At 61.4% G+C, this 111,467-nt stretch carries 113 protein-coding genes (1 of these 113 running past the window's edge); 53 read left to right on the top strand and 60 right to left on the bottom strand.

Going from position 1 to position 111,467, the window contains the following annotated elements; all coding sequences use genetic code 11:
- Positions 1-1,896, top strand: partial view of a peptidoglycan -binding protein gene (locus RBB29_RS03325; RefSeq protein WP_306112757.1) — the 3' portion only. The gene continues 63 nt to the left of window position 1, outside the view; the window shows 1,896 of its 1,959 coding nt (coding positions 64-1,959); the start codon falls outside the window, past its left edge; its stop codon occupies positions 1,894-1,896.
- A gap of 233 nt (positions 1,897-2,129) precedes the next feature.
- Here RBB29_RS03325 and clpA read toward each other — a convergent pair whose 3' ends face one another.
- A complete protein-coding gene (clpA, locus tag RBB29_RS03320) occupies positions 2,130-4,463 on the bottom strand; it encodes an ATP-dependent Clp protease ATP-binding subunit ClpA (protein ID WP_306112756.1) in 2,334 nt (777 codons plus the stop codon).
- A gap of 156 nt (positions 4,464-4,619) precedes the next feature.
- The gene (gene gloB / locus RBB29_RS03315) at positions 4,620-5,387 is read right to left on the bottom strand and encodes a hydroxyacylglutathione hydrolase (protein WP_306112755.1); all 768 of its coding nucleotides are present in this window, start codon (positions 5,385-5,387) and stop codon (positions 4,620-4,622) included.
- 61 nt (positions 5,388-5,448) lie between these two features.
- Between gloB and RBB29_RS03310 the strand changes: the two genes are divergently transcribed.
- The gene (locus tag RBB29_RS03310) at positions 5,449-6,189 is read left to right on the top strand and encodes a class I SAM-dependent methyltransferase (protein ID WP_306112754.1); all 741 of its coding nucleotides are present in this window, start codon (positions 5,449-5,451) and stop codon (positions 6,187-6,189) included.
- Positions 6,190-6,479: 290 nt separating this feature from the next.
- Here RBB29_RS03310 and RBB29_RS03305 read toward each other — a convergent pair whose 3' ends face one another.
- A complete protein-coding gene (locus RBB29_RS03305; protein WP_306112753.1) occupies positions 6,480-7,655 on the bottom strand; it encodes a MalY/PatB family protein in 1,176 nt (391 codons plus the stop codon).
- A gap of 96 nt (positions 7,656-7,751) precedes the next feature.
- Here RBB29_RS03305 and def (RBB29_RS03300) point away from each other — a divergent pair, with 96 nt between their 5' ends.
- Genes def (RBB29_RS03300) through RBB29_RS03280 form a run of 5 tightly spaced genes read left to right on the top strand, consistent with a single transcriptional unit; the run spans position 7,752 to position 10,170 of the window.
- Entirely contained in the window at positions 7,752-8,270 is a 519-nt protein-coding gene (def, locus tag RBB29_RS03300) for a peptide deformylase (RefSeq protein WP_306112752.1), read from the top strand.
- Entirely contained in the window at positions 8,267-8,758 is a 492-nt protein-coding gene (gene def, locus RBB29_RS03295; protein WP_306112751.1) for a peptide deformylase, read from the top strand. The genes def (RBB29_RS03300) and def (RBB29_RS03295) overlap by 4 nt, the downstream gene beginning before the upstream one ends.
- 4 nt (positions 8,759-8,762) lie before the next feature.
- Entirely contained in the window at positions 8,763-9,668 is a 906-nt protein-coding gene (fmt, locus tag RBB29_RS03290) for a methionyl-tRNA formyltransferase (protein WP_306112750.1), read from the top strand.
- A 10-nt stretch (positions 9,669-9,678) separates the two neighbouring features.
- Positions 9,679-9,921, top strand: coding sequence for a hypothetical protein (locus tag RBB29_RS03285; protein ID WP_306112749.1), 243 nt, complete (start codon positions 9,679-9,681; stop codon positions 9,919-9,921).
- A gap of 12 nt (positions 9,922-9,933) precedes the next feature.
- Positions 9,934-10,170: a GlsB/YeaQ/YmgE family stress response membrane protein gene (locus tag RBB29_RS03280; RefSeq protein WP_306112748.1), complete on the top strand. Its 237-nt coding sequence runs from the start codon at positions 9,934-9,936 to the stop codon at positions 10,168-10,170.
- A gap of 99 nt (positions 10,171-10,269) precedes the next feature.
- On the opposite strand, the gene RBB29_RS03275 is transcribed toward RBB29_RS03280, so the two are convergent.
- The 6 genes from RBB29_RS03275 to RBB29_RS03250 form a co-directional block, all read right to left on the bottom strand.
- Positions 10,270-10,893 (bottom strand): trimeric intracellular cation channel family protein, encoded by a 624-nt coding sequence (locus tag RBB29_RS03275; RefSeq protein WP_306112747.1) that lies wholly within the window; start codon positions 10,891-10,893, stop codon positions 10,270-10,272.
- Positions 10,890-11,366, bottom strand: a complete 477-nt coding sequence (gene rnhA, locus RBB29_RS03270; protein ID WP_306112746.1) for a ribonuclease HI — start codon at positions 11,364-11,366, stop codon at positions 10,890-10,892. The genes RBB29_RS03275 and rnhA overlap by 4 nt, the downstream gene beginning before the upstream one ends.
- The gene (locus RBB29_RS03265; protein ID WP_306112745.1) at positions 11,359-11,952 is read right to left on the bottom strand and encodes a class I SAM-dependent methyltransferase; all 594 of its coding nucleotides are present in this window, start codon (positions 11,950-11,952) and stop codon (positions 11,359-11,361) included. The genes rnhA and RBB29_RS03265 overlap by 8 nt, the downstream gene beginning before the upstream one ends.
- Complete coding sequence (locus tag RBB29_RS03260) at positions 11,949-12,395, bottom strand: DUF3429 domain-containing protein (protein WP_306113089.1); 447 nt, start codon at positions 12,393-12,395, stop codon at positions 11,949-11,951. The genes RBB29_RS03265 and RBB29_RS03260 overlap by 4 nt, the downstream gene beginning before the upstream one ends.
- A gap of 5 nt (positions 12,396-12,400) precedes the next feature.
- On the bottom strand, positions 12,401-13,012 hold the full coding sequence (locus RBB29_RS03255) for a LysE family translocator (protein ID WP_306112744.1): 612 nt from the start codon (positions 13,010-13,012) through the stop codon (positions 12,401-12,403).
- Between the two features lie 74 nt (positions 13,013-13,086).
- Complete coding sequence (locus RBB29_RS03250; RefSeq protein ID WP_306112743.1) at positions 13,087-13,641, bottom strand: thioredoxin family protein; 555 nt, start codon at positions 13,639-13,641, stop codon at positions 13,087-13,089.
- A 232-nt stretch (positions 13,642-13,873) separates the two neighbouring features.
- Between RBB29_RS03250 and RBB29_RS03245 the strand changes: the two genes are divergently transcribed.
- Positions 13,874-14,980 (top strand): NUDIX domain-containing protein, encoded by a 1,107-nt coding sequence (locus RBB29_RS03245; protein ID WP_306112742.1) that lies wholly within the window; start codon positions 13,874-13,876, stop codon positions 14,978-14,980.
- 87 nt (positions 14,981-15,067) lie between these two features.
- The gene (locus RBB29_RS03240) at positions 15,068-16,492 is read left to right on the top strand and encodes a nicotinate phosphoribosyltransferase (protein WP_306112741.1); all 1,425 of its coding nucleotides are present in this window, start codon (positions 15,068-15,070) and stop codon (positions 16,490-16,492) included.
- A gap of 57 nt (positions 16,493-16,549) precedes the next feature.
- Here RBB29_RS03240 and RBB29_RS03235 read toward each other — a convergent pair whose 3' ends face one another.
- From RBB29_RS03235 to RBB29_RS03200, 8 genes are all read right to left on the bottom strand, one after another.
- Entirely contained in the window at positions 16,550-17,890 is a 1,341-nt protein-coding gene (locus RBB29_RS03235; protein ID WP_306112740.1) for a hypothetical protein, read from the bottom strand.
- A 1-nt stretch (position 17,891) separates the two neighbouring features.
- Entirely contained in the window at positions 17,892-18,572 is a 681-nt protein-coding gene (locus tag RBB29_RS03230) for a hypothetical protein (protein WP_306112739.1), read from the bottom strand.
- Positions 18,569-19,366 (bottom strand): ABC transporter permease, encoded by a 798-nt coding sequence (locus RBB29_RS03225; protein ID WP_306112738.1) that lies wholly within the window; start codon positions 19,364-19,366, stop codon positions 18,569-18,571. Before RBB29_RS03225 ends, RBB29_RS03230 begins: the two co-directional genes overlap by 4 nt.
- Positions 19,367-20,380, bottom strand: a complete 1,014-nt coding sequence (locus RBB29_RS03220) for an SDR family NAD(P)-dependent oxidoreductase (protein ID WP_306112737.1) — start codon at positions 20,378-20,380, stop codon at positions 19,367-19,369.
- A 3-nt stretch (positions 20,381-20,383) separates the two neighbouring features.
- Complete coding sequence (locus tag RBB29_RS03215) at positions 20,384-22,333, bottom strand: glycosyltransferase (RefSeq protein WP_306112736.1); 1,950 nt, start codon at positions 22,331-22,333, stop codon at positions 20,384-20,386.
- Between the two features lie 4 nt (positions 22,334-22,337).
- Complete coding sequence (locus tag RBB29_RS03210) at positions 22,338-24,359, bottom strand: hypothetical protein (RefSeq protein ID WP_306112735.1); 2,022 nt, start codon at positions 24,357-24,359, stop codon at positions 22,338-22,340.
- Positions 24,360-24,387: 28 nt separating this feature from the next.
- Positions 24,388-25,764, bottom strand: a complete 1,377-nt coding sequence (locus tag RBB29_RS03205; RefSeq protein ID WP_306112734.1) for a nucleotide sugar dehydrogenase — start codon at positions 25,762-25,764, stop codon at positions 24,388-24,390.
- A gap of 389 nt (positions 25,765-26,153) precedes the next feature.
- Complete coding sequence (locus RBB29_RS03200) at positions 26,154-28,067, bottom strand: calcium-binding protein (protein ID WP_306112733.1); 1,914 nt, start codon at positions 28,065-28,067, stop codon at positions 26,154-26,156.
- Positions 28,068-28,610: 543 nt separating this feature from the next.
- Here RBB29_RS03200 and phnD point away from each other — a divergent pair.
- The 6 genes from phnD (at position 28,611) to RBB29_RS03170 (ending at position 34,344) form a co-directional block, all read left to right on the top strand.
- On the top strand, positions 28,611-29,588 hold the full coding sequence (phnD, locus tag RBB29_RS03195) for a phosphate/phosphite/phosphonate ABC transporter substrate-binding protein (RefSeq protein ID WP_306112732.1): 978 nt from the start codon (positions 28,611-28,613) through the stop codon (positions 29,586-29,588).
- A 78-nt stretch (positions 29,589-29,666) separates the two neighbouring features.
- On the top strand, positions 29,667-30,461 hold the full coding sequence (gene phnC / locus RBB29_RS03190) for a phosphonate ABC transporter ATP-binding protein (RefSeq protein ID WP_306112731.1): 795 nt from the start codon (positions 29,667-29,669) through the stop codon (positions 30,459-30,461).
- Positions 30,458-31,270, top strand: coding sequence for a phosphonate ABC transporter, permease protein PhnE (phnE, locus tag RBB29_RS03185; RefSeq protein WP_306112730.1), 813 nt, complete (start codon positions 30,458-30,460; stop codon positions 31,268-31,270). Before phnC ends, phnE (RBB29_RS03185) begins: the two co-directional genes overlap by 4 nt.
- The gene (gene phnE / locus RBB29_RS03180; protein WP_306112729.1) at positions 31,270-32,085 is read left to right on the top strand and encodes a phosphonate ABC transporter, permease protein PhnE; all 816 of its coding nucleotides are present in this window, start codon (positions 31,270-31,272) and stop codon (positions 32,083-32,085) included. Before phnE (RBB29_RS03185) ends, phnE (RBB29_RS03180) begins: the two co-directional genes overlap by 1 nt.
- A gap of 195 nt (positions 32,086-32,280) precedes the next feature.
- The gene (locus RBB29_RS03175; RefSeq protein ID WP_306112728.1) at positions 32,281-33,681 is read left to right on the top strand and encodes a selenium-binding protein SBP56-related protein; all 1,401 of its coding nucleotides are present in this window, start codon (positions 32,281-32,283) and stop codon (positions 33,679-33,681) included.
- Between the two features lie 12 nt (positions 33,682-33,693).
- Complete coding sequence (locus RBB29_RS03170; RefSeq protein WP_371931416.1) at positions 33,694-34,344, top strand: hypothetical protein; 651 nt, start codon at positions 33,694-33,696, stop codon at positions 34,342-34,344.
- Positions 34,345-34,822: 478 nt separating this feature from the next.
- Here RBB29_RS03170 and RBB29_RS03165 read toward each other — a convergent pair whose 3' ends face one another.
- Genes RBB29_RS03165 through RBB29_RS03150 form a run of 4 tightly spaced genes read right to left on the bottom strand, consistent with a single transcriptional unit; the run spans position 34,823 to position 38,675 of the window.
- Positions 34,823-35,068, bottom strand: a complete 246-nt coding sequence (locus RBB29_RS03165) for a MoaD/ThiS family protein (RefSeq protein ID WP_306112726.1) — start codon at positions 35,066-35,068, stop codon at positions 34,823-34,825.
- A gap of 15 nt (positions 35,069-35,083) precedes the next feature.
- Positions 35,084-37,336, bottom strand: a complete 2,253-nt coding sequence (locus RBB29_RS03160) for a xanthine dehydrogenase family protein molybdopterin-binding subunit (protein ID WP_306112725.1) — start codon at positions 37,334-37,336, stop codon at positions 35,084-35,086.
- On the bottom strand, positions 37,336-37,815 hold the full coding sequence (locus RBB29_RS03155) for a (2Fe-2S)-binding protein (RefSeq protein ID WP_306112724.1): 480 nt from the start codon (positions 37,813-37,815) through the stop codon (positions 37,336-37,338). Before RBB29_RS03155 ends, RBB29_RS03160 begins: the two co-directional genes overlap by 1 nt.
- On the bottom strand, positions 37,812-38,675 hold the full coding sequence (locus RBB29_RS03150) for a xanthine dehydrogenase family protein subunit M (RefSeq protein ID WP_306112723.1): 864 nt from the start codon (positions 38,673-38,675) through the stop codon (positions 37,812-37,814). The genes RBB29_RS03155 and RBB29_RS03150 overlap by 4 nt, the downstream gene beginning before the upstream one ends.
- Before the next feature lie 280 nt (positions 38,676-38,955).
- On the opposite strand from RBB29_RS03150, the gene RBB29_RS03145 reads away from it, so the two are divergent.
- Together RBB29_RS03145 and aqpZ are read left to right on the top strand one after the other, a co-directional pair.
- A complete protein-coding gene (locus RBB29_RS03145; protein ID WP_306112722.1) occupies positions 38,956-39,627 on the top strand; it encodes a hypothetical protein in 672 nt (223 codons plus the stop codon).
- 116 nt (positions 39,628-39,743) lie between these two features.
- Positions 39,744-40,433 (top strand): aquaporin Z, encoded by a 690-nt coding sequence (gene aqpZ, locus RBB29_RS03140; RefSeq protein ID WP_306112721.1) that lies wholly within the window; start codon positions 39,744-39,746, stop codon positions 40,431-40,433.
- 19 nt (positions 40,434-40,452) lie between these two features.
- Here aqpZ and RBB29_RS03135 read toward each other — a convergent pair whose 3' ends face one another.
- Positions 40,453-41,487 (bottom strand): succinylglutamate desuccinylase/aspartoacylase family protein, encoded by a 1,035-nt coding sequence (locus RBB29_RS03135; protein WP_306112720.1) that lies wholly within the window; start codon positions 41,485-41,487, stop codon positions 40,453-40,455.
- Between the two features lie 158 nt (positions 41,488-41,645).
- Here RBB29_RS03135 and RBB29_RS03130 point away from each other — a divergent pair, with 158 nt between their 5' ends.
- The 5 genes from RBB29_RS03130 (at position 41,646) to ispH (ending at position 44,824) form a co-directional block, all read left to right on the top strand.
- Positions 41,646-42,131 carry a GNAT family N-acetyltransferase gene (locus RBB29_RS03130; RefSeq protein ID WP_306112719.1) on the top strand — a complete coding sequence of 162 codons (486 nt, stop codon included), beginning with the start codon at positions 41,646-41,648 and terminating at the stop codon, positions 42,129-42,131.
- Positions 42,132-42,311: 180 nt separating this feature from the next.
- Complete coding sequence (gene msrB, locus RBB29_RS03125; protein WP_306112718.1) at positions 42,312-42,755, top strand: peptide-methionine (R)-S-oxide reductase MsrB; 444 nt, start codon at positions 42,312-42,314, stop codon at positions 42,753-42,755.
- Positions 42,755-43,261, top strand: coding sequence for a peptide-methionine (S)-S-oxide reductase MsrA (gene msrA / locus RBB29_RS03120; protein ID WP_306112717.1), 507 nt, complete (start codon positions 42,755-42,757; stop codon positions 43,259-43,261). The genes msrB and msrA overlap by 1 nt, the downstream gene beginning before the upstream one ends.
- A gap of 5 nt (positions 43,262-43,266) precedes the next feature.
- On the top strand, positions 43,267-43,788 hold the full coding sequence (locus tag RBB29_RS03115) for a peptide-methionine (S)-S-oxide reductase (protein WP_306121101.1): 522 nt from the start codon (positions 43,267-43,269) through the stop codon (positions 43,786-43,788).
- Positions 43,789-43,873: 85 nt separating this feature from the next.
- The gene (gene ispH / locus RBB29_RS03110) at positions 43,874-44,824 is read left to right on the top strand and encodes a 4-hydroxy-3-methylbut-2-enyl diphosphate reductase (protein ID WP_306112715.1); all 951 of its coding nucleotides are present in this window, start codon (positions 43,874-43,876) and stop codon (positions 44,822-44,824) included.
- Positions 44,825-44,858: 34 nt separating this feature from the next.
- Here ispH and RBB29_RS03105 read toward each other — a convergent pair whose 3' ends face one another.
- Positions 44,859-45,431, bottom strand: a complete 573-nt coding sequence (locus tag RBB29_RS03105) for an NYN domain-containing protein (protein WP_306112714.1) — start codon at positions 45,429-45,431, stop codon at positions 44,859-44,861.
- A gap of 142 nt (positions 45,432-45,573) precedes the next feature.
- On the opposite strand from RBB29_RS03105, the gene folK reads away from it, so the two are divergent.
- The 8 genes from folK (at position 45,574) to acpS (ending at position 52,172) form a co-directional block, all read left to right on the top strand.
- Complete coding sequence (gene folK / locus RBB29_RS03100; RefSeq protein ID WP_306112713.1) at positions 45,574-46,140, top strand: 2-amino-4-hydroxy-6-hydroxymethyldihydropteridine diphosphokinase; 567 nt, start codon at positions 45,574-45,576, stop codon at positions 46,138-46,140.
- Positions 46,141-46,644: 504 nt separating this feature from the next.
- Positions 46,645-46,998: a DNA-directed RNA polymerase subunit omega gene (rpoZ, locus tag RBB29_RS03095; protein WP_306112712.1), complete on the top strand. Its 354-nt coding sequence runs from the start codon at positions 46,645-46,647 to the stop codon at positions 46,996-46,998.
- A gap of 33 nt (positions 46,999-47,031) precedes the next feature.
- Complete coding sequence (locus RBB29_RS03090) at positions 47,032-49,173, top strand: bifunctional (p)ppGpp synthetase/guanosine-3',5'-bis(diphosphate) 3'-pyrophosphohydrolase (protein WP_306112711.1); 2,142 nt, start codon at positions 47,032-47,034, stop codon at positions 49,171-49,173.
- Positions 49,174-49,182: 9 nt separating this feature from the next.
- Positions 49,183-49,848: a DUF2062 domain-containing protein gene (locus tag RBB29_RS03085; RefSeq protein ID WP_306112710.1), complete on the top strand. Its 666-nt coding sequence runs from the start codon at positions 49,183-49,185 to the stop codon at positions 49,846-49,848.
- 39 nt (positions 49,849-49,887) lie between these two features.
- Entirely contained in the window at positions 49,888-50,649 is a 762-nt protein-coding gene (locus tag RBB29_RS03080; RefSeq protein ID WP_306112709.1) for a pyridoxine 5'-phosphate synthase, read from the top strand.
- Positions 50,646-51,083 (top strand): ABZJ_00895 family protein, encoded by a 438-nt coding sequence (locus RBB29_RS03075; protein WP_306112708.1) that lies wholly within the window; start codon positions 50,646-50,648, stop codon positions 51,081-51,083. The genes RBB29_RS03080 and RBB29_RS03075 overlap by 4 nt, the downstream gene beginning before the upstream one ends.
- A 70-nt stretch (positions 51,084-51,153) precedes the next feature.
- On the top strand, positions 51,154-51,774 hold the full coding sequence (locus tag RBB29_RS03070; RefSeq protein ID WP_306112707.1) for a LysE family translocator: 621 nt from the start codon (positions 51,154-51,156) through the stop codon (positions 51,772-51,774).
- Positions 51,771-52,172 (top strand): holo-ACP synthase, encoded by a 402-nt coding sequence (gene acpS / locus RBB29_RS03065; protein WP_306112706.1) that lies wholly within the window; start codon positions 51,771-51,773, stop codon positions 52,170-52,172. The genes RBB29_RS03070 and acpS overlap by 4 nt, the downstream gene beginning before the upstream one ends.
- Before the next feature lie 212 nt (positions 52,173-52,384).
- On the opposite strand, the gene RBB29_RS03060 is transcribed toward acpS, so the two are convergent.
- The 3 genes from RBB29_RS03060 to ubiA all read right to left on the bottom strand — a co-directional run bounded on the left by RBB29_RS03060 (position 52,385) and on the right by ubiA (position 55,641).
- A complete protein-coding gene (locus tag RBB29_RS03060) occupies positions 52,385-52,723 on the bottom strand; it encodes a hypothetical protein (RefSeq protein ID WP_306112705.1) in 339 nt (112 codons plus the stop codon).
- Positions 52,710-54,614, bottom strand: coding sequence for an OmpA family protein (locus RBB29_RS03055; RefSeq protein WP_306112704.1), 1,905 nt, complete (start codon positions 54,612-54,614; stop codon positions 52,710-52,712). Before RBB29_RS03055 ends, RBB29_RS03060 begins: the two co-directional genes overlap by 14 nt.
- A gap of 61 nt (positions 54,615-54,675) precedes the next feature.
- Complete coding sequence (gene ubiA, locus RBB29_RS03050) at positions 54,676-55,641, bottom strand: 4-hydroxybenzoate octaprenyltransferase (RefSeq protein ID WP_306112703.1); 966 nt, start codon at positions 55,639-55,641, stop codon at positions 54,676-54,678.
- A gap of 11 nt (positions 55,642-55,652) precedes the next feature.
- On the opposite strand from ubiA, the gene RBB29_RS03045 reads away from it, so the two are divergent.
- Both RBB29_RS03045 and RBB29_RS03040 read left to right on the top strand, forming a co-directional pair.
- Positions 55,653-56,378, top strand: a complete 726-nt coding sequence (locus RBB29_RS03045) for a 16S rRNA (uracil(1498)-N(3))-methyltransferase (protein WP_306112702.1) — start codon at positions 55,653-55,655, stop codon at positions 56,376-56,378.
- On the top strand, positions 56,375-56,914 hold the full coding sequence (locus RBB29_RS03040; protein ID WP_306112701.1) for a hypothetical protein: 540 nt from the start codon (positions 56,375-56,377) through the stop codon (positions 56,912-56,914). The genes RBB29_RS03045 and RBB29_RS03040 overlap by 4 nt, the downstream gene beginning before the upstream one ends.
- Here RBB29_RS03040 and RBB29_RS03035 read toward each other — a convergent pair.
- Complete coding sequence (locus tag RBB29_RS03035) at positions 56,904-57,527, bottom strand: hypothetical protein (protein ID WP_306112700.1); 624 nt, start codon at positions 57,525-57,527, stop codon at positions 56,904-56,906. The two genes, RBB29_RS03040 and RBB29_RS03035, sit on opposite strands and share 11 nt — an antisense overlap.
- 183 nt (positions 57,528-57,710) lie before the next feature.
- Between RBB29_RS03035 and RBB29_RS03030 the strand changes: the two genes are divergently transcribed.
- Together RBB29_RS03030 and RBB29_RS03025 are read left to right on the top strand one after the other, a co-directional pair.
- Positions 57,711-59,081: a glutamate--cysteine ligase gene (locus RBB29_RS03030; RefSeq protein ID WP_306112699.1), complete on the top strand. Its 1,371-nt coding sequence runs from the start codon at positions 57,711-57,713 to the stop codon at positions 59,079-59,081.
- A 102-nt stretch (positions 59,082-59,183) separates the two neighbouring features.
- On the top strand, positions 59,184-59,435 hold the full coding sequence (locus tag RBB29_RS03025; protein ID WP_306112698.1) for a hypothetical protein: 252 nt from the start codon (positions 59,184-59,186) through the stop codon (positions 59,433-59,435).
- A 13-nt stretch (positions 59,436-59,448) separates the two neighbouring features.
- On the opposite strand, the gene RBB29_RS03020 is transcribed toward RBB29_RS03025, so the two are convergent.
- From RBB29_RS03020 to RBB29_RS03000, 5 genes are read right to left on the bottom strand one after another with little or no spacing between them, the layout of a single operon-like run.
- Complete coding sequence (locus RBB29_RS03020) at positions 59,449-59,706, bottom strand: hypothetical protein (RefSeq protein WP_306112697.1); 258 nt, start codon at positions 59,704-59,706, stop codon at positions 59,449-59,451.
- Entirely contained in the window at positions 59,703-60,308 is a 606-nt protein-coding gene (gene plsY / locus RBB29_RS03015; RefSeq protein ID WP_306112696.1) for a glycerol-3-phosphate 1-O-acyltransferase PlsY, read from the bottom strand. The genes RBB29_RS03020 and plsY overlap by 4 nt, the downstream gene beginning before the upstream one ends.
- Complete coding sequence (gene pyrC / locus RBB29_RS03010; protein ID WP_306112695.1) at positions 60,308-61,585, bottom strand: dihydroorotase; 1,278 nt, start codon at positions 61,583-61,585, stop codon at positions 60,308-60,310. Before pyrC ends, plsY begins: the two co-directional genes overlap by 1 nt.
- Positions 61,586-61,593: 8 nt before the next feature.
- On the bottom strand, positions 61,594-62,115 hold the full coding sequence (locus RBB29_RS03005) for a hypothetical protein (protein WP_306112694.1): 522 nt from the start codon (positions 62,113-62,115) through the stop codon (positions 61,594-61,596).
- Positions 62,112-63,062, bottom strand: a complete 951-nt coding sequence (locus RBB29_RS03000; protein ID WP_306112693.1) for an aspartate carbamoyltransferase catalytic subunit — start codon at positions 63,060-63,062, stop codon at positions 62,112-62,114. Before RBB29_RS03000 ends, RBB29_RS03005 begins: the two co-directional genes overlap by 4 nt.
- Before the next feature lie 114 nt (positions 63,063-63,176).
- Here RBB29_RS03000 and RBB29_RS02995 point away from each other — a divergent pair, with 114 nt between their 5' ends.
- From RBB29_RS02995 to RBB29_RS02970, 6 genes are all read left to right on the top strand, one after another.
- Complete coding sequence (locus tag RBB29_RS02995; RefSeq protein ID WP_306112692.1) at positions 63,177-63,956, top strand: uracil-DNA glycosylase family protein; 780 nt, start codon at positions 63,177-63,179, stop codon at positions 63,954-63,956.
- The gene (locus RBB29_RS02990) at positions 63,953-64,546 is read left to right on the top strand and encodes a metallophosphoesterase family protein (protein WP_306112691.1); all 594 of its coding nucleotides are present in this window, start codon (positions 63,953-63,955) and stop codon (positions 64,544-64,546) included. The genes RBB29_RS02995 and RBB29_RS02990 overlap by 4 nt, the downstream gene beginning before the upstream one ends.
- A 1-nt stretch (position 64,547) precedes the next feature.
- Positions 64,548-65,168, top strand: coding sequence for a LysE family translocator (locus RBB29_RS02985; RefSeq protein ID WP_306112690.1), 621 nt, complete (start codon positions 64,548-64,550; stop codon positions 65,166-65,168).
- Positions 65,169-65,171: 3 nt separating this feature from the next.
- A complete protein-coding gene (moaB, locus tag RBB29_RS02980; protein ID WP_306112689.1) occupies positions 65,172-65,714 on the top strand; it encodes a molybdenum cofactor biosynthesis protein B in 543 nt (180 codons plus the stop codon).
- Between the two features lie 96 nt (positions 65,715-65,810).
- A complete protein-coding gene (locus RBB29_RS02975; protein ID WP_306112688.1) occupies positions 65,811-67,268 on the top strand; it encodes an efflux RND transporter periplasmic adaptor subunit in 1,458 nt (485 codons plus the stop codon).
- Positions 67,269-67,271: 3 nt separating this feature from the next.
- Positions 67,272-70,679: an efflux RND transporter permease subunit gene (locus RBB29_RS02970; protein WP_306112687.1), complete on the top strand. Its 3,408-nt coding sequence runs from the start codon at positions 67,272-67,274 to the stop codon at positions 70,677-70,679.
- On the opposite strand, the gene RBB29_RS02965 is transcribed toward RBB29_RS02970, so the two are convergent.
- A complete protein-coding gene (locus RBB29_RS02965; RefSeq protein ID WP_306112686.1) occupies positions 70,658-71,467 on the bottom strand; it encodes a protein-disulfide reductase DsbD domain-containing protein in 810 nt (269 codons plus the stop codon). The genes RBB29_RS02970 and RBB29_RS02965 overlap by 22 nt on opposite strands.
- A gap of 152 nt (positions 71,468-71,619) precedes the next feature.
- Between RBB29_RS02965 and RBB29_RS02960 the strand changes: the two genes are divergently transcribed.
- The 4 genes from RBB29_RS02960 (at position 71,620) to recO (ending at position 74,431) form a co-directional block, all read left to right on the top strand.
- Positions 71,620-72,186, top strand: coding sequence for a YqgE/AlgH family protein (locus RBB29_RS02960; protein WP_306112685.1), 567 nt, complete (start codon positions 71,620-71,622; stop codon positions 72,184-72,186).
- 117 nt (positions 72,187-72,303) lie between these two features.
- Positions 72,304-72,696 carry a hypothetical protein gene (locus tag RBB29_RS02955; RefSeq protein WP_306112684.1) on the top strand — a complete coding sequence of 131 codons (393 nt, stop codon included), beginning with the start codon at positions 72,304-72,306 and terminating at the stop codon, positions 72,694-72,696.
- A complete protein-coding gene (locus RBB29_RS02950) occupies positions 72,693-73,631 on the top strand; it encodes a sterol desaturase family protein (protein ID WP_306112683.1) in 939 nt (312 codons plus the stop codon). Before RBB29_RS02955 ends, RBB29_RS02950 begins: the two co-directional genes overlap by 4 nt.
- Positions 73,632-73,699: 68 nt before the next feature.
- Positions 73,700-74,431, top strand: a complete 732-nt coding sequence (gene recO, locus RBB29_RS02945) for a DNA repair protein RecO (protein WP_306112682.1) — start codon at positions 73,700-73,702, stop codon at positions 74,429-74,431.
- 13 nt (positions 74,432-74,444) lie between these two features.
- Here recO and RBB29_RS02940 read toward each other — a convergent pair whose 3' ends face one another.
- The 4 genes from RBB29_RS02940 to RBB29_RS02925 form a co-directional block, all read right to left on the bottom strand.
- Positions 74,445-74,810: a cupin gene (locus RBB29_RS02940; protein ID WP_306112681.1), complete on the bottom strand. Its 366-nt coding sequence runs from the start codon at positions 74,808-74,810 to the stop codon at positions 74,445-74,447.
- Positions 74,811-74,882: 72 nt separating this feature from the next.
- Positions 74,883-75,275, bottom strand: a complete 393-nt coding sequence (locus RBB29_RS02935; protein ID WP_306112680.1) for an META domain-containing protein — start codon at positions 75,273-75,275, stop codon at positions 74,883-74,885.
- 2 nt (positions 75,276-75,277) lie between these two features.
- Positions 75,278-75,826: a TetR/AcrR family transcriptional regulator gene (locus RBB29_RS02930; RefSeq protein WP_306112679.1), complete on the bottom strand. Its 549-nt coding sequence runs from the start codon at positions 75,824-75,826 to the stop codon at positions 75,278-75,280.
- A 69-nt stretch (positions 75,827-75,895) separates the two neighbouring features.
- On the bottom strand, positions 75,896-76,588 hold the full coding sequence (locus tag RBB29_RS02925; protein WP_306112678.1) for a DUF1045 domain-containing protein: 693 nt from the start codon (positions 76,586-76,588) through the stop codon (positions 75,896-75,898).
- Between the two features lie 111 nt (positions 76,589-76,699).
- Here RBB29_RS02925 and RBB29_RS02920 point away from each other — a divergent pair, with 111 nt between their 5' ends.
- On the top strand, positions 76,700-77,401 hold the full coding sequence (locus RBB29_RS02920) for a fumarylacetoacetate hydrolase family protein (protein WP_306112677.1): 702 nt from the start codon (positions 76,700-76,702) through the stop codon (positions 77,399-77,401).
- A 16-nt stretch (positions 77,402-77,417) separates the two neighbouring features.
- Here the strand turns inward: RBB29_RS02920 and RBB29_RS02915 are convergent, their stop codons facing one another.
- Positions 77,418-79,103 (bottom strand): acyl-CoA dehydrogenase family protein, encoded by a 1,686-nt coding sequence (locus RBB29_RS02915; RefSeq protein ID WP_306112676.1) that lies wholly within the window; start codon positions 79,101-79,103, stop codon positions 77,418-77,420.
- 152 nt (positions 79,104-79,255) lie between these two features.
- Here RBB29_RS02915 and RBB29_RS02910 point away from each other — a divergent pair, with 152 nt between their 5' ends.
- A complete protein-coding gene (locus RBB29_RS02910) occupies positions 79,256-80,020 on the top strand; it encodes a TSUP family transporter (protein ID WP_371931405.1) in 765 nt (254 codons plus the stop codon).
- A gap of 40 nt (positions 80,021-80,060) precedes the next feature.
- On the opposite strand, the gene RBB29_RS02905 is transcribed toward RBB29_RS02910, so the two are convergent.
- The 21 genes from RBB29_RS02905 to RBB29_RS02805 all read right to left on the bottom strand — a co-directional run bounded on the left by RBB29_RS02905 (position 80,061) and on the right by RBB29_RS02805 (position 102,620).
- A complete protein-coding gene (locus tag RBB29_RS02905) occupies positions 80,061-81,260 on the bottom strand; it encodes a catalase family protein (RefSeq protein ID WP_306112674.1) in 1,200 nt (399 codons plus the stop codon).
- Positions 81,261-82,775, bottom strand: coding sequence for a hypothetical protein (locus RBB29_RS02900; RefSeq protein ID WP_306112673.1), 1,515 nt, complete (start codon positions 82,773-82,775; stop codon positions 81,261-81,263).
- Entirely contained in the window at positions 82,772-84,070 is a 1,299-nt protein-coding gene (locus tag RBB29_RS02895) for a hypothetical protein (RefSeq protein WP_306112672.1), read from the bottom strand. The genes RBB29_RS02900 and RBB29_RS02895 overlap by 4 nt, the downstream gene beginning before the upstream one ends.
- An 8-nt stretch (positions 84,071-84,078) precedes the next feature.
- Complete coding sequence (locus RBB29_RS02890) at positions 84,079-84,522, bottom strand: hypothetical protein (protein ID WP_306112671.1); 444 nt, start codon at positions 84,520-84,522, stop codon at positions 84,079-84,081.
- Positions 84,512-86,398, bottom strand: a complete 1,887-nt coding sequence (locus tag RBB29_RS02885) for a GMC family oxidoreductase (RefSeq protein ID WP_306112670.1) — start codon at positions 86,396-86,398, stop codon at positions 84,512-84,514. The genes RBB29_RS02890 and RBB29_RS02885 overlap by 11 nt, the downstream gene beginning before the upstream one ends.
- Before the next feature lie 8 nt (positions 86,399-86,406).
- The gene (locus RBB29_RS02880) at positions 86,407-88,818 is read right to left on the bottom strand and encodes a hypothetical protein (protein ID WP_306112669.1); all 2,412 of its coding nucleotides are present in this window, start codon (positions 88,816-88,818) and stop codon (positions 86,407-86,409) included.
- Between the two features lie 178 nt (positions 88,819-88,996).
- Positions 88,997-91,474 carry a CARDB domain-containing protein gene (locus RBB29_RS02875; protein ID WP_306121100.1) on the bottom strand — a complete coding sequence of 826 codons (2,478 nt, stop codon included), beginning with the start codon at positions 91,472-91,474 and terminating at the stop codon, positions 88,997-88,999.
- Positions 91,475-91,636: 162 nt separating this feature from the next.
- The gene (locus RBB29_RS02870) at positions 91,637-92,245 is read right to left on the bottom strand and encodes a hypothetical protein (protein ID WP_306112667.1); all 609 of its coding nucleotides are present in this window, start codon (positions 92,243-92,245) and stop codon (positions 91,637-91,639) included.
- A 337-nt stretch (positions 92,246-92,582) separates the two neighbouring features.
- Entirely contained in the window at positions 92,583-92,843 is a 261-nt protein-coding gene (locus RBB29_RS02865; RefSeq protein ID WP_306112666.1) for a 3-ketoacyl-ACP reductase, read from the bottom strand.
- A 68-nt stretch (positions 92,844-92,911) separates the two neighbouring features.
- Positions 92,912-94,021 carry a trypsin-like peptidase domain-containing protein gene (locus RBB29_RS02860; RefSeq protein ID WP_306112665.1) on the bottom strand — a complete coding sequence of 370 codons (1,110 nt, stop codon included), beginning with the start codon at positions 94,019-94,021 and terminating at the stop codon, positions 92,912-92,914.
- A gap of 95 nt (positions 94,022-94,116) precedes the next feature.
- Positions 94,117-95,547 (bottom strand): cardiolipin synthase, encoded by a 1,431-nt coding sequence (gene cls / locus RBB29_RS02855; protein WP_306112664.1) that lies wholly within the window; start codon positions 95,545-95,547, stop codon positions 94,117-94,119.
- Entirely contained in the window at positions 95,544-96,227 is a 684-nt protein-coding gene (locus RBB29_RS02850; protein ID WP_306112663.1) for an endonuclease/exonuclease/phosphatase family protein, read from the bottom strand. Before RBB29_RS02850 ends, cls begins: the two co-directional genes overlap by 4 nt.
- Positions 96,227-96,499 carry a YrhK family protein gene (locus RBB29_RS02845; RefSeq protein WP_306112662.1) on the bottom strand — a complete coding sequence of 91 codons (273 nt, stop codon included), beginning with the start codon at positions 96,497-96,499 and terminating at the stop codon, positions 96,227-96,229. Before RBB29_RS02845 ends, RBB29_RS02850 begins: the two co-directional genes overlap by 1 nt.
- 10 nt (positions 96,500-96,509) lie before the next feature.
- Positions 96,510-97,142: a MarC family protein gene (locus RBB29_RS02840; protein ID WP_306112661.1), complete on the bottom strand. Its 633-nt coding sequence runs from the start codon at positions 97,140-97,142 to the stop codon at positions 96,510-96,512.
- Positions 97,143-97,293: 151 nt separating this feature from the next.
- Positions 97,294-97,953: a YfdX family protein gene (locus RBB29_RS02835; protein WP_306112660.1), complete on the bottom strand. Its 660-nt coding sequence runs from the start codon at positions 97,951-97,953 to the stop codon at positions 97,294-97,296.
- A gap of 83 nt (positions 97,954-98,036) precedes the next feature.
- Positions 98,037-99,398, bottom strand: coding sequence for a HAMP domain-containing sensor histidine kinase (locus RBB29_RS02830; protein WP_306112659.1), 1,362 nt, complete (start codon positions 99,396-99,398; stop codon positions 98,037-98,039).
- Complete coding sequence (locus RBB29_RS02825) at positions 99,385-100,062, bottom strand: response regulator transcription factor (RefSeq protein WP_306112658.1); 678 nt, start codon at positions 100,060-100,062, stop codon at positions 99,385-99,387. Before RBB29_RS02825 ends, RBB29_RS02830 begins: the two co-directional genes overlap by 14 nt.
- A gap of 120 nt (positions 100,063-100,182) precedes the next feature.
- Positions 100,183-100,662, bottom strand: a complete 480-nt coding sequence (locus tag RBB29_RS02820; RefSeq protein ID WP_306112657.1) for a DUF6505 family protein — start codon at positions 100,660-100,662, stop codon at positions 100,183-100,185.
- Positions 100,659-101,366 (bottom strand): biotin/lipoate--protein ligase family protein, encoded by a 708-nt coding sequence (locus RBB29_RS02815; RefSeq protein ID WP_306112656.1) that lies wholly within the window; start codon positions 101,364-101,366, stop codon positions 100,659-100,661. The genes RBB29_RS02820 and RBB29_RS02815 overlap by 4 nt, the downstream gene beginning before the upstream one ends.
- Positions 101,363-102,424 (bottom strand): Mrp/NBP35 family ATP-binding protein, encoded by a 1,062-nt coding sequence (locus tag RBB29_RS02810; protein ID WP_306112655.1) that lies wholly within the window; start codon positions 102,422-102,424, stop codon positions 101,363-101,365. The genes RBB29_RS02815 and RBB29_RS02810 overlap by 4 nt, the downstream gene beginning before the upstream one ends.
- A gap of 7 nt (positions 102,425-102,431) precedes the next feature.
- The gene (locus RBB29_RS02805) at positions 102,432-102,620 is read right to left on the bottom strand and encodes a DUF6494 family protein (RefSeq protein ID WP_306112654.1); all 189 of its coding nucleotides are present in this window, start codon (positions 102,618-102,620) and stop codon (positions 102,432-102,434) included.
- Positions 102,621-102,693: 73 nt separating this feature from the next.
- Here RBB29_RS02805 and RBB29_RS02800 point away from each other — a divergent pair, with 73 nt between their 5' ends.
- Positions 102,694-103,434: a hypothetical protein gene (locus RBB29_RS02800; RefSeq protein ID WP_306112653.1), complete on the top strand. Its 741-nt coding sequence runs from the start codon at positions 102,694-102,696 to the stop codon at positions 103,432-103,434.
- On the opposite strand, the gene RBB29_RS02795 is transcribed toward RBB29_RS02800, so the two are convergent.
- Complete coding sequence (locus tag RBB29_RS02795; RefSeq protein ID WP_306112652.1) at positions 103,428-105,386, bottom strand: 4Fe-4S binding protein; 1,959 nt, start codon at positions 105,384-105,386, stop codon at positions 103,428-103,430. The genes RBB29_RS02800 and RBB29_RS02795 overlap by 7 nt on opposite strands.
- 369 nt (positions 105,387-105,755) lie before the next feature.
- Here RBB29_RS02795 and RBB29_RS02790 point away from each other — a divergent pair, with 369 nt between their 5' ends.
- The 6 genes from RBB29_RS02790 to fdh3B all read left to right on the top strand — a co-directional run bounded on the left by RBB29_RS02790 (position 105,756) and on the right by fdh3B (position 111,430).
- The gene (locus RBB29_RS02790) at positions 105,756-106,295 is read left to right on the top strand and encodes a DUF3305 domain-containing protein (protein WP_306112651.1); all 540 of its coding nucleotides are present in this window, start codon (positions 105,756-105,758) and stop codon (positions 106,293-106,295) included.
- Positions 106,292-106,912: a DUF3306 domain-containing protein gene (locus RBB29_RS02785; RefSeq protein WP_306112650.1), complete on the top strand. Its 621-nt coding sequence runs from the start codon at positions 106,292-106,294 to the stop codon at positions 106,910-106,912. Before RBB29_RS02790 ends, RBB29_RS02785 begins: the two co-directional genes overlap by 4 nt.
- Positions 106,909-107,523: a molecular chaperone gene (locus RBB29_RS02780; protein ID WP_306112649.1), complete on the top strand. Its 615-nt coding sequence runs from the start codon at positions 106,909-106,911 to the stop codon at positions 107,521-107,523. The genes RBB29_RS02785 and RBB29_RS02780 overlap by 4 nt, the downstream gene beginning before the upstream one ends.
- Before the next feature lie 56 nt (positions 107,524-107,579).
- Positions 107,580-107,771 carry a ubiquinol-cytochrome c reductase iron-sulfur subunit N-terminal domain-containing protein gene (locus RBB29_RS02775; protein WP_306112648.1) on the top strand — a complete coding sequence of 64 codons (192 nt, stop codon included), beginning with the start codon at positions 107,580-107,582 and terminating at the stop codon, positions 107,769-107,771.
- A 157-nt stretch (positions 107,772-107,928) separates the two neighbouring features.
- Positions 107,929-110,823, top strand: a complete 2,895-nt coding sequence (locus RBB29_RS02770; protein WP_306112647.1) for a formate dehydrogenase subunit alpha — start codon at positions 107,929-107,931, stop codon at positions 110,821-110,823.
- Between the two features lie 13 nt (positions 110,824-110,836).
- On the top strand, positions 110,837-111,430 hold the full coding sequence (gene fdh3B, locus RBB29_RS02765) for a formate dehydrogenase FDH3 subunit beta (RefSeq protein ID WP_306112646.1): 594 nt from the start codon (positions 110,837-110,839) through the stop codon (positions 111,428-111,430).
- The last annotated feature ends 37 nt before the right edge of the window (positions 111,431-111,467 follow it).

Below are 111,467 nucleotides of genomic sequence, written 5' to 3'. Positions count from 1 at the left end.
GCGATGACCGGCCTGTTGCTGGTCCTGATGTTCGTTCTGACCATCTTCATGATCGTCCAGTTCGTTCTGCGGGAAACCATCAGCGGGCAGGAATCCAAGCTCGATGCCCTGTCGGCCGAGGTTGCCGCGCTGGCGCAGGCGCTCGGGCTTGAACAGGACCGCAGCACATCACTTGAGGCGCGGGTTGGGGAGCTTTCGGCGACCTTGACCGATACGTTGCAGCGTGAGGCGGACCAGGCCGCGCGGATCGCCTCTTTCGAGGAGCAGGTGGCGGGCCTTCTGGCGCAGCGCGATGCCGCCCTGGGCCGCGTGGGCGAGCTGGAAAGCGAGCGCGATACTTTGATTTCCGAACAGGAGGCATTGCAACTGGCGCTGGCCGGTCTGCGCGAAGAGGTCGATGCGCAGGCCGAGGCGGCGCGATTGGCGGCTGCGCGTCGTGCGGCTCTTGATGCGTTGGTGGCGGATTTGCGGCGGCGCAACGCCGAAGCAGAGGAAACACTTGGCGCGCAGGTCACGGAGCTTGAGACGCAACTGAGCGAGGAAGAGGCGGCGCGTCTGGCCGAGGCGGCGGCAGCGGAGGCATTGCGAGACAGGTTGCGGAATTCGGAAGCCGAACTGACCGCGATGACGCTGGCGCTGGAAGAGGAACGTCGCAAGGCCGAGGAGACCTTGGCAATGCTCGCAGCGGCACGGACAGCGGGCGAAGACCTCGACATCCAACTGGCGGCAGCACTTCTGGCGCAGGAAAACGCCCAGACGTCGCTGACCGCCTTGCAGGAAGTATTGACCGCGCGCGACGCCGAGGTGGCGCGGTTGCAGGGACAACTGAACGCGCTGGAGGCGGAGATTGATGAAGCCGGGTCGGCCCAGAGTGCCGCCCTTGCAGAAGCCACGGAAAAAGACGCGCGGATTGCCGAGTTGGAAGCACAATTGGCCACGTCGGTGGCAGAGTTGAAGGCAACACAAAGGCAGTTGGCCGAGGCCATGGCCGCACAGCAATCTCTGCAAACCGACGCACTCAGCGCCGAAGAGGTGCGCCAGCAGCTTGCCGCGGCATTGGCGGCAAAACTGGCGGCTGAAAGTGAGGCCGCTGCGAATTTGAGCGAAGCAGAACAGCGCGCGGCCCTCTTGGCGCAGACGCAGGCCGCGCTTTCCCAGCAACAGGAATTGACCAGCGAGGCGCAGCAGCAGCAAGCCTTGCTGAACCGGCAGATCGCGGCGCTGCGTGAGCAACTTTCCGGGCTTCAGGCCCTGTTGGATGAGGCCAAGACGCGGGAAGCCACGGCCGATATCCAGCTGCAGAACCTGGGGCGTGATCTGAACACCGCTCTGGCGCGGGTCGCTGCGGAAGAACGCCGCGCCCGTGAGTTGGAAGAAGAAAAGCGCAAATTGCAGGAAGAGCGGTTGAAGCTCTTGGAGGCCGAAAAACAGGATCTTGAACGCTATCGTTCCGAGTTTTTTGGCCGGTTGCGGGACGTCTTGGGCGCGCAGGAAGGTGTCCGCATCGTTGGCGATCGGTTTGTTTTTTCGTCGGAGGTGTTGTTTGCGCCGGGTGAGGCGAGGTTGTCACCGGAGGGACGGGGGGAGATTGCCAAGATCACGGACATTCTGGGCAACGTGGCCAATGAGATCCCCGACGAGATTAACTGGGTCCTGCAGGTGGATGGGCACACGGATGATATCCCGGTGATCGGATCGGCGCGTTTTGCCGACAACTGGGAACTTAGCCAGGCGCGGGCGTTGTCGGTCGTGCGCTACATGATTGATGTTCTGGGGATGCCGCCGGACCGGCTTTCGGCCAACGGCTTTGGTCAGTACCAGCCGATCAATCCGGATGACACGGCGGAAGCGCGGGCGCAAAACCGGCGTATCGAGCTCAAGTTTACCGGCAAGTGACCTGATGTGCGAAAAGCTGGCTAGGAACCCAGACGCGTCTGCCAACGGACCCTCGGCGACCTTCTTCGACAGGGTTGAGGCGATTGGTGGCGAGTAACAATTTTCCCCCGTCGTCATGACGGGGGAAAAGGTGTTTAGGCCCAATCGCTCAAGCAGACCTGACCTAGCGCGTCGATTGAAGCCTCGCTCGAGCCCGGCCGCATACCGGGATCAACAGGTGCTAATCCCAAGGATCAGTCAGCCGTCAGGAGCGGTGGTTTTTTGCCGGCAAGGCGGGGACGATCGGGTCCTTCGATTTTGAGGTCTATCTGCCCGGCCTTGACGCCGACCTTGACGATGCCACCCTTAGCCAGCTTGCCAAACAGCAACTCTTCGGCCAGCGGTTTCTTGATGTGCTCCTGAATGACGCGGCCAAGCGGACGCGCACCCATCTTGTCGTCATAGCCCTTGTCGGCGAGCCATTCCGCGGCTGGCGTTGTCAATTCGATGGTCACGTTGCGATCCATGAGTTGCGCCTCAAGCTGAAGCACGAACTTCTCGACCACTTGCAGGATGACCTCCTTGCCAAGCGGCGCAAAGGAGATGACCGCATCAAGCCGGTTGCGGAACTCTGGTGTGAAGGTCCGCTCGATCGCCGCGGTGTCTTCGCCCTCCCGACGGTCACGGCCAAAGCCGATTGCCGATTTGGCCAGTTCCGATGCGCCTGCATTCGAGGTCATGATAAGGACGACATTCCGGAAATCGACCGTCCGGCCGTTATGGTCGGTGAGGCTGCCGTGATCCATGACCTGTAGCAGGATGTTGAACACATCCGGGTGGGCCTTTTCCAACTCGTCGAGTAGCAGGACGCAATGTGGATGCTGATCTACGCCATCGGTCAACAGGCCGCCCTGATCGAAACCGACATATCCCGGAGGCGCGCCGATCAGGCGCGAAACGGCGTGTTTCTCCATGTATTCCGACATGTCGAACCGCAACAATTCCACGCCAAGCGTATCCGCCAATTGCTTCGCAACTTCGGTTTTGCCGACACCCGTAGGACCAGCGAAGAGATAATTGCCAATGGGCTTCTCTGGTTCGCGCAAACCTGCACGAGCCAGCTTGATTGACGAGCTGAGCGCCTCGATCGCGTTGTCCTGGCCGAACACGACACGTTTGAGCGACTTTTCAAGATCTTTAAGCACCTCGGCATCGTCTTTGGAGACGTTTTTCGGTGGAATGCGGGCAATCTTGGCGACCACTTCTTCGATCTCCTTGGCGCCGATATTCTTGCGCCGTTTAGATGCGGTAAGAAGATGTTGCGCCGCCCCGGCCTCGTCGATCACGTCGATGGCTTTATCCGGCAGTTTGCGGTCATTGATGTACCGCGCCGATAGTTCCACCGCGCTCTTGATCGCGTCGGTCGTGTATTTCACGCTGTGGTGTTCTTCGAAATAGGGTTTCAGGCCTTTCAGGATCTTCACGGTATCTTCGACCGTCGGTTCCACCACGTCGATTTTCTGGAACCGGCGGCTCAGCGCGCGGTCCTTCTCGAAATGCTGGCGGAATTCCTTGAAGGTGGTCGACCCCATGCAGCGCAGCTTACCACCCTGCAATGCAGGTTTCAGCAGGTTCGAGGCGTCCATGGCCCCGCCTGATGTAGCGCCTGCACCAATGACGGTGTGAATTTCGTCGATGAAAAGAACTGCATCCGGGTGATCTTCGAGCTCGGTCACAACTGCTTTGAGGCGCTCTTCGAAATCGCCCCGATACCGTGTACCGGCTAGAAGCGCGCCCATATCGAGCGAGAAAATCGTGGTGCGCGACAGGACCTCGGGCGTTTCACCCTGCACAACCTTGTGGGCAAGTCCTTCGGCGATGGCGGTTTTCCCGACGCCGGGATCGCCCACCAGCAGCGGGTTGTTCTTACGGCGGCGGCAGAGCACCTGAATGCAGCGTTCGACCTCATGTGAGCGGCCGATCAGGGGATCGACATCCCCGCGGCGGGATTTCTCGTTCAGATCAACGCAGTACTTGGCCAGTGCGGATTCACCGGCCTCAACGGCATCGGTCTCATTCGAGGATTGCGTGTTTTCCTGATCGTCATCGGACGCACCGGAAACGGGCCGGGTCTCGCCATATGCGGGGTCTTTGGCGACGCCGTGGGCGATGAAATTAACCGCATCGTAACGGGTCATGTCCTGCGCCTGCAGGAAATAGGCCGCGTTCGACTCGCGTTCCGCGAAGATGGCCACAAGCACGTTGGCACCGGTGACTTCGGTCCGGCCAGAGGATTGCACATGGATGGCCGCGCGTTGGATCACACGTTGAAACGCCGCGGTCGGCACTGCCTCGGAGCCTTCGATGTCCGTCACGAGATTTGACAGGTCATCGTCAATGAATTCCACGAGTGTGCCGCGCAAATCCTCGGTATCGACGCTGCAGGCCTTGAGGACGCGGGTCGCATCGGGTTCATCAATCAGGGCCAGAAGCAGGTGTTCCAGTGTCGCAAATTCGTGCTGCCGGGCATTGGCCAAGGCCAAAGCCGCATGAATTGCCTGTTCCAGCGTGTTCGAGAATGAAGGCACGTTTGGTGCTCCTTCTGATCTGGGTCGGGTCCTCTGAACCCAACCATGGCCTCATAACATTAAAGTTTGGTCGATATCGTGTGCGCTTCAAGGCTTTTTTGGCACTCTGTGGTCACTTTTCCTGACATTGTTGAGGAATTACGCAGGGTTGTTTTGTCAAAAACAATCTTTGCGTGTGCGGATTTCTGCGAAGACATCGGCCGGGTCGGCGCCTTGCATGCCAAGGTTGCGCTGGATTTCGGGATCGGTCGCGCGAAGGAACGGGTTTGTGGCCAATTCTTCTGCGAGAGTTGAAGGAACCGTGGGTTGACCCTTGTCGCGGGCCGTATCCACTGCGGATGCCCTAGATTTAAGTTCTTGGTTGCCGGGATCAATGGTCAGGGCGAATTTTGCGTTGGACTGGGTGTATTCATGGCCGGAATAGACCACGGTCTCCGGTGGCAGGGACGCGAGTTTTTGCAGGCTGTCCCACATCTGCGGCTTGGTCCCCTCAAAAACTCGGCCGCATCCAAGCGCCATCAGGCTGTCGGCGGTAAAAACCGCGTTACTTCGGGGAAAATGGATCGCAATATGACCAATCGTATGGCCCGAGACATCAATAACCTGGCCTTCGTCATCGCCGATGGTGATCGTGTCCCCCTCTTTCACCGCGACATCAAGTGCGGGTAGGCGATGCGCATCCGCCGCGGCGCCAATCACCGTTGCGGGCGCGGCAGCAAGCAGTTCGGGCAGCCCGTCGACATGATCGGCATGGTGGTGGGTGATGAGGACGTGGCTGAGGGTCCAGCCGGTGCTTTGCAGGGCCTGGATGATCGGATCCGCCTCAGGCACGTCGACAGCCGCGGTCTGTCCTGTGGCAGGATCATGCGCAAGGTAGGCATAATTGTCGGACAGGCAGGGGATCGTCAGGATTTCGAGTGTCATGGTATTTTCCCTTTTGACGAATATGTTAACGTCAGATTGACCGATCACGGACCGGGCCGCAATGCACCTTGATGTACAGGATCTACGTAATTTCTATTATCGCAGTGCGCTTGGGCGCGCGGCGCAGAAGACCATTCGGTCCGAGGTAGCGCAGATCTGGCCCGAGGCGAAAGGCCAGACCGTTGCCGGATACGGGTTTGCCGTGCCGTTCCTGCGGCCCTATCTGGCCGATGCGCGCCGGGTCGTCGCCCTGATGCCCGCGCCGCAGGGTGTGATCGGCTGGCCCTCGGACGGCGATAACGTGTCGGTGCTGTGCGAGGAGACCTGGTGGCCGCTCGAGACGGGTCATGTGGACAAGCTGATGGTGACGCACGGGCTGGAAGCAAGTGAACAGCCGGCCGCATTGCTCAAGGAATGCTGGCGCGTGCTGGGGCCGGGCGGATCGGCGCTATTTGTCGTGCCAAACCGAGCGGGACTGTGGTCGCGCAGCGATCGTACGCCTTTCGGTTTTGGTCGCCCCTATAGCCAGGGGCAGTTGGAGAGCCAGTTGAAATCCCATGAGTTCATGCCGGTCAGACACGCGCATGCGCTCTACCAACCGCCCTCCGAGCGGCGATTCTGGCGCAAGACGGCGGGGATGTGGGAAAGCCTTGGCGGCAAATTGTCGGTCGTTGCCGCCGGTGGCGTCCTGCTGGTCGAAGCCACCAAGCGCGTTCAAGCCTCCAGCGGATCGGGCCTGCGCGAAAAGGTGCGAAAGCCGCTTGAAGTTCTCAGTCCCAAGCCGGAGGCAAAACCGGTCTGAAACTTGTTTCAGAGGTGGCTTTTAGACGTATGGATGCGCTGAGCCCAACGCGGACGTTTCGAGTATCTGCCCGCGCGGAATCAAGGCCGAAGGCCGCCGCGCGATCGCCAGACCGCCCGCAAGGGCTGGCGATTTGGAGAACTCGAAGATCGCTCTGAGGTTTTTCGGACTTGGCTGAGATAAAGCGCCATTGACGGCGGTTGATCGCCATCCCGCGGTCTGGCAATCCCGCGGCTCGTTATCGGATGTTCGGTTGGTCCGCAAAGCAGCCGCTGGAATGCACTACGGATCTATTGCAGGTCGGCGAACGCGTTTTGCAACCGTTCGACGGCCTCGGTCACCTGGGCGCGGGGGGTGCCGATGTTGAAACGCAGGAAGTTCTCTCCGCCGGCGCCAAACTCTGCGCCAATGGACGGGGCGATGCGGGCGTCTTCGCGGACGCGGCGGATGACCTCAGACATCTCCATGCCAGTATTGGTGAAATCGACCCAGGTCAGGTAGGTCGATTGCATCGGCATCGGCGCCACGCCGGGGATCTGGCCCATCCCGTCCAGGAAAACGCGGCTGTTCTCGGCCAGGTAGGTGCGCAACTGTTCGACCCATTCTGCCCCGCGCTGGGAATAGGCCGCCTCGGTCTGGACCAGCCCCAGCAGGTTCGGTTGGATGTTCAGGCTGTCGAGCCAATCGCCGAAACGTTTGCGCAGCGCCTCGTCGGGGATCGAAACGGTGCCCAGCCTTGTGCCCGCGATGTTGAAGGTTTTTGACGCCGAGGTCAGCATGATGAGCCGATCAGCGGCTTCGGGGGCGGCGACGGGCAGGGGGACATACGCCGTACCCGGATAGGTCAGATCGTGGTGGATATCGTCCGAAATCAAAAGCAGATCATGGCGCGCGCAAAACGCGGCGAGCGCCTTTAGTTCATCCGCGGTCCAGATCCGCCCCGCAGGGTTGTGTGGTGAGCAGAAGATCAGCAGCTTTTCGCGACCCGTCATCGACGCCTCGAGCGCCTCGAGATCCATGTGGTAGACACCGTCGCGGATCACGAGCGGGCTTTCCTTGACGGCCCGCCCGGCGCGCCTAATCTTCGCAGAAAACTCGTGATAGACCGGGGTGAAGATAATCACCTCGTCCTCGGGTTGCGTATAGGCGTGCAGACAGATCGCGATTGCGTTGCCAAGACCGTAAGTCGAGAACATCTCGGACGGATCGACCGACCAGCCATGGCGGGTTTTCATCCACCGGGAGATCTGTTGTTTCATCTCCGGCTCACCGATGAAATAGCCGTAATTCGCCTTCTCAATCAGCTTTTGCGTGGCCTCCTGCAGGAAGTCAGGCGCGGCGAAATCCATGTCCGCGATCCACATGGCCAGACCATCCTTGGCGGGAACACCGATCGACGGGGCGCCCATCATGTCCCATTTGGTGCAATTGGTGCCGCGGCGGTCGATGATCTGATCGAAACTCATGGGGGTCTCCTTGGCCATTTGGGCGCACGCTAGCGGATTGAGCTTCAAGCGCAAGGGGCGTTGCAGAACGCGGGCGCATGGCCTAAATCAAGCCGCATGAAGATGCCCATTCTCATCCATCCCGATCCGCGGCTGAAAAAGGTCTGCGCGCCTGTCGATGACCTGTCCGACGAATTGCGCACGCTGGCCGAAGATATGCTGGAGACCATGTATGACGCGCCAGGGGTCGGCCTTGCGGCGCCCCAGGTGGGTGTGCTGAGCCGCCTGATCGTGCTTGATTGCGTCAAGGATGAAAACGACGAGCCGCGCCCGATTGCCATGTTCAACCCCGAGGTCATCGCGTCGTCGGACGAAAAGAACGTCTACGAGGAAGGGTGCCTGTCGATCCCTGACCAATATGCCGAGGTCAAGCGGCCCAAGGTCGTTGACGTGCGGTGGATCGACATGGACGGCAAGGAGCAGACCGAGACATTCGATGATCTCTGGGCCACCTGCGTGCAGCACGAGATCGACCACCTGAACGGTAAGCTCTTCATCGATTATCTGGGTGCCATGAAAAGGCAGCTCATCACTCGCAAAATGCAGAAGCTCAAGCGCGAAAAGGCCCGCGTGTGACTGTACGGGCCTGCTTGCCTTGGCCCGACAAACGGCTGCGGACGCGGGCGGCCCCGGTTGAGGCAATCACCGACGAGATCCGCGCCACCTGGACCGACATGATCGACACGATGGAGGCGATGCCGGGTGTCGGCCTTGCCGCGGTGCAGATCGGCGTGATGCAAAGCCTCGCGGTCGTAGATGCCAGCGACAAGCGTGGCGAGGCCGTGCGCATGGCCAACCCGGAGGTGCTCCATGCCAGCATCGAGCTGCGCGAGCATACCGAGGCCAGTCCCAACCTGCCGGGCGTTTCCGCGCGGATCAAGCGCCCCCGCGCCGTGACGGTTCGGTTCCTGAATGCCGAGGGTGAGGTCGAAGAGCGGGATTTCGTCGGCCTCTGGGCCACCAGCGTACAGCATCAGATCGACCACCTTGCGGGCCGGATGTACTTCGACCGCCTCAGCAAGATCAAACGCGACATGCTGCTGCGCAAGGCGCGGAAGGGCTGAAGCGATGCGCGTTGTCTTCATGGGCAGTCCCGAATTCTCAGTCCCGGTGCTGGACGCGCTGGTGGATGCGGGGCATGAGATTGCCTGCGTCTATTGTCAGCCGCCCCGCCCCGCCGGGCGCGGCAAGAAAGACCGGCCGACACCGGTGCAGGCCCGTGCCGAGGCGTTGGGCTTGGAGGTTCGCCATCCGGTCAACCTCAAAAGCGCCGAGGAGCAGGCGGCCTTTGCCGCGCTGAACGCGGATGTGGCCGTGGTTGTCGCCTATGGCCTTATCCTGCCGCAACCGGTGCTGGACGCGCCCCGGCGGGGGTGCCTGAACATCCACGCCTCGCTTCTGCCACGCTGGCGCGGTGCGGCCCCGATACATCGCGCGATCATGGCGGGCGATGCGGAAACGGGTATCTGCATAATGCAGATGGAAGCGGGTCTTGATACCGGGCCGGTGCTTCTGCGCGAGGCGGTCGCCATCGGTGCCGAGGAAACCACAGGTCAGTTGCATGACCGGCTGTCGGCCCTGGGCGCAACTGCGATCATCCGAGCACTGTCACATCTCGATGACCTGACGCCGGACCCTCAACCGGACGACGGCGTGACTTATGCCGCCAAGATCGACAAGGCAGAGGCCCGCGTTGACTGGGCCTGGACCGCGGCGGAGGTGGATCGGCATATCCGCGGATTGTCGCCCTTCCCCGGTGCTTGGACCGAGGTCGCAGGACAGCGTGTCAAGCTTCTTGCCTCCCGCCTGGGGCAGGGGTGCGGCGCACCAGGTCAGGTGTTGGATGATGCGCTGACCATCGCCTGCGGACGCGGGGCAGTCGAGGTTTTGCGCTTGCAACGTGCCGGCAAGGCCGCGCAGGATAGGGACGAGTTTTTGCGCGGAATGCCCTTGCCCAAGGGCACCAAGCTCTAGGAGTAGACACATGTTTCCCATGTTGATCGGAACCGTCGTGATCGGGGGCATCGTGGGCTATGCCAGCGAGAAGTCCGGCTTCACCCATAACGGCTATGTCCAGTCGATCATCATCTGCGTGGGCGGTGCATTCCTGTTCTATTTCGTGCGGATCATGTTCGGGATCAAATTCGGCCCCCCGGGTATTGATGCGATCCTGTCGTCCATCGGTGCGCTTATCATCGTGCCGACACATTGGCGCGGACGCAGGTAGGGGGAGCGGCAGATGGGGATCATCTGGCTTGTCATCATCGGTGCCGCGGCGGGGTTTCTGGCAACCCGGTTGATGCGGATGGAGACGGATATCATCACCACCGTTGCTATCGGGATCGGCGGTGCGCTGGTTGGGGGCGTGTTGTTGAACCTGCTTCTCAAGGCACTTGGCGCGGCGTCGGGGCTGATCGGGGCGGTTCTGGGGGCACTCCTGCTGATCTGGATCTGGAAGACCTACCTTCGGCGCTAACGGACCCTCCCGCGCCATCCCGTACCCTATCCGCCGCGCGGCTTCTCTGACCATCCCCATGTGGGAATGCTTCCATCGCCGTCAATCAGGACACGGGCCTCACTGCTTCGGCGGACGGCTCTTGTAGACCGGCAGTTGCCAACCGAAGAGGATGGAACCGGCCCGGAGCACCCAGGTCGTGATGGCGCAGGTCACCAGCACGGGCATGGTCAAATGGGTCACCTCCATCGCCACCAGACCGGCCAGCGCACCGCCCAAAGCCGCCGTCACGTAGAGTTCGCCCTGTTTGAGGACCAGCGGCACCTCGTTGGCCACCACATCGCGCAGCAGCCCGCCAAGGCAACCCGTCAACACGCCCATCAGGACAAGCACAGGTCCGGGCTGCAGCATCACCATCGCCGCGGCCATGCCCGCAGGGACGGCAACAGCCAGTGCAAAACTGTCCAACCAGACCAACCAGCGATAGCGGCTTTCCACGAGATGAGCGGTGAAGTAGATGAAGACCGCGGCGGCCAGCGCGATGAAAATGTAGGTCGGATTTCCGATCCAGAAGACCGGGTTGCGATCCAGAAGCACGTCACGCACGGTGCCACCACCGACCGCCGTGATGCTGGCCATGAAGGCGAAACCCACGATATCAAGCTGCGCGCGGCTGGCCACCAGGGCGCCGGTCAGCGCGAAGATCAGCACCGCGGCATAGTCAAGCAGCGTCAGCGCGGTCATTCACCGGCCTTTGTTGTCTTGGCGGGTTTGAACGGTGCCATCCCGGCACGGGCAAGCTCATCCGCGCGTTCGTTTTCCGGATGGCCGGCATGGCCCTTGACCCATTCCCAGGTCACGTCGTGGCGGGCCTGTGCCGTGTCCAGACGTTGCCAAAGCTCGACATTTTTGACGGGCTTCTTGTTGGATGTCTTCCAACCGTTGCGCTTCCAGCCATGGATCCAGCCGGTGACGCCATTCTTGACATAGGAACTGTCGGTTACGACCGTGATCGCGCTGGCCCGTTCCAGGGTTTCGAGCGCGTGTATCGCCGCCAAAAGCTCCATCCGGTTATTCGTGGTCTCGGCCTCGCCGCCCTGCAACTCGCGCTCCTTGACGACCTTGTCGCCCTCCATCGCGCGCATCAGCACACCCCAGCCGCCCGGGCCGGGATTGCCCGAACAGGCCCCGTCGGTATAGGCAAAAAGCTTAGCCATGGGCGGTGATCGTGACCCACGCGGCCATCACACCATCAAGGCCCTTGTCCTGGCCTGTCCTGCTGGAGAACGGCGTGAACCCGGCATCCTGCAACAGGCCGGTCAGTTCCTCGGCGGTGTAATAGGTATAGAGCCGCCCGAGCGGATCACGTTTCTCGCCGGTGCCGGTTTTCATGCCAATATGGAACATGCCACCGGGGCGCAGCAACTCGCGCAGCGTGCCGAGATGCCGTGGCATGGTCCCGCGCGGCGCGTGAAGCAGGCTGAAATTGGCCCAGATGCCATCGTAGAGATTGGTGCCGGTCAGGTCATCGAACGTGGCAACCCACGCCTTCACGCCGGGATGCCGCCCGGCCAAGTTTACCATCGCCTCCGCGGCGTCTGTTGCATCGACGGTCAGGCCCGCCTGCGCCATCTTGGCCGCGGCATTCCCCGGCCCGCAGCCCAGATCCAGAACATGGGCGGACTTGGGAAGGGCGCTGATGAACGTGTCCAGGGCAGGATCCTTGTCGGCCCCGGACGTCAGTGCGGCATAGTCATCCGCCATGTCGCCATAGACCTTGAGGGTTTCTCTGTCGCTGCTCATAAGAACACTCCGATTGCAAGGCACACCAGCACGATAGAGGTCAGCAGGATGCGCAAACGCATCCACCACGCCGGGGTGACGCCGTAGTGCCAGAAAAGCCAGTCAAGGCCAAGTATCCCTGCAAAACCAACCATCAGGGACAGGCCCGCATTGGTGGCCCCGCCGCCGGTCATGAAAAACGCCCAGAGCGCCGGAAGAACAGAGAGGGCATATCCGAACGCTGCTGCCCGTCCGGGCAGCTTGGTCGCAAATCCCCAGAGGACGCCGGACATGAACGATAGGATGATCGCCCCGTAGAACAGCATCACGTAAGGACCCGCGAAGCGGGGGCCGACCGTTTGCGCCGTCCAGAGCGCCAGGTCCGGGGTCAGAACGGTGATCGCCCCCCAGATGAACGGGATCAGCCCCGCGAGACCCAACAGAAGAGGCGCGCGGGGGATCATGTATTTCATGTTTTTTCCAGTGCGAGGCGCAGGCCGAGCGCGGCGAAGAGGGCCGCGAAACTGCGGTTGAGCCATCGCATCGCCGCTTCGGAGGACAAGACCCGGGTCCGGACCGTGGCGGCAAAGACGCCATAGGCCACGAAGACGGCAAGTGTCATTGCCATGAAGATCGCGCCCAGCATCAGCATTTCGGTTGTGGCACTGGCCGGATCACCGGAGAGGAACGGCGGCAGCAGGGCGAGAAAGAAGATCGAGAGTTTCGGGTTCAGGATGTTGATGAGCGCGCCGCGACGGGCAATGCGCCACCCCGATTGCAGGGTCGGGTTGGCCTCGACCGACAAGGCCCCGCCCGATTTGACCGCCTGCCAGGTGAGGTAAAGCAGATAGGCAACGCCCGCGAATTTCACCACCTGAAACAGAAGCGCCGATGTGTGCAGCAGGGCCGCGAGCCCAAGTGTGGCCGCGAGGATATGCGGCACAATCCCGAACGTGCAGCCCAGGGCGGCATAGATGCTCGCGCGCCGCCCCTGGCCAAGCGCGATGGCCAGCGTGTAGATCACACCGGTTCCCGGGATCAGCACAACGATGAGCGCCGTCAGGAGGAATTGCAGTGTCATGCGGTGACCCTCGTTGTTTTTCGCCCGCTCCAGTGGGGCCATAGCCGTGATGCCGTGTCAACCCGTGGGAGAGTCTACGCGGCGGCCCATTTGATCGAACACCCCATGGACGGGACCTGATCTTCGGGGCCCTTGCCGGTTTCGGCCACCTGCCGCATCGCCTCGAAAAGATCGCGCCTGAGATTCGTAGCTCCGGCAGAGGCGCGTGAGGCATCCAGACGACCGCGATACTGCAGGCTAAGATCCGCGTTGAAACCAAAGAAATCCGGGGTGCAGACCGCCCCATAGTCCCGCGCGACGGTCTGCTCCGCGTCGTGCAGATAGGGTAAGGGAAATTCATGCTTGCGGGCCATCGCCTGCATGTTCTCGAAATTGTCCGCCGGGTAGTAGGCCGCATCATTGGAGCAGATCGCCGCGACACCGACGCCAAGCCCTTGTAGGTCCCGCGCATCCCGGATGATCCGGTCAAGGATCGCCAGTACATAGGGGCAGTGGTTGCAAATGAACATCACGAGCGTGCCATTCTCACCGGCGATATCGCCCAGGCGATAGGTTCGCCCATCTGTCGCAGGTAGCGAGAAATCAGGCGCAGGCCAGTTGAAATCACAGATCGGAGGTGTGGCGGCCATGGCGGTTCTCCTCTTGTTGTCATCGCTAAGTTAATGCCGTGGGCGGATAAGGCCAGCCGTATTCCGAGGTCGATTCTGCGCCCCGCTCAGGCGCCCCCGGCGGAAAGGACACAGAAAAACACTGTTTCCCGGTAGCAGGCGCGCCGGAATTGACAATTCCCCGCGCGCCGCCTAGGTCAGGATTAGCACAAGGAGGTCTTGTGCCAGATATCTATAACGCGGAGGTCGCGCTATGACACAGGTCACGCTTTCGGTGATCATTGGACGGTTTCAGCCTTTCCATAAAGGCCATCGCAAACTGTTCGACCATGCATCCAACATCTCAGATCAAACACTCGTCCTGATCGGATCGGCTTTTCGGCCGCGTTCCGAGAAAAATGCGTTCAAATGGAGCGAACGGGCGGAGTTTATTGCGGCGGCGATGAAGGCCGCGGGAAGCGATATGCAGATCACCTGCCTGCCGCTTGTGGATACGCTTTATGATGACAAGACCTGGGCCGGGAATGTCCGGACGGCGATTGATCTTCACCTGCGGAACCAGGGCATTGCCCGCCGGGATGTAAAGATCATCCTTGTGGGCCATGACAAGGATGAAAGCAGCCGTTACCTCAGGTGGTTCCCGGAATTCGACGCCGCCTCGGTCGAGGCTGAACGCAATGGCACGGCCGTGTTGAACGCCACAGACATGCGGGCGGCGTTTTTTCTGAATGCCAGGCCCATGGGGCAGGTCCGCGAGACATTTGGGAGTTTTGAAACCGATCAGGTCATCGCCTGGATGGAAAACCATCCCGCAGAGGTCGCGCGGATCAGGGCCGAAGCCGAGTATAACCAGGCCTATCGTGAGAACTATGAGAAGGCCGTCGCCGCCTTCGGCTATGAAATCCCCGCGGATTGCGCCGATGCCGTGGTGGTCCAGAACGGTCATATCCTGCTGGTTGAGCGTGCCAATGCGCCCGGCAAGAGCCTCTTCGCCCTTCCCGGCGGGCATTTGCAGAAGGAAACCGCGCTCGAGGCGGCCATTCGCGAGTTGATCGAGGAAACCCGCCTGAACATCCCGCGCAAGCTCCTTGAAGGGCGCCTCGCCGCGCGTCAGGTGTTTGACCACCCGGATCGTTCCGAGCGGGGCTGGGTACGGACCGAGGCGTTCAGGTTCGAGTTGATCGACGGCAAGGCGCAGGAAAAGGTCAAAGGTGCCGACGATGCCAAACGCGCCTTCTGGATGCCGATCAACCAACTCACGCCGGATGTGATGTTCGAAGACCATTTCGACATCATCCAGGCCTTGGTGCCCAATGTGCCCTTTGCCTATTCCTCGGTTCTGATGAGCCAGATCCACTGATTTCGCGGGCCTTGAGGGGCCCCCGATCCCCAGCCCGCCGGGAGGTCCGGTGCGGCTTAACATATCCACTCCAAGGAGGACTGGACCATGATGATGCAAACATCTCTTTTTGCAAACGCCGTCGATGCGGGCAATTTCCTGCTCGATACCGACAGCTACAAGTACAGCCACCCGAAACAATTCCCCGACGGCACCGAAAAGGTCTTTGCCTATATCGAGCCGCGCCGGGCCGATGGCGAGATTGACGAGGTCCTGTTCTTTGGCTTGCAGGCCGAGCTGGCCAAGTTGGCCGGTCAGGTTGTCACCCAGGATATGCTGGACGAGGCCGCGCCCTTTATCGCGGCGCATGGTCTGTCGCCTTATGTCGAGATGTTCCAGCACATCATCGACGTTCACGATGGCCGCTTGCCGGTGCAGATCGACGCCTTGCCCGAAGGGACCATCGCGCCGGTGTCGGTGCCGCAGGTGCGGATCGTGAATACCGATCCGAAATGCTGGGCCTTACCGGGGTTCCTTGAAACCCGCCTTTTGCGGGCGGTCTGGTACCCGAGCACTGTTGCGACCATTTCGAACCACATCATGCGCAAGATCCGTGATCGGTTGATCCGGACCGATGGCAGCGATGAGGGGCTGGCCTTCAAGCTGCATGACTTCGGCGCTCGGGGGGCGACCAGCGGTGAAAGTGCGGCCCTTGGCGGTGCGGCGCACCTCGTGAACTCGATGGGAACCGACACGATTGCTGGCGTGGTCCTGGCGCGCAATGTCTACGGGGCGGATACCGCCGGGTTCTCCATCCCCGCGACCGAGCATAGTACCGTGACCTCCTTCGGGCCGGAGGGCGAGTTGCGGTTCATGCGGCGTTTTCTGCGCGATCACCCGACCGGGATCATCGCCTGTGTCTCGGACAGCTATGACCTGATGCGGGCGGTGCGTGACTATTGGGGGACCGAGTTGCGCGATGCGGTTCTTGCCCGCGACGGCGTTCTGGTGGTCCGGCCAGACAGCGGCGACCCGTTGCAGATCGTGCCGGAGGTGATCGAAGCCCTGATGGAACGGTTTGGCCACGGCGTCACCGCCAATGGATACCGCCTCCTGCCCGATCAGGTGCGCGTGATTCAGGGCGACGGTGTCGACAAGAAGTCGATCGTCGAGATCATGGATGCGATGATCGACCGGGGTCTTGCCATCGGCAACATCGCCTTTGGTATGGGCGGCGGGCTCTTGCAGAAGCTGGATCGCGATACGTTCTCGTATTCGATGAAGACTTCGGCCATCTGCATCAATGGCAAGTGGCGGGATGTCTTCAAGGACCCGGTCACCGCCAAAGGGTCCAAGACCTCGAAGAAGGGCCGGATGGGTGTGATGCGGACCGATCACGGCAGGTACGTCACCCGGCCACAGGCCAACATCCCGCCGGGTCATGACGCGCTCGAGACCGTGTTCCGGGACGGACGGATCGTCCGGCATCAGAGCTTTGATGATATCCGCGCCCGGGTCGGCCTGATTGCATGACCGCCTAAACACAAGCCGCTCCTTCCGGGGGGCGGCTTTCTTGCGGTGGATGGCGTGTCAGTCTCGTGCAGTACGGAACGTGGTCACGGCGGCGTAGGCGGCAAGGCAGATGATGAAAACCAATGCCAATGTGCCGGGGATCTTGGGATAGATTGCCGTTTGCGCGGTGCGCGGTGGCACGACGACCTGAAAGAGGCTGCGGTTCAAAGCCGCTTCGCGCCCGGCTTCGGCCTGGGCCTCGATGGCCGTTTTCACCGCTTCGCGCGCCAGTTCCACCTCGAGATTGGCAAGCTCGTATTCCATCAGCAGATTGTTCAGTGGGACGGATCCGGACCCTTCGGAGGCGACCAGTTGTGCGCGCTGCTGGGTGATCTCGTTACGGATATGGTCGCGCAGGGCCACGAGCTTTTCGGTTTGCAGGCTGTCGCCCACGCCCGCGATCTGGGCCTTATGGATCTCCTGGTTGAGCCGCTGAACCTCGTCTTCCTGCTCCTTGATCCGGGCATAGATGTTTTCAACGCGGTTCTTTGGATCGACCTCCTGATACCGGAACTGCAATTCGACCAACGCGGCCTGCGCATCAGCGGCCTGTTTCTCGGCACTTTCGCGAACCCCGGCGGCGTGGGATTGCCGGTTGTCAAAGAGGATCTGCCCGAGTTTCGAGACCTGGATTTCGGCGTTGCGCAGGATGGATTGCGACACGCCAATGGCCTGGTCCTCGCTGGGCGCCCGGACGTAAAGCGTCAGCAGGCCGCTTTGCACGTCAATCGACGACTCGACGAAACGGTCGAACTGCATGTGCTTGCTGAGCGACAGGAAGGGGATCGTGCGCAACCGCCGGACCGGATCAATCGCCGGGCCGCTGAATTCGGTGACAAGGCCAAGCTCGGCCTCAAGCGAATCCATCAGGGCCTGGCTTTTGATATAGGTGTCGGCGCGAAAAACCTCGGGAAGGTTGGACGGCTTGTCCATGCTTCCCAGAAGGCCGCTGCGCGAACTGGAGCCCGCGTCGGAGGATTTGGTGATCGCAATGACCGCCTGTGCCTCGTAGAGCGGCGTGGCTACCGCCAACAGATAGAAGGCGACCGCAAGGACGGGGGCGATGACCATACCGGTGAAAAGTGAGAGGTTTCGCACCCTCGCGAGCCCCCGGCCGAGCCTTGACCGGGTTTTGGGCGGCGCGGGTGGCGTTTCCGGTGCAGGGCCATCGTCAGAGGGGACGGATTTGAGGAAACTGATCGCGGCTGTCTGCCGGTCTTCCTTAGCCGCGTTTGCAGCTTCGGCCAACTCGTTCTTGCGCTGCTGAACCCGCGCGGCCTTGTCCGCGGCGGCGATGCGGGCGCGCTCGGCTTTCCAGGCTTTGATCCGTGCCTCTTCGGAGGCTTCGTTCTTGGACATGCTACGACCTCAACTGCGCCTGTTCCCGTTTGGTCGAGAATTCCAGCGCCTCCTGAGCGACCTCAAGATTGCTGCATTCTACCAACCGGCGATTGATCAGAACAAGAAAACGGTCGCAATAGGCCTTTAATTGCCTGACGTTGCGTGACAAAAAAACCAAACCGCCCTGCACCAACCGGTCCGAGAGCAACTCGTCACACCGCGTACGATCTGCGGGCTCACCGACCGTGATCACCTCATCCGCGATCCACATCGCCGGGCCGGGGACCGAGAGCGCGCAGGCGTACCCAAGGATCGCGCGCTGCGTCGGGGTCAGGTCCTGCATCATGCGGCGGTTGAGGTCTTCAAGACCGTCGAAACCTTCGCAGAATTCAAGGACAGCCTCGGGTTTCATGCCCATGAGGCGGGCGAAAATGTCGATGTTGTCACGGACACTCAGATGGGGGTGCAGGAAACCGGCGAACCCGATGGGCCAACTGACCCGCGTATCCGCACGAACGCGACCATGGTCCGGGCGGTCGATGCCCGACAGAAGCCGCGCGATCGAGGATTTGCCGGTGCTGGGCGCGGCCAGGATGCCCACACGTTCGCCCATGCCAAAGACCGCGTTTGCCTCGATCAGGATCGGGTCGCGGTTACGGAAGCCGGGCTTCAGGATGCTGACATTATCAAGCGCGATCATAGCCGGCCTCGCATGATGCGGCGACGCTCTGCAAAGCGTTCGAGCGGGATCGAGGCCAGGAAAAAGAGCGCGGCGATGGCAATCGGGTACCAGGCGGATGCGAATTGCGAGGTGAAGCCCAGGAAATAGCCCTGCCGCACAATTTCGGTGACATGCAGGAAGGGGCTGTACCACAGGATATCCTGCACCTTGGCGGGCAGTTCGGCAGCGGTGTAGAAAATCCCGGAGAGCCAGAAAAGCGGGCGCAGGGCCAGCGGGACCGCCCGCGCGAACGTGTCGCTGAGCTGTCCACCGATGGCGACGAAGCGACCGATGCCACATCCCAGCATCCAGGCAAGGCACAACCCGAAGAGCGCGCCCGGCACCGATGCGGGGAGTTGGCTTCCGAAGATGATCGTGACGGCCCCGAAGATCAGCACCGCGGAAACCAGAAGGTTGAACCCTTCGAGCAGTTTCGAAGCCCATAGGATGTCGTCCTGCGTCACCGACGAGAAATACCGCATGTAGCGATGGGCGCTCAGGGTCCGGCTGAGCGAGGTGACCGTTTGCCGGAAGAAGACGTAAGGCAAGACGCCCGTTGCCACGAAAATCTCAAGACCGACGTTGATCGGCGGTCTGCGATCAAGGAATATGAACAGCCCGACAATCAGCGCGATCCAAACGCTCGGGATGATATAGGCCCACAGATACCCAAGCACCCCACCAGCAAAGCGGGTTTTACGCTCGCGCTCCAGCAGGACCATGATCCTGCCGAAGGCCGAAGGGGGCGTGATATGGGGCTGCGCGATCATCATTCAGACCCGGAAATACGCGCGGTACCAGTTGACGAAGTTCCGGATGCCGACATCGACACCCGTATTGGGCCGATACCCAGTCAGCGCCTCCAGAAGGTTGGTATTGGCCCAGGTGGCGGGCACATCGCCTTTCTGCATTTCCATCATGTTCTTCTTGATCGGCTGGCCAAGCGCCTTTTCGATCTCAGTGATGAAGGTCATCAAAGGCACGGATTTGCCGTTGCCAATGTTGATCGTCCGGAAGGGGGCGACGGGGCTTTGACTGTCGCCGGGGATCTCGGTGTCGCGCGCATCAGGCTTGGTGGGGGCCGCGTCGATCAGCAGGCGGATCGCGTGCACCAGGTCATCCACATAGGTGAAGTCGCGGGCCATTTCACCGTGATTGTAGACGTCGATCGCCTCCCCCGCGAGGGCGGCGCGGACGAATTTGAACAATGCCAGATCGGGGCGGCCATAGGGGCCGTAGACGGTGAAGAACCGGAACATCGTCGTCGGGATGTGCCACAGATGCGCATAGGAATGGGCCATCGCCTCGTTGGCCTTCTTGGTGGCCGCGTAGAGCGTGAGCGGCAATTCGGTTTTCTGCACCTCGTCAAAGGGCATTTCGGTGTTGCCGCCATAAACCGAGGAGGTCGAGGCCATCAGCAGGTGATCGACTTCCGCCTCGCGCGCGGCTTCCATCAGGTTGAATGTGCCCGTCAGGTTGGTATCGACATAGGCGCGGGGGTTTTCCAGGCTGTAGCGTACCCCGGCCTGGGCCGCGAGGTGGACGATCACATCGGGCTTGGCGTCGGCCACGATGCGCGAAAGAAGCGCGTGATCTTCGAGCATGCCGATATGGGCGGTGAAGTTCGGGTTCGCGCCGAGAATTTCGTGCCGCTTCTTCTTGAGCGTGACGTCGTAGTAATCGGTGAGGCCGTCAAAGCCCACGACCGCAAACCCCTCGTCCAGAAGGTGCCTGGCGAGGTGAAAGCCAATAAACCCGGCGGTGCCGGTGACGAAAACCGTTCTCATTCCTTATGTGTCCTGCTCGATTGTGTTGAAAAGATCCGTTGTGGTCCGGAGGATCGTGTCGACGGAAAACCGTTCGCCGGATTCCGCCATCGCGGCGGCACCCAGCCGGGCCAAGCCGTCCTGATCCGAAAGCAGCGCCTCAAGCTGCGTATCAAGCTCCTCTTCCGGAAGCTCATCGGCCTGCGACAGGATGATGCCCGTCACGCCATTATTCACGACCTCGTCGGTGCCGCCCGCGGGTGTGGCCAGCACCGGCGTGCCGGCCAGTTGCGCCTCGATCAGCACGTTGGGTAGGCCTTCCATCTGCGCGAGGTGCATCAGCAGATCAGCACGGTGCATGTAAAAGCCCACATTGCTGCGGATACCGGCAAGAAAGATGCGGTTGGTCAGGCCAAGCTCTTCGATCCGGGCCTGGCAATCCGCGGCCAGTGCGCCATTGCCCAGCATGATGAACCGCGTGTCGTCATGGGTCTCCAGATAGCGCGCGGCGGCGTTGACCCAATGGAGGGGCCGTTTGTTGTCATCGAAGCGGAACACACCGAGGACGGTTTTGCTGCAGGTCTCGGAGTCGGCCACCGTGTCGAACCAGAAGGCCTGATCCGTGCGGTCGCCATCGGGCAGCACGGCGGGGATCGCGTTGGGGATCACGATCACGGTGCCGGGCGGCAGCGAGAGCCAGTCCTCATAGGCCTGCGCGGTCTTGCGGCTGTTGGCGGTAAAGCTGACATGCGGCAACCGGGCCAGCGCCTTGTAAAGCACGGGCAGTTCGTCGCGATAGAAATTCTTGCGCAGGTTGGGCGGCAACCCGCGGAAAGAGGTGACGATCCGCGGGACACCGGCCAGAACCGCCGCGATGGCCGATTGCACGATGCCGCCATCCTGCCAGAGATAGGCCACATCGGTCTTGTGCTCGCGAAACATCCCGATGAGTTGGCAGGTGTGGCGATGGATATCCGGCGCCAGAAGGTCGGTCAGATCTTTCAATGGTTGGGGCAAGGTGTCCAGCGCATCGGTCGGGATGCTCTGAGCCTCGGCCAGGACCGATGTGGGAACGCCGGCGTCGTGCAACATCGGCAGGTAGAAATCGGCACCGGTGGCGGCATTGGCGTGTTTGACCCAGACCTGCGGTGCCGGGGCACCTGCCACGCCATCCACGTGACGTTGCTGATAGGCGCAGGCGATGCGCGTCATTTGCCGCTCCGCCCCGCCGGTGCCAAGCTGACCGCTGAAAAACACGACCCGCTCGGCGGCGGTGAAAGCCCGCGGCGTATCAGCCTGGGCGATGATATGTTCGATGGCATCGGCGGCCTGCGTCATGCCGTGGCTTTGCATGGTCAGGGCGTTGTGGTCGATCAGCGTCAGGAGGTCCTGCGACGCGGTTCCCATCCTGTCGCGATCATGAACATGCCGCGCGATCTGCGCCGCCTCGATGTACCGCGACTGTTCGTTCAGCGCCTTGAGGTAGGTCATCCGGATCGCCCGGTCATGGGAATGAAAGACCAGGATCGTTTCCATGAGCCGGTCGATCTCGGCCCAGGCCTTGAGTTCGCCAAGACCCAGCAGGGCCTTCTTGGCCTGCGAAAGGCTGTACCAGCCGCCGGGATAAAGCCCCTTGATGTGTTCAATGCCATCCTCCGTGCGTCCGTCCCGGCGATACCACCGCATCAGCATCCGCAGGGCGGTCATATCGTCGGGGTAAAGGCTCTGCAGGTCGTCCCACAGGGGGCGCATGCTGCCATCGCCGCGCTGTTTCTCGAAGAGCAGCCCGCAGGTGATCGCCATCGTCTGATCGGCGCGGTATTTCTCAAGCACCGGGCGCAGTTGGTTATAGACCTGCTTGGCCGTGTCCGGGTTGTCGATGTTGCGGCACATTTCGTGGATCTCGTCCGAGAACCCTTCGGGCAGGGGGGCGGCATCGGCGGAGAAGTTGAGCTGTTCTGAAAGACGCTGCATGTCTCTACGCCCCCACGGTTCGGGCGTTCAAGACCGCCTCGGCTTCGGATTTGAGTTTCTGCGTCTTGCCGCAGGCCAGTGCGACGACCTTGCTCGCGAATTCCGACGCCTTTGCGGCGTTTTTGGTCTGCACCGCGGCGCGCATCAGAAGGACCCAGACATTGATCGTCTCGGGCATGTGGACTGCGGCCGACTGACCCAGTTCCACGACATCCTCGTATTCACCGCAGTCGAATTTGAGGCGCGCGCGCCAGAGGTCATATTCCGGCAGCGGCATCGGGAGGGCCTCGACCTCGTCCCGGAGGGCGTCGAGCCGGGCCGTGTCACCGTTGCGGCCCGCGTCTCGCAGCCGGTGCACCAGATCGACACGGGCGTCGCGCATTGCGTTGCGCAGGCCGGGGTGGCGGGGGTCGGCGACCATGATGGTCGCCAGAAGGCTGATCCGATCAACAGCATCGGGCAGGTCGAGCGCCGCCTCGACCCAGGTATCCAGCAGGGCCACGATACCTTTGTCCCGGATACGGTCCAATTCCCGTTGGGTGCGCCAGAAGGCAATGACCTCTGCCGCCTGCTCGACGTCCTGATGCTCGGCCAGGTGTGCGGCAATACCGATCACGTCTTGCGCATCGGTACTGGCGGATATCGCGTCAGTGGGCGCCGCGCCATTCAGGCTCAGAAGTTGCAGTTTCTGCACCGGCGCCAGATGCGAGAGTATGCCCGCCAACTGATCCGCGGTGAGTTCCGACAGAAGGTCAATCTCGTCATTGATCGCCAGATCCGCCAACATGCTGCTGGCGCGCGTCAATGCGGGGTTCTTGCAATAGGCGGCGAGGGCGAATTCGAAGGCATTGTCCGTGTCGCCCGCCTCTGCGGCGCGAAGCCCGGCTTTTATCAACACCTGCGCGGGTAAGGCCCTGAGGCCGCCCTCGGGTTGTGTGGCAAAGCGCAGGGCCAACTCGAAAAGACCAAGGCTTGCGGCCTGATCAACAAGCTCTCCGCGCGCCTCATCCTCCAACGTGCCGTCCGCCTTGCCAGCGTTTTCCTCGATGAAGCTCTTCTGGGCGTCTTCCTGGGTTTCGATGAACGCATCCAGCATTGGCCGAATAGTGTCGAGCGCAGAAGAAAGCGCCTCAAGCCGGCTGCGCCCATCGGCCAGGCGACCCTGCTGCGCGGCGGCGGTGATTTGCGGACCCAATGCGCCATCGACCCCGTGCAGGACCGCGTCATCGGTCATCGGCGCGATGACATCGCGCATCCAGTCGTCCATGACAGCATGGCTGAAGCCGGTGGTAAAATGGGCCAGGCTCGTGCTGTCGTCTTCGATTGCAGCGGCCTGTCCGAACTCGGTCATCAGGTCCGTTGGGTTGTAAAACTTCAAGCCAGCCCGCTCGACCTCTTCGCCTACCAGCCGGATGAAGTCCGACCGCGATCCGATCACGCGGCCATCGGGTTTGCGAGCATCGACATGTGAGACAAAGAGAACATCCGGCAGAAGCCGGGCTAGCGCGTCGATATCCTGCCGCAGGCTCTGGCGCGTCACGTATTGCAGGCGGATCCGCGAAAGGGTCTCTGCTTCGGTGCGTTGCTCCCGGGTGAGCGACCATTCCTGCTCCAGAAATGCCGCCATCGCGTCTTCGGCACCGGTCTCCGCCAGGGCCCAAAATTGTTGCGCGCGCTCCGGTTCGGCAAAGAAGTCCTTGTAACTGGAGTTGAGGTAATTGAGCTGGATCGACACGCCATCGAATGTCAGTTCCTTGGCTGAGGCCAGTTCGATCACGTAGAGATCGGAGGCCGCGTGATCCTGGGCCGAGATCTCTTCAAGCTGATGCGATCGCGACACTAGCGGCCAGGCCTCGTGCGGGATGTTCACCTCGCCTTGCATGAACCGGGCGAGTTGCACCGCTTCGGCAGGGGAATGGCAATACCCATAGCACCGCGCCAGGTTGAGGTTGATGCCATAGGCGGCCCGGCCATGACGCAACGGCGTCGTGATGCGGCAGGATCCTATCGGTGTGACGTTGAACATTCTCTCGAGCCCCCTCGATTGCGTGCCGTTAAAGCGACCAGTATTTCAGTGCTTTGCTCTTTTCCGAATTGCGGTAGGCGCCCCGGACATCCATCAGGATGCCGTCGTTGCGGATGCGGTTCAGAAAGCGCGGATCACTGATGTACTTCTTGTGCGGTGTCGCGAGGATCATCAGATCAAGATTGGTGAATTCAGCCGAGTGGCAGAGGTCGAAACCAAGCGCCTTGGCCTCCTTACGATCGCAATGCGGATCATGCACGAGCGGCTCGATGCTGTAATCCCGCAGCAGGTTGACCAGTTCCAGTGATTTGGAGTTGCGGATGTCCGGCACGTCTTCCTTGAAGGTGATGCCACAGACACCGACGCGCATGTCACGCACCGAGCCGCCGCGTTCGATCATCAGGCGCAGCGCGGCATTGGCGACATGGCGCACCATGCCGTCATTGGTGCGGCGCCCGGCCAGGATCACCTGCGGGTGGTGGCCGATCTTTTCCGACAGCGTGGCAAGGTAATAGGGGTCGACACCGATGCAATGGCCGCCGACAAGACCCGGGGTGAAGGGCAGAAAGTTCCACTTGGTCGATGCGGCGTCGATCACGTCATTTGTGCTGATGTCGATCTTGTCGCAGATCAGCGACATTTCGTTCATCAGGGCGATGTTGATATCGCGCTGTGTGTTCTCCAGCACCTTTGCGGCTTCGGCCACCTTGATGTTGGGCGCGGCATGCAGCCCCGCGTCGATGACCATGTCATAGACGGCCTGGACCCGCTCCAGCGTCTTCGGGGTATCCCCCGAGATCACCTTGACCACGTTTTCGATCGTGTTGACCTTGTCGCCCGGATTGATGCGCTCGGGACTGTAGCCCAGGCCAAAATCCTCGCTCGCCTTGAGGCCGGAAATCCGCTCGAGGATCGGCGCGCAAAACTCTTCGGTCACACCCGGGTAAACGGTCGATTCAAAGACAACCACATCGCCTTTCTTGAGGTAGGGACCAACCATTTCGCAGGCCGAGGCCAGCGGGGAAAGATCAGGCTGCCGCGCGTCGTTGATCGGGGTCGGGACCGTTACGATGTAAAACGATGCGTCAGCGACTTCGGCGAGGTTTTCGCTTGCCTGCAGGCTGGAGCCACGCAGTTCCATCTGGCCGATCTCGTGGGTGGCGTCGAACCCCTTGTTAATCTCCGCAATACGCTGCGCCGAAATGTCGAAACCGGCGACATGAGCAAACTTTTCCGCGAGACGCACCGCGAGGGGCAGGCCCACATATCCCAGGCCGATCACCGCAATATTTTCGAAACGTGCCTTGGCCGGGGCATTGTCCAAAACAAGGTGGATCGGGCGTTCAACACGCTTTGCATCCACCAGATTGCCCAACTCAGCATTCAACAACATATTCACAGCCATGGTCCCTCCACGTTCTTCACTTGAGAAACAGGCTAGTGGCCAAATGTGGCTCTAATTTGAGTAAAACTTGATAGAGTGGAATTCGCGGGAGATTAGGTGAAATTCGTTCAAAGTGTTGATAATAAATAATAAAGTAAATCTCTTTCGAGTGTGAATTCTCCCAAATTTGGCGGGTTTAGCAAGTTTTGTCCTTATTCTGGGCCGCAGGCTTGGTGCTGTCGAGGTGCCATCACCATGGCGCCACCCACGGCCCGGATAGGTTCGAAAACTACTTGGGATCAGGGCGTTAAGCCAAAAAATGACCGCGCCTCTTATCAAAGCGCGGCTGTATTTGATCCGGGGGTGTGAGCCACGCCTCGCGATCAGTCGCAAGGCGCGGCGCAGGACCATCAGAAGACGAAGAAATCGGTCTCGTCGATGGTCGGCAGGTTGGTGAGCGTCGCAAAAACGATGCCTTCCCCGGCGCCATTGCCATCGCTGTCGAAATAGAGATGACCGGTATCGGTTTCGTAGATGATCCGTTGTGCGGCGTCATCGGCAAGCCCGGTATCGTTGATGAGGAACGCGCTTGCATTCAGAGCGCCACCGATCAGGCCAGTGAAGATGCTGCTGGCCAGGTGAATAGTGTCCGCCACCGAACTGAAGTCCAGGATACGGTCCACGTTACCCGCGCTCAGAGCGGTGGAGAAGATGAACGTATCCGAACCGTTGCCGCCGCGCAGGGCGTCCTTGCCGTCGCCGCCGTCGATGGTGTCATCGCCGTCATACCCATAGAGGATGTTGCGGTCGTCGCTACCGGTCAGGGTGTCGGCGAAATTCGTTGCATAGACATGCTCGAACCCCGAGATAACATCGCCCTGGGCATCGCCGCCTGACGCCGATTGGAACCCGGCACCGTCGGCACGGAGGTCAACGGTGATCCCGGCGCTCGAGCCATTATACTGCAGCAGGTCCGCATCGGCTCCGCCATCAAGCGTGTCGGCACCTTCACCGCCGCGAATGGTGTCGCTACCGGCACCGCCGGCGATATTGTCGTCGCCCGCATAGCCGATGATGTAGTTCTTGTCGTCATTGCCGGTGATCATGTCACCCGCATCCGAGCCCTGGACGTTCTCGAACCCGGAAATGACGTCACCTTCGGCATCCCCGTCCGATGCGGATTGGAACCCGGCGCTATCCTCGGTCAGGTCAACGGTCACGCCGTCAACCGACCCCTGATACCGCAGCCAGTCAACACCGTCGCCGCCATCCATCGTATCGGCACCTTCGCCGCCACGGATGACGTCATCGCCGCCATTGCCCTGGATATTGTCGTCCCCGGCATAGCCGAAGAGGATGTTCTTGTCGTCGTTGCCGATGATCGTGTCCGCCTCGTCCGAACCATAGACATGTTCGAACCCGGAGATGACGTCGCCTTCGGCGTCACCACCCGAAGCGGATTGCTGACCCGAGGCATCGGCATTCAGATCGACGGTCACGCCGGCGGTGGACCCTGCGTATTGCAACACGTCGTCATCGTCGCCGCCTTCAAGCGTGTCCGCGCCGCCGCCACCGAGGATGGTGTCATTGCCCGCACCGCCGGTGATCGAATCCGCCCCATCGAGGCCGCTGAGGTAGTCTCCCGCGCCCAAGCCGGTAAGCGTATTCACGCCATCATCGCCGATCAGCGTGTCGGCTGCGGAGGTTCCCATCTGATCGTCCGGCACATCTTCGATATCGACATTGATCGAGCCGAGGGTGACCGATTGACCCTTGGCCGTAGCGGTCAGGGTCAGCGTCGCGGCGTTGTCGCCGAAATCATCCTGCGCCCCGGCGTAGGAGATCGCTTCGTCATTCTTGAGGTATTTTCGGATATGTTTGAGCTTGCCGGTGAGGATCAGCGTATCTGTACCCGCGCCGGTGATTGTCACCTTCTTGCCGGAGACCGCGTCGAAAGTCCCCTCGCTGGCGTTCAGTTCGATGGTGACGACATCTCTTTTCTTGCCGAACTTCCGGAACTTCACGTCTGACAGATCAAGGAACGCCTGGCTGTCTTCCTGCATCTTGAGTTCAAGCGGAAGGTTCTTGACGGTCGGCAGTTTTGCCGGAGCAGGAGAAGGGGCCGGCGGGTTGTTTGCGACCGGCTGCGCGTTCGAAAAGATGTCCGACCAATCGAATTTCTTCCAGTTCCAGATGGAGAACTTGTTCGATTGCCAGAAGTCCGGCTTCCCGTCGCCGTCCTTGTCGAGATACCCCCAAATCTTCTTATAGAAATTGTCGGAGCGATTGGGGGCGTAATACTTGTAGAACTTGTACTGTCTCATACCGGCAGGGTCCTGTTTCGTTGCGGAGACGAGGATGGTTTCCGCAAGTGCCGGACAGGAATGAGCAAAGACTTCCTGGCTTTCGTGAGGGCAGCATCACGTCGACCGTCGCATCCGCAGGGGGTGGATAACTAGGGTTGTTAAAATTTTAATGATCGGAAATCGCGGTTAACGAATGGCGGGGTCGGGGCTTCTGTGGGGCCGAAATAAGGATTTAATTTGGCAAGCTGGCCCTCGGATCGCCGCTCATTATCTGTTGCACTGTTGCGGCGTGTTTCGAGGTGATCGACCAAGGCGTGCGCGGGTTTTTGGGCGTGGGGAAACCGCCCCGATGCGACGAAGCTCCACGGTGTGCGGGTGTCATTCGGATCGTCTCAAAGTGACCAACTGCGACCAGCTTTCTTCGTCAAACCGTCATAAAACTCCTGTTCAAGGACCCGGTCACCGGATGCTCGATTCATCTTGCCCATACCGGCGCGCAAGATTCTCTTTGTTAATCCGGCAAATCAACTCTAGCCTTGTCTCGAATGGGAGGAGAAAAAAATGAATCTACTGTCAAAACTGCTGTCCGGTGCTGCCTGCGCCCTTTGCCTGTCACTCGCCGCCGGGCCCGTCGCGGCGCAGGATTGCCCGCGTGGCGATCTTGATGAACGCTTTTGCGATGCCGATGGTGATCTGATCGCCGACATCCCAAGCGACGCAAGCCAGCTTATCGATCCCGATACGTTGATCTTTGCCTACACGCCGGTCGAAGATCCCGCGGTTTACAAGGAGGCATGGGCCGATTTCCTGGCGCATCTGGAGGCCGAGACCGGCAAAAGCGTCGTCTTCTTCCCGGTGCAGAATAACGCGGCCCAGATCGAGGCCATGCGCTCGGGCCGGCTCCATATCGCGGGGTTCAATACCGGGTCGAACCCGCTCGCCGTGAACTGCGCGGGTTTCCGGCCGTTCACCATCATGGCCGGTGAAGATGGCAGTTTCGGCTACGAGATGGAAATCCTGACTTTCCCGGGATCGGGCATCGAAAAGGTCGAGGATATCAAGGGCGGCCAACTGGCCTTCACCTCGCCCACGTCGAATTCGGGCTTCAAGGCCCCGTCGGCGATCCTGAAGGCGGATTACGACATGCTTCCCGAGCGGGATTTCGAACCCGTCTATTCCGGCAAGCATGACAACTCGATCCTGGGTGTCGCCAACAAGGACTATCCGGCGGCGTCGATTGCCAATTCGGTTCTGGCGCGGATGCTGAGCCGTGATGTGGTTACCGAAGATCAACTGGTTTCGATCTACAAATCGCAAACCTTCCCGACCACCGGCTATGGCGTCGTTAACAACCTGACGCCCGAATTGCAGGACAAGATCCGCAATGCGTTCTTCAGCTTCGACTGGGCCGGAACCAGCCTTGAAGAAGAGTTCGGCAAAAACGGCGAGGCGCAGTTCATCGAGATCACCTACAAGGAATATTGGGAAGTCATCCGCAAGATCGACTCGGCAAACGACGTCAGCTACGCGTGCCAGTAAACCCATCCAAAGACGCGAAAGGGGCGGCGGAAACAGGCCGCCCTTTTCCATAGTATTGCAATCGGTGGGAGGGCTTTCATGCTGCGGCTTGAAAAGCTGGTGAAGACCTACAAGACCGGGGATCAGGCGCTCAAGGCTGTCGACCTCGAGGTGCCGGAGGGCCAGGTGTTGGCGCTAATCGGACCGTCGGGGGCGGGGAAGTCGACCCTGATCCGGTGCATCAACCGGCTGGTGGAGCCGACCTCGGGCAAGGTCTATCTGGGTGATGTGGACCTGACCGGGCTTTCATCCGGTGCGCTGCGCCGGGAACGCCGCCGCATGGGGATGATCTTTCAGGAATACGCCCTGGTCGAGCGCCTGACCGTCATGGAAAACGTCCTCTCTGGCCGGTTGGGCTATGTCGGGTTCTGGCGCAGCTTCATGCGCAAATACCCGCAGGCCGATGTGGACGAGGCGTTTCGCCTGCTGGATCGGGTGGGGCTTCTCGACATGGCGGACAAGCGCGCCGATGAGTTGTCCGGCGGGCAACGGCAGCGCGTGGGCATCTGCCGCGCGCTCATTCAGGACCCGGCGCTTTTGCTCGTGGATGAACCCACGGCCTCGCTCGACCCCAAGACCTCGCGGCAGATCATGCGGCTCATCTGCGAGCTCTGCAAGGAACGCGGGCTGGCGGCGATCATCAACATCCATGACGTGGCGCTGGCGCAGATGTTCGTGCAACGGGTGATCGGCCTGCGCTTCGGCGCGATTGAATTCGACGGCCCGCCCGAGGCGCTGACGCCGGACGTCCTGACCAAGATCTATGGCGAAGAGGATTGGGAAGCGACCATCGAGAAGGTCGAGGATGACGACGATATCGAGGCCGCCGAATGAGCCGCAGCCTTGAAAGCGTGGTTGGCCGCCCCTGGAAAAAACCGCCCTTGGTGCAGCGCCCCTGGTTGCGCTGGCTGCTGATCGTTGGATTTGCTTGCTACCTGGTGGCGTCCTTCATGACGATCGAGGTCAACTGGTCCCGTGTCTACGAGGGGCTTGAACGCGGCAAGCAATTCATCCTGGCCTTCACCAGCCCGGATTTCACCTCCCGCTCCGGCGATATCTGGGACGGGATGATGGAGAGCATCATCATGACCATCGCGGCCTCGGTCGTGGGCATCGGCATATCCATCCCCATCGCACTCGGGGCCGCCCGTAACGTGGCCCCGTTGCCGATCTACCTCGTCTGTCGCGGGATCATCGCGATCAGCCGCGCGTTGCAGGAGATCATCGTTGCGATCCTCCTGGTCGCGATCTTCGGGTTTGGCCCATTGGCGGGTTTCCTGACGCTGAGCTTTGCCACGATTGGGTTCCTGTCCAAGCTGCTGGCCGAAGACATTGAAAGCATGGACCGGGTGCAGGCCGAGGCGATCAAGGCCTCGGGGGCAAGCTGGATGCAATGGATCAATTACGGGGTGCAGCCGCAAGTCATGCCGCGCATCATCGGCCTTTCGATGTACCGGATCGACATCAATTTCCGCGAAAGCGCGATCCTGGGCCTCGTGGGTGCGGGTGGGATCGGTGCGACGCTCAACACCTCGTTCGACCGCTATGAATATGACACGGCGGCAGCGATCCTGCTTATCATCATCGGTATTGTCATGGCGCTGGAATACCTCTCTGGGATCATTCGCGAGAGGGTGCAGTAATGCCGGTGCGCGACGTGACGGGGCAAAAGATCTGGCAACGCAGGACGGGGCGGGAATCGCTCTTTCACTGGCTGCTCTGGCTGATCGGCATTGCGGCATTCGCCTATTGCTGGCAGCAGATTTCCAACGCCACTACATGGTTCTTCGTCTGGGACGCGCCCAATATCGCCGGGGACATCTGGCGCCGGGCAACCCCGCCCAAATGGGAATACATCACCCAACTGGGCAAACCGATCTGGGACACGCTCAACATCGCGACGTTGGGTACGATCATCGCGCTGTTTCTGGCGGTCCCCGTGGCGTTCCTGGCGGCGCGCAACACCACGCCGTCGGCGCTTTTCATCCGGCCGATTGCCCTTTTGATCATCGTTTCGACCCGTTCGATCAATTCGCTGATCTGGGCGCTGTTGCTGATTGCGATCATCGGCCCGGGCGTCTTTGCCGGTGTCGTGGCTATTGCCATCCGGTCGATCGGCTTCTGCGCCAAGCTGCTCTACGAGGCGATAGAGGAGATCGACACCACCCAGGTCGAGGCAATCACCGCCACCGGCGCGTCGCGTTGGCAGGTGATGGCCTATGGGATCGTTCCGCAGGTCTTGCCCGCCTTTGCCGGGATCGCGGTCTTTCGCTGGGACATCAATATCCGCGAATCCACGGTTCTGGGCTTGGTGGGCGCGGGCGGGATCGGCCTTCAATTGTCCGCCTCGCTCAACGTGCTGGCCTGGCCGCAGGTGGCGTTGATCCTGCTGGTCATCCTGCTGGCGGTGGTCATTTCGGAATGGGTCTCGGCCAAAGTGCGCGGTGCGATCATCTGATGCTGCGCGGCGGGCTTTGATCGTGTCGGCCTGAAGATTTTCCCAGTATTTGACTTAAGGCTGGAATGGCGTTCCGCTGCTCTTGGAGTGGTGGCGGAAAAAATTCAATTGTCTGACATTTGATTCTGTGCCAGTTTTTCCCTGGACGCCCTCATAAAACCAAACCAATTCCGGCTTCCTGGGAGGAGATGACATATGAATTTGAGACCAGACCCAACATTCCACGCCACGCCCGAGCTCGCCATGCAGGCACCCGCTGAGACGCTGGCGTTCACCCTGATGCTGAGCCCCGATGGCTCGCAGCCCGATGGCCTTGCGGTGGTGGATGTTGACCCCAAATCGAAAACCTATGGCGAGATCGTGCACAGCCTCTTCATGCCCAACAAGGGCGACGAATTTCACCATTTCGGCTGGAATGCCTGCTCCTCGGCGCTATCGCCGCTGACCGGTCATGCGTTTCTGGAGCGCCGTTACCTCATCATCCCGGGCATCCGGTCGAGCCGCATCTACATCATCGACGTCAAGGAGCCGCTCAAGGCCAAGATCCACAAGATCATCGAGCCCGAGGAACTGATGGCCAAGACCGGCTATTCCCGCCCCCACACGATCCATTGTGGCCCCGAAGGCATCTATGTCTCGACCCTGGGCGGCGGTGGCGAGGATGGCACCGATGGCCCTCCCGGCATCTTCATCATGGATTGCGAGACCTTCGATATCCTCGGCCGTTACGAGATGGACCGGGGCGCGCAGGACAAGCATTACGATTTCTGGTGGAACCTGCCGCGCGACTACATGGTCAGCTCCGAATGGGGGCTGCCGCCGCAGTTTGAAGGCGGCCTGGTGCCCGAGGACCTGCTTTCCAACAAATACGGTCATTCGATTCATTTCTGGGATTTGCGGGGCCGCAAGAACATGCAGACCATTGACCTTGGTGAAAACCATCAGATGGCGCTGGAAATCCGCCCGGCCCATGACCCGGCCAAGGAATACGGCTTCTGCGGGGTGGTGGTGGATACGACCAACCTGCAAGGGTCGATCTTCACTTGGTGGCGCAAGGAAGATGGCACATTCGAAGCCAAGAAGACGATCACCATTGATCCGGTTCCCGCCGCCAAGGAAGACCTGCCGCCGCTATTGCAGGGATTCGAGGCGGTGCCGCCGCTGGTCACAGACATTGACCTCAGCCTCGATGACAAGTTCCTCTATGTCGCCTGCTGGGGCCTCGGCGAGATGCACCAGTATGACGTCTCGGACCCAATGAACCCGAAACTGGCGGGCAAGGTTGAAATTGGCGGGATCGTCGCCAAGACCAAGCACCCCAATGGCAAGGACTTTGGCTATGGTCCTCAGATGGTCGAGATCAGCCGCGATGGCAAGCGCGTCTACTGGACCAACTCGCTTTACTCCACCTGGGACGATCAGTTCTACCCGGGTGACCGGGGCGCGGCGATGGTCATGGCGAATGTGGGCGAGGATGGCGGGTTGACCCTCGACAAGGATTTCTGGGTCGATTTCCCCGAGGGCTATCGCAGCCACCAGATCCGCCTGGAAGGCGGCGATTGCTCCACCGACAGCTTCTGCTACCCGTCCGTCTGAGGCGTGGCAGATTTGAACACGACGGCGGCCCTTTGGTGGGCCGTTGTTGCCTCTGGCATCTACCACGGGATCAATCCCGGCATGGGCTGGCCGCTCGCGGTCTCCTCCGCGTTGATGGAGCGGAAATACGGTAATCTCTACAAGGCGCTGCTGGCGCTGGCCCTGGGGCATTTCATGGCCATGGCCGCCATTCTGTTCCCGTTCACCACCCTGTTATGGCTGGTCGAGTGGCAGCGGGAGATACAGATCGGTGCGGCAACCCTCGTGATCGCGCTTGGGGTTTATCTGCTCATCAACCGGCGCCATCCGCGGTTTCTGGCGCGCGTGCCACCGGGGCGCCTGGCCTTGTGGTCGTTCCTGGCGGCGATGGCCCATGGTGCGGGGCTGATGCTGGTGCCGATCTACCTCGGTATCTGCGGGACGCTGGACACTGATGCGGGGCATGCCGCGGCGTATGACCTAATGCAGAGCAATGCGGGTATCGCGCTGGTCGTTGCGGTGATGCACACGCTTGCCATGACGGTATCCGGGGGGGCGCTTGCGGCCGGTGTGTACCACTGGCTTGGCTTGAAATTCCTCTCAAAAGGCTGGTTCAACCTCGATCTGGTCTGGGCGCTCAGCCTCATTTTGGTGGGCGGTGTCGCGTTGCTCAGCCTGCATTGAATTGGCCCGCCGGAGGCGCCCGCTCATCGCGCTCAGGCGCGAAAAAATCGACCGATATAGGCAAATACGCGCATTCACAGTTCCGCCGAAAAGAGACAGAATAGGAATATTGTTGTGTACCGAGTTTCGAACATTATTCGAAGAAGTGTGTTTACGAGTAATATAATTGCCCCGGCGTTTATTTGGCTGCTTGTCGTGTCCCACCATCCCAAGTTCGACCACGAGCGCGTTTAACCAAGGGGCATCTTATCTGTAGCGTTGCAACATGCTTTCCCTAGGCGCGTTGCAACGCTCGTTTTTTGTCAGCCGTTTGCGTGATCTTTTTTCGCACGGGCCAGAAACTCGTGCTGGTCTGCGCCGTCTGGGTGACCGGTGACAACAAGAAATCCGAAAACCTGACAGGGCAAACCAGCGTAACCCTTTGTTAACATCCGGGGCCTTAACAAAGGGTTAATGGGATCCCGGGACCATGCCCGGATCAGCCGCCCTTGAGGCGCGCCAGAAGGACAACTTCGCTGTCGGGTTTGATCGGTGTAAACCAGCCGTCGTTATAGACCCGCCCGTCAATGGCGACGGAGACCCCCCGGTCAAGCTGGGGCTTGAGGCCGGGATACTTCCCGGCCAGCCCGTCCAGCAATTCGCGCAAGGTGGAGGCCTCGATCTCGATCTCCGTCTGATCGTCGGTCATGGCGGCAAGCGAGCCCCAAATCTTGACCTGGACCATCGCTTGCGACCTTTCCTACTTGCTGTGCAGCGCGCTCAGCACCTTGGGCGGCGACATCGGCAATTGCGTCAACCGGACGCCCGCCGCCTCGGAGACCGAGTTGGACACCGCTGCTAGCGGCGGCACGATCGACGTCTCGCCCACACCGCGCACCCCGTAAGGATGGCCCGGGTTCGGGATTTCGAGGATCACCGTGTCGATCATCGGCAGATCGGACGCTACCGGAATGCGGTAATCGAGGAAGCCCGCGTTTTGCAGGACCCCATCATCGCCATAGATATATTCCTCATTGAGCGCCCAGCCGATGCCTTGCACAGCACCCCCCTGGAACTGCCCTTCGACATAATCGGGATGCACGGCTTTGCCTGCATCCTGGAACACGGTGTAGCGCAGGATCTTGACCGCACCGGTGTCGGGGTCCACCTCGGTATCGACCATATGGGTGGCAAAGCTCACGCCCGCGCCTTCGGGGTTGGCCTCGTGATGGCCGGCAATCGGCCCACCGGTATTGGACGCCACAGCGGCAATGTCCTTGAGCGTCATGGGCGGGTGCTTCCCGGCGTTTTCCCCGGCGGGGTGGGCCGCGCCATCTTCCCATTTCACGGCGTCTTCCTCGATGCCCCAGACCATGGCCGCGCGTTTGCACATTTCGCGCTTGGCGGCGCGGGCGGCCTCGATCGTGGCTAGGCCCACGGCAAAGGTCACGCGGCTGCCGTCGGTCACCTCGTTCTGGCCCAGTGATCCGGTGTCGGCCACAATGGTGCGGACCTGCTCATAGGGGATGCCCAGCTCTTCGGCGGCCATCATCGACATGGACGCGCGCGAGCCGCCGATATCCGGGTTGCCTTCGGACACGGTCACGGTGCCGTCGGGCGTGATATTGAGCGTCACGCAGGTATCCCCGCCGAAGTTGAACCAGAAGCCGCAGGCCACGCCGCGCCCCTGGTTTTCGCCCAAGGGCGCCGTCCAGTGTGGGTGGTCCTTGGCTGCGCGCAACGTGGCCTCGAGGCCGATCGCCGGGAAGGTCGGGCCGTAGCTCGCCTTGGTGCCTTCACGCGCAGCGTTCTTGAGCCGCACTGCAAGCGGGTCAAGGTCGAACCCCTTGGCCAACTCGTCAATCGCGCTTTCGACCGCATAGGCCGCCATCGGCGCGCCCGGGGCGCGGTACGCGGCCTGTTTCGGGCGGTTCGTGACCACATCCCAGCCAACGGTTTTCACGTTTTCCAGATCATAGGGCGCAAAGGCCGACATCGACCCGAATTCAACCGGCGAGCCGGGATAGGCGCCACCCTGATAGCGCAGTTCGGCGAAGGCGGCGGTGATGCGGCCATCTTTGGTCATGCCAATGCGCACGTCGATGGAGCTCGACGCCGTCGGCCCCGTCGCGCGCAGCACTTCCGAGCGGCTCATGACCATCTTGACCGGACGCCCGGTCTTCTTGGACAGCGCCAAAGCGACCGGTTCGAGGAACACGGTTGTCTTGCCGCCGAACCCGCCGCCGATTTCCGACGCGGTGACGCGCAGCTGTCCCTGCTCCAGCCCCATGATCGTCGCGCAGGTGTTGCGGACCATGTAGTGGCCTTGGGTACAGCACCACAGATCGGCCTGCCCGTCGGGGCCCATGGACGCGAGGCAGGCATGGGGTTCGATATAGCCCTGATGCGTGGCTTCGGTCTTGTAGGTGCGTTCGATCACCCGGTCGGCCTTGGCCAGGCCGGCCTCGATATCGCCATGGCCAAACTCATAGCGCGCCAGCACGTTGGGCGACATGCCATCGGGAACGGATTCGTTGGTCCGGCCTTCGTGGAGGACAGGCGCGTCCTTGGCCATCGCCGCGTCGACATCCGTAACATGGGGCAGCAAATCGTAGTCGACCTTGATGAGCTTGAGCGCGGCCTTGGCCACCGCCGGCGAATTGGCGGCGACGGCAGCGACGGCATGACCATCATAAAGCGCCTTGTCGCCGGCCATGCAATTGTCGAGGATATCGGCGGTGAAATCATCGTCGGTGATTTCGTTGAAATCCGCACGGGTCACGACCGCATGCACCCCGGGCAGCGCCTCGGCGGCGGAGGTGTCTATGGAGTTGATCCGCGCATGGGCGTGGGGGCTGCGCAACACGCGGGCGATCAACATGCCCGGCGCGCTCATATCTGCGCCGAAACGGGCCTTGCCGGTGACCTTGTCGACACCATCGGGGCGTTTCACCCGTGTGCCGACGACCTTGAATTCGCGTGTCTGGTATTGCTGTTTGTCATCCAGTGCCATTACGACGCCTCCCGCATTTCCTGTGCCGCGTCCATGACGGCGCGGATGATCTTGTCATAGCCGGTGCAGCGGCAGAGGTTCCCCGCCAGCCAGTACCGGGCTTCTTCTTCGGTCGGGTCCGGGTGTTTCTCCAGCAGGGATTTGGCCGCGACCAGAAGGCCGGGGGTGCAGATCCCGCATTGCAGCGCCGCATGTTCGATAAACTTGCGTTGCAGCGGGTGGAGCGTATCGCCCTCGGCCATGCCTTCGATGGTGCCGATCTCGCGGCCCTCGGCCTCGGCGCCCAGCATCAGGCAGGAACAGACCAGACGGCCATCGACGGTGACGGAACACGCACCGCAATCGCCCGTGCCGCAACCCTCCTTGGAGCCGGTCATGCCCAACCGGTCGCGCAGCGCATCCAGCAGGGTTTCATCCGCCTCGCACAGAAATTCGGTCGGGTCGCCATTGACCGATGTGGTTACATGGATCTTGCTCATGCCGCACCTCCTGCGCGTTTCTTGGCGATGACGGCGGCGCGCTTGGCCAGCACACCGGCCACATGGACGCGGAAATCAACGGTGCCGCGCTTGTCATCAATTGGTTTTGCCGCGGCCGAGCAGGCCGCTGACAGCGCGTCGAGCGCCGCATCGTCAACCTTGGTGCCGATCAGGGCGTCGGCGGCTTCGGGGACGACGATCACCGTTGGGGCCACTGCGCCCAGTGCCACGCGCGCCGCCGTGCATGTGCCGTCATCGTCCAGTGTCAATGACACGCCGCAGCCGACAACCGCGATGTCCATCTCGGTCCGTGGAATGAAACGCAGGTAGGCATCGCCGCCGCGCGCACCACGTTCGGGGAGGATAATCGCATCGACCAGCTCGCCTTTTTCGAGCGAGGTCCTGCCGGGCGCGGTCGGGATCTCCTCGACCGGGACAACCCGTGTGCCGTCCGGCCCGACCACCCGCGCCACGGCCCCTGCGGCCACCATGGCCGGAACGCTGTCGGCGGCAGGCGAGGCGTTGCAGAGGTTACCAGCCATGGTGCAGCGCCCCTGAATCTGGGTCGAGCCGATGAGGTTCGTGGCCTCGACCACACCGGGCCAATCGGCAACCAGATCCGCATGTTCGCCCATCTCGGCGCCGGACACGGCGGCGCCAATCCGCCATCCGCCATCCTCGGGGGTGATCTGCTTCATCGCGTCGATCCGCTTGAGGTCGACCACCGCGTCAGGATCGGCCATATCCGACCTCATCCGCACCAGGAGGTCCGTGCCTCCGGCCAGAATTCTGCAATCGCCGGAATGTGAGGCCAGGGCGCTGACCGCTTCTTCGACTGTTGTGGGTGCAAGATACTGCATGTGTTGCCTTCAACATTGGGTTTCAAAGAAATCAGCCTGAACTACAGCCGATGCGGGGTCGGATGACAATATACATAATGAGGTATTTCAGAACTCAACAGCGTCCCGATGTCGCCATTCTGCACGTGGTGGCGAGGGCGACTGTGCCACAAGCGCGACGAACCGGTTCAAAAGCGGCATTTTTTGCTCGGGGCATCGGCATTTGGCGTTATAGCTTGATGCCACGGTTCGGCTCACTTATCTGGACCGCACGATCACGCGCCACGCGAAAAGGTACCTGATGTCAAAGCTGGAAAATATCGACCGCGCCCTGATGTCGACGATCATCACTGTCTTGATGCTGACCATCGGTATCGCGATGTGGGACAAGATCTATTTCGCGCTGAAATTCGCCGCCGAAGATGGCGTTGTCGAGTACGGGACCGCCATTGCGTTGCTGATCTCCAGCATTGTCCTTTTCCGAAACGGGCTGTCGATCAAGGGGCGGGCCGGGACGCTGGCCGTATCACTGACTTTTTTCTATTCCTTGCTTTTTTTCTTTGGCGCGGGCGAGGAAATCTCATGGGGTCAGCGCATCTTCGGCTGGGAAACCAGCGAGGCGATGAAAGCGATCAACCGTCAGGACGAAACCACCCTTCACAATATCGAATTTGGTGGGGTTGCGCTGACCAAACATCTCTTCGGTCCTGTCCTGACCATCGTGATCCTGCTCTACCTCGTCGTCTTGCCGCTGCTCTATCCCCGCGTTGGTTGGGTGCGGAAGACCGCTGATGCAATGGCGATTCCGGTCCCCGGTCTGCGTCATGCGGCCATTGCCCTAATCGGCAGCATCATCGTGGCCATCATTGATGCCTTCGATGTGGATCGGGTATGGGAGGTCTATGAATGTGTGTTTGCGCTTCTGACCGTGTCGATCTTCCTGCTGCCCACGAACCGCGACAAGGTCACCTGACCCTCGCATAAGCGACGAAAGACGCAGAATTTTCCCCGTGACCCGGGGCGTCCTCACCATGTTCAACTCCTGCCACGGAACCCGGGCTAATTCCTGCCCGATGGAGGAGACAGAACATGAAGAAGATGATTGCCGAGTTCATCGGTACATTCACCCTGGTGCTGCTGGGCTGTGGTGCCGCGGTGATCGCCGGGGGCGATATCGGCCTGATGGGGATCAGCTTTGCCTTTGGCCTCGCGCTGATCGGGATGGCCTATGGGATTGGTCACGTGTCTGGGTGTCATATCAACCCGGCGGTATCGCTGGGTGCGGTGGTTGCGGGCCGGATGCAGATGGGCGAGGCGGTGCAATATATTGCCGCGCAGGTGGCGGGCGCCATCGCCGGTGCGCTTGTCCTGCTGATGATCGCCAGCGGCAAGGCGGATTACTCGGTTGCGGAAAACGGCCTGGGACAGAATGGCTGGGGCGTGGGGTATCTTGGTGAATACGCCATGGGCGCTGCTTTCATCTTCGAACTGGTGGCGACGTTCCTCTTCGTCGTGGTTATCCTCGGCTCGACCGGGGCGGGCGCGCCCTCGGCCATGGCCGGTCTGGCCATTGGCCTGGCGCTGGTGGTGATCCATCTCGTGGGCATCAACGTGACCGGTGTGTCGGTCAATCCCGCCCGCTCCATCGGACCGGCGCTTTTTGCCGGAGCCACGGCGCTTAGTCAGCTTTGGCTTTTCATCGTTGCGCCGATTTTGGGCGGAGTGCTGGCCGGGCTGATGTTCAAATCCGGGCTTCTGGATATCGACATCGTCGAATGACAGCACAACGGGGACGGGATCAGATGATCTCGTCCTCGTCATAAAGCGGCGCGGCCTCCAGATGGGCGGTCACACCTTCGGCGGCGTCATCGGCGCGCGGCGTTTCCGCGATGTGAAACAGGGCCTCACCCTCGTAGACCACGGGCATGTTGGTGCGCCCGATCACGATCCCCTCGACATCGGCCAACACCTCGGTTTCGACCTCGCCAAACGGATCGGTGATCGCCCCCAGAACCGTTCCGGGGGCCACGATATCACCAATGGTCAGGTAGCCGCGAAAGAGCCCGCCCGCAGGTGCGCGGTACCAGCTTGACGCGCCGCAAAAGACCGGAGTGCCCCGCGTCTTCGGGACCCCTTTGGCCGGTATCATCTTGAGGTGACGCATCACGCGGAGGATCCCGCTGACGCCCGCGCGTGCGGCGAGTTCGTCAAACCGCAGCCCTTCGCCACCTTCATAGAGCAGGACATCCACACCCATCTCCTCGGCGGCCATGCGCAGGGAGCCGTCACGCAGCTTTGAATGCATCATCACCGGCGCGCCGAACGCCTGACCCAACTCCCGCAACCGGTCATTTCCCGGCGTCAGCCGCAGTTGCGGCATGTTGGTGCGGTGGATCGCCGCCGAATGCAGGTCGATGCCGACATCCGCCCGCGAAACCACTTCGGTCATGAAGATATGCGCCAGGCGGGAGGCCATCGAGCCCTCGGGCTGCCCGGGAAAGCACCGGTTCAAATCACGCCGGTCCGGCAGGTAGCGGGTGTTGTTGAGGAACCCAAACGCATTCACGATCGGCACGGCAAGAAGCGTGCCGGCCATCGTCTTGAGCGCCTCCGCCCTGAGCAGCCGCCGGACAATCTCGACCCCGATGACCTCGTCCCCGTGGATGGCGGCCGAGACGAACATCACCGGACCGGGCCTCTTGCCGTGGATGACATGTACCGACAGATGTACCGGTGTGTGATCCGACAGCGTGCTGACCGGCACATCCACCGTTTGCCGCGCGCCGGGTGCAATCTCGGTGCCGTTGATCCTGAACACGTCGCGTTTTGTCATGCCTGGCCTCATTCATCTTCGCCAACCGATAGGTAAATTTACGGGCAGTGTCCATTCTGTGGGATGTCGAAGGGATGGTTTGAGCCCGTTGTGACAGATGCTGCGAAGAGCACGAACGGCGGCTTTGCGACACGCGTCATATCGAATAGCGTAGGCGCATGAACGAATTCCGAAACGCCAAACCTTCCGATGCAGCTCGCTGCTTTGAAATAGAGACCAATGCCTACGAAGGTGACGAGGCAGCGACCCTCGAAAAAATTTCCAAAAGGATCGAGGTCTACCCTGTTGGCTTTCTAATCCTTACGGTTGGAGGCGAGATAGTTGGCTTTGTGAATTCCGGATGTGCGCATGAAGTCGAAATGTGTGATGAGGAATTCAAGGAGCTTGTCGGGCATGACCCCAACGCTCCAAATGTCGTCATCATGTCTGTCGTTGTTGATCCCGCGCATCAGGGCAAAGGTCTATCACGGGCTTTGATGGCCGAATTTGAAGAACGCATGAGAAGGATGGGTAAATGCACAATCTATCTCATGTGCAAAGAGCATCACGTCGCACTCTACGAGAGATTTGGATACGCTTATTTACGGCCATCGAATTCCGAACATGGGGGTATGACTTGGCATGAGATGTCGATGGAGCTTTGAACAACCGATTGGTTGAACACTGCGGTGCGGACATTCAAATTTTTCACCTGATCGTCCGCTTTGTCCGCTGAACCGACATTTCAGCCCATCACGCTCTGGTGACCGGCATGTCGCTGATCTTGGAAATCTCACACCCTCGCGCCATCTTGAGGCCAAGACAGAAATGGAAGAGGATTTGCCATGCCGTACACCAAAGATCCCGACGCCATTGCCCGGCTCAGTCCGGAGGAATACCGCGTGACGCAGGAATCCGGGACGGAGCGGCCCGGGACAGGGGCGCTTCTGGATAACAAGGAGCCGGGGATTTACGTCGATATCGTTTCGGGTGAACCGCTTTTCGCGTCCTCTGACAAGTATGAAAGCGGTTGTGGCTGGCCCAGTTTCACCAAACCGATCGAGCCCGCCCATATCAACGAGCTGCGCGACACCACCCATGGCATGATCCGGACCGAGGTCCGCTCGACCCATGGTGACAGCCATCTGGGCCATGTGTTTCCCGACGGGCCGCGTGACCGGGGCGGTTTGCGCTACTGCATCAACTCCGCCAGCCTGCGTTTCATCCATCGTGACGAGATGGAAGCGGAAGGGTATGGCGATTACCTGAACCAAGTGGAGGACATCTGATGACCGAACGCGCTGTACTGGCCGGGGGCTGCTTCTGGGGGATGCAGGACCTCATCCGTAAACTGCCGGGCGTGACCGCCACCCGCGTGGGCTATACCGGCGGCGACGTCCCGAATGCCACCTATCGCAACCACGGCACCCATGCCGAGGGGATCGAGATCCTGTTTGAGCCTGACAAGATCAGCTATCGCCAGCTTCTGGAGTTCTTCTTCCAGATCCACGATCCGACCACGCCCAATCAGCAGGGGAATGATAGGGGCATGTCTTATCGCTCGGCCATCTACTACGTGGACGACGCGCAGCGGGCTGTGGCCGAAGACACAATTGCCGATGTGAATGCCAGTGGGCTCTGGCCCGGCAAAGTGGTGACCGAACTGGAGCCGGTGGGTGATTTCTGGGAGGCCGAGCCAGAGCATCAGGATTATCTGGAACGCATCCCCAATGGCTACACCTGCCACTTCATCCGCCCGGGCTGGCGATTGCCCCGGCGCGACGCGGCTGAGTGAGTTTGGTGAAACCTGACAAGAGTGCCGCCGCCCGGATCGGTCTGGGCGGCGGCTGTCACTGGTGTACCGAAGCGGTTTTTGACGGGTTGCGCGGGGTGGTGCGGGTCGAGCAGGGGTTCATCCGGGCATCCGTCCCCGATGACAGTTGGTCCGAGGCAATCATCGTGCATTTCAATCCGGATATGATTCCGCTTGAGACGCTGATCGAGGTGCATCTGCGCACCCATGCCAGCACGTCCAATCACAAGATGCGCGGCAAGTATCGCAGCGCGGTCTATGCGATGGAGCCAGGTCACATCCCGCACCTCAAAGGCATCCTGCGTGAGCTTCAGGATGATTTCGAAATGCCGCTGGTGACCCGCGTTTTGGATTTTCAGGGCTTCAAACCGTCGGAGGACCGGTTCCAAAATTATCACCGCAAAAATGCCGGTGGACCCTTTTGCACCCGCTATATCGACCCGAAACTCGACCTGCTGCGACGGGATTATGCGGAATTGGTCGATCATGGCGCGTTGACGGCTACGTAAGGTCGCAACCACGGGGTGGCCTGTGGCATCACCTCTGGACGTGACATGGCAGAAGCCTTACCTCTATGGCGCGACAGGAGGCATCATGACGAAATCCCCGCTTACCCTTTATCTCGCCGCGCCGCGTGGTTTCTGCGCGGGCGTGGACCGTGCCATCAAGATCGTTGAGAAGGCGTTGGTGAAATGGGGCGCGCCGGTCTATGTGCGCCACGAGATCGTGCATAACAAGTTCGTCGTCGATGATCTGCGCGCCAAGGGGGCGGTGTTTGTTGAAGAGCTGTCGGAATGTCCGACCGACCGACCGGTGATCTTTTCCGCCCATGGGGTGCCGAAATCCGTCCCCGCCGAAGCGGCGAACCGCGAGATGATCTATGTGGATGCCACCTGCCCGCTGGTGAGCAAGGTGCATATCGAGGCGGAGCGCCATTCCGCCGCTGGCCTCCAGATCATCATGATCGGCCATGACGGGCATCCGGAAACCATTGGCACCATGGGACAACTGCCGGAAGGCGAGGTTCTGCTGGTTGAAACGCCGGATGATGTGGCTGAGGTCGAGGTCCGCGACCCCGACAAGCTGGCTTTTGTGACGCAGACGACGCTCTCGGTCGATGACACCGCCGATATCGTGGTGGCGCTTCAGGCCCGATTTCCAAACATCAAGGGGCCGCACAAGGAAGACATCTGTTACGCGACGACCAACCGTCAGGAAGCGGTCAAGGCTATGGCCGGTCAGGTCGAGGCGATGCTCGTCGTCGGCGCGCCGAATTCGTCGAATTCGCGCCGTCTGGTTGAGGTCGGCACCAAGGCGGGTTGTGCCTATTCGCAACTGGTACAGCGGGCGACCGATATCGATTGGCGCGCGCTCGGGTCGGTGTCGACCCTTGGCATCACCGCGGGGGCCTCGGCGCCGGAGGTCCTGGTAGACGAGGTGATCGAGGCGTTGCGCGCACGTTTCGACGTGACCGTGGCAGAGGTCGAGACCGCCAAGGAAAGCGTCCATTTCAAGGTACCGCGGGTCCTGCGCGAGATTGCATAAAAAAACCGGAGCGCGATGGCTCCGGTCTCTTGGGTTACTTTCCTGCGGCGTAAGCCTCTTCGCGGTCTGGCGAGGGTTCGCGCGGCGGGCGCCCGATCACATCCCGCAAGTCTTCAAGCTCGATGAAATTGTCGGCCTGGCGGCGCAGCTCGTCCGAGATCATCGGCGGCTGGCTGCGGATGGTCGATACAACCGACACGCGCACGCCTTGGCGTTGCAGACTTTCGATCAGTGGGCGGAAATCGCCATCGCCGGAAAAGAGCACGATATGATCGACGCGGGGCGCGAGCTCCATCGCATCCACGGCCAGTTCGATATCCATGTTGCCCTTGACCTTCCGGCGGCCCTGGCTGTCGGTATACTCCTTCGCGGGTTTGGTCACCATCGAGAAGCCGTTGTAGTTTAGCCAATCGACCAGCGGGCGGATCGGCGAATACTCGTCATTCTCGAGAAGGGCGGTGTAGTAAAATGCCCGCAGCAGTTTGCCACGGCGCATAAATTCCGCCCTCAGCAGTTTGTAATCGATGTCGAAACCGAGCGATTTTGCAGCGGCGTATAAATTCGAACCATCGATGAACAGCGCAAGCCGTTCGTCCTTGTAAAACATCTCAAATGTCCTTCCGAATTATCTTGCCCTGCACGTGTTGTTCTTTAGTGAGTGGTAAGGGAACGAACAGAGCTAGAGATTAAACTAAGTAGTTTACCAAGGAACGGCAAGGCCAATTGGCCGCTCAGAAGGATAGGTTCCCGTGCCGGATAATCAACAATTCCTGATTGCATTGGGCGGCAACCTGCCATCAGAGGCGGGTAAACCCGCCGATACCCTGCGCGCGGCGCTGGACCGTCTCGTGCAATCGGGGGTGGTCGTGGAGGCGGTCAGCCGGTTTTTTCGAACCCCGTGTTTCCCTGCGGGAGCTGGCCCGGATTACGTGAATGCAGCGGCGGTTTTGCGCTATCACGGCGATCCGCAGACGTTGTTGCGTGTACTGCATGAGGTCGAGGCGCATTTTGGCCGAGACCGGGAGGTGCGTTGGGCGCGCAGAACGCTGGACCTTGATCTGATTGCGGCGGGTGACGCAGTTTTGCCGAATGCAGAGGGTCACGCGGCCTGGCGTAACTTGCCGGCAGAGCAGCAGGCAATGCGGGCGCCGGACGAGTTGATCCTGCCTCACCCCCGTCTGCAGGACCGCGCCTTCGTGCTCGTCCCGCTCGCGGATGTCGCAGCGGAATGGTGCCATCCGGTTTTGAACAAGACGGTATCGCAGATGCTTGAAGCCTTGGAGCCAGACGCGGTCGACGAGGTGGTCGCCCTGTAGCGACCAAAGTACCTGGGCAGCAACGCGGACGAAGCTGATGTTGTGGCAATTGAATTACGAACCCGCGCATTGCCGACGCGCGCGGTGGCGATCCGACGTACGTGACAGGCACTTTATCCCTGCCAGACCTGAAGATCGTCTGAGTATCGCACAGACCTAATCCAATCGCCGCCGCGTGGGGGCGCGTCGGCAATGCGCAGCGAGCTTCGCCCTTGATTCCGCGCGGGGTTCGACCCCGAAGGTCCGCAATGAGCTCAAACCCGACACTCCCCAGCGGCTTGTTCCATCACCGCCGCCAATGTTTGTCTTGGTCCATACTCGGCGCTCTTATGGATCAACCCACCCAATGCGGCAGAACCGGTGCGAGACGCGGAGACAAACCGGATCGACGTTCTGGTTTCGATCGCCTTTGTTTCTATGCCATTCCGGATGATTCTCTGCTTGTAAATCCGGGCGCCACCCCTTACATACCGGGCTGCTATTGATGGCTTAACTGGAGTTCCCATGGCCCGCGTGACCACAGAAGACTGCGTTGATAAGGTCCCTAACCGGTTTGACCTTGTGATGCTGGCCGCACACCGTGCCCGCGAAATCTCGGCCGGGGCGCCCATTACCGTGGATCGTGACAACGACAAGAACCCTGTCGTGAGCCTGCGTGAGATCGCCGAAGAAACGCAATCGGCCGAAGAGTTGCGCGAGCGTCTGATCGAATCGAACCAGACCCAGATCGAGGTGGATGAGCCCGAAGAGGACTCGATGGCGCTTCTGATGGGTGGTGAGGCTGACAAGCCCGCCGATGACGACATGTCCGAGGAAAAATTGCTGCGGGCATTGATGGAAGCGCAGGGTCAGGGCTGAACCTGACCCCATAGCCCCGGGGTAGCGCCGCGTATGATCGCCCAAGAAGACCTGATCGCGCTGGTCCGCACCTACAACCCCAAGACAGACGAAAAGCTGATCGCCGCCGCCTATGATTATGGCCGCCAGATGCACGAGGGGCAGTACCGCCATTCGGGCGAGCCTTACTTTAGCCATCCGGTCGCGGTGGCCGCCGTGCTGGCGGAACAACGGCTCGATGATGCAACGATCATCACGGCACTTCTGCATGACACCATCGAAGACACTCGCGCGTCTTATGCCAGTGTGGCCGAGCGATTCGGCAATGAGATTGCGGACCTGGTCGATGGCGTCACCAAACTGACCAACCTGCAGCTTTCGAGTACTGAGACCCAGCAGGCGGAGAATTTCCGCAAGCTCTTTATGGCGATGTCCAAGGACATGCGCGTGATCCTGGTCAAGCTGGCCGACCGGTTGCACAACATGCGCACGATCAAGGCGATGCGGCCTGAAAAGCAGCTCAAGAAAGCGCGCGAGACGATGGATATCTTCGCGCCGCTCGCGGGCCGGATGGGCATGCAGTGGATGCGCGAAGAGCTTGAGGACCTGGCGTTTAAGGTGCTGAACCCCGATGCGCGCGCGTCGATCATCCGGCGTTTCATTACGTTGCAAAAAGAAACCGGCGACGTCGTCGAGAAGATCACCGGCGACATGCGCCTTGAGATCGACAAGGCGGGGATCGAGGCCGATGTGCTGGGCCGGGCCAAGAAACCCTATTCGGTCTGGCGCAAGATGCAGGAGAAGGAGCTGGGGTTCAGCCGGCTTTCGGACATCTACGGTTTCCGGATCATCACCGGGACGGAATATGACTGCTACGCCGTTCTGGGCGCGATCCACCAACGCTGGCGCGCGGTGCCGGGGCGGTTCAAGGATTACATCAGCCAACCCAAGTCGAACGGCTACCGCAGTATCCACACCACGGTCAGCGGACGTGATGGCAAGCGCGTCGAGGTGCAGATCCGGACCCGGCAGATGCATGACGTCGCCGAAACCGGCGTGGCGGCGCATTGGTCCTATCGCGACGGGGTGCGGAGCGAAAACCCCTTTGCCGTTGATCCGGTGAAATGGATCTCGGCGCTGACCGAGCAGTTCGATGCCGAAGAGGATCACGACGAGTTTCTCGAAGCGGTGAAGCTCGAGATGTATTCGGACAAGGTGTTTTGCTTCACGCCCAAGGGCGATGTGGTCAAGCTGCCGCGCGGGGCCACGCCGATTGATTTCGCCTATGCCATCCACACGCGGATCGGCCATGCCTGCGTTGGTGCCAAGATCGACGGCATGCGGGTGCCGCTCTGGACCCGGATCAAGAACGGGCAATCGGTCGATGTCATCACCGCCGAAGGTCAGGTGCCGCAGCCCACATGGCTCGATATCGCGACGACGGGCAAGGCGCGTTCAGCCATCCGCCGCGCGTTACGGGAACAGGACCGGGACCGGTTCATCAAACTTGGCCGCGAATTGGCGCGCGCCGCTTTTGAGCATGTCGGCAAGAAGGCGACGGATAAGGCCTTGGAATCCGCGGCACGGACCCTGCGCCTCAAGGAGCCCGACGAGCTGTTGGCGCGGCTTGGCAGCGCGGAGCTGACGGCGCAGACCGTGCTGAATGCGATCTATCCGGACCTGGCACCGGATGACGGGGACGAGGTCAACCTCGACCTGGCGGTGATCGGTCTGGCCGCGGATCAGAGCTTTGATCGGGCACAATGCTGCCAACCGCTTCCCGGAGAGCGGATCGTCGGCATCACCTATCGCGGGCAGGGGGTTGTTGTGCATGCGATCGACTGCGAATCGTTGCAGGCTTTCGACGATCAACCGCAACGCTGGCTTGACTTGCATTGGCACAGCGGCACTCATCCTCCGGTTTATTCCGTCACGTTGGATTTGACGATCGGGAACGACGCCGGTGTGCTTGGGCGCATTTGCACCTTGATAGGTGAGCAGAAGGCCAATATTTCAGATTTGAATTTTGTGGACCGGAAGCCGGATTTTTACCGGTTGCTGATAGATGTCGAGTTAAGAGATGCGGAACATCTGCACCGTGTGATCTCGGCGCTGGACGCCGAAAGCGATGTGGCCGCAATCGAACGACACCGCGACCCCGCCCGCACCGGCGGATCGCAGCCACTGCAAACCTAGGAGCCCTTCGTGGTCTTCAAGCGCCGAAACAAACGTCCGATCTGGCGGGCCATGGCCGAGTTTCTCTGGCCGCGGACCGGTTGGGCGCGCGCGTTTCGATATGTCAAACACCGGCTCTGGCGCCTGCCCGATCCGCCGCACCGGATCGCGCGGGGCATCTTCGCGGGCGTCTTCGTGACCTTCTCGCCGTTTTTCGGGTTGCATTTCTTTCTGGCGGCTTTCGTGGCCTTCATCCTGCGCGGCAATATCGTGGCCTCGCTTCTGGCCACGTTCTTTGGCAACCCGCTGACCTTCGTGTTCATCGGGGCCGCGTCCTTGCAGACCGGGCATTTCCTGCTGGGCAACCGTAACGCGCCCAATACCGAAGAGATCCATAGCTCCCTGGGGGAGAAATTCGTCAATGCCGGCGGCGACCTGAAGGACAACTTCATCGCGATGTTCACCGAGGACACTGCGCATTGGACGGAACTCAGGATTTTCTATGACGAGGTTTTCTTTCCCTATCTTGTCGGCGGCATCATTCCAGGGCTGATCTGCGGGCTGATCTGCTATTACTCCAGCCTGCCGGTGATCCAAGCCTATCAAAATCGCCGCAAAGGGCGCCTCAAGGCTAAATTGCTGGCCTTGAAAGAAAAAGCTGCGCACAAGGCTGACGCCAAGAAAAATCCCGAATAGGCTACCGGCTGAGTCGCAATGAATTCAGAGGGCCGGCAGATGTCGTCAGCAGAGAAACTACGCCTTGGCGTCAATATCGACCATGTGGCAACGGTGCGAAATGCACGGGGCGGCGATACGCCGGATCCGTTGCGCGCTGCCAAGATGGCCGAAGAGGCGGGGGCGGATGGGATCACCGCCCACTTGCGCGAGGACCGCCGCCACATCAGCGATGAAGATATCGACCGGCTGATGGAGACGCTGAACGTGCCGTTGAATTTCGAGATGGCCGCTACCGATGAAATGCAGGCGATTGCGCTGCGGCACAAACCCCATGCGGTCTGCATCGTGCCGGAAAAACGCGAGGAACGGACGACCGAAGGCGGGTTGGAAGTTGCGCGCGAAGAGAACAAGCTGGCGCATTTCATTGCGCCGCTGCGCGATGCGGGCTGTCGGGTGAGTATCTTCATCGCCGCCGACAAGCGCCAGATCGAGGCCGCACACCGGATTGGTGCCGAGGTGATCGAGCTGCATTCCGGCGCCTATTGCGATGCCCATCACGAGGGCCGGTTCGACGATCGCGACCGCGAATTGGAAGCGATGCGCGAGATGTCGACCTTTGCGCATTCGCTGGGGCTGGAGGTGCATGTTGGCCACGGGCTGACCTATGAGACAGTCAAGCCGGTCGCGGCGTTCCCCGAGGCGCGCGAGCTCAATATCGGGCACTTTATCATCGGCGAGGCGATCTTTCTGGGCCTGAAACCGGCGATTGCCGAGATGCGCCGCTTGATGGATGAAGGCCGCGAAGAGGCTCTGGGATGACATACAAGGTCAACTGGTCGCGCTTTGTCATGCGCTACGCGCTGATCGTGATCGGCATATCGCTGGTGCTCTACATTGCGGGCCGTTACTTCGGGTTCAACCTCCGCTCTTCCGGCGCAACGGTGATCCCCATCGTTGTGGTGTCGATTCTCGAAGGGGCGACATTCGCCCGGACCGAGGGGACGTTGCCAAAGGGCAGTTGGGCTTGGCAGATATCGGCGCTCTTCGGTCTCGTGGGGCTTGGGATCAGCATGGCATTCGCGGCGTTTTTCATGTCCGCCTTTCCGGGCGGGCTCGGGCAATTCCTGACCCCCGTCGGGTTTGCCGCGCTGAGCACGATAACGGTCCTGATGGGTGTGTTCTTTATCCTTGGTGCGCGTTTGTTTTTCTGGATGGGTGCCCGCAACGAACTGAAGCGCGAAACGCGGGGGTAGTTGGCGGTGACCGGCTGCCGATGCCGCTGCCCGATTTGATGGATCAGAGATCTTTGTGAAGGGAGACGGGATGGTTGATGCAACAACATTGATCGCAGTTGGTGTGGCATTCTGGGTGATTGCGGCGTCACCCGGACCCGCCAATATCTCGAACGCGGCCATTGCGATGCGATATGGCCGCCGCGCCAGCGTTATCTACGGGCTGGGCCTGAGCGTTGCACTGGTCTTTTGGGGGGTGTTGGCCGCGACGGGCATGGGAGCGGTTCTGCAGGCATCCGCCTGGCTGTTGGTGGTTCTCAAGCTGCTTGGCGGGGGGTATCTGCTGTGGCTCGCCTGGCAGTCGGGACGCTCTGCGCTTCGAACGCGCGATACGGCGGTTGCGGAAATCGGTGCCGGGCGGTGGTTCTGGCGCGGCGTCATCCTGAACCTGTCAAACCCGAAATCCGTCATTGCCTGGATGGCGGCGCTGTCGATGGGCCTGAACCCGAGTGACACGGTGGTCTCGGTGCTGGTGACGACGCTGGTCTGCGTGGCGGTCGCTTTTCTCAACAACCTGAGCTATTCATTGCTCTTTTCCATGGGCGGCATGATGGCGCTATACCGGCGTGGACGGCGCTGGATCGAAGGGGCCACTGCGGCGCTTTTTGCGACCGGCGGGTTGGCGCTGATCCGGTCGGCCGTATCGAGATGATCCTCGGGATCGGCACCGACCTGGCGAATATCGAACGCATTGCCGGGACGTTGGATCGGTTCGGGGATCGGTTCCGCAACCGGGTCTTCACCGAGGTTGAGCAGCTAAAGGCCGAACGGCGCGCGGATACACCGGGGACCTATGCAAAACGCTGGGCGGCGAAGGAAGCCTGTTCCAAGGCATTGGGGACAGGGCTGCGCATGGGGATTTCCTGGAAGGACATGGCGGTCAGCAACCTCAATTCGGGCCAGCCGGTCATGGCGGTCACCGGCTGGGCGGCGGAGCGGTTGGAGGCGATGACGCCAGAGGGTCACGAGGCTATCATCCATGTCACCTTGACCGATGACCACCCCTGGGCGCAGGCTTTCGTCGTGATCGAAGCCAGGCCCATCCAATAAACCGGAGGGCTTCTTACAGGAGTTCGCGTTGCTCACGCTTTTTAGTTTGCATTCAGGCCATGCAGGCCCTGGGGGACGTCCCCCAGACCCCCGGGGCGCCGCCGTTGATCTGTTGCGTCACATTCGGGGCTTGCTTCCGAGGAGGAAGCCGGAGGCGGACGACGAGATATCCTGCGCGCCGCAGGCGCACAATTTGATCCAAGTGAAAGAGGTCAGGCGTTGGAGCGGTTCTGGCTCAGGCGTTCCAACTGACCGCGCAGGTCTTCGGCTTCGCGGCGCGCCTCGCGCAAGCCGTCCATTGTCGCCGATAACTCGGCTTCGGTCTGGCTGATCTGGTTGGTCAGTTCGGCCTCGCGCTGTTGCAGATAGGTGATGGCCTGATCACGGGTTTCTTCGGCTTCATGCAGCTCCTGCGCCATCTTCTCCAGCTCGCCCACATCCGAGCCTGCCACGCGGATAAACCGGTGGATCAGCCAATTGGCGAACCACCCCAGGCAGAACGCCACAAAAAGTACAATCGCCGTGGCAATGATAAACTCAGTTCTGTTCATCGGATGTCTCTTCCTGGATTGGCTCGTCCGTCTGGTTTGCTTCTTCCATGCTTTCAAGCCCTGTCTGTCGTTCCACGATCGGTTCCGGGCGGATCAGTTTGAATTCGATCCGGCGGTTGGCCTCGCGCCCGTCTTCGGTCTTGTTGTCCGCAATGGGGGTGCTTTCGCCGTAGCCCTTTGCGGTCAGCGCAGAGGTCAGCACACGGCGGTCGCGCAGCTCGCTCAACACCGCCCGTGCTCGCGACTGGCTCAGTTGCTGGTTCATGACCTCGCGGCCCTGGCTGTCCGTGTGGCCGCCGATCTCCATTCGGATCTCACCGCATTTCTTCAAGATCTCCGCAATGTCATCCATGATCGCCGCGCCGTTTTCGTCGATGGTCGCCGAGCCCGGCTCGAAGTTGATCTTCCGCTCACTCAGGATGCCCGCGATTGCGGCCTCGCATTCGTCCGGCGTGGGGATGCTGGCCACCGGATCAAGCGCCTTTCGATAGACCACGTCGATGGAAAACTCTTCGGCCTCGCCCAGCTTGGTCGCGAGGAAGCGGGCGATCATCGCTTGCGCGTTCTTGTTGCCGCTGTTTCCGCTGAGCTCCAGAGCCTCGGGCGTCACCGTCACGGCGCCGTTCGAGAGATAGGACAAAGCCTCAAGCCCGGTCAGAATGCGCAGCGGCCAGTCCTGTGGCAGACCGGCGGCCACGCGCGCCGTATTGTGGACGCTGTCCGAGGTAAAGCGTGCCTTGGCAAAGCTGTTGACCGTATCGCGGCTTGTTTCGCTCCCCACCCGGCCGCGGATCTGGACCAACCCTTCAGGCGACAAGGTGGCGACGAATTCCGGTGTGATCTCGGGGGCTTCGTTCGGCGGTGGGGGCAGAACCGCGTGGAGTGCAAATACCTCTGGCAGAGAGGTTTCAAGCGCGCCCACGACATCGTCAAACCGGTTTTCCGGTGTGCCTTGTTCCGCGACCAGCGAGATATCCGCGTCCGAGAAGGTCACGCTGCCGCCGCCCAGTTCGGCAAGCGCCGCGATGGCCTGTGACGTCGCCTTGCCCCATTGCGGGGAGGGCACGCCAAGACCGATGGTGCAGTCACTCTCCTGCCGAAGCCCCGCGCTTGTCGCAGCTTTCAGGATAACCTGACGCGCCGCTTCGGTATCTGCTGAGCAGGCATCGAACCGGGCCTGCCCGTCCTGAATGAGAAAGCGGAGCGTGAAGGGGGTGATGACCGGCCGCGGGGCCGAGATGTTGAGCGCCAGGCGAATGTCGTCCGGCGACTTGCGGATCAGGTCGGACTCGATCTTGTTCTTCTGGTCGATGCTATCGGCCATGGCGGTGATTTCCACCTTGTCCGCCGCGATGGAGATCTTGGTGCGTGGCAGGATTTTAAGCGCGCGCACGGCAAAATCTATCGCCGCCTCCCAGGTCTCCGGTTGCGGATAGTCAGCCGCTTCGAGCAGATCCGCGACTTCGGTATCATCGGTCGCGTCGATGATGTCGTCCAAGAGATCCGCGCGGTCGGTGGAGGTGGGGATCAGCCCGATCAGTGACAGGCCGCTATCGTTGCGCAGGATTTCGATGGAAAAGTCAGGCGGTGCAATCTCGGCGCTATCGGCCACGTCCATCTGGTCGATAACCCGCGCGGCGTCCACCACGGTCGCAGCCACGGACAGGGCCTTGAACCGGAGCGCCTCCGACGGGGCGGTGCCGCCGAGGAAGACCTGAAGCCCGTTGGCATCGACTTCGGACCAGACCAGCCCATTGGCGTCGAGCGTATCGCGCACCGAATTGCGCGAATTGTCTTCGATCACCCGCACGGAGAACCCGGCAGCAACCAGGCACAGAACAGCCGCGACAACGAAACTGGCAGCAATGGCAAAGATGGCAGACAGGCGCATGGCACGTCCGGTAAATAGTTAATCCCCTATCGTGTTTAGGCGGCTCGGCCCCCGAGTTCAATCAAAGGAACAGGGCAACGGCAAAAAACGGCAGGGGCAGGAGGCCCGCATCCCGGTTCGAGCGGAAGAGCCGCAGCAGCAGGTCATTGTCCTCGATGTCCAGGTGGCGCAGCTGCCATTGCAGGTGCCAGCCGAGCGCCCAAGGCCCGCAAATCGCCACCAGAACGGCGGCAAAATGGCCCTCCAGCGTCGCCAGCATCACGGCAACCGCCATCAGCGTGACGGTCAGCACCAGAAACCGGCGCAGCCAGCGCGGAGAGTTCGCCCCAAAGAGCCGCGCGGTGGATTTCACCCCGATCAGGGCATCATCCTCGGCGTCCTGATGGGCGTAGATCGTGTCATAGAACAGTGTCCAGGCGATGCCAGCGAGGTAGAGCATGACCGCCGGCCATTGCAGCGCCCCGGTATGGGCGGTCCAGGCCAGAAGCGCACCCCAGTTGAACGCCACGCCCAGAAAGACCTGCGGCCACCAGGTGAAGCGTTTTGCGAAGGGATAGATCGCGACCGGCAGGAGCGACAGCACACCCAGCCCGATTGCCGCGATGTTGAATGTCAAAAGGATGCCGAAACTGACCAGCGCCTGCGCCACCAGCCACACCAGCGCACCCTTGACACTGACCTGACCCGACGGGATTGGTCGCGACGCCGTGCGCGCCACCGATCCGTCGATATGGCGGTCGGTGATGTCGTTCCATGTACATCCTGCGCCCCGCATCAGGAACGCCCCGATGGCGCAGCCGAAGAAGATCCATAGATCATGCAGCGTCGCGCGCCCGTCGTAAACCATCCCCAACAGGAGCCCCCACCAGCAGGGCAGCAGCAGAAGCCATGTGCCGATTGGTCGGTCGGCGCGGGAAAGCCGCAGGTAGGGCCGCGTGACCGGGGGCGCCCACCGATCGACCCAATTGCCGCGATAGGCGTCGGCCACCTGGCCCGCAGCCTCTGGCGTCTTGTCGGTCTCAGTCATATGTTGGCCCCATGACGGCTGCGAAGATCAGACTGTATGTAGATCACCCCTTGGGGCAAGGGCAATCGGTTCCTCTGAACCGCGATCAGGCGCATTACCTCTTTGGGGTAATGCGGCTTGCGGTCGGGGACGTTGTGGCGCTTTTTAACGGGCGCGACGGGGAATGGCAGGCGAGCGTTGCGGAGGCTGGCAAGCGCGGTGGTCGTTTGCAGGTCAAGAACCAATCGCAGCACCTGCGGATGCCGCCCGATCTGTGGCTGATATTTGCACCGATCAAAAAGGCGCGCACAGATTTCATCGTCGAGAAGGCTGCCGAGATGGGCGCGCGTCGCATCTGCCCGGTCGGGACGGATTTCACCAATGCCGAGCGTATTCGCCAGGACCGCTTGCAGGCCCATGCGGTCGAGGCGGCCGAGCAATGCGGCGGCACGTTTGTGCCTGAGGTCGCTGATCTGCAGAAACTGTCCCGGATGTTGGACAAGTGGCCCGAGGATCGGCAACTGATGTTCTGCGATGAGGCATTGGCAGGGGTGGCTGAAACTCTTGGTGCGGCGGGCGGCAACAAATGGGCCATACTGATCGGACCCGAAGGCGGGTTTTCGGATGCTGAACGTGACAGGCTTCATGCCATGCCCACCGCCCATGCGGTCAGCCTCGGCCCCCGCATCCTGCGCGCCGATACCGCGGCTGTCGTGGCGCTGACGGTCTGGCAGCAGGCCTTGGGGGATTGGGGATGAGTTTCGTGCGACCCGAGGCAAAAGAGGCCATCTGGCGCTGGCGGGAGGTACTGGTGGCGCTTGGGGTGCTGATCCTCGGGGCCTATTGGGCTTTTGGCACCGGCGCCTTGCTGCATTGGCTGGGCTATTTCGTGCTGGCCGCAGGGGCGGTTCTTCTGGTGACCGGTCTGCAACGCGGGCGCTTTCGCGGCAATCGGGGTGGCCCGGGCGTGGTCCATGTGGATGAAGGCGCCGTCGCCTATTTCGGCCCGCTGACCGGTGGGGCAGTGGCGCTCCGCGAGATGACCATGCTGAGGCTAGATCCGACGGGCAAGCCGGCACATTGGGTGTTGAGCCAGCCGGGGCAGGGTGATCTGCATATTCCGCTGAACGCCGAAGGAGCCGAGACGCTCTTTGACGCCTTCGCGACCCTGCCGGGGATCAGAACCGAAAGGATGCTTGCAGAGATGAAACGCGCCCGGGGCGCGCCCACCGTGATCTGGCAAAAGCCCGGCTTTACCACGCCGCCGTCCCTGCGGGCGGATGCTAACTCGTGAGCATGCCTTCGCGTGGCGACCAGATCCATTTGTTCAACAGCTTTTTGCGGCGCTTCCTTCGTTCTATTTTCGCGGCCCGCTGTTGATTCCGACCGTCGCTGTCAAACAGAATGTCCTCAAGGTTTCTGGGTAAGTCGAGCCTTTTGATATCTCGTTCCGAGATGTCTTCGACGTATTTCTTCCAGCCCCTCAGCGCCTCTTTCCGCTCTTTCACCGTGTTTTTCTTGGCGAGATCACCAATCAGGATATCGACAAAAAGCATGTCGTTATTCAGCGCGGTCTCAAAGAGAAGTCGCGAAAACCGCGGAGAGAACCCTTGAACCCGCGCCTCCTGTCCAGCGTCGATCTGGCTGATCAGCGTCCGCAGTCCCTTCTTCGTGAGCCGTCGGAATTTTGACTGAGTGATCAGAATTGGTTTGGATTTATCAAGCGTCTTCTTGGCTTTCGGTTTCTTGCTGGATGAGCCAGAGCTGTTGGTGTTCTGGTTGGCCTCGCCGCCGCCGCCGCCACGCGCCAGGGCGGGTGTGCCGACAAGGCCGCTCAGAATAGTTGCGGCGACTGCGCCAAGGGCTGCGCGGCGTGAAAAGGAATTGGGCAGTTGTCGATGATGCAAAATGAAACCTCCAAAATTTTACCGAGTTTAAGGCAGGTCGGCGGCCAGCGCCAATAGTGTTTTGCTGCTGGATCGGCGCCGGGCAAAGCGCGGGATGATCGGGCCGAAAGGCTGCATTGACACTTGTCACCGAAGTCGCCACAGCTAGGCTTCGTGCGGCCATGAAAACCAGGAGGCTCCGACATGTCCATTCCCCAATCCGGCGGCGGGCCGATCGAAAGCCATGACCAGTTGGCCGGGTACCTGGAAAGCGGCTGCAAGCCCAAGGATGCCTGGCGCATCGGGACGGAGCATGAGAAATTCGGTTATTGCCGCGATACGCTGAAACCGATCCCCTATGACGGAGAGCGCAGCGTTCTGGCTGTGCTTGAGGGGCTGCGTGACGGCCATGGCTGGGCGCCCGTGGAAGAGGGCGGCAAGCTGATCGGGCTTGAGAAGGACGGCGCGAACGTATCGCTTGAACCCGGTGGGCAATTGGAGCTTTCCGGTGCGGCGGTCGAGACCATTCACGAAACCTGCGACGAGGTGAACGCTCATCTGCGCGACGTCAAGGACATCGCCGACAAGGTGGGTGTCGGCTTCATCGGCCTGGGGGCCGCGCCGCAATGGTCGCACGAAGAAATGCCGATGATGCCCAAGGGCCGCTACAAGCTGATGGATGCCTATATGCAGAAGGTGGGCACCATGGGCCGCTCGATGATGCGGCGGACCTGCACGGTGCAGGTGAACCTCGATTTCGCGTCCGAAGCGGACATGGTGCAGAAATTCCGTGTGGCGCTGGCCCTGCAGCCCGTGGCGACCGCGCTTTTCGCCAACTCGCCGTTTTTCGACGGTAAACCCAATGGCCACAAAAGTTGGCGCAGCCGGGTCTGGCGCGATCTGGATGCCGACCGCACGGGGATGCTGCCCTTTGTTTTCGACGAGGGGTTCGGGTTCGAACAATATGCCGATTTTGCGCTCGATGTGCCGATGTATTTCGTCTACCGCGATGGCAAGTACATCGACGCCCTTGGCATGTCTTTCCGCGATTTCCTCAACGGTGAGTTGCCCGCGTTGCCGGGCGAAAAACCGACGCTCAGCGATTGGGCCGATCACCTGACCACGATCTTCCCCGAGGCGCGGATTAAGAAATTCATGGAGATGCGTGGTGCCGACGGTGGCCCGTGGCGCAGGCTTTGTGCGCTGCCCGCGTTCTGGGTCGGGTTGATGTATGACCAATCCTCGCTCGATGCGGCGTGGGACCTGTGCAAGGACTGGAATGCCGAGACGCGCGAGGCGCTGCGCGTGGCCGCAAGCGAGAGCGCGTTGCAGGCGCAGGTGGGTGATATCAACATGCACGAGCTGGCGCGTGAGGTTGTGGCGGTTTCCGAGGCCGGCCTGGCCGCGCGGGGCCGATCCGGTGCCGGCGGTCTGGTGCCGGACGAGACGCATTTCCTGAATGCCTTGAAGGAAAGCGTCGAAAGCGGTCAGGTTCCCGCCGACGAGTTGCTGGCGCATTACCACGGCGATTGGTCGGGCGATCTGGACCGGATCTACGCCGAGTACAGCTACTGACATTCGGGGAGTTCGAAGCGTCAGCATCCGAATTGCACCCTTGCATGGGATCGCAAACTATCGCAGAGTTTCAGGTGCTTAACACGCTTCGGAGGATAAACATTGCGTAGCTTTTTTATTGGGTCTTTTGAGATTCTGATCACCATCCTTGTGGTGGTGATGTGTGTTGGTGTGGTGATTTCTGCACTGGTGACAATGACGACGGGGGGCGGATTTTTCGCCGGGCTTGGTATCCTGATATTTGGTGGATTCTATGTGGTCGTCACCGCGGGGATGATGTACCTTTTCCTTGGTATTCACGACAATACCAAACGCACTGCAGAAGCCTTGGAGCGGATGTCCAGCCTCAAGTAGTGAGCCTTCGGGTTCACTCGGGTTTGAGGGACAGAACGAATTCCACAACTTTTTCTTCGGGCATCTCGCAGGGTTTCAGGCGACTGCCCGAAGTCAGACGATAGAGGTTGAGGCTGATGTAGTCGGCCCCGCCCAGTTCTTCGGCAACAAGTTTCTGACTGTTGCCGTCAGAGAAGTCCTGTCTGGTGACGATGTATCGGCGGCCGTTCGAGATGCCGGTAAAGGTGCCAAGCGGCAGCGCGTCGAAGGCTTGCAGGAAAGTGTCGGTCACTTCTGCCCGATTTTTGGCTCGGTTCCCGCCTTGAGGCGCCGGATATTGGCGGCATGGCGCAGGAACACAAGAAGCGTCAGGATCACGCCCAGCAGGAATGTGGAACCATCCCCCAGAAAGAGCATCCAGATCGTCGAGGATGCCGCTGCGGCGATCGCGGCCATGGACGAGATTCGCGAGATCGCGGCGACAACCAGCCATGTCAGGCAGCAGGCGATGCCCACGGGCCAGATCAGGGCCAGTAGGATGCCAAGGAAGGTCGCGACACCCTTGCCGCCCTTGAACCCCAGCCAGATCGGGAAGCAATGACCGATGAAGGCCATCAGGCCCGCGACCTGCGCGGCGTCTTCGCCCGAGATCAGGCGCGCCAGCAGGACCGCCACTGCACCCTTGCCACCATCGAAGAGCAGGGTGAGCGCGGCGGCTTTCTTGCTCCCGGTGCGCAGCACGTTGGTCGCACCGATATTGCCCGAGCCGATTTCGCGCAGATTGCCCAGGTTCATCATGCGCGCGACCAACAGGCCAAACGCCACGGAGCCGATCCCGTATCCAACGACGGCCCACAGGATCAGCATCAAAGGAGAGGTATCAAAGGGGGGCATCAGGAAGCCTCGAACACGCACTGGCCAGCGACATAAGTGGCCTTGACCTTACCCTGCATCCGCGCGCCGTCAAACGGTGTGTTCTTGGATTTGGAATTGAGTTTCCAGCGGTCGAGGACAAAGGGCGCATCCGCGTCAAACAGGATCAGATCGGCAGGCGCGCCCGGGGCCAGCCGGCCCGATGCGAGGCCCAGCCGTTTCGCCGGGTTGAGGGCCATCGCGCGGAAAAGTGTCGGCAGGTCGAGATCGCTCGCATGGTAGAGCCGGAGTGCCGCAGGCAGGAAGGTTTCCAATGCCACCGCACCGCTTGCAGCCTCTTCGAAAGGTAGGCGTTTGCTTTCTTCGTCCTGCGGGGTGTGCATCGAGCTGATCGTGTCGATCAGCCCGTCGCGCAGGGCGGCGATCACCGCCTGCCGGTCATCTTCGGACCTGAGCGGCGGTTTGACCTTGAAGAAGGTGCGGTAGTCCGCCACGTCCAATTCGTTTAGCGTCAGGTGATGGATTGATGTGCCTGCGGTGATGTCGAGCCCGTTTTTCTTGGCCCGTTCCAGAGCAGGCAGGGCGCGGGCGGTGGTGATCTGATCGGCGTGGTAACGCGCGCCGGTCATCTCCAAGAGCGCGATGTCACGGTCAAGCCCCATGCGTTCAGCCATGGGCGAAACGGCGGGAAGACCGCGCAGGGAGGCAAATTTGCCGCTGGTGGCGGCTGCCCCGGCGCTGAGCGTTGGTTCCTGCGGATGGGCGATGACCAAGGCGCCCAGGGAGCGGGCGTAGGTGAGCGCCCGGCTGAACACCTTGGTATCCGTCACCACGTGATCGCAATCGGTGAAGGCCACCGCGCCTGCGTCCAGCAAGAACCCAATCTCGGTCATCTCCCGCCCCGCACGGCCCTTGGTGAGCGCCGCCATGGGCAGGACGTTGACCGGTGCCGCCTCATTCGCGCGCCGGGCCACGAATTCCAGCGTCTCGGGACTGTCCGTGGCGGGCAGGGTATCGGGGCGGGTGACCATCGTGGTGATCCCGCCCGCCGCCGCCGCCAATCCCGCGGATTTATAGCTTTCCTTGTGCCGCTCACCGGGCTCGCAAACCTTGACACCGATATCAACGATCCCGGGTGCCAGGCATTTCCCGCCGCAATCGACCGTTTCGGCATCGTCGGTGGGTGCGTCGTCATATACGACGCTTTTGATAACCCCGTCTTCGACCCGCAACGCGCCGATGCGGTCCGTGCCGTTTTCCGGGTCGATCAGCCGGGCGTTGGTGAAATGGGTCTTCATGGCGATTGTTATCCTGCAATCCAGATCATCACCGCCACCAGCGCGGCCAGTACCAGCAACGCGATCATCGCGACCCGTCCGGACATGGCGGCGTTCGAGGGACCGGGTTTCGTGTCGGTGTTCACATTGCCCTGCGCTGCCTCCGAAGGCAGTTTTTCAAAGCTGACCGGGGGGCGATCCTCGTAGAATGTGCCGATCAGGCGCAGGGGGGCAGATGGCGTCAAAACCTGTTTCTCACCGCCAAGCGCGCGGGAAGGGACGATGAGCACGACGCCTTTCAGCGCCTCCAATTGCGGCTTCATGTCGTGCAACTGCTCGGCGGGGATGCCGTGACCCTCTTCCAGAAACCCGGTCAGGCCAAGGCCTTGCAGGTCGGCCATATCGAAAAATTCGATCTGTTCCGGATCAAGGGTATCGGCGCCAAGTGCCGCGGCCACGTCAAAACCGTCGATCTGATCCTTATTCAGGTCGGCGGCAAAGACTCGCACCGTCCCGGTTTCGCTTGCGCTGATCTCGATCCTGGTACTCATGCCATGACCTCCGCCGGCTTTGCCCGAAGGTTGCGTGCCAGCAGGTCCATTGCGGCCATGCGGACGGCCACGCCCATCTCGACCTGTTCCTGGATGACGCTGCGGTTGATGTCGTCGGCAATCTCGCCGTCGATCTCGACGCCCCGGTTCATGGGGCCGGGGTGCATGACGATGGCATCCTCCTTGGCATAGCTCAGCTTTTCGGCATCGAGCCCGTAGCGGTGATAATATTCTCGCTCGGAGGGGATGAACCCGCCATCCATCCGTTCGCGTTGCAGCCGCAGCATCATCACCACGTCCACATCGCGCAGCCCTTCGCGCATGTCCTCGTAGACTTCGACACCGAATTGGCCGATCTGGCTTGGCATCAATGTGGGCGGGCCGACGAGGCGCACGCGGTTTTCCATCTTGCCGAGCAAAAGGATGTTGGAACGCGCCACGCGGGAATGTGCAATATCGCCGCAGATCGCGATGGACAGGCGGTGCAACCGGCCCTTGGCGCGGCGGATCGTCAGCGCATCCAAAAGCGCCTGCGTCGGGTGTTCATGCCGCCCGTCACCTGCGTTCAGCACGGCGCAATTGACCTTCTGCGCCAGGAGGTCCACCGCCCCGGAATGCGGGTGGCGCACGACCAGAAGATCGGGGTGCATCGCGTTCAGCGTAAGCGCCGTGTCAATGAGTGTCTCGCCCTTCTTGATCGAACTGGCCTGCATCGCCATCGACATGACATCCGCCCCGAGCCGTTTCCCGGCAAGCTCGAAACTCGCCTGTGTCCGGGTGGAGTTTTCAAAGAACATGTTGATCTGCGTCAGGCCCGCCAGCGCATCGGAATGCTTGATGTCCCGGCGGTTCAGATCGACATATTGATCGGCCAGATCGAGGATGGCGGTAATATCGGTGGGCGAGAGGGGTTCGATCCCCAGAAGGTGGGATTGTGAATAGCTCATCCGCCGCTCCGATCTGAAATCTGCTCGCTTATAGAGAGGGTCCGGGCGTGGGGCAAGCGGACGTTTTGCAATGACCGCTTTTCCCTGTGGCGAGGGACGGATAGGTTTGCGGCTATGGAATCGGCGTCCGACTATCATCACGCGAAAGCACTGCTGGACTGGCAGATCGAACTCGGGGCGACCGAGGCGATTGGCGACCTGCCGGTCAACCGCTACGAGGTGCCGGAAAAGGCCGAAAAGCCCGTCGTGACGCAGGCGCCCGTGACGGCCCCGAAGGCGGCCAAGGTGGATGCCGTGGCCGACGCGCGGGCCTTGGCGCAGGCGGCTGGTGATCTGGAAGCGCTCCGCGCGGCGATGGCGGCATTTGAGCATTGCGAGTTGAAGCGCGGGGCGCGGAACCTCGTCTTTGCCGATGGTAACCCGGCAGCGCGGGTGATGATTATTGGCGAGGCACCGGGCCGGGATGAGGATCGTGAGGGGCGGCCTTTCGTGGGCCGGGCCGGGCAGCTATTGGACAAGATGCTGGCGGCGATCGACATGGACCGCAAGGCTGAGGATGCGGAACGTGCGGTCTATATCACAAACGTGCTGCCCTGGCGCCCGCCGCAGAACCGTGATCCGAAACCGGAAGAGATCGCCATGCTCCTGCCCTTTGTCGAACGGCACGTGGCGCTGGTCAAACCGCAGGTGGTTGTTTTGATGGGCAATATCTCTTGCCAGGCGGGGCTGGGCCGGCGCGGTATCACCAAGTTGCGCGGCACCTGGACCGAGGCCTATGGCACACCCTGTCTGCCGATGTTCCACCCCGCCTACCTGCTGCGCAGCCCGGGTGCCAAGCGCGAGGCCTGGGCCGACCTGCTGGAGCTGCAAGCGCGACTAAGAGGCGCAACATGAAAATTCTCGCGTTTTCCGACCTGCATCATTCGCGCCGCCGGGCGGAGGTGCTGGTTGAGGCCAGTGCCGAAGCCGATCTGGTGATCGGGGCAGGGGATTTCTGCAACATCCGCGAGGGACTGCCCGAGGCGATGAACCTGCTGTCGGGCATCACGGCACCCATGGTAGTGGTGCCGGGCAATGCCGAAAGTGCCGAGGAATTGCAGGAGGCCGCCCATGCGGGCACGACGGTATTGCATGGCAGTGGCGTCGAGATCGGGGGCTTGCAGCTTTTCGGGTTGGGCTATGGGGTGCCGCCGACACCGTTTGGTGCCTGGTCCTGCGATCTGACCGAAGCCTACGCGGCGGAGATGTTGGCGCGGTGCGAGGCCGCGGATATCCTGATCCTGCATTCACCGCCCAGGGGGATTGCCGATTTGACCTCGGGCGGCATCTCGGTCGGATCAACGGCGATCCTTGAGGCGATTGAACGCATTCAGCCGGCTCTGGCGGTTTGCGGTCATATCCACGATAGCTGGGGCAAGAGCGGGCAGATCGGGCGGACGAAGGTCGTCAACCTGGGTCCGACCGCCAATTGGTTTGAGGTGTGACATGGTGGAATTCTGGACATTGATGGCCTTCATTCCCGCGGGTCTGGCGCTGAACCTCAGCCCCGGCGCGGACATGATGTTCTGCCTCGGTCTGGGCCTCAGGTCGGGACCAAAGGCGGCGATTGCGGCCAGTGCGGGCATTTCGACGGGCGGCATGGTGCATGTCTTGCTGGCCGGGCTGGGCCTAGGTGCTGCAGTGGCGGCGATGCCGTGGCTCTTCGATGTGATCCGTTGGCTTGGCGTGGCTTACCTGCTCTACCTGGCTTGGGGCGCGTTGCGGGCCGGGCCGGTACGTGGCGCAAAGGTGCAGGCGACCGGGATGCGCAAGGCGTTCATGGACGGGATGATCGTCAACCTGATGAACCCCAAGGTGATCCTCTTCGTGCTGGCCTTTGTGCCGCAATTTGTCGACCCCGCGCAGGGCAGCATCCTGGGACAGTTCTTGATCTTCGGGCTTGTGCTGGCCGTGGGCGGGATGGTCATCAACGGCGGTGTTGGCGTCTTCGCTGGGACACTGGGGCAACGGCTGACCGGCCCGCGATTTGCCCGTGGCCTGGGGTGGGTCAGTGCCGGTATATTTACCGCTTTGGCCGCAAGGCTGGCAGTGTTGGAAAGGGCCTGAGCCATGTCACGGATTGACGACAGCAAGGAGTTCATCCCCGTTCGGATCGCCGTTCTGACCGTCAGCGATAGCCGTGAGATCGCGGATGACAGGTCGGGGCAGGTCCTGGTGGACCGGATTGCGGCTGCGGGGCACATCTTGGCCGACCGCAAGATCATCCGCGATGAACGGGCCGAAATTGCCACTCAATTACGTGCCTGGGTTGCTGATGAAGGGGTGGATGCGGTGATCTCCACGGGCGGCACAGGGCTGACGGGCCGCGATGTCACGGTCGAGGCGCATCGGGACGTCTACGAAAAGGAAATCGACGCTTTCGGTACGGTTTTCACCATCGTCAGCATGCAGAAGATCGGTACATCCGCGGTCCAGTCGCGCGCGACCGGCGGCGTGGCCGGGGGCACCTATTTGTTTGCGCTACCGGGCAGCCCGGGCGCCTGCAAGGATGCGTGGGATGAAATCCTGGCCTATCAGCTCGATTATCGCCACAGGCCCTGCAATTTTGTGGAAATCATGCCACGGCTGGACGAACATCAGCGCCGGAAATGACAATTCGGTGCGTAAAACCCTAAAGACTTGGCATTTCTCATGGTAGGTTTACATTAGCCCGGTACCCCTTTGGTACCTAGCAAGGGTTTGAAGTTCATGCGGTTTTTGCGTCATAGCCTGACCGGATTGTTCCTGCTGTCTCTGACACTGGGTCTTCTGACCTATGCGGGATACGCCATCTTTGCCGCGGTACAGGAACGGATCGCCAGCGAAAGTGAGGTGCCGGAGCGGCGTGAACGGGTTTTCGCGGTCAATGTGGAAACCGCGGTGGTGGAGACCATTACACCGGTTCTGAAAGCCTTCGGCGAGGTCGAAAGCCGCCGGACGCTTGAAATCCGCTCGAAATGGGGTGGAACGCTGGTCGAACTGGCCGAGGATTTTGTCGAGGGCGGGCAGGTGGCCGCCGGGCAGTTGCTGGTACGGGTTGATCCGGCGGATGCGCAATCGGCGCTCGACCGCGCGGCAAGCGATTTGCTCGATGCGCGTGACGAGGAAAGCGAGGCGGCGCGCGCACTTGTTCTGGCGCAGGACGAGTTGGTGGCTGCGGAGGATCAGGCCGAGTTGCGGGCGCGGGCCTTCCGCCGTCAACTGGATCTTGAAGAGCGCGGCGTCGGCACGGCAGCGGCGGTCGAAAACGCGGAATTGTCAGCGGCACAGGCGCGCCAGGCGGTCCTCGGTAGCCGCCAGGCATTGGCCCAGGCGGAGGCGCGCGTCGATCAGGCCGCGACCCGACTGGCGCGGGCCGAGATTGCCCAGGCCGAAGCGCAACGTCACCTTAACGATACCCGCATCACCGCCGGTTTCGCCGGAACGTTGAGCGAGGTGTCGGTGGTCGAAGGCGGTCTTGTCGCGGCAAATGAACAACTGGCCAAGCTGGTCGATGGCAACAAGTTGGAGGTCGCATTTCGGGTCTCCACGCCGCAATATCTTCGCCTGCTGAACGAGGAGGGCCTGCTGCTCCGTGCGCCGGTGACCGTCACCTTGGACGTGTTCGGCATCGATTTGCAGGCCGAAGGGATCATAAGCCGCGACAGCGCGATTGTGGGCGAGGGGCAGACCGGTCGCCTGATCTTTGCGCGGCTCACCAACGCGACCGGCATGAAGCCCGGTGATTTCGTGACCGTGACCATCGAAGAGCCGCCTTTGGACAACGTCGTCCGGTTGCCTGCGTCTTCGCTCGGGCCGGATGGCAAGGTGCTGGCGCTGGTAGGCGCGGATCGGCTTGAGGCGATCGCGGTTCGACTGCTCCGGCGGCAGGGGGACGATATCCTGGTGCGCGGTGACGATCTGGAAGGGCGCGAAATCGTCAGCCAACGCTCACCGCTTCTGGGTGCCGGGATCAAGGTGCGTCCGCTGCGCCAGGATGCCGATGATGCGCAGGGGGCGAACGAAATGCTGGAGCTGAGCGCGGACCGCCGCGCCCGGTTGGTGGCCTTTGTCGAGGGCAGCACGGACATGTCCGAGGCGGTCAAGAACCAGATCCTCGGCCAATTGTCCGAACCCAGTGTGCCCGCGCGGATGGTCAAGCGGCTGGAAGGCCGCATGGGCGGCTGACCCATGGCCCGTGGCATCCCCCAGGCTGCCGGCGGGCTGCTCTCCTATTTCACCCGGCACAAGACGGCGGCGAACCTGCTTCTGGTCGTGCTGATCGTGCTGGGCCTTGCTGCCTTGCCGCGGATGCGGGCGCAGTTCTTTCCTGACGTGATCATCGACAATGTGCGGGTGACGGTGGAATGGGAAGGCGCCGGGGCCGAGGACGTGGATGCGGCGGTGGTACAGGTGCTCGAACCGGCGCTGCTGGCGGTCGAAGGTGTGACGAGCACTGAGACGACCAGCCGCGAAGGCAATGCCAACTTCAAACTGGAGTTCGAATCCGGCTGGGACATGGCGCGCGCCGCGGATGATGTGCAGACAGCCGTCGATCTGACGACCACGCTGCCTGAAGATATTGAGGAGCCCGAAGTGCGGCGGGGGGCCTGGCGGGATCGGGTGACCGATCTGGTCATCACCGGGCCGGTTGGCACGGATCAGTTGGGTTTGCTGGCCGATGAATTGGTGGTTCGATTGTTTGACGCGGGCGTAACACGCACGACGGTCCGTGGGGTTTCGGCACCCGAGACGATCATCGAAGTGCCCTCGGCCAATCTCATCGCCTATGACGTCAGTTTTGCGGAAATCGCTGCGGCGGTCGCCGGTGAGGTCGATGCCGACCCGGCGGGCGATGTGACCGGGGCCAATACGCGGGTCCGGACCGGTATCGAGAAACGCGACCCTGAGCAGTTGGCGGCAATTGTCCTGCGCTCCAACCCGGATGGCTCGAAACTGACAGTGGGCGACGTGGCGACCGTGCGGGTTGAGGGTATCGCGCAGAAACGCAGTTATTTCGTCGGCGAGGACCCCGCCATGTCGATCCGGGTAGACCGCTCCGCCCGTGGGGACGCGATCGAGATCCAGAGCCGGGTCGAGGAGGTGACCCGCGAGATGGCCGAATCCCTGCCCGAAGGGGTCGAGGTCAAGCTCATCCGCACCCGCTCCGAGCGGATATCGAGCCGTCTCAACATGCTTATGGAAAACGGGTTGACCGGTCTGGCACTTGTAGTCGGGCTCTTGTTCCTCTTCCTCAACGCGCGCACGGCCTTCTGGGTGGCGGCGGGCATTCCGGTGGCGATGCTGGCCGCTATTGCGTTGATGTATGTCGGTGGGTTGACGATCAACATGATCTCGCTCTTCGCGCTTATCATCACGCTTGGGATCGTGGTCGATGATGCCATCGTCGTGGGTGAACATGCTGATGCGCGGGTGCGCAAATATGGCGAGGCACCGGTGGTGGCAGCGGAACGCGCGGCACGGCGCATGGCGCTGCCGGTCTTTGCCGCGACACTGACCACGCTCATCGCCTTTTTCGGTTTGACGGCAGTGAGCGGGCGCTTTGGTGACCTGATCGTGGACATTCCCTTCACGGTGATCGCGGTCCTGTTGGCCAGCCTGATGGAATGTTTCCTGATCCTGCCCAACCATATGGCCCATGCCCTGCGCAAATCGGGCGACCACAACTGGTATGACTGGCCCAGCCGGACGGTGAATGCCGGTTTTGTCTGGGTGCGGGAGCGTCTTTTCCGGCCCTTCATGGCGGGTGTGGTCTGGGCGCGTTATCCGGTCTTTGCGCTGGTATTGGTCGTGTTGGCCAGTCAGATGGTGCTCTTCATCTCGGGTGACGTGAAGTGGCGGTTCTTCAACGCGCCCGAACGGGGCAGCGTGACCGGCAATTTCGCCATGGCGCCCAGTGCTACCCGGGCCGATACGATGGCGATGATGCGCGAGATGCAGCGGGCGACCGAAGAGCTTGGTGCGGAATATGAGGCGACCCACGGCACCAATCCGTTGAAATTCGTGTTGGGGCAGGTGGGGGGTAATTCCGGCCGGGGCCTGACAGGTGCAGACACCAAGGACCCCGATCAACTGGGCGGGATTGCGATCGAACTCATTGATGCCGATCTGCGCCCCTATTCCAGTTTTGCCTTCGCCGCCGCGCTCCAGGAAAAGGTGCAGCACCACCCGCTGGTCGAAACGGTCAGCTTCAAGGGGTGGCGTTCGGGGCCGGGCGGGGATGCGCTGGATGTCGAGTTTTTCGGGGCTACCGCAGATGACCTGAAAGAAGCGTCGGAACGGCTCAAGGAAGCCTTGTTGCGCTTCCCTGAGGTGACCGGTGTCGAGGATAACCTTGCCTATGACAAGGAAGAGCTGATCCTTGAGCTGACCGCGCAGGGCAACGCATTGGGCTTTACCATCGACGGTCTGGGACGGGTGCTGCGCAACCGTTTGAACGGGATCGAGGCCGCGACCTATCCCCTCGGGCCGCGCAGCGCCGAGATCCGCGTGGAACTGCCCGAAGGCGAATTGACCGCCGATTTCATGGAGCGGATGCAACTGCGTACGCCGGATGGCACCTATGTGCCGCTTGCTGATATCGTCAGTGTCGAACGCCGCAACGGGTTCTCGACCGTGCGGCGGGAAAACGGCGTGCGGCTCATCAACGTAACCGGCGATATCTCCGAGGATGACCCGGCCCGTGCCGTCGCGGTTATGCAGGCGCTCGAGACCGAGATCCTGCCGGCGATTGCCACTGACCTACAGGTCGAATGGCAGCTTTCGGGCCTTAGCGAGCAAGAGGACGATTTCCTCGAGGATGCGCGCCTTGGCCTGACCCTGACTCTGACCGGGATCTACCTGGTGCTGGCCTGGGTTTTCTCAAGCTGGACCCGTCCCCTGGTCGTCATGGCGATCATTCCGTTCGGCCTCGTTGGGACGATTTATGGCCATTACCAATGGGATGTTCCGCTCAGCATGTTCTCGGTTGTGGGCCTTCTGGGCATGACGGGGATCATCATCAACGACTCGATTGTCCTGGTGACGACGATCGACGATTACGCCAAGGATCGCGGGTTGATCCCGTCAATCATCGACGGGGCGGCGGACAGGTTGCGGCCGGTCATGTTGACCACGCTGACCACGGTACTGGGCTTGATGCCACTTCTGTTCGAACGCTCGCAGCAGGCGCAGTTCATCAAGCCGACGGTCATCACGCTGGTCTACGGGTTGGCCTTCGGCATGGTCATGGTCCTGCTGGTCGTCCCCGCCCTCTTGGCGATGCAGCGCGACGTCAGCCGGAAATTCGACGCTTTGCGACAGGGGCTGCGGTTCCGCGACCGTCGGGTGCAGATGGCGATGATGGCGGGTGTCGGGGCTGTGGTACTGTGGCTGGGCGCGACAATGGGCCTGACCCTCATTGGCGGCGCGCTCCCGGGCCTCTGGCTGGCGGTCTGGCCGGCGCTGACGGCGCTCCCTGCCATGCTGGCCGCGCTTTGCCTGTTTGTTTCAGGCTCCGCCGTGCTGGTTTTGCTTCTCTATGCGCTGCTGGCCATCGGGCTACGCCCGCACAGGGGTCACCCGGCGGAGCAACCCTGAATATCGACCGTGTGCTTCTTGCCCAGAACGGTGATGCGCAGGCCCGAGCGGTCCACGGCAAAACTGCGTCCCTCCACGTGGTAGAGTTCGGTTTCGGCAATCAGCCGTCCACCCTCGCGCCGGGTTTTGGTCTGGGCCACCCATACCATCGGGTTGCCGGTTTCGATGATGGCCAATTCGCGCCCGCCGGTGCGGGGCAGATCAATCTCTGCGCGCAGATGCAGCCCGTCGGTCATCGGTGAGAGGCGGCAGGATACCCGCCCTACCTTGAACTCGGCCGCGGTATAGGGCCGGTCGGCCAAGGCCGCGACGATGCGGGGATCGCGCTTTGCCTGTCCCATCGGGAGTTTTTCGGACAGTTTCAGCGTGAGCGGCACACACACGTCCTTGCAGACGCCAATCGTGACTTCTCCGCTGAGCGTGATGGGTTTGCCCGCCCGGGTTGGGGTCAGGGTAAGCGGCAGGGTAAGCGTGTTTTCATACCCGATGGTCTGCACGCTGCCCTGCATGATGCGTTTCGGGGTCGGCCAGTTGATCGCGACATTGGACAGGTTGCGCGACGCGGACCAATCGAAATGCGGTGGGATGCCTGCATCACCGGGCGCGCGCCAATAGGTTTTCCACCCGTCATTGAGCTCGATATGCAGCGCGGACACGTGTTTGCCATCCGCACGCTGCCATCCGGTCAGGATGCGCGCATCAAGGATGTCCCCACCCTGCTGCGCAAAAGCCGGAGTAGAGAGCAGGGCCGAAACGGCGAAAAAGATGCCAGGCAGAAAGTTCTTCATGACCTCCACATGGGCGATAAGCGTTGAAATGCCAACTCACTTTCCAGCGAGAAATTTGTGTGTGACAGCCATCACACGCTTGCACTAGGGTTGTTGAATGCCCATTCTTTTTGGGAGGCGGATGGGATGCAAGACCCCGCAGGAGCCAATTATTGACAGAAGACATTGAACTGACCGGAAAGCTGCTCATTGCCATGCCCGGCATGCTTGATCCGCGATTTGCCCATTCGGTTGTGTTCATGTGCGCTCATTCCAACGAGGGCGCCATGGGAATCGTGGTCAACAAGCCGACAGAAGACCTAAGGTTGCGGGATTTGCTTGAGCAATTGTCGATCGACATCGGTGCAGATGCCCGCGACATGCCTGTGCATTTCGGTGGGCCGGTCGAACATGGCCGCGGCTTCGTGCTGCATGAACATGGCTATCACTCGGCGATTTCCACGATGGATGTGAACGACGAATTCGCGATGACTGCGACGCTCGATATTCTCGAAGACATGGCTGATGGCCGCGGCCCCGAGCGTGTGGTCATGGCGCTTGGATATGCCGGATGGGGGCCCGGCCAGCTTGAGGGCGAGATTGCCCAGAACGGCTGGCTCACCTGTGATGCGGATAGCGATCTGGTGTTCTCGACCGCGGATATCGAAAAGTGGGAGGCCGCCTTGTCCAAGCTGGGTATCAACCCCCTGGCGCTTTCGGCGGATGCGGGCCGCGCCTGAACGCGAGACCCGGCGACACAGAGCCGTTGACCGTACGCATATCGCGGGCAGGTGACGCAACGCAATCTTTGACAATCGGGTGACCGGAGTGGCTAAACTCCCGGGGTTGGAGGGAACATGCCGCTCACCATTCTGCTGCCGCTGGTGATATTCGGGATCGCGGGGATCGCGGTGCTTTTGCACCTGCTTGGCCTGTCGCGGACCGCCGGCTTCGAGACCGAGGCCAGCGCGCGCATAGCCTGGCTGCGCGAGTTCCCCGATGACGTGCCGCGCCGGATCACGCTGTGCCGGAACAACAGTGCCGCGCTGATCGAACTGGCGGATGGTGAGGGCGTCGTTTGGGCCATGGGGGCGGACACGACGGCAAGACACCTCAGCGGTGCGCAGATCGACCGGACCGATACCGGGGTGCGCATCACCATGCCGGACTACGCCGCCCCACGCATCCACCTGACGCTGGCCGACGATGAAGTGCCACGCTGGCTGAACCAGACGGAGTTTTGCAAATGACGGACCTCTTGACCTACCCCGAGGTGACCCATTGGGCAGTTCCGTTCTTCATCGCGGCCATCCTGATCGAACTCGCCTGGATCGTCATCAAGGGGCGCGGCGGGCGGTACGAGACGCGCGATGCGCTGACATCGCTGGTCATGGGGGCGGGCAATGTGGCGTCCTCCGTCCTGCTGGGTTTCATCGCCTACGGGTTCTTCATGACGCTCTGGGCGATCACGCCGCTTGATCTTGGGACGTCGGTTTGGGTGGTGCTTCTGTGTTTCGTGCTCGACGACCTGCGGTATTACTGGGTGCACCGCTTCGGCCACCGCATCCGGTGGGTCTGGGCCAGTCATGTCAATCACCATTCGAGCCAGCATTACAACCTCACAACGGCGCTCCGGCAGACCTGGACCGGCACGTTCACCTTCATGATGATCGTGCGCGCGCCACTCATCCTTCTGGGGTTTCACCCGGCGATGGTGCTCTTCTGCGGCGGGTTGAACCTGATCTATCAATTCTGGATACATACCGAGGCGATCGGCCGGATGCCCCGCTGGTTCGAGGCGGTGATGAACACGCCCAGCCACCACCGCGTCCATCATGGCCGTAACCCGCGCTATCTGGATGCCAACTATGCGGGCGTTTTCATCATCTGGGATAAGATCTTCGGCACCTTCGTTCCGGAACTGGAAAGCGAAAAGGTCGATTACGGGCTGGTGCGCAACCTCGGCACGTTCAACCCCATCCGCGTGGCGTTCCATGAATGGGTTGGCATTTTCCACGATCTGCGGCAACCGGGCCTGAGCTGGCGTGAGCGGCTGATGTATGCGGTTGCTCCGCCAGGGTGGAGCCATGACGGATCGCGCGACACCTCCGAGACCATAAAGCGCAAACATCTGGCGAAACACCCCGAGGATGCGGGCACACCGGGCTTTGGCGGCCCGGCCTAATAAGGCCCCCTTGGCAGCGGCGGGCAGGTGATGTTCAATGGCTGTTCAACCGCAGGCAAGGACCGGGAATGGAGTGGCGCGACCAGGGCATATTGCTGTCCAGCCGGACACATGGCGAGACCTCGGCCATCATCGAGGTCTTTACCCCCTCGCGCGGGCGTCACGCCGGGGTGGTCCGTGGTGGGACCTCGCGCAAGCTGGCGCCGGTGTTGCAACCGGGGGCGCAGCTTGACCTGGCCTGGCGGGCGCGGCTCGAAGATCACCTGGGCACGTTTCAACCAGAATTATTGCGCTCGCGCGCGGCGGCGTCGATGGGCGACCGGCTGTCGCTGGCGGGACTGAACGCGGTCACGTCGCTGCTGCTTTTTGCCCTGCCGGAACGCGAGGCGCACACGCCGCTTTATGCCCGGACCGAGGCATTGCTGGACCTTCTGGGGCAGGCGGATGTCTGGCCGCTGGCCTATCTGCAATGGGAGTTGGCCCTGCTGGATGAATTGGGCTTTGGCCTTGATCTTTCGACCTGCGCGGTGATGGGAAGTGCGGCGAACGACCTGAGTTTTGTCTCGCCCCGCACCGGGCGGGCGGTGTCGCGGGCGGGGGCCGGGGAATGGGCGGATCGGCTGCTGCCCTTGCCCGCCTGCCTCATGGGGCATGGCCCTGCGCCGGATGCGGAAATTGCGCAAGGCTTTGAGGTTACTGGATATTTCCTGCGTCATCAACTCGCGGCTGAGCTTGGCAACAAGCCTCTTCCCGAGGCGCGGCAGCGGTTTGTCGACCGCTTCCGCAAATCGGCGGGTTAGACAGGCCGCAAGTTCAGTCGAACTGGATGATCACCGCCTCGAAATCCTCGTCACTGGTGACCCGCGTATGGTGGCCCTTGCCGGTCCGGTCCTCCATGTGCCAGACGTCGCCACGTGCGATTTCTCGCATCTCGCCATCGCTCGCAGTGACCTCGACCCGGCCCGCAATGCACACGAGTTTCTGGCGCACGGGCGTCGGGTGGATCGGCTCATCCCAGCCGGCACGCAGCCTCAGGAACATCATCTGCGTGGCGGGTTCCGGCTCCGAAATCTCGATATCCTGTGCAGGTGGGGCAAAGACCCGCGGCGCAAGCGCAACCTCGACGCTTTGCCAATGGCTCTCGCCGTCTTTGTCCGCGAATAACCGGTGAAACTTCATGTATGGCCCCTCCCGCCCAAACTACGAGGATGTTACGCGGGGGCGGAGGGGGCGTCCATCGAATAGCCGGGACTATTCCGCTGCCTTGAACACCATCTCGCGGCCTGCATCATTGCTCAGGATCAACGTATCGCCGGAAACCTCTGACAAGGTCATTTCCGCTAGGGCGCTGAGATACTTGGTTTCCTGCTCCAATGCGGGGCAGGCGCGCCGGGTGGCGCCAATGTTTTCAGCTGAAAACCAGGGGTAGGGGGCCGATTGTTTGCCGAAATAGCGGTTGCAGGGGGCGTCGCCAGTGATCTGACCCTCCTGGTCGAACTGCAAAGTGGCTTTGGCGGCGAAGGGCGCACCGTCGAGCTCGGTGAGTTGCCAGGTGGCCCCCAAGGCGCCATAGCCCGCCACGGTTTCGTCCCGGCAGGCGGCAAGTGCCAGGCAAGCTAGTGCAAGAAGGACGCCCCGCCGCATCGCTACCTCAACGCCAGGATGAGATCGACGAGCGAGCCGATCGCGCGGCCATTGTCGCCCGGCGTGGGTTGCCCGAGGGCCGCCATGCCGATGCTCGCGCCATAGACAATGCGTGCCATTTCCGGGTTGTCGATATCGAGTTCCGACAGAAGTTCCTGCATGAAGGCGAGCCGCTTTGCGTCCACCCGCGCCACCGCCTGTGCGGCCATCTTTGATCCGCGCGCCCAGGCCCGGATGGATGGATCCGCTGCCGTCTCCGCGCCCGCGTCGGCGATGATCTGCGCCAAATGCCTGAGCTTGGCCACCGGGGTCTCTTCGCTGGCAATTGCCGCCACGGCCTCGCCCGTGGCCTGGGTTTCCCAGGCCGTCAGGAGCGCGGCGTGAAACGCGGGAACATCGGCAAAATGCCAGTAAAACGACCCCTTTGTCGTCCCCAGCCTGCGCGCCAGTGGTTCGGCCTTGAGCATGTCGGGACCCGCCTCGACCATCGCGGTCATTCCGGCGGCGAGCCAATCGGATTGCGTCAGTCGTTTTGCTGTTATCTGGGCCATGAGGGGTGCATAAGCCTGCGCCCGGCGGGTCGCAAGCGTACGAGATGCCGCAAGCGCGAATTCGCCCGCCTATTGCATCCCCGTCAGCGGCACCCGTTCGATTTCGCGGAACATGCCATCGCTGCCTTCGCCCATCAAGCTTAGCGATTCGATGGTGAATGGCGCTGGCAGCATCGGCGTCAGAACAGGCGCTAGAAGGTCTTTCAGCGCCGTTGCCTTGGCCTTGGGCAGTTTGCCTGTCAGGGTAAGATGAAAGCGGAAGGCCTCCATGATATAGGGATACCCCCATTTCTCCAGCAGCGCGTCCTGCTGCGGGGTCAACCGGCTTTGGCGCCGCCGCGCCAGTTCGGCGTCATCCAGGTGCGCGCGGAACCTGTCAAACTGGCGAACGGCGTCTGCAGCCAGCGCCGCCAACCCAGAGGTGTCGCCCACCGGGACGAGCGCCAGAAAACGGCCAAGCTGCGCAAGTTCCACCCCCTCAAGGCTCACCGCCGTTTGATGTGCCGCGAAGTCCCTGAGCGCCGTTTGGAGTTCCGCCTCGGTCTGCCCCGGGGCCAGCCTGAAGGGTGGTTTGATCGTGCCGTGAAAGCCGTATTTGCGCGGCCTTGCGGTGATTTCGTTCAATGGCATGGGCAGATCAGGAAGGGATGGCGGCGCGGCGGCCTCTCCGGTGCGCGCGTCCCATCCCAGCCAGGCAGCCCCGAAATCGGCCAGCGCCCCCGTGTCCGGCAGAAGGTAAATGGCATATCGCTCAAAACTCATGAGGCCGGTCTAGGGGAAATCGTGCGGATTGGCCACAAGGGCGCGAACCCGTTTTGACAGGCAATCATCGGCACCGCATAACGGGCGGGTATCATTCGAGACGGGGGTCCCATGCCAAATGATCTGATCTTTGCCGCGCCTGATCTGTCCGTGGCCGCAATCGCGGGCAGCACAAGCGGGTTTCCGGTGCGGCGTATCTTCTGCGTCGGGCGCAATTACGCGGCCCATGCGGCGGAAATGGGCAACGAGGTGGATCGCGAAGCGCCGTTTTACTTCACCAAATCCGCCCATGCCCTCTGTGCCTCCGGCAGCACGATAGCCTACCCGCCGGGCACGCAGGATTGTCATTACGAGATGGAATTCGTCGTGGCTGTTGGCCAGCCCGCTTTCAGGGTCACGAAGGGCGATGCGATGGCGGCGGTCTGGGGCTATGGCTGCGGCATCGACCTGACACGGCGCGACCTGCAAGGTGCGGCTAAGGACAAGCGCCGCCCCTGGGATCTAGGCAAGGATTTCGAGAATTCAGCGATCCTTGCGTCGCTCAGCCCGGCCGCGGATTTCGGTGAGATCGACGCGCAATCCATCAAGTTGATGCGCAATGGCGAAACGGTTCAAGCTGCGCGATTGTCCGATATGGTTTGGTCGGTGCCCGAGATCATCGCACATCTTTCGGGCTTCTATCACCTGCGGCCCGGTGATCTGATCTATACCGGTACGCCTGCGGGTGTGGGTCCGGTGCAGTCCGGGGACGTGTTGCAGGGCGCTGTCGATGACCTGACCCCGGTTGAACTTTCAATCGGAGCCAGGGAATAGTTTTTGAAACAGAAGGTTAGCCCAAGAGGCGGCGGGTGATGACCTGCGCCTGGATCTCTGCTGCGCCTTCGAAGATGTTCAGGATACGGGCGTCGCAGAGGATGCGGCTGATCTTGTACTCCATCGCGAATCCGTTGCCGCCATGGATCTGCAATCCATTGTCTGCAGCAGCCCAGGCCACCCGCGCGCCAAGCAGCTTGGCCATACCGGCCTCGAGATCGCAGCGGTGGCCGTGATCCTTTTCCCAGGCGCTGAAATAGGTCAGTTGGCGGGCGACCATGATCTCGACCGCCATCATCGCCAATTTGCTGGCCACGCGCGGGAAGTCGATCAAGGATTTGCCGAACTGCTTGCGGTCAATGGCATATTGCATCGACACATCAAGCGCCGATTGCGCGACCCCGATCGCCCGGGCTGCGGTCTGGATACGGGCGGATTCGAACGTCTCCATGAGCTGTTTGAAACCCTTGCCTTCTTCTCCTCCCAACAGGTTCTCGCCCTTGACGTGGAAATTGTCGAAGCCGAGTTCGTATTCCTTCATCCCGCGATACCCCAGAACCTCGATCTCGCCGCCGGACATGCCATCGGTCGGGAAGGGGTGCTCATCGGTGCCGGGGGTCTTTTCGGCAAGGAACATGCTGAGGCCGCGGTGATCCTTGCTATCCGGATCGGTGCGGGCCAGCAGGGTCATGACATGGGTCCGCGCCGCGTGGGTGATCCAAGTCTTGTTGCCGGTGATGCGGTAATCATCGCCGTCCTTGACCGCCCGAGTGCGCAAGCTGCCGAGGTCGGAGCCGGTGTTGGGTTCGGTAAAGACCGCCGTGGGCAGGATTTCGGCGCTGGAGAGTTTCGGGAGCCAATGGGCCTTCTGCGCGTCGGTGCCACCGCAGAGGATCAGCTCCGCAGCGATTTCACTCCGGGTGCCGAGGGAGCCCACGCCGATATAGCCGCGGCTGAGTTCTTCGGAGACCACTACCATCGACGCCTTGGAGAGGCCAAAACCGCCATGCTCTTCGGGGATGGTCAGGCCAAAGACGCCCATTTCCGCCAATTCCTCGATGATCTCCATCGGGATGAGTTCATCCTTGAGGTGCCAGTCATGGGCATGCGGCTCGACCTTGTCGATGGCAAAGCGTCGGAACTGCTCGCGGATCATCTCAAGCTCTTCGTCGAGGCCACTGGCACCCACCGTGATGTTGGCCGACTGCTCCTGCATCAACGCGACAAGGCGCATCCGCGCAGCCTGCGTATTGCCATTCTGCGTCAGCGTCATCACCGCCGGTTCCATCAGAGCGCGCATGTCGTCCTGATCGAGGCCGATATCCTGAAGGCGGATGATTTCCCCCTGGTTCATCTGGATGCCGCCGTAGATCTGCCAGAGGTATTCGCCAAAGGCGATCTGGTGGATCAGCTGTTCGACCTCGCCAAAACTGCCTTGCTCGTTCAGCCGGGTGGCCCAGTTCTGCATCTGGCGCAGGGATTCGACATAGGTGGCCAGCCAGGCCAGGCCATGCGCCGCGCATTGATGTTCTTCGATCGCAGCGCCCGAGACGCGGCCATCGCGGCTGACCTCTGCGCGCAGCTTGTCCGTCGCGGTGGCAAGCACGGCCTCCGCCGGTGCCGCGGCAGCGCCCGTCAATGCCAGCAGATCATCGAGAATTACCGGTTCCGCCATCGTGATATCCTGTCCGTCATGCGCCATGAATCATATCCCTTCTCAACCGTCGCCTTTCCTAGCCATTTTGCAGGTGCAGCGCAACATTAATACCTTTTGATGCTGCATTTTGACGCAAAATTACGCTAGGAAATATTGCAGTGCGGCGATGCGTCAAGCTGTTAAAAGGACGTATGGACATGTTTTTCGGCATCGCCTCTCCGGGGATCCTGGTTTTTGCGTTTCTCATCAGCTTCCTGGCGGGCGTGATCAAGGGCGTGGTTGGGTTTGCGCTGCCGACGGTGCTGATGTCGGGCCTGGGGTCGGTGGTAAGTGCCGAGGTTGCCCTGGCGGGGATGATCCTGCCCACCCTGGTCACGAACGGCTGGCAGGCATTGCGGCAAGGTGTGGGCGCGGCACTCGATACGGTCCGCAAGTTCAAGGCTTTCCTCGCGGCGGGGTTCATCGTGATGATGCTCAGTGCGCAGCTTGTCCCCCTGGTCCCCGGCGCAGCTCTGCTATTGGGCATTGGCCTGTTGATCACCTTGTTCGTGGCGTTGCAGCTATTTGGGGTGCAGCCCCGTCTGCCAGGTCATCCGGGGCCGAAGGTGCAGGCGGCCATTGGCGGAGTTACCGGCTTCATGGGCGGGGTTTCGGGGGTCTGGGGGCCGCCCACCGTGGCGATGCTGACGGCGCTTGATACCCAAAAACGGGACCAGATCCGTATCCAGGGTGTGATCTATGGCCTTGGATCGCTGACGCTCGTTGCCGGGCATCTGACCTCGGGCGTGTTGCGGGCCGAGACCCTGCCGCTCTCCATGGCGCTGATCCCGACGGCGCTTTTGGGCATGGCAATCGGTTTTGCGATCCAGGACCGGATCGACCAGACGGCCTTTCGCAGTGCAACGCTGGTTGTCTTGCTGATCGGCGGTCTGAACCTGATCCGGCGCGGAATGATGGGGTGATCGCGCTGTGCCGGGGAGCGGCAAGACGGAAAAGCTCTCCCTAGTCGAAGAGCTCATCGCCGGTCGGCTCCACATGCGCGACATTGTTCATACGCTGCCTGAACCGGGCGAGTTCCTGGTACATCCGCCGGCGGGCGCGGCTTTGGTTGCCCAAGGGGCGGTGTTCGGGCAGCGAATGCCACGGGTTGATCCGCATCTTGCGGGCAAAGGCCATTTGCGCGGGGGTGTCGAAATCCTGCATCGGGATATGGATGCGCGCGACGGGAACCCAGGGTGACAGCGCCTCGGGCCAAAGCACCGAGGCATCTTCGAGCGGCATCAGGTGTGGGTCGGTCTGGATCTGCACAACCATGTCGAATTCCACGGGTTTCTCGCGCAGCGTCCTCGCCATGTTGTCGCGCAAGTAATTGGGCGGCACCCGCCCGAACGGCACACCGGGGATCTCCATCGGCACGTCGGTGCGCGGCATGTAGGAATAAAGCATCGCCTGGCCTTCCCCCATCAGGTATGGCACACAGCTAAAATACCGATGCCCGAGCGGATTATACTGCGTCTCGTTCCACAAGCCCTGCATCAGGAAATCGAGCAGGTGGCTGTCCTTCGGGTTGAGGAAGTACCAAAGCGGCTCGTCAACGGTGCTCCAATATTGCAGCTTGGCATTTTCGCGGGCATCGGGCGTGACAAAGGTGGGGGTCACGACCGCGGGCCAATCCTGCGTGAATTTCTCTTCGTCCATCAGCTTCGGCCCCGGCACATCCATGACCTTCACGGACATCGACCCGAAACCCACATCGCGGATGTCTTCCGGCACGTCCGGCCCGGGACCGGCATAGCGGATATAGGCGGGGTAGTCGCGCTCGGTCGCAAACACCCCGTGGCGCAGGTGATCGGGAAGGTCGGGCAGCACGGTGAAGGTGGCCTTCAAGAGCCCGTGGGTCTTGGTATTGCCGCCACGCTCATAAGCGCCGGGTTGGAAATGCAGGTTCATCTGCTCGCGCATCTCGTCGATGATGGTCTGCAACGCCTCCTCTTCCCAATCGAAGATCTTCTCCTCGGCCAGGCCCAGCCCGAGATCTTCGCGTTTGCGGTTCTTGAGCCGCTGGATCAGCCGTGCGAGCGGCGCGCGGACCAGCCCGTTGAGGCGGCGGCGAAAGAACGGCTCCAGCCGTCGTTCGATATGCAGCCCCGCCTGCGTGGCGCGGTGAATGAGGCGGCGGATCGGGATCAGGATCGAGCGCATCTATGCCTCCTTGCTGCCGTGACGGGCGATGAATTGCAGGGCACGCAACCCGGGCAGGAAGAAATACCCGCCGCCCTTCACGGACACGAATTGCGGCAGGTTGGGATGCTGCTCCTCGATCCCGTCGGCCTTCTGAATGGAAAAACCATCACTTGCCACGCCGCTCATCGGGGCGCGCCCGCCGATCAACGGATCGGCCTCGCCGGACAGCCCGTTGAACGTAGGTGATGCCATCCAGGCGTTCTGGACAAACTCGAACTGCCGCACCAGATCGGCACAAAGACAGATGAACAAAAGCCCGCGCTCGCCGGTTTTCGCGCCCTTCTTCAAGGCCTGTTCCGGTGTCATCCTGGTGCCATAGACCCGACCGCGCCGCACGAGACGGTGAAACCGGGTGGAGGCCACAAGATCATGGCGGCCCGGCAGCTTGTCGCGCCTCCGCAGGAAGCCAAGCGTGCTCAGAACCCAACGGAGGCGCCCCTCCACATGGTGCGGTTGATCGCCCGTCCGGGGGTTGGCGCGGCGGATATGTGCGCCAATCGGGCAGGAGACGCCGTTCACGTCGCCCTCAAAAGTAAAATCATTTGCCTGCCGCGATCCTTCGATATCGCGCCGGTCGTGGATCAGAGGCGTGCCGTCCATCTCGCGCCCGACCATCTTGGCGGCAAGCGCCTGACGGCGGTCGGCGTCGCCATCGGTGGCGCCATCCATGTAACGCCAGAAGCCGGGAACATCCTGCGCGAGCTGTCGGAACACGAGATAGCTGCCGTTGCGCCCGAGGTCGCGCAGACCCTCCGCGTCCGGCGCGTCAGGCAGAACGTCCCCCTCCGCCACGCCAGCTTCGAGTTTGGGCGAGGCCGCCCGTGCATTATATTCATTGCGGTGCCCCAGAATGACCTCTCCGGGGGAGATCAGGTTGCTGTAATCCTCGCGCCCGTGTTTCGATGGTGGATGGGCGTTTTGCCAGTCGATCTTCGGCTCGGAAATCCCGTCGCGGAAGCCGAAAGGCTCGAACCCCTCATTGGGCCGGGTGGGGAAGCTCTGGATCAATCCGAAACCCGCCTTGAACCCCGCATTCAGCACCTCGTCTTTCCATGCGTCCAGACCCCCCTCGCGGGCGTAGAGCATAACCAGAAGATGCGCTTCACCGCCGTCCCAATCCCAGTTTTTCGGGGCGTTCTGCCCGGTATCGCCAAGTCTGCGGGACCGGCTGTCCTCGCCGGCCATGCCCGTGAGGAACGGATGCGAGAAGCCGGAGGTCTCAGCGTTGGACAACCCGAATGCCTCAAGGCCCGAGGCGGTGAAGGCGAGTTGCAATGCGGTCTCAGGCGGGGCGTCCAGTGTCGCCGCAGAGGTCACCGGAGCATCGCGGAGCCACTCCCGGGCGGGCTCGACATCATCGACCATGCACAGCAGAAACTCGGCCTCGACCAGCCTGCCATGGCCAAAGCGGATCAACCCCTGCATGTCGTCAAACTCGACCGGGTCGTTGGGGATATCGGGGCCAAAGCTCATATCTTGGACAACCAGTTGCGCAGGGCTTTCGCGCCATTGGGGCGCTTTTCAAGGCCTTTGCGGATTTCACCGTGCCGCGCCAGATCGCGCGCGGTCAGGCCGGGATAGGCCTTGTACCATACCTGCGTCGGCAGTTGACGGTTGCGCAGGTAGCGTTTGAACTTGGCCTCCTGCTCCGCCCCGCGTTTGATGAGGAAGCGGGTCGAGGGATAGCCAACGCCATTCGAGAAAACGAGGTTCAGGCCCCAGGCCACCTTGTTCACGAAATCATCCATATAGCTTTCCAGCGCGCCGTCATAATTCGAGCAGAACATCACCCGCCGTTTGCCATCGACAAAGACCCACCGGGCAAAATGAATGGTCTGCACCCGGGTCAGATACCCGCGCCCGAATATGTGTCGCGCCGAGTAGTTCAGCAGATAGAGCGCCACGGTCGTGACCACCCGCCGGAAAAGGCCCGGTTTGACGTCCCCGAAGGCGGAAAACGGGTTGGTGACGTCGTGGTCTTCGTACCGGCCCAGATCGGTGATGCGCTTGTCATCTGGGCGGGGGAGGATTTCGGGGTCGGACCGCTCGAGCATCCGCAGCCAGATCAGGAAAAAGGGCAGGGCCAGAAGCACCAGCGGCGAGATCAGCAGGAGGATCAGCGGGACGCTGATGAGCTCCATCGCGTTGGTGATCCGTCGCAGCAGGCCCGGACGCTCGGGCGCGGTCAGGTGGAGCGACCCGTTGGCCTTTTCATGGTTCACAAACTCGGCCAGTTGACGGTGGAGTTTGAACGGGTCGGCCGATCCTTGTGTCTTCACGATATTGGCGAGCTTGCCCCGCAGGACCGTGGCAAGGGTAGCCTCTTCATGGACCTGCCGGACGGTGCGGCCGCGGGTGTTGACGTAATTCGCGGCCTCTTCGACATTGTGCCGCTCCATCCAGCGCAAGAGGCTGCCGGACCCGGCCCCTTCGCAATGGCTGAAGATTTCGTTGAGCCCATCAGGGCATTCCTGCGCCAATTCCTTGAGAAAGCTCTGCCGATCCCCGTCCACATCGCCGAGGAAGGCCAGATGCAGCGGGTAGGGCCGCGGCTCCTGACCATAGACCTCGATATCACGCCAGGTATTTGCCTCGACCAGGAAAAACCGCGCCACATGCAACCGATCGAAACGACCGAAGGGGACGAGGCCGTTGTCGGGATCGGCAAGGCCCGGTTTGAGTGTCATGCGCTCAAGCAGGGACATGAGTTCATCCGCCCGGTCCTCAAGGACCGGGGCGAGAATGAAGAATGTGTCCTGCTGCGTCATCTGGGGGGTTAGGTCTCGGCGTTGAAATCCAGCGCGAAGTCGATCAGGCGCGTGTCGTCCCAATAGACCTTGCCCAGGTACATGCCGGGCCCGATCTGCCGGATTTCATCGCGGATCCATTGGGCGACGAAGGACGTGTCGGAATAGTCGAGCACGATGCATTCCTTGCCGTCGAGCCAGCTTTTGTCCTTGTAGACCTTGGCCAGGATGGCGTTTAGGCCAAAGGGCAGGATGCTGTTCTTGAGCACGCCCTTGTCGCTGTCAAAGACCTTGCCCTGCCAGGCGAAGGCGTTGATGAAGCGCGAAATTATCGGGGTGAACTTGGTGCCGGGTGCGATGATCGCGGTGCCTTCGGCCTCGCCATCAGGGATGGGGCCCGCTTCGACGCTGGAAAACAGCGCGTCGAGTGCCTCCTGCTCCATGTCCATCAATGAATCAATGCTATGTGCCATATAATTTGCCCTCATTTTGTGGTTGAGACTGCGCATCCTGCAGCACCATATCGGCGGCCTTTTCGCCGATCATGTAGACGGCGGATGCGATGAAAAATCCGGGGATTTTCGGGAAAACCGAAGCGTCGGCGATCCGCAAGCCCGCGGTGCCGTGGATCCGCAGCCTGCTGTCCAGAACGCCGCCTTGATCCACCGGCCCGATGGGACAGGAGCAGGAGGCGTGGTGGCCCCAGCAATTGTCGCGCACGAATTGCGCGATCTCTTCGTCGGTCTGTATCTCGGGGCCGGGGATTTCTTCGGCGGCGATGCGTCCGCGTTCGTGTAACGGTTTGCAGAGCTTTCGGACGAATTTGACACCTTCGACCACGGCGGCAAGGTCCGCGTCGCCGCCTTCGGCGAAGTAGTTGAAATCAATGATCGGGCGGTCGCGTGGATCGGCTGACGCCAGGCGCACCTGTCCCGCGCGGTTGAGCGTATGCGCCTTGAGGATGGCCCAGCTCAGGTGATTGCGGCTCTGGGCCAGATCGGCGGCATAACCGGGGAAATACCCACTGAACTTGCCCAGAAGCGCCATGCAGAAGAGGTCCGGCACAGGCTGCGTGGATGACGAACGCCGAATGACGGCCAATGCCGCGCCGTTGGTGGCATAAAGCCCGTCGCCGTCCCGTTTCCACTGCTGCCAGAGCGGATCGCCGACCTCGTACCGGCACTCGGTCATGCTTTCCCAGGCGTCGAAATTCATCCGGTTGACCACAGCCACCTCGTAGCGGTCCTGCAAGGACCGGCCCACCCCGGGCAAGGTCACCTTGGGCGTGATCCCGTGGGGCGTCAGTTCGGCCGGATCACCGATCCCCGAGAGCATCAGAAGCTGCGGCGTGTTGAAGGCCCCACCGGCCAGTATGACCTCGCGCGCGGCATGGGCCTCCTGCCGTTCACCGGGTGCGGTGTTGGGCGCCGCATGGGCGCGATAGAGGCGCGCGCCTTTGAGGTATTCGATGCCGTAGGCGCGGTTGTCCGCGTCGAGCAGAACCTTTGTCGCCAGCGCGTCCAACTCGACGGTCAGCCGGTCGGGAAAACGCCCCGACACATCGAGAACCCTTTCGCGCGACCCGACACGAACACCATCTCGCGTGGTCAGCGGTGTGTAGACAATCCCGTCCGCGTCATCGTCGATCCGGTCGCGGTCATTCGGGTCGGCGGCGCTATTGGCAAACCACCGCAGCCGCCTAAGAAAATCGCCGCCGGCCCCGATCTGCTCGCGCAGGGATTTGCGCACGACCTCCATGATGTCGTCGTCCCGGAGCGCCGCGCGCGGAATGGCCTTTTCGGTCCTGAGCCAGCCATCGAACCCGTGCCCGGTTCGGTCGATGCCGATGGCGTTCAAGGTGCGTTGCAGCGGCCGGTGGTGGCAGTTTTCCAGCTTCTGAAAGACGCTGTGCATCGCCTTGGGCGCCCAGCCATCATCGCCGGTCAGATCCGCGATATGCTGCCAATCGTCGTGATGCGGATAGACGAAGATCATCGCGTTATGCGCGGTGCAGCCGCCCAATGTCCCGGCCCGCGGATAGAGCACACCCTCGGGGCCGGCCTTGGGATCGCGGGCCTGCACCTCGGAGTCCGTGTAGTGGCTGACGTGGAAATCCCACCGGAGCGCCGCATTCTCGGAGGCGAAAGGGTGGAAGGCAGGAACGTCGTAATCATCCGGCAGGCGGTTTTCGCTCTCGTCCATGTCGCGCACACCGCCTTTGAGGGAACGCGGATCGCCCCCGGCCTCCAGGAGCAGGACACGCATCCCCTCTTCGGCCAGCCGTGCGGCAAGGGTGCCGCCGCCGGCCCCGGAGCCGACGACGATGTAGTCATAGGTGGGCGTCACCATCCGGCCCCTCAGAAATGCTTGAGAAAGGCGATCAGCGCGCGTTTATCCGCGTCCTCGAGTTTGGTGCCGAAGTAGTGCCCGCGATTGACCACGTAGTCGGGGCATTTGCTCAGCTCGAGCAGTGGCTCCACCAGATCGGCAAAGATCGCGCGGGCCTGTTCGTCGCTCGCGTTTTCGGGCAATTCCTTGAGGTCACGCTTGATCCGGACGATCAGCTTGACCAGTTCGAGATCATGAGCAAGCCGCTCCAGCACATCCGCCTGATCGAGCCGCAGGTTGAGGTTGGCCAGCAATCCGATCGGTGTCCCGGCGGGGATCGGCCCAAGCTCGATATCGCCATCGAGATTGAAGAGCCAGGGCAGATCATCCCGCAACGGTGACAGCAGCTTGACAAGCACCTCGGGCTGGAACCCTTTCGGGATAATCAGATAACTCTGCTCGGTCGTCCGGTCGATCAGCCCGGGCACCTTGTCACCCAGAACCGGATCTTTGAGCCGTTTTTCAGGCCAGAGCATCTTTTCAATGCCATCCTCAAACCCGGCCATCCGGCCTTCGACCGACGGATCCTGATTATAGTAACCGACCGTATTGTTCAGAAGGTACGGCGCGGTGGACCAGAGGCTGATGAGCGACGGGACGCGGGTATAGCCACGTCCGCCTGCAGGCATCTCGTAATCATATTCCTCGCCGGTTTTCGGGTGATGCACCTTGATCGTACCGACCGAGGGCAGGGCCTTGTAGCTCGACGATGAGAAGTTGTCCCAGATGTTGCCCGCAATCGCGTTGGTGGCGAGCGGGCTGCAGGCGTTTGTCTCAAGCAGGGTCACCGGGATGCGCAATTCATTCGACAGGTAATTTCCGTCTAGGAAATCATCCGCCTTCACGATGTCGAGCATTTCGGCCTTGAAAGCATCGGTTTTCACCAGATCGCGATAGTTCTGGAAACAGGCCATGTAATTCGGCCCGGAGCACCCGCCAGGCATCGCCTCATACGCACTTTCGGGCAGTTTCGATGAATGGCACCCGGCGCAATTCTCCGCGAAGACCTCTTTGCCCCGGTCCACGGTCGCGTCATCCTCGGTCAGATGCGCTTCTCCGCCCGGTGCATCCTTGAGCAGATCGGGTCGTCCGGCCTTGAGGAAGTAGAGCGCGGTCAAGGGGGTCTGATCCTCGGTCGCGCGCCAATAGGCCGAGTTTTTCTGCGCGGTTTCGATCTTGATCGGCGTGATGTCCTTGCCGCCCACGATCGGGTTGAAATGGCGGGTCCATTCCTCGCTGAAGAGCCCGATATTCAGATAGACGCGATTGAGCGCCCCAAGCGCACCGACGGAATCCGCGCCATCCTTGAGAACGCGGGGAGAGAAGCTGAGGTCTGGTTCTTCGAAAAACTCGGTCAGCGGACCCTCTCCGATATAGTCCTGGAACTGCTTGTTGTCGCGCTCGCCCCCGCGGAGCCGTTCCTCGCCAAAGCGCCGTGCGACGGCCAGGCGTTCTTCGAGCAGGTAGATCGCATTCATCGTGCGCGGGTTGTTGATGTAATCGGGTGAGACCAGCGAGGTGTCGATGGTCCCGGGCCGTGCGGTGTGGATCAATTGCACCATGTATTGGCGATCATCCGGCTGCCAGGCAAAGACCCGGTCAAACCAGAAATATTGCGCCCCGACAGTGGCATTGAGATTATGCATCGCCGGGTTTTCGGGGTCTTCCGGCGGGTCAATCGGGCTTGGACCCACATGGCAGAACGCGCAGGACATGCCAACGCGGTAGGGTCGCACGAGATCGTCGTCATTGTAGTAATCGGGGTCGGTGTAGTAACGTACTGGATCCCAGCGGCGCTCCGCACGCCGGTCAAACTCGGGGTTCGGGAAGAGGCGCAGGCCAAGCACGCCGGTGGGCTCACCATAGTACGACCAGACCGGCATGTTGCGGCCCCGCGCGCCGATCTCGACACCGGGGTATTTCTCGGCATTGGCAAAGGGGTCCGGGGCGCAATCGTCCCGCCGGATATCGAGCCAAAGCCCATGGCGATCCTCGACTGGGCCGGTCGCCTCGTCAAAGCAGGGTTCGTTGATTAGGCCCAGTTGTTCGAACCGGTTGCTGCGCTGCGCGGGAAGGCTCGGGTGGGACGACAAGGTTTTGAGCAGATCGAACTGTCCGAACGTGTCGTTGGTCAGCGTATCCCACAGAAGGTCATTGCCGCCGGTCCAGACCATCCACATGTTCCGGCCCTTGATTTCATCGGGGCTGAGCGCGACGCCATTGTCCAATTCGGCAAAGTAATCTTCGTCTGCCGGGGGAAAGCTGGCCTCATCACGGCCGACCAGTTGCGCTTCATCCTTTGGTCCCGAAAAAAGCTGCGCCGACGCGGAAAACGGGACCAGAACAACGAGTGCACAGAACAAAAAAACACGGAGTAACATAGGACAACTCCTCAGTATGACTTGGGTAAAAGAATCAATCAGTAGTTTAAATACGTGAGCTTATTGTCAGCCCAGATTGCAATCATTGCAATAGTTCAGGGGTTTGCGGTCGGTTTCCCGCCAACGAAAAAGGTGAAAATTCGTGGCACCGCGTGCTCTCCGCGGTGCCACAAGAGGTTCAGCCAGGGGTTGTTTCCTCCGCGATGTTATTGCGCTCGTTACACTCCTTGACCTCGTCGAGGTTGTCCGCCGCGACGGTGATGGTGCAATCGGGATCGTAGCAATTCCCTCCTCTGGGCGTGGTGACCGGCACGGTCACGGATTGCCCAGGCAACAGCGATTCCAGCATCGCGGGAACCGAGACCGATTGCTGCGGATCGAGGATTGCGCGGGTGGAAAACGGCCCGCTTGCGGCGTTGCCGATGTTCTCGATCGTGTAATCGGTTCGCGTGACGCAGCTTCCACTGCCCTCGGGGCAGTTCACGTCCGGCTCACCAATATCGCGCACCCTGAGGTCGGGGCACATCTCGACCGGTGGTTTCTTGGCTTCGATGACATGCTCGCGGATCTGTTCGATCTCAAGCGTGGTCGACAGGGCCGGTGCACCGGGGCATCCACCACCGCCACAGCATTTGCGCGGTTGGCCACACATGTGATCGCCACACCCGCCACCATGCTGCTCGCAAGGCGGTGCCTCCTCGACATCACGGCTGGTGTAGACACCGGTCACGTCAAGCCGCGAGGCGCTTTCGATGGTCACGTAGCCTTCGATATACGACGCGGGCAGCCCGTTCGGGAACACCCGCCGCTCGACATCGGCGCAATCGACCTTGAGCGCCTCATTCGGCCCCAGTATGTCGGTTGCAATCTCGGCCACCCTGCCGGGGCGCTGCTCTTCCGGTGGGTAGGTCAGCGACAAGGTCTTGGTCAGCTTGGCTTTCCGATCGCCGAGGTTGAGCACGTTGATCGTTGTCGCATAGTGGCCCTTGACCAGCCTGCCGTCACTGGGCAGCGGTTGATGACCGCAGACCAGCTTGGCCGCGTATTTGTACCGCGTCGGTTCAGCCTCGTCGCACACACCGTTGCCATTGTCGTCAGAACAGGTGCCGGTGTCGATGTCGATCGCGTCATCCACGCCATTGCCGTTCAGATCCGGGATCTTGCCGGTGAACTGGATAAAGATCCGGTTCGACAGCGGGCCGGTGACCATGGTGCCGGTATCGCGGTCGAAATAGCGCGCATTCGGGTCGGTCACGGTCGCCTCGACATAGACCCGCGCCGAGGGGAAGAGCCCCAGAACCGGGCCTTCTTCGCAGTAGTGCACGTGAAGGAACGGATGATCCGGGATCGGCTGTGGCGCGGGGAGGGAGCCGCAATCGGGCTCGGCCTGACGGAAAGTATCGAGCGCGCGTGGCTCTGCCAGGTTGGCCACCGGCAATTCCTCGGCGCTGCCGACTTCGACATTGGCGCCATCGCGCTCCTGCCAGGGCACGATGCTGCGCCCGTCGACACCGATCATTGCACCACCGGTGATCATCTCGTTGATGGCCAGTGTGCGCGGCAGGTGGCGGATCCGCACATCGGATACGATCAGGGGGCCGTTCTCGGGATCAGGCACCGACAGGGTCAGGTGGTAATCCCCGGTCTCGGGGTTGAACGAGCCGTCGGGCGTGTAGCCCACCACGCGCGGATGCAACTCCATCGCACTGCCGCCCGACAGAAGCATGACATCGTTCACGATGTAGTTTGTCGTGAGGCCGACACCGACGTGAAATTCGGCACCTTCGGGGATCTCGCCCACGTCACCATTGTTCCAGTTCTGCGGATCGGTGAACGTGATCTGATAGCGGTCATAGGTCGTGCCCTGGAAAGTCAGGGAACCGTTCGCCGCGATATCCGCATCGCCCCAGGGGCTCAGGCCACCATCATAAACCGACCCGATTTCAGGCGTGTCGTCATCATCGACCAGCACGGTGATCCGCAGGCCGTCCGCGGCGGAGATGTTCGGGTTGATGAAATCCCAGTTGCTGAGTGTCTGTTCGTATAGCCCGACCGCCCCGGCAATCGCCTCATAACTCGTGTCGCTGAAATGCCGGTCCTCGATCCTGTCCGCCCCCGAGGGGGTTGCCATGATATGGTTCTGCCGCGCGTCCTCGGTGGGGCGCGGATCCGCGGAAGCGTGACCAGGATTGCCCAGTCGCGAGCTGTGGCCGGGTTCGTGCGAGGTCGTCCCCGCGATGGCATTGGCCCATCGGTTCAGGGTCCCGTCACCGGGTGTCAGCAGCCCGTCGAAGGAGCCACCCGGCTGCGAGTTGTCTTCGAACTCGCCGGCCCAGACACGCGCCATGCCGCTATTGCAGCAGACCCCGTAGAACCCGGTGCCGGTATCGCTGCCAATGCCGACGACGAACCAGCTATCGTCCGTGGGTGTCGGGTTCGTGGTGCCGTTGGCGCTGGTGGTTTGCACGACGCGCACGTCAAATTCGCAGTAATCTGTCTTGACCCGCTCCGTGATCGCATCGCGGTATTCTGCGGTGCTGCCAAGGGCGGGATCAAGGTCCGCCGCATCGAAAGGTTCCAGCGGCGTCACCACCTCCTCAAACATCGGAGATGGAAAATCCGTGTCCTGTGAGGTGGGAAAGTAGAGATAGAGCACCAACCCATCTCCGGAGCGATCCGCCTGGCAATCCACGGTGGCGGCGTGACTTATCGTGACCCCCGAAACTGTCAGGAAAAGGATCGCAAATATTTGAAAAATATATATAAAAATTCGATTTAAGAGTATCATGTTAATATCCTCTTTTCTCAAAGTGACTGTTCAGTTCTCTCCTTCTGGTAGTCTGTCGGCGATGCCTGAAATATGGGCTGCCAGCCAGGAAAGCTGGCGATAGTCCTGCAAAGCCAAGTCGTCACAAAGGCGGGCGATCCGCCCCCGGTCCGTGGGTCGATAGCAATCGAAGAAACCAGCGATGGCATCCTGGAACGTGTCGGCCTCGACCCGGTAGTAGGCCCTTGATCCACCCAGATAGGTGGCGCGGGTCATATCCGCCGGTGGACGCGATAGCGCCGTGGGATGGACCATCTGCGCCACCACCGGCAATTCGCCTTCTCCCGCGGCCCCGAGGGGGGCCACGGTGGCGCTTTCGGTATCGGAAACTTGGGCAAAGAGCACCACCTGCTGCCCGCGCGCGTAATCCGCCCAACGATCGCCAAGCCGAAGCAAATCGACTCGTTCGACCGTCAATATGTCTTGGGAACCGGCATTGCGGAATGCCTGAACGACATCCAGCTCATAGGTATCGTCAGACACCTCCTGGACCGTACCAGACACGACGATTTCTGCCCTGGTGAGCAACTGGAACAGGGTCATCTGCGCGTAATCAGCCTTCGCCGGCGATACCGGCGCGATCAGCAATGCAACAAACAAAATACCTATCGACGCTAAATTGCCCATTGGCTCCTCGTCGACTCGAAAGAATGGCGGAATTCTATCACAGATTGTGGGATTCAGGCAGTTGCGGCCCGTCGTCTGGGCGGGTTTTCGCCTTCCTTGCGGCTTGTAGCCAGGGGTTTTGGCGGCATAACCACCGGCGTGATGGCGATCACTTCACCGCGGAGATAAATCGACGCGCTTGCAGGAAACCCAATTGCGAACCGCCGCAGGACAAGAAGGAAACAAAGGCAAGAAGCGTCTGTGGGTCGAGCGCGTCGTTGACGTCTCCGGTAAAAGGAAACCGTGGTTGATATGGGAGGCAAAAAGTACCCTATCGGGTTCTGTCTTCTATGTCTGCCAGCCACTCACGCAGTGAGAGTTCCAGGTTGGTCACGTGATGATCCATGGCCTTTTCCTGCGCTATGTCCTCATCAATGTGCGCCTTCAACTCGGCATAGCGCGCGGCAAGTTCCTCGCTGGTCCGGAGGTGGCCATCATGCCATTCCTGACGGCGTTCCAGCTTCGATTTGGTCTCGAATATCTTCCGGCTGAGAGCTTCGAGCCGGGCATGCAGCCTGGCAATCCCTGACATGGTATCTCCTTGCATCACGGGGCGTTGATATGAGCGGCGACCGGTTTTTTTCCGATCGCCGCGGCTACTCAGGCTTCCTGCTCCTTGCGATCCGCCAAGACGACCTCGATGGTCATCGGCGTGCCGCCCCGGAAAATCTGGATCTCGGATGTTGCGCCGGCACGGCCCATGGCAACCGAGCTGGTCAGGTCACGCAGCTCGGCGATATCGCGGTCGCCGAATTTCAGGATGACGTCACCGCTTTCCAATCCCGCTTTTGCGGCGGGACTCTCGGCCACGACCTCTTCGATCATCACGCCTTCGCCTGGCGTGAGGCCGAGGACATGCGCGACCTCGTCGGTCACCGGTTTGATTTGAACACCAAGCCAACTGCGCTCGATTTCGCCGTCATCCTTGAGGTCCGCAACGATATCGACAACCAGGTCCGAGGGAACCGCGAAGCCGATGCCGACCGACCCGCCATCGGGCGAGTAAATCGCCGTATTCACGCCGACAACCTCACCCTCCATGTTGAACAGTGGCCCGCCCGAATTACCCCGGTTGACGGCGGCATCGGTCTGGATGAAATCGTCGAACGGTCCGGCGTTGATATTGCGCGACTTGGCCGAAATAATCCCGGACGTCACCGTCCCGCCCAGGCCAAACGGGCTGCCCACGGCGACGACTTCTTCGCCGACACGGGCCGCATCGGAGGAGCCGAAAACGACGGTCGCGTGATCGTCACCTTCGATATCGAGCAGGGCGATATCGGTCAGCGGATCCGATCCGATGACGGTCGCTTCCATCTCTGTGCCATCCTGGAGTTTGACCGAAACCGTCGCGGCGTTGTCGATGACGTGGTGATTGGTCACGATCAATCCGTCGGTCGAGATCAGGAAACCCGATCCAAGGCCTTGCCGCGGCATGTCGGATGGCGGGTTTGCAAATTGCTCGCCGAAACGCTTCATGAATTCTTCGAACATCGGGTTGTTCTGCGCCGGATCTTCGGCATCGGTTTTCTGTGTCTTCGTCGTCACTTCGACGTAGACGACGGCCGGGCTGACTTCTTCGACGAGATCGGCAAAACCATTGCCGGCGGCAGCGGCTGCGGTGCTGGGCAAAAACGCGGCCGATGCCATCAGCGCGGCGACGCCGACGCCAAGGGAAATGGCCTTATGTTTCTTGCTAGGGCGGTTCATAGTGCTCTCCTGAGTTAGTGGTGAGCTTTATCTAGGCGTGGCAGTTTGCCCCCGGTTTTGCCGAAGTTTAAATTTTCTTGAAGTCGCGCAGCGGATCAGAGAACCGGGCCGATCGTCGCGATGACATTGTTCCAGATGCGTTTGAGATAGGGCCAGGCCAGCACCGTCGGCAGGTCGGTCCGGGAGGATCGGGCGATATAGTCCTGTTGCCTGTCGGAGATCATCCGCGTGATATCGGCATCCTGCAGCAGGATGTTGTTTTCGTAGTTCAGATCGAAGCTGCGCAAATCAAGATTGGAGGACCCGATCAGGCTGATCCTGCCGTCGATCGTCAGTGTTTTCGCATGCAGAAGTCCGCCCTCAAACTCATGGATGACACACCCCGCCTCAAGCAGCCGGCGGTAGTAGCTTCGGCTGGCGGCCGCGACCACCCAGCTATCGTTCACCTTGGGGAAGATCAGGGTCACGTTCACGCCCCGGTGCGCGGCGGCGCAGAGCGCCTCGAACACGGTTGCGTCGGGTACGAAATAGGGCGTGGAAAGGGTCAGATCGTGCTGGGCACAGGCGATGAGGTTGGCGAATAGCTGCGGTGTGGCACCTCGTCTCTCGGTCGGCCCGTCGCCCATGACCTGCGCGGGGAAGCCGCCGTCGATCGGCTCCGCGATCAGGTTGAACTGGTCCAGGGATTCATCGGTGGCCTGCATCCAGTCGCTGGCAAAAAGGAGTTGGTTCTGCGCTACCACGGGCCCTTCGAAGCGCAGCATGATGTCAACCCAGGGGGCGTATTTGGCCTTGACCAGGAACTCCGGGTCCGCCGAGTTGCGGCTGCCACAATAGGTGATACGCCCGTCGATCACCGTGATCTTGCGGTGGTTGCGAAGGTCGATACGGCTGGTCAGGAGGGTGCGGACAGGGTTTTCCAACGACAGGGCCACGGCCAGTTGAACGCCCGCCTCTTTCATTTCCCGCCAGAGCGCGCCCTTGATCAGCCGGCGGGAGCCGAGACCATCAGCCATGGCGCGGCAGGTAACCCCACGCCGTGCCGCCCGCATCAGCGCCTGCGCGACGGCGGTGCCGGTGTCGTCATCAAGCCAGATATAGTAGAGCACATGCACATGGTCGGTGGCCGCATCAATATCCGCCACCAGCCGTTCCCGCGTCTCTCCACCATGGGCCATAAGCTCCGCTTTGTTGCCATCGACGGGATGGAAGCCGTTGATCGACCCGGCGTAGTGAAAGGCCGGCCGATAGATCGGGTCGATCAGCTTGGCAACGTCCTGGCCGTTGCCCATGAAATCCGCGGCTTTGGTCCTGATCTCATCGAAAATCTCCCGGTGGCGTTTGTTGGCCCTGTTGCCAAGGTCGATCTCGCCGAAGACGAAATAGAGCGCGCTGCCGAAATAGGGCAGGGCGTTCAGGATAATGAACCACGCCAGGCGCGCCGGTGGCGACAGGTCGTCGCGCAACAGGATGCGGGCCGTGAATGCCGCGACCAACAAGACGTGCAGGATCACGATAATCGTCATTGGGCGGGCTCCGTGAACGCAATTTCCATCACGATGGGCAGATGGTCCGAGGCGACCCGGGCCAGTTCGGATTTGTGCACGAAAGACGCCTCATGCGAAATCGGCCCGGCGATCACGAAACGATCAAGCGCGGCCCTCGGGCGGGCCGAATGATAGCTATGCCCGGGTGAGATCATCCGGCCGGTCTCCTTGAACACCTCGATATCGGTCTTCCATTCGTTGAAATCCCCGGCGATCACAACGGGATGCGGTGCGTTTTCGATATAGTGATTGAGAGAGGTCATTTGCTGACGTCTTTTGCCGGGGGTCAGGCCGAGATGCACGCCGATAATCTCAACGGGCGGGTCGGACAGGATTGCGGAGACCGCGCCGCGCGGCTCGATGGTGGGGATGTCGATGCGGCGGGTCCGGGCGACCGGTATATCATTGCGAAAGAGGATCGCGTTGCCGTGCCAGCCATGGCTCAACGGTCGGATCGAAAGATCGACGAGGTCGTAGCGAAGTTCATCCGCAAGCCGGTCCAGGGGCAGCACGCCGGCGCGGTTGCCGACACGGCGATCCGCCTCCTGCAGAACGACGATATCGGCATCAATTTCGGCCAGAACATCCGCAATCCGGTCGGCATCGCGCCGCCAGTCGAGGCCAACGGCCTTGCGTATGTTGTAACTGGCAATCCGCATCAGGTCTCGGTGATGTCCTGATAGTTGCCCACGCGAAGATAGGCGATTTCGCGGATGAGCTTGATGGTCGGTCGCATGCCGAAAAGGACAGAGCCGATCAGAAACAACCAGGTGCCAAGATACGTGGTGGCCTCGCTGAAGAAGAGGATGCTGCCAATCACGAACAGCGCCGCAGCCGAGAAATCGACGGCGGTGTAGGCCAATTCGCAATAGGCATAGATTTTCCTGTGCGCCGCGCTGCGGCTATGGTTCTCCGGGTTGAAAAACGTCATTCTCGTCTCCTCAGGCAAGGCCCGGTAATACGGCCTTCAATCCGGCGATAATCATCTCGACGGCAATGGCCAACAGGATCATGCCCATCAGCCGGGTCATGATCACACGCATCGTATCGCTCAGCATTTTGCCGAAGAATGACGCGAAGAAAAGCACGATGAACAGCATTGCCAGAACAATGCCCACGACGCTGCCAATCTCGAGCAGCCCTGCGAGGGTATCCGTATGACCCGCATAGATGATCAGCGTTGCAATCGTGCCCGGCCCAACGATCATCGGGAAGGTGATCGGATAGAAGGCCAGCGCCGACAGATCGGACATATGGTCCTTTTCCCGGTCCGTGCCGTGGTGGGACGCGATGTTGCCGCCGTTCAGCATGGACCAGGCGATATGTGCCAGGACCGCGCCACCGGCGATCCGGAACTGGTCGATCGTGACCCCGAAAGAACCGATGATCTTCTGCCCTGCAAAAAGGATCACCGCGCACATGATCGCCGAAAAGAAGGTGATCTTGAGTGCCAGGGTTCGCTGTTGCGCCACGGTGAAACCGGCGGTTAGCGCCAGGAAAATCGGCAGGTTCACAAACGGGTTCATGATCGCAAAGAAGGCCCCGAAGGCCTTGGTGAGTTCTGAGTAGTCCATGTCGTCCCTTGCGATACCAAGTGTTATCGTTTGGCCGGAGGCGGTTGCGGCTAGCCTCGGCAAAGAGGCTAACCCCAAATGAGGGCGCAAAAAAGTGCGCTCTGCATGACCTCCCTAAGCATGCAGAGCGCGTCCTCCGTGAGCGATGGGGTTAACCCTGGAGGATCTCGGCCAGCGGATAGCTCTGGGCGGGCAAAGCACCGGGCTTGTAGTCTTCGATCACGATTGAGGTTTCGACCGCTTTGAGCGCCATGTTGGCCTTGTGAATTTCTCCAGCTTCGATATCGGTCAGGGCCTGTTTGAGGTTGGCAATTGCGGTTTCGACGGGCAGGGCGACGACCCGGACGTCAAGTTCGATCCCGGCGCCGGTCATGACGTCAACCGCCCTGTCCACATCGCCCGAGCGGATATGAACACCGGCCTCTTCGATGACGCCACTATGGGCCTCATTGGGTTCAAAACCCTCGGCGAATTGCAGGCCGCTATCGACGGGTATGACAAACATCTTTGCATCGCTCAGCCTGATCGCGAAATTTGCCATGTGATCGTGAAACTGATCGCTGGCGCCTGAGATCATCTCTTTGGCGAGGTCGAGGTTGCCGTCGAACAATGCAAGTCTGGCACCATGCTCGCCATCGAGGATATGCGTGCCGCTTGCCGGGATACGAAGCGTGCTGGACGCGACCTCACCGGGTGTTTCGGTTTCGGAGGATGTGACGGTGGTTGTCCCTGCCTGCACGCCTTGCGCGACAACGGCAATGCCCGTTGAGGCCGCGATGAGGACGGCTAGCAAGGTGGAATTCGGTTTCATGATGGTCTCTCCTCATGACGGGCAGCGGGGCTGCGGATGACGGAGAGATAGGGCCTGTGTCTTTTCCGGGCTTGTGTCGAAGTTTAAACTTTCTTGATGTTTGGCAGCCGCAATTCGACCCTTAGGCCGGGTTTCGCGTCGCTTAGCTCCAATGCGCCACCGTGATGATCGGCAACCGCCTTGGCCAGGGCCAGACCAAGGCCGCTGCCCGGGGTGGTCCTGGCCTGGTCCAGCCGGACGAATGGCTCCAATACCTTGTTGCGATCCGCCTCGGGAATTCCAGGGCCATCGTCGCTGACCGACAGGATCGGCCCTTGCGCGTCCTGCGCCACCTCCACGACAATCGTGGCCCCTCGACCCGTATGGGTGCAGGCATTGTTGACAAGGTTCACCAACGCCTGCTGGAGCATCGCGGCATCGGCGAAGGTTGAAACCTCCTGGGCGTTCAGCCGCAGGGTCTGGCCACGTTCCTCGGCCAGGGGTTGCATGAATTCGATCACCTTGGCGGCGATGTCCCCGAGGTCGACCTGGCCGAACCGGGATGTTTCCGTTTTCGCCTGGATGCGCGAAATGCGCAGCATCGTGTCAAAGGTGGTGTTCAACGATTGCAATTCGTGCAGCGCGGCTTCGATCCTGGGGGCAGGGTCGCGTCCTGCCTCCACGGCGTCGGCCGCCTCGTTCAGCGCGATCTGCGTGTGCGACAGAGGTGTTTTGAGATCATGCGCAATGGCGGCCGCGGTGGATTTGGCGCCAGCCACCAACCGTTCAAGCCGGTCGAGATTGTGGTTCATGCGCGCAGAGACGCGATCGAACTGATCATTGCGCGCCATTACCGGCAGCCGGGCAGCCAGATCCCCCTCAGAGACCCGGAAAAGGGCCTTTTCCATGTCGCTGAGCCGAGCAAGCGATGCCCGGCTTGCCCATAGCCCAAGCATCAATGTCATGCCCGACAGCACTCCGCCAAAGAGCGCCAACCCGATGATCAGCCGCCGTCCGGCGGTGTCGATGAACCGTGCGTCGCGACCAACGATCAGTGTCATCTGCGCGAGCTTCTGCACGTTGAGAACATAGCGCCCGGCAATTTTGCCACCGGTCATCTTTTCGACTTCGCGGTGCGTCACACCCACGAAATCCGGCACGCCGGAAACCGGCCCCGTCAAGGTGATGCCATTCTCATCGAAAAGGCTGACCATGTGTTCGGGCGGGCGGACGGCTCTTTCCATGTCCCGAAGCGCGTTCAGCAGGCCCGCCTTGCCATCGCGTTGATAGATGTTCTGCAAGAGCAGGCTTTCGGCCTTGGTCTGGGCTTCGAGCTCGGTCTTGAGCGTGTTCGTGACCGCGCTCACCAGAAAGTACCCTGCGATCGCGTAGCACAGCAGGAAGACCAGAAGGACCCGCCAGGCCGCCTTGAACGGGTGCCCCGCCGTGAGGTTACCGAGGGGCACGGATGGTGTATCCCATGTTGCGCACGGTGTGGATAAGTGCCGTGTCGAAGGGTTTGTCGATCTTCTGCCTGAGCTTGCTGATATGCGTCTCGACCACGGTCGTGCCCGGATCGAATGAGAAATCCCAGATCTTTTCGAGGATCATCGTGCGGCTGATCACGCGGCCCGGCGTCTCCATCAAAAGATGCAGCAGGGCGTATTCCTTATTCAGCAATTCGATCATCTGTCCCTGCCGGGATGCGGTGCGGCTGAGCAGGTCGAGCGAAAGGTCATGGACGCTAAGCCGGGTTTCCTGCGCGGCCTGTTTCGGCCTGCGGGAGAGAACCGAGATGCGGGCCAGCAATTCGGAGAGGTGAAACGGCTTGATCATGTAGTCATCGCCGCCCGCCATTAGCCCATCGACGCGGTCCTCGACATCCGAAAGCGCCGTCAGGAAGATCACCGGCAGGTCGCATTTGGAGGCGCGTAGGGCCTTGACCAGCGACAGCCCGTCCATTCCCGGCATCATCCGGTCCACGATTGCGAGGTCGACCGGATTGTAGAGGCAATGGGTCAGTGCATCACGCCCGTCGGTCACCCAGTCAACGACATATCCCTGCTCGGTCAGGCCCTTGCGGATATATTCCGCCGATACGGTATCGTCTTCTGCCAGGAGGATCTTCATAGGAACCGGGATATGCCAATTTCCCGTTTTGCAAAAGACCCCGCCCAACCGCAGGGCTATCCTTGAACCAGCTCTTTGGTCCGCGGCGTGTCTGTTGTTTTGGGCGAGGTCGCCGTGCGGCTATTCTTCCAGGTCGCCGTGAATGGCGAATTGCTCCAACCCGGCGTCCTGCGCTTCGATCACGCGAAAGCTCTCCCTGACCCCCGCATCGGTCAGCTCGCGCATTACAGTCAGGAGCGTATTGGGCGCGTGATCTTCGCAAAGCTCGGCCATGTGGCCCAGCTCTTCGGCGGCGACGGGGAGCGCCGTGGCCACATCCGGCGCGCCGTAGATCTGTACGAAATGCTCGGCCAGCGCCTGCGCCAGCGTGTCGATCTCGGCCTGTTCGACCTGGGTGACGGCCACGAAGGTGACCCGCCCGAAGGTTTCACACCCGAGCCAGCCATTCGCAAAGGCCTGACGCGGTTTGCCGGTCAGGTCGGCCTCGGTCCAGTTGGAAAACTCGAACCCGCCCGAGATGCACCATTCGCCGGTGCGCGCGGGGGAGTGGTAGACATTCATGTCGCTTTCATCGAAATGGATCGCGCGGGCGAGTTTCATGAGGTGCTCTCCAATACGGATGTCAGCGGGATCAGATGGGTGCCGTCGCCCGCGCGGATCAGCATGCCGAAGCGTTCGTCAACACCGAGCCAGCTTCCCGAAATGCCGCTTTGCGTGATGTCTTCACCGATGCCATGGGCCAGCCCCCGCCATTCCGCGTGCAGCGGCGCCGCGCCATCGGCTTCCCACCGGGTGATCCAGACCAGCGTGTGCCGCGCCCAGCTTTCCAGCAGGTTGACCGGATCGACGTCGGCGCAGCCTTCGTCGTAAAGCGCGGTCTGGTCGGGTGTGTCGCCGGGGCGTTCCGTCACCTGCATCAGCGGCAGATCAAGGCCCACCACCAGCCAACCGGGTTCCGCCGCTGGATCTGTGCCGCCCGCGGCCACGCGCAAGCCCCCGCAGGAGGCGCCGTTGATGCGGATGCCGCCTGCCCATTCGAGGTGCACGGCAACCTCGGGCGGGGCGAGCGCGCCAAGCGCGTTCTGAAACCCAACGCCGCAGGTGGGCAACATGGCCATCGCGTCCTCAAGCGGCACTTCCGGGGCCATGACCATCGCTGCCATCAACCGGTTGGCGGTGACATTATGCACGATCAGCCCCGCGTCGCAGCCAAGCGCCGCCATGGCGCAGGCTTTTTCGAACGGGTCGATATTGCCGCTCACCGCTTGTCCGGTCATCAGGGGAGGGAAGGTGGGATCGTTCATGCCACCCCTTGGTCGATCAGTTTGCGCGCGACTTCACGGAACCCTTGCGCCTGCGGGCTGTCGGGCTGGCTCACCACGATCGGCGCGCCGCCGTCGGAGGCCAGGCGGATATCCAGATGCAGCGGGATTTCAGCCAGCAACGGTACGTTCAGCTTCGCCGCCTCCGCCGCGACGCCGCCATGACCAAATACGTGCTCCTCGTGCCCGCAGTTCGAGCAGATATGCGTGGACATGTTTTCGATCATGCCCAGCACCGGCACATGAAGCTGGTTGAACATGTCGATCCCCTTGCGCGCATCCAGAAGGGCCACATCCTGCGGTGTCGACACAACGATTGCCCCATCGACCTTGGCCTTCTGCGCAAGGGTCATCTGCACATCCCCCGTACCGGGGGGCAGGTCGACCAGAAGGCAATCCAAGGCGCCCCACTGCACCTGCATCAGCATCTGCTGCAGCGCGCCGATCAGCATCGGACCGCGCCAGACCACCGCCTGGCCCTCGTTGGTCATGAGACCAATGGACATCATGGTGACGCCATGGTTGCGCATCGGCAGAATGGTTTTGCCATCGGGACTGGCCGGTCGTCCCGACACGCCCAGCATCCGGGGCTGCGAGGGGCCATAGACGTCGGCATCCAAGAGGCCCACGCGACGGCCTTCGGCGGCCAGCGCGCAGGCGAGGTTGGACGAAACGGTGGATTTGCCCACGCCGCCCTTGCCCGAGGCGATGGCGATCAGGTGATTGACCCCGGGCACCGGTTGCGGGCCTTGCGGTTCGGCCTTGCGCTGCGGCTTGAGATCCGGCGGCGCCTTGGCGGTATGGCCGGTCAGAACCGCGCTGACCTCGCCCGCGCCCAGGGCTTTGACGGCGGTCTCCGAGGCATCGCGCACCGGGCCATAGGCCTCGGCCTTGGCCGGGTCGATCTCCAGCACGAAGCGCACGGTGTCGCCCTCGACGTTCAGACCGCGCATAATACCGGCGCTGACGATATCGCTGCCACTTACCGGATCGGCGATGGCCTTGAGCGCCTCGATGACGCTTTCACGGGTGATGCTCAAATCCGTTCTACCCTTTGATCGTGCCGGTCACGACATGTTCCACGTCCAGCCCTTCGACGGTCAGGACGACCTTCGCGGTGTATTCCTGCCCTGCGGTGGCCCCGGCGCTGCGCAGGCCTTCCTCGATCGCCTGTTGCGAGGTCACGCCGACCTGTTTGAGGAATTTGCGCATCGACATATTGGCATCGTCGCTCATGATTTTGGGCTCCTTGATTGGTGAGTCGCCAAGATTATTGACGGATTGGTCCGGGTTTTCCTACCCTTCGGGCATGCGAATTTTGCTCTCTCTCATCGTCGCGCTGGCCTCGGTGCCCCATCTGGTGGCCGCGGGCGAGCGGGATTTCCGCCTCAGCGCGCCCGAAACGCTGATCGAAAGCGGGCTGTTGAAACACCTGCTGCCACGGTTCTCGCTCAAGACCCAGATCCGCGTGGAACTGGTCGATGGGGCCGCAGAGGTGACGCTTGCGCCCGATGGCGATGGCGTCGCGGTTTTTACCGGCGCCGGGGCGACCTGGCATATGACGGTGGCGGCGGATCATCCCGGTGCCGCGCGGTTTGCCGATTGGCTGACCTCGGAGGTCGGGCATCGGACGCTGACGAGCTTTGAGGTGGATGGCGCACAGCCCTTCACCCTGCCCGAGGTTGCGGAGGCCGTGGCCACGGTCGAGACCTATGACGGTGACGCGGCCGAAGGGCTGAAACTGTCGAGCCTCCATTGCGGCCGTTGCCACGTGGTCAGTGCAGACAACCGGATGAACGCCATCGGTTCGACGCCCTCTTTTCACGTCCTGCGCAGCTTGCGGGATTGGGACAACAGGTTTCGCGCTTTCTTTGCCCTCAACCCCCATCCCGCCTTCACGCAGATCGAGGATGTGACCGAGCCGTTTCCGATCAACCGCCCGTCTCCCATCGCCCCGGTCGAGATGACGCTTGATGATCTCGACGCCATCATGGCCTATGTGAGCCGGCTCGAGCCGGCCAATCTGGGCGCGCCGATCAAACATCAGTGATCCCGGCGCTTACTGAAGTAATCTTCGGTCGTGCGTGTCTTGGGGCGCTGCCCGCCTTCGAACGGGTTGTTTTCCGAATGAAACTGCGCATCGACGCGGCAGTTATCGCACATCTGGATCATCTTCGCGGTTTCGGTCGTGGCGAACATGGAATGTTTCCCGGCCAGCTTTTCGACGATTTTCTCGACAGTGGATTTCACACCGAAAAGCGCCCCGCATTCGATGCAGGCAAAAGGCTCTTCCTCGTTGAGGACCGTTTGTGTCAGCGCGGCATCGGTCAGGTTCAGCCGCGGTTCATAGGCGATCGCGTCCTCTGGGCAGATATTGGCGCAAAGGCCGCATTGCAGGCAGGCATCCTCCTGGAACAGAAGCTGCGGCATGTCGGGGTTGTCGTTCAGTGCGCCCGATGGGCAGAGCGACACACAGCTCAGGCAGAGGGTGCAGGCATCCGTATCGACCAAGACGGCGCCATAGGGCGCACCATCGGGCAGGGGCAGGGACCCGGTATCCGGGCGCAGCGATTTGGCCGCAAGCCGGGCGACCTGCCGACGGTTGCCCATTGGCAGGATCGGGTCGGTTTGCTGTCCGGGCGAGGTTGGCATTTCATAGAGCGTGTCGCAAAGCATGTCCGGGTCCGAGAAATCCAGGACGTTGATGCGGTCCTCGCCGCCTATGGCGCGGGCCAGCGGCACCTCGTGGTCGAGCGCGTCCCGTTCCGTCGTGGGCGACAGCAGGATGGAGACCTCCGAGAAACCCGATGCCAGCGCGGCCAGCATCTCCGCATGGCCGAAACCCGCAAGCGCGGATACCTCAAGCGGGATGACATCCGCAGGCAAGCCCCGACCGAAACGCGCGGCCAGGCGGATCATCTCGGCGCCATGGGTGGCATCATGCACCAGCAGGCGCGGCGCAGTCCCGCCCGCCTTTAGATAGGTGCTGGCCAGGGTCGCGATACGCCGGAACATCAGGTCGGGGGCGGGTGCATCATAGGTGATCGCGCCGGAGGGGCAGAGCGCCGCGCAGGAACCGCACCCGGCGCAGACCATCGGGTCAATCGCCACATGGTCGCCATCAGGCGAAATCGCGCCGGTCGGGCAGACATTGAGGCAGCGGTCGCAGCCGGTCTGTTCGGCGCGGGAATGGGCGCAGATGAGCGGCTCCAGCGCGACGTAGAGCGGCTTTTCGAATGTACCGACAAGCTGGCTGGCGGTCAGGATGGCATCGGCCACGGCGGGCAGGCTGCCGGGATCGGCACGCAGGTAGCCTTCGCGTTTCTCCGGCGCGGGGAAAAGCGGTGTGTCGCCGGTCAGATCAAGGATGATATCGCAGCCGGTCCGCCCGCCGTCGCGCGGCGCATCCCAGCCGAGCTCACCGCGGCCTTTCGGATCAACCTGGCGCAGGGCATCAACGGTCAGTTCGAACTGACCAAGCGCGCCGGTCGCGTGCCTGATCCGGCCACTGATGACATCGAATGACCGGCTCGCGGGCGGATCCGAGGCATCGGTCAGCAGAACGGTCACGCTCAGTACATCGCAAAGCTTTTCGGCGGCGGGTAGCGCCACATCGCTCTTGCCGATGATCAGGCAGAGGCCCTCGGATACCACATCTACCGTCTTCTCGCCGGGATCGGCCAGCGTCGCCTCGGCGAGGAGTGCGGCCATTTTGGGCAGTTTTGGCGCCGCATCCGCCGACCATCCGGCCCGGTCGCGGAGGTCGACGAAAGGGGGCTCAGGCACCTCCAGCTCGTCCGCGATTTCCTGGAAAATTCGGGTTTCCTGTTGGCAGCAAATGATGGCGTCACCGGTGGCGATTGCCGCCTGTGTCGCGTCAAGCTGATGCGTGCAAAGCCCGGAATGCACTTTGGAGCAGGGCAGGCCCGTCGTCGCCTCCAACGCGTCCTTGTCAATTTCCTGACTGCCGGAACAGTCGCATAAAATCAGTTGCTTAGGCATGTTCTTCTTTGTCCTGATGGGCAGCTTTTCTGCTGCCTTACCCCCCTGTTCGCGGCGCAAGACTAGGCATGAAACCGCGCCCTCGTAAACAGGATTTAGTGTCGTCGCGATCAAAAACGAGCGGCGAAATTAACCTGATTGATTCTGTATGTTTTTGGGGTGTGGGCGGTGATGCGCGTGTCCTGGAATCGCGGTGTTTGGTCAATCTGTCCAATCCAATACCAGCGGCGGTCAACCCCTGCCCAAAATGTCCCCGTGTGCGGTGGGATGCCGAAAGTGCTTTGTGTGTCGGCGAAACTGATTCACTCTGTCGGGGAAGCCAAGGGGATGAGGCACCGATTGATCCGCAACCCAAATAGCTACGCAGATATGCCGTTGGGCATTGTCATCCGGCGCGCGCCGGGCGTGACCCGTTGGGTGAAATGGTCATGGAAAGCGGTTGGCGTGTTGCCCGGGGCCGCACCGGCCGAGTGGCGGGTGATGCGCGAAGAGGGTGGCGTGACCGAGTTCCACGCGGCCACATGTCAGCTTGAGTTGCACGGTGCCGAGACCGAGGCCTATCTGCACGGGCTCTCGACAAAAGTGCCTTCGATTTATGTCGTCCTGCGCGAGAGCCAGGAGGATAGCCGTCCGCTCGATGTATTGCTGGCGACCGCCTCGCCCTACGAAGCACAGGACTATGCCGATAGCGGAGAGGAGATCGTGGAGAAGGTGCCGATGCCCGAGGGGCTGATGGCGTGGATCCGCGATTTCGTCGAGGCGCATCATGAGGAAGAAGAGTTCAAGAAACGTCGCCGTGACAAGAAGGATATCGGGCAGGTTGTCGATGGCATCGGTGATCCGCGGATTGCGCAGTTGTCCGGCGTCTATCGCTCCCCCGCCCTGACCCGGAAGGGCCGGTTGCAATGAGTGAGGCAAGAGATTTCTGGTCCCGCCGCAAGGCGCGGGTGGCCGAGGAGGCCGAGGCCGAAGAGGTGGCGCTGCAAACTCGTGCGATCGAGGCCGAACAGGCCGAAAAGACCGATGATGAAATCCTGGCGGACCTTGGGCTGCCGGACCCCGACAGCCTCGACGCCGGTGACGATTTCAGCGGCTTCATGGCCCGCGCCGTGCCGGACCGCATCCGCAGTCGCGCCCTGCGCAAACTGTGGCTGACCAATCCGGTTCTGGCGAATGTCGACGGGCTGGTAGATTACGGCGAGGATTTCACCGATGCGGCCTGCGTGATCGAAAACCTTTCGACCACCTACCAGGTTGGCAAGGGCATGCAGGCCCATCTCGACGAGATGGCACGGCAGGCCGAGTTGGAATCGGCCGAAGAGGAAGAGGGCGACGTCACGGCTGACCCGTCTGATGAAGACATCGCCGAAGACGATCAACTGGCCGAAGAGCTGGCAACTGAGCCTGAACCCGATGAAGTCATACAACCCGCCGAGGCGATCGACATGGCTGATGCCGAACCGATGCCCGCCCCGCGCCGCCGGATGCGGTTCAGTTTCCAAGACGAAGAGGTGGCAGACGCATGAGTGAGGCCGTTATGACAGAAATCCCCCAGATCACCGAAGAGGACGGCCTGCGCGCTGATCTTTACGACTTTATGGGATTGCTGCTTTCGGGGCCGCCGGATCAGGTCCTTCTGGCTCAGACGGCGAAACTGGCCGGGGATGACAGCGCGTTGGGAACTGCCATCAAGGCGCTTGCGCGGATCGCGTCGCTCAGCAAGCCGAAAACCGTCGAGAGCGAGTTTAACGCGCTTTTTATCGGCTTGGGTCGCGGCGAGCTTCTGCCTTATGCCAGCTATTACCTGACCGGCTTCCTGAACGAAAAGCCGCTGGCCACGTTGCGCCGGGATATGGCGGTTCGCGGCATGACGCGGGCCGAAAATGTCTATGAGCCCGAGGATAACATCGCGTCGCTGATGGAGATGATGGGCGGGATGATCCGCGGGCGGTTCGGTGCGCCCGCATCGCTGGACGATCAAAAAACGTTCTTCGCCAAGCATATCGGCCCCTGGGCAGGGCATTTTTACACGGATTTGGAGGCCGCTCAGAATTCGGTTCTCTATGCCTCGGTCGGCGCAGTCGGCCGGGTGTTCATGGAGATCGAGGCGGAAGGCTTTCGGATGAGCGCGGGCTGATGCTCGCATCGAAGGGCGGGGCAACCCGCTACAACCAAGGGGAGGAGAAAACTCTCATGACCAAGAAAACCGAAGACGGTGCAAGCCGTCGCGATTTTCTGAAACTGGCCGGCACTGCTGCGCCTGCTGCGGTGGCCGTTGCCGCCGTCAGCGGAACGCAGGCCGAGGCGGCCGAGCCAGACCTGACATCGGAGAAGATGCAGGACACCGCGCATACGCGCGCATATCTGGAAAGTGCGCGCTTCTAGCGCCCTGAAAATGCGCCTCCGGCGCGACGATAGCGCCCGGTTCCGAGCCGGACGAGATCACCCCGAAGCCGCTGACGACTGGTAGCGATTGGCCCGACAGTCAGAGGAAACAGCAATACCTAGCAAGCCCATCGGGCACGCAAGGGAGGAGAGTAACATGCTTAGGAAAAAGACCAACGGGGTTGCGAGACGCCCCCAGCGGACAAGTATCCTGTCTGAGGTCGCCGAGAAGTCGGTCGACCGCCGCGCGTTCCTGCGCGGATCCGGACTGGCCATTGGTGGCCTCGCCGCAATCGGCGCAACAGGGGGCACCGTCACCCGCGCCACGGCCCAGACGGCCGCGACAGAGGCGGTGGATTTGGTTAAATCGGTTTGTACGCACTGCTCGGTCGGCTGCACGGTTGTGGCCGAAGTGTCGAACGGTGTCTGGGTGGGCCAGGAGCCCGGCTGGGACAGCCCGTTCAACCTCGGCGCCCATTGCGCCAAGGGTGCATCGGTCCGCGAGCACGCCCATGGCGAGCGCCGCCTGAAATATCCGATGAAAAAGGAAGGCGGAGAGTGGAAACGCATCAGCTGGGAACAGGCGATCGACGAGATTGGCGACGGCATGATGTCGATCCGCGAGGAAAGCGGTCCGGACAGCGTCTATTGGCTGGGATCGGCGAAGCATAACAACGAACAGGCCTATCTCTTCCGCAAGTTCGCCGCCTATTGGGGCACGAACAACGTGGATCACCAGGCGCGGATCTGCCACTCGACGACGGTGGCCGGTGTGGCGAATACATGGGGCTACGGCGCCATGACCAACAGCTACAACGATATCCACAACTCCAAGGCCATCTTCATCATCGGCGGCAACCCGGCCGAGGCGCACCCCGTCTCGCTGTTGCACGTTCTGCGCGCGAAAGAGCAGAACAACGCACCGCTGATCGTCTGCGACCCGCGCTTTACCCGCACGGCGGCGCATGCGGATGAATATGTCCGCTTCCGTCCCGGCACCGACGTGGCGCTGATCTGGGGCATCCTGTGGCACATCTTCGAGAACGGTTGGGAGGACAAGGAATTTATCCGCACCCGTGTCTGGGGCATGGACCAGATCAAGGAAGAAGTGGCCAAGTGGACGCCCGAAGAGGTTGAGCGCGTGACCGGCACGCCCGGTAGTCAGCTCAAGCGCGTGGCGATGACATTGGCCAATAACCGCCCCGGCACCGTGATCTGGTGCATGGGTGGCACGCAGCACACCAACGGCAACAACAACACGCGCGCCTATTGCGTGTTGCAACTGGCGCTGGGCAACATGGGTACAAGCGGGGGTGGCACAAACATCTTCCGTGGCCATGACAACGTGCAGGGCGCGACCGACCTTGGTGTTCTGAGCCACACATTGCCAGGCTATTACGGCTTGTCGGCAGGGGCCTGGGGTCACTGGGGCCGTGTCTGGGGCGAAGATGGCGATTGGCTTGCCGGTCAGTTCGACAGCATCAAGGATGCCGAGGGCAAGGACAAATCGCTCCAGAACCTCAAGGGTATCCCGGTCAGCCGCTGGATCGACGGCGTGCTGGAAGATGCCGAGAACATGGATCAGCCCAACAAGGTGCGCGCCATGGTTCTGTGGGGCCACGCGCCCAACTCGCAGACCCGGATGAAGGAAATGAAGACGGCGATGGAAAAGCTGGACATGCTGGTCGTGGTCGACCCGTATCCCACCGTTTCCGCCGTGCTGCATGACCGCACCGATGGCGTCTATCTGCTGCCGGCCTGTACGCAGTTCGAAACCCGTGGCTCGGTCACGGCATCGAACCGCTCGCTGCAATGGCGCGACCGCGTGGTCGAGCCGCTGTTCGAGAGCTTGCCGGACGAGGTCATCATGGCCAAGTTCGCCAACAAGTTCGGCTGGGCCGATCGTTTCTTCCGGAATATCGAGATGGAAGATGCCGAGACACCCAATGTTGAAAGCATCACGCGTGAGTTCAACAGCGGCCTCTGGACCATTGGCTATACCGGCCAGTCGCCCGAGCGGATCAAGCTGCACATGGCCAACCAGCACACGTTCGACAGAACGACGCTGCAGGCGGTGGGTGGTCCGGCGGACGGGGATTACTATGGTATGCCCTGGCCCTGCTGGGGAACGGCCGAGATGGGGCACCCCGGAACGCCGAACCTCTATGACATGTCCAAGCCCGTGGGTGAGGGTGGCCTGACCTTCCGTGCCCGTTTCGGTGTGGAACGCGACGGCGACAACCTGCTGGCCGAAGGGGTCTATAGTGTCGGATCAGAAATTCAGGATGGATATCCTGAGTTCACGATGCAGATGTTGATGGATCTCGGCTGGGACGGTGATTTGACCGACGAGGAACGCGCCAGCATTGACGCGGTGGCCGGACCCAAGACCAACTGGAAAACCGACCTTTCGGGCGGTATCCAGCGGGTGGCCATCGAGCATGGCTGCGCGCCCTTCGGCAATGCCAAGGCGCGTGCGGTTGTCTGGACCTTCCCGGATCCGATCCCGCTTCACCGCGAGCCGCTTTATACACCGCGGCGCGATCTGGTGGCGGATTATCCGACCTACGAGGACCGTCAGGCGTATCGCCTGCCCACGCTCTATGCGTCGATCCAGAAACAGGATTTCAGCAAGGATTACCCAATCATCCTGACATCCGGTCGTCTGGTCGAATATGAGGGCGGCGGCGACGAAACGCGGTCGAACCCGTGGCTGGCCGAGCTTCAGCAGGACATGTTCGTGGAAATCCATCCGCGCGATGCCAATAATCTTGGGGTCCGTGATGGTGAGCAGGTCTGGGTCGAAGGTGCCGAAGGTGCCAAGGTCAAGGTCATGGCAATGGTGACTGAGCGGGTGGGCGAAGGCGTGGCCTTCATGCCCTTCCATTTCGGCGGCCATTTCGAAGGGGCGGACCTAAGGGACAAATATCCCGACGGGGCCGATCCCTACGTGCTGGGCGAAAGCTCGAACACGGCACAGACCTATGGCTACGACTCGGTCACGCAGATGCAGGAGACGAAATGTACTCTCTGCAAAATCAGTGCAGCATAAGGAGATATGAGAAATGGCTAGAGCTAAATTCCTCTGCGACGCCGAACGCTGCATCGAATGCAACGCCTGCGTCACTGCCTGCAAGAACGAGCATGAGGTGCCGTGGGGCATCAACCGCCGCCGGGTTGTCACCATTCAGGATGGCAAACCGGGTGAGAGGTCGATCTCCGTGGCCTGCATGCACTGTTCCGATGCACCCTGTATGGCGGTCTGCCCCGTAGACTGCTTCTACCAGAACGAGGAAGGGGTGGTTCTGCACTCCAAGGACCTTTGCATCGGGTGTGGTTATTGCTTCTACGCGTGCCCCTTCGGCGCGCCGCAATATCCTCAGGCAGGCAACTTTGGCAGCCGCGGCAAGATGGACAAATGTACCTTCTGCGCCGGTGGCCCCGAAGAGACCCACTCGACAGCCGAGTTCCAGAAATACGGGCGCAACCGGATCGCCGAGGGCAAGCTGCCCATCTGCGCCGAGATGTGTTCGACCAAGGCACTGCTGGCGGGCGATGGTGACATCGTCTCGGCCATCTATCGCGAGCGCGTCGTGGCGCGCGGCTTTGGATCCGGTGCCTGGGGCTGGGGAACGGCCTATGAGCAGAAAGGCGGCTAACGCTGTCGATCTGATCTGAAATACCGGCGGGCGGCCC

Origin of the sequence: Roseovarius sp. MMSF_3359 (assembly GCF_030733385.1) — a bacterium.
Lineage (GTDB): Bacteria > Pseudomonadota > Alphaproteobacteria > Rhodobacterales > Rhodobacteraceae > Roseovarius.
The sequence above is the reverse complement of the archived record's forward strand: the minus strand, read 5'-3'. Positions and strand labels throughout refer to the sequence as shown.

Bases quoted from the DNA above. Each gene is read 5' to 3' on its own strand.
- gloB (WP_306112755.1), bottom strand. From the start codon at position 5,387: ATGACACTCGAAATCCTGACGATCCCCTGCCTGTCCGACAATTATGCC.
- RBB29_RS03310 (WP_306112754.1), top strand. From the start codon at position 5,449: ATGCACCTTGATGTACAGGATCTACGTAATTTCTATTATCGCAGTGCG.
- RBB29_RS03305 (WP_306112753.1), bottom strand. From the start codon at position 7,655: ATGAGTTTCGATCAGATCATCGACCGCCGCGGCACCAATTGCACCAAA.
- def (WP_306112752.1), top strand. From the start codon at position 7,752: ATGAAGATGCCCATTCTCATCCATCCCGATCCGCGGCTGAAAAAGGTC.
- fmt (WP_306112750.1), top strand. From the start codon at position 8,763: ATGCGCGTTGTCTTCATGGGCAGTCCCGAATTCTCAGTCCCGGTGCTG.
- RBB29_RS03285 (WP_306112749.1), top strand. From the start codon at position 9,679: ATGTTTCCCATGTTGATCGGAACCGTCGTGATCGGGGGCATCGTGGGC.
- RBB29_RS03280 (WP_306112748.1), top strand. From the start codon at position 9,934: ATGGGGATCATCTGGCTTGTCATCATCGGTGCCGCGGCGGGGTTTCTG.
- RBB29_RS03275 (WP_306112747.1), bottom strand. From the start codon at position 10,893: ATGACCGCGCTGACGCTGCTTGACTATGCCGCGGTGCTGATCTTCGCG.
- rnhA (WP_306112746.1), bottom strand. From the start codon at position 11,366: ATGGCTAAGCTTTTTGCCTATACCGACGGGGCCTGTTCGGGCAATCCC.
- RBB29_RS03265 (WP_306112745.1), bottom strand. From the start codon at position 11,952: ATGAGCAGCGACAGAGAAACCCTCAAGGTCTATGGCGACATGGCGGAT.
- RBB29_RS03260 (WP_306113089.1), bottom strand. From the start codon at position 12,395: ATGATCCCCCGCGCGCCTCTTCTGTTGGGTCTCGCGGGGCTGATCCCG.
- RBB29_RS03255 (WP_306112744.1), bottom strand. From the start codon at position 13,012: ATGACACTGCAATTCCTCCTGACGGCGCTCATCGTTGTGCTGATCCCG.
- RBB29_RS03250 (WP_306112743.1), bottom strand. From the start codon at position 13,641: ATGGCCGCCACACCTCCGATCTGTGATTTCAACTGGCCTGCGCCTGAT.
- RBB29_RS03245 (WP_306112742.1), top strand. From the start codon at position 13,874: ATGACACAGGTCACGCTTTCGGTGATCATTGGACGGTTTCAGCCTTTC.
- RBB29_RS03240 (WP_306112741.1), top strand. From the start codon at position 15,068: ATGATGATGCAAACATCTCTTTTTGCAAACGCCGTCGATGCGGGCAAT.
- RBB29_RS03235 (WP_306112740.1), bottom strand. From the start codon at position 17,890: ATGTCCAAGAACGAAGCCTCCGAAGAGGCACGGATCAAAGCCTGGAAA.
- RBB29_RS03230 (WP_306112739.1), bottom strand. From the start codon at position 18,572: ATGATCGCGCTTGATAATGTCAGCATCCTGAAGCCCGGCTTCCGTAAC.
- RBB29_RS03225 (WP_306112738.1), bottom strand. From the start codon at position 19,366: ATGATGATCGCGCAGCCCCATATCACGCCCCCTTCGGCCTTCGGCAGG.
- RBB29_RS03220 (WP_306112737.1), bottom strand. From the start codon at position 20,380: ATGAGAACGGTTTTCGTCACCGGCACCGCCGGGTTTATTGGCTTTCAC.
- RBB29_RS03215 (WP_306112736.1), bottom strand. From the start codon at position 22,333: ATGCAGCGTCTTTCAGAACAGCTCAACTTCTCCGCCGATGCCGCCCCC.
- RBB29_RS03210 (WP_306112735.1), bottom strand. From the start codon at position 24,359: ATGTTCAACGTCACACCGATAGGATCCTGCCGCATCACGACGCCGTTG.
- RBB29_RS03205 (WP_306112734.1), bottom strand. From the start codon at position 25,764: ATGGCTGTGAATATGTTGTTGAATGCTGAGTTGGGCAATCTGGTGGAT.
- RBB29_RS03200 (WP_306112733.1), bottom strand. From the start codon at position 28,067: ATGAGACAGTACAAGTTCTACAAGTATTACGCCCCCAATCGCTCCGAC.
- phnD (WP_306112732.1), top strand. From the start codon at position 28,611: ATGAATCTACTGTCAAAACTGCTGTCCGGTGCTGCCTGCGCCCTTTGC.
- phnC (WP_306112731.1), top strand. From the start codon at position 29,667: ATGCTGCGGCTTGAAAAGCTGGTGAAGACCTACAAGACCGGGGATCAG.
- phnE (WP_306112730.1), top strand. From the start codon at position 30,458: ATGAGCCGCAGCCTTGAAAGCGTGGTTGGCCGCCCCTGGAAAAAACCG.
- phnE (WP_306112729.1), top strand. From the start codon at position 31,270: ATGCCGGTGCGCGACGTGACGGGGCAAAAGATCTGGCAACGCAGGACG.
- RBB29_RS03175 (WP_306112728.1), top strand. From the start codon at position 32,281: ATGAATTTGAGACCAGACCCAACATTCCACGCCACGCCCGAGCTCGCC.
- RBB29_RS03165 (WP_306112726.1), bottom strand. From the start codon at position 35,068: ATGGTCCAGGTCAAGATTTGGGGCTCGCTTGCCGCCATGACCGACGAT.
- RBB29_RS03160 (WP_306112725.1), bottom strand. From the start codon at position 37,336: ATGGCACTGGATGACAAACAGCAATACCAGACACGCGAATTCAAGGTC.
- RBB29_RS03155 (WP_306112724.1), bottom strand. From the start codon at position 37,815: ATGAGCAAGATCCATGTAACCACATCGGTCAATGGCGACCCGACCGAA.
- RBB29_RS03150 (WP_306112723.1), bottom strand. From the start codon at position 38,675: ATGCAGTATCTTGCACCCACAACAGTCGAAGAAGCGGTCAGCGCCCTG.
- RBB29_RS03145 (WP_306112722.1), top strand. From the start codon at position 38,956: ATGTCAAAGCTGGAAAATATCGACCGCGCCCTGATGTCGACGATCATC.
- aqpZ (WP_306112721.1), top strand. From the start codon at position 39,744: ATGAAGAAGATGATTGCCGAGTTCATCGGTACATTCACCCTGGTGCTG.
- RBB29_RS03135 (WP_306112720.1), bottom strand. From the start codon at position 41,487: ATGACAAAACGCGACGTGTTCAGGATCAACGGCACCGAGATTGCACCC.
- RBB29_RS03130 (WP_306112719.1), top strand. From the start codon at position 41,646: ATGAACGAATTCCGAAACGCCAAACCTTCCGATGCAGCTCGCTGCTTT.
- msrB (WP_306112718.1), top strand. From the start codon at position 42,312: ATGCCGTACACCAAAGATCCCGACGCCATTGCCCGGCTCAGTCCGGAG.
- msrA (WP_306112717.1), top strand. From the start codon at position 42,755: ATGACCGAACGCGCTGTACTGGCCGGGGGCTGCTTCTGGGGGATGCAG.
- ispH (WP_306112715.1), top strand. From the start codon at position 43,874: ATGACGAAATCCCCGCTTACCCTTTATCTCGCCGCGCCGCGTGGTTTC.
- RBB29_RS03105 (WP_306112714.1), bottom strand. From the start codon at position 45,431: ATGTTTTACAAGGACGAACGGCTTGCGCTGTTCATCGATGGTTCGAAT.
- rpoZ (WP_306112712.1), top strand. From the start codon at position 46,645: ATGGCCCGCGTGACCACAGAAGACTGCGTTGATAAGGTCCCTAACCGG.
- RBB29_RS03090 (WP_306112711.1), top strand. From the start codon at position 47,032: ATGATCGCCCAAGAAGACCTGATCGCGCTGGTCCGCACCTACAACCCC.
- RBB29_RS03080 (WP_306112709.1), top strand. From the start codon at position 49,888: ATGTCGTCAGCAGAGAAACTACGCCTTGGCGTCAATATCGACCATGTG.
- RBB29_RS03075 (WP_306112708.1), top strand. From the start codon at position 50,646: ATGACATACAAGGTCAACTGGTCGCGCTTTGTCATGCGCTACGCGCTG.
- RBB29_RS03070 (WP_306112707.1), top strand. From the start codon at position 51,154: ATGGTTGATGCAACAACATTGATCGCAGTTGGTGTGGCATTCTGGGTG.
- acpS (WP_306112706.1), top strand. From the start codon at position 51,771: ATGATCCTCGGGATCGGCACCGACCTGGCGAATATCGAACGCATTGCC.
- RBB29_RS03060 (WP_306112705.1), bottom strand. From the start codon at position 52,723: ATGAACAGAACTGAGTTTATCATTGCCACGGCGATTGTACTTTTTGTG.
- RBB29_RS03055 (WP_306112704.1), bottom strand. From the start codon at position 54,614: ATGCGCCTGTCTGCCATCTTTGCCATTGCTGCCAGTTTCGTTGTCGCG.
- ubiA (WP_306112703.1), bottom strand. From the start codon at position 55,641: ATGACTGAGACCGACAAGACGCCAGAGGCTGCGGGCCAGGTGGCCGAC.
- RBB29_RS03045 (WP_306112702.1), top strand. From the start codon at position 55,653: ATGACGGCTGCGAAGATCAGACTGTATGTAGATCACCCCTTGGGGCAA.
- RBB29_RS03040 (WP_306112701.1), top strand. From the start codon at position 56,375: ATGAGTTTCGTGCGACCCGAGGCAAAAGAGGCCATCTGGCGCTGGCGG.
- RBB29_RS03030 (WP_306112699.1), top strand. From the start codon at position 57,711: ATGTCCATTCCCCAATCCGGCGGCGGGCCGATCGAAAGCCATGACCAG.
- plsY (WP_306112696.1), bottom strand. From the start codon at position 60,308: ATGCCCCCCTTTGATACCTCTCCTTTGATGCTGATCCTGTGGGCCGTC.
- pyrC (WP_306112695.1), bottom strand. From the start codon at position 61,585: ATGAAGACCCATTTCACCAACGCCCGGCTGATCGACCCGGAAAACGGC.
- RBB29_RS03005 (WP_306112694.1), bottom strand. From the start codon at position 62,115: ATGAGTACCAGGATCGAGATCAGCGCAAGCGAAACCGGGACGGTGCGA.
- RBB29_RS03000 (WP_306112693.1), bottom strand. From the start codon at position 63,062: ATGAGCTATTCACAATCCCACCTTCTGGGGATCGAACCCCTCTCGCCC.
- RBB29_RS02995 (WP_306112692.1), top strand. From the start codon at position 63,177: ATGGAATCGGCGTCCGACTATCATCACGCGAAAGCACTGCTGGACTGG.
- RBB29_RS02990 (WP_306112691.1), top strand. From the start codon at position 63,953: ATGAAAATTCTCGCGTTTTCCGACCTGCATCATTCGCGCCGCCGGGCG.
- RBB29_RS02985 (WP_306112690.1), top strand. From the start codon at position 64,548: ATGGTGGAATTCTGGACATTGATGGCCTTCATTCCCGCGGGTCTGGCG.
- moaB (WP_306112689.1), top strand. From the start codon at position 65,172: ATGTCACGGATTGACGACAGCAAGGAGTTCATCCCCGTTCGGATCGCC.
- RBB29_RS02975 (WP_306112688.1), top strand. From the start codon at position 65,811: ATGCGGTTTTTGCGTCATAGCCTGACCGGATTGTTCCTGCTGTCTCTG.
- RBB29_RS02970 (WP_306112687.1), top strand. From the start codon at position 67,272: ATGGCCCGTGGCATCCCCCAGGCTGCCGGCGGGCTGCTCTCCTATTTC.
- RBB29_RS02965 (WP_306112686.1), bottom strand. From the start codon at position 71,467: ATGAAGAACTTTCTGCCTGGCATCTTTTTCGCCGTTTCGGCCCTGCTC.
- RBB29_RS02955 (WP_306112684.1), top strand. From the start codon at position 72,304: ATGCCGCTCACCATTCTGCTGCCGCTGGTGATATTCGGGATCGCGGGG.
- RBB29_RS02950 (WP_306112683.1), top strand. From the start codon at position 72,693: ATGACGGACCTCTTGACCTACCCCGAGGTGACCCATTGGGCAGTTCCG.
- recO (WP_306112682.1), top strand. From the start codon at position 73,700: ATGGAGTGGCGCGACCAGGGCATATTGCTGTCCAGCCGGACACATGGC.
- RBB29_RS02940 (WP_306112681.1), bottom strand. From the start codon at position 74,810: ATGAAGTTTCACCGGTTATTCGCGGACAAAGACGGCGAGAGCCATTGG.
- RBB29_RS02935 (WP_306112680.1), bottom strand. From the start codon at position 75,275: ATGCGGCGGGGCGTCCTTCTTGCACTAGCTTGCCTGGCACTTGCCGCC.
- RBB29_RS02930 (WP_306112679.1), bottom strand. From the start codon at position 75,826: ATGGCCCAGATAACAGCAAAACGACTGACGCAATCCGATTGGCTCGCC.
- RBB29_RS02925 (WP_306112678.1), bottom strand. From the start codon at position 76,588: ATGAGTTTTGAGCGATATGCCATTTACCTTCTGCCGGACACGGGGGCG.
- RBB29_RS02920 (WP_306112677.1), top strand. From the start codon at position 76,700: ATGCCAAATGATCTGATCTTTGCCGCGCCTGATCTGTCCGTGGCCGCA.
- RBB29_RS02915 (WP_306112676.1), bottom strand. From the start codon at position 79,103: ATGGCGCATGACGGACAGGATATCACGATGGCGGAACCGGTAATTCTC.
- RBB29_RS02910 (WP_371931405.1), top strand. From the start codon at position 79,256: ATGTTTTTCGGCATCGCCTCTCCGGGGATCCTGGTTTTTGCGTTTCTC.
- RBB29_RS02905 (WP_306112674.1), bottom strand. From the start codon at position 81,260: ATGCGCTCGATCCTGATCCCGATCCGCCGCCTCATTCACCGCGCCACG.
- RBB29_RS02900 (WP_306112673.1), bottom strand. From the start codon at position 82,775: ATGAGCTTTGGCCCCGATATCCCCAACGACCCGGTCGAGTTTGACGAC.
- RBB29_RS02895 (WP_306112672.1), bottom strand. From the start codon at position 84,070: ATGACGCAGCAGGACACATTCTTCATTCTCGCCCCGGTCCTTGAGGAC.
- RBB29_RS02890 (WP_306112671.1), bottom strand. From the start codon at position 84,522: ATGGCACATAGCATTGATTCATTGATGGACATGGAGCAGGAGGCACTC.
- RBB29_RS02885 (WP_306112670.1), bottom strand. From the start codon at position 86,398: ATGGTGACGCCCACCTATGACTACATCGTCGTCGGCTCCGGGGCCGGC.
- RBB29_RS02880 (WP_306112669.1), bottom strand. From the start codon at position 88,818: ATGTTACTCCGTGTTTTTTTGTTCTGTGCACTCGTTGTTCTGGTCCCG.
- RBB29_RS02865 (WP_306112666.1), bottom strand. From the start codon at position 92,843: ATGTCAGGGATTGCCAGGCTGCATGCCCGGCTCGAAGCTCTCAGCCGG.
- RBB29_RS02860 (WP_306112665.1), bottom strand. From the start codon at position 94,021: ATGAACCGCCCTAGCAAGAAACATAAGGCCATTTCCCTTGGCGTCGGC.
- cls (WP_306112664.1), bottom strand. From the start codon at position 95,547: ATGACGATTATCGTGATCCTGCACGTCTTGTTGGTCGCGGCATTCACG.
- RBB29_RS02850 (WP_306112663.1), bottom strand. From the start codon at position 96,227: ATGCGGATTGCCAGTTACAACATACGCAAGGCCGTTGGCCTCGACTGG.
- RBB29_RS02845 (WP_306112662.1), bottom strand. From the start codon at position 96,499: ATGACGTTTTTCAACCCGGAGAACCATAGCCGCAGCGCGGCGCACAGG.
- RBB29_RS02840 (WP_306112661.1), bottom strand. From the start codon at position 97,142: ATGGACTACTCAGAACTCACCAAGGCCTTCGGGGCCTTCTTTGCGATC.
- RBB29_RS02835 (WP_306112660.1), bottom strand. From the start codon at position 97,953: ATGAAACCGAATTCCACCTTGCTAGCCGTCCTCATCGCGGCCTCAACG.
- RBB29_RS02825 (WP_306112658.1), bottom strand. From the start codon at position 100,062: ATGAAGATCCTCCTGGCAGAAGACGATACCGTATCGGCGGAATATATC.
- RBB29_RS02820 (WP_306112657.1), bottom strand. From the start codon at position 100,662: ATGAAACTCGCCCGCGCGATCCATTTCGATGAAAGCGACATGAATGTC.
- RBB29_RS02815 (WP_306112656.1), bottom strand. From the start codon at position 101,366: ATGAACGATCCCACCTTCCCTCCCCTGATGACCGGACAAGCGGTGAGC.
- RBB29_RS02805 (WP_306112654.1), bottom strand. From the start codon at position 102,620: ATGAGCGACGATGCCAATATGTCGATGCGCAAATTCCTCAAACAGGTC.
- RBB29_RS02800 (WP_306112653.1), top strand. From the start codon at position 102,694: ATGCGAATTTTGCTCTCTCTCATCGTCGCGCTGGCCTCGGTGCCCCAT.
- RBB29_RS02795 (WP_306112652.1), bottom strand. From the start codon at position 105,386: ATGCCTAAGCAACTGATTTTATGCGACTGTTCCGGCAGTCAGGAAATT.
- RBB29_RS02790 (WP_306112651.1), top strand. From the start codon at position 105,756: ATGCCGTTGGGCATTGTCATCCGGCGCGCGCCGGGCGTGACCCGTTGG.
- RBB29_RS02785 (WP_306112650.1), top strand. From the start codon at position 106,292: ATGAGTGAGGCAAGAGATTTCTGGTCCCGCCGCAAGGCGCGGGTGGCC.
- RBB29_RS02780 (WP_306112649.1), top strand. From the start codon at position 106,909: ATGAGTGAGGCCGTTATGACAGAAATCCCCCAGATCACCGAAGAGGAC.
- RBB29_RS02775 (WP_306112648.1), top strand. From the start codon at position 107,580: ATGACCAAGAAAACCGAAGACGGTGCAAGCCGTCGCGATTTTCTGAAA.
- RBB29_RS02770 (WP_306112647.1), top strand. From the start codon at position 107,929: ATGCTTAGGAAAAAGACCAACGGGGTTGCGAGACGCCCCCAGCGGACA.
- fdh3B (WP_306112646.1), top strand. From the start codon at position 110,837: ATGGCTAGAGCTAAATTCCTCTGCGACGCCGAACGCTGCATCGAATGC.